Below are 115,343 nucleotides of genomic sequence, written 5' to 3' on the forward strand. Positions count from 1 at the left end.
TATCAAAATGAACATTGACACTGATATGCAATGGTCAACCTGGGAAGGTCTTCTGAAATATTACAAAGAAAACGAAGGCTTCCTGCAAACGCAATTGGGTAACCCAAATGGCCCCGATTCGCCAAACAAAAAATACTACGACCCCCGCGTATGGCTACGCAAAGGCGAAGAAAGCATGATCCAACGTCTGAAAGTGGCGTTTGAAGATTTGAATTGCATTAACCAGCTAGGGTAATTTTAGCTGAGTTTTGTTGGTATTGAAAAGCAACCTGTGAGGGTTGCTTTTTTTGTGTTCACTAAAATCATTATTGCGGCCTGTTCTATTCCAGATATTAAAGTTGAATAAGGCACTCACTGCTGCTCGCAAAGCTCCGTTCCCATTCCAGGACTAACCTTTTAATAAATAGTATTATTAAAAGGTTAAATAAATGTCGCTTTTATACAAAGTTCACATAGCATCTGCTAGATTGCAACCAAATTCCCAGAATCGTGTCCCAGGAATGGAACCTTCTGCATCCAGCTCAACGCAATCATATAAACAGGACAGAGAGCTTTTGCCATTCCGTCATGCTGAACGCATAATTTGAAATGGGTAAACCCTCCTCTAAGCATGTATCATTAATAATTTTTTAATTTCAGTCGGACAGTATGTGCGGTATTGCAGGATTTATAGATTACAAACAAGGATCATCACAAGAAACTTTAATAAAAATAACCAAAGAACTACATCATCGAGGACCCGACGCATCCGGGCATCAAATATTCGATTCTGCTGGTGTACAAATAGGAATGGGCCATCAGCGCCTGGCTATCATTGATTTATCAGATTCCGGAATACAACCAATGCAATTCGGCGACCTTTGGATTGTGTTTAATGGCGAAATTTATAATTATCAAAATATTAAAGAAGAGCTGCTCTTACTTGGGCATCATTTTACAGGCCATTCCGATACCGAGGTTATTTTACACGCATTCCAGCAATGGGGAATTTCATGTGTAGACAAGTTTATTGGAATGTTTGCTTTCGTAATTTACGATGCGAAAGCCCGGACAATACACTGCGTTAGAGACAGGGCAGGAATTAAACCTTTCTTCTACTATTGGCATGACGGCCTGTTTTTGTTTGCTTCCGAATTAAAGGCGTTTCATAAGCACCCACAGTTTAAAAAGGAAATCAACTTTGATGCAGTTGCCGCATTCATGCAGCATGGCCATGTGCCAACACCTCATTGTATTTTTAACTACGCCTATAAGTTACGGCCAGGACATTATCTCAAATTGAACATTGATTCCAGAGCGCTCGATATTGTCAAATACTGGGACGTTTATAGTGCTTATAATAAACCGAAACTGGATATTTCCTTTGAAGAGGCAAAAACAGAAACAGAGAAAATATTAAAATCCGCATTTGAATACAGGATGGTGTCTGACGTTCCTGTCGGTGTATTTCTTAGCGGCGGATATGATAGTGCCTGCCTCACCGCTATCTTACAGAAGGATCGCAATGAAAAACTCAAAACGTTTACCATAGGCGTTCCGGATATTGGCTTGAACGAGTCGGAATATGCAAAAAGTGTGGCCGATCATCTTGGCACAGAGCATCATGAATATAGCTGCACGCAAAAAGAAGCCCTGGAATTAATTTCGGAACTACCCTACTACTATGATGAGCCGTTTGGCGATCAAAGCGCCATTCCAACCATGTTTTTATGCAAAATGACGTCCGATCAGGTGACAGTGGCTTTAAGTGCGGATGGCGGAGATGAGGTTTTTGCCGGTTATACGCGGTATGAGTATATTATGAAATATGGCAATGCACTTAATCGCATTCCAGGTTTCGCCAGAAAGGGTGTTTCCGATATCATGAACTTGATTTCTGCGGACTACATCCCTTTTATGAAAAATAAGTACAACTTTCATGACAGGTACGAAAAATTTAAGTCCCTGCTGAAAGACCCATCTGCCGAAAATATGATGCTCAGCATTAGCCGACAATTTGATGAGGCACAAATCAGTGCATTACTGAATACAAACGTGAATGCGCTTGAAACCTATTACACCAGTGACGAGCTTTCCAAAAATTTTTATTCTCCACTGGCTTATATGATGGCCGTAGACTATCAGACTTTTTTGTTGGATGATGTTTTACAAAAAGTAGATAGGGCGTCTATGGCATTTAGTCTTGAAAGCAGGGAACCGTTTATTGATCATCGTATTATTGAATGGGCTGCTCGATTGCCTGATAACTATAAGTATAGTAATGGAGTCAAAAAATACATTTTAAAGGAAATCGTTTACAAACATATTCCGAAAGAACTAATGGACCGCCCCAAAATGGGATTCCAGATACCTACTGCAAATTGGCTGTCGACCGACTTAAAAAATCAAGTACTATATTATTTAAGTGACGATAATATAGCCAGTCAGGGAATTTTCCGTCTTCCTGCTGTACAAAAACTAAGAGAAGGATTTTTCTCCGGAAAAAAGGAATTTGCACATAAAATATGGTATCTACTTATGTTTCAGATGTGGTATGAGAAGTGGATGGATTGACCATAATCCGCTCTCTATGCGCCATTCCCCACTTCCTTAACACCTCAATTACAGGCTTCAATGTATGCCCATACTCAGTTAATTTATATTCCACAACCACCGGGATTGAATCATAAACTGTCCTTTTTACCAAACAATTAGCTTCCAGATCACGTAATTCCTTTGATAACATTTTATCGGTAATCCCGGGGATCTCTTTGGCAATTTGGGAAAAGCGTTTGTTGCCGAAGAGCAGGGAAATGATGATCTGCAGCTTCCATTTTCCACTTAACACTTCCAAGGCGTCGCGGACGGGCAGGATGCTTTTCGTGCATTCTTCGTGCGTATGCGCTGTCTTTTTCGTTGTAGTCTCTATTTCTGATCTTTCCATGACTGAACTAATTCCGCTATACTTTGGTATAGTACTTACAAATGTATAGCTTATTTATTTAAGTTTGCATATCAAATTTAAACAAAAGAAAATGAATAACCTGATAGAAGATCTGAATTGGAGATATGCTGCAAAAAGAATGAACGGCCAGATAGTTCCGCAAGAAAAACTAGATACAATCCTGGAAGCCATTAAGTTATCACCATCCTCGGTGGGACTGCAACCTTATAACATTGTTGTGATCAGCGATCAGGATACGAAAGATAGGATTTTCAAGGAAGCTGCTCCTCAGCAGCAAATTCCTGAGGCCTCACACTTACTGGTTTTTGCTGCATGGGAGAAAATCACGGCACAGCAAATCACCGATTACATGAACCTGATCGCAACGACCCGTGGCGTTTCAGTTGAGTCGCTTTCTAAATTTCAGGAAAGTGTCACCGGTGGCATACTGAGTCGCTCTGAGGAAGTTAATTTCAACTGGGCGGCACGTCAGGCCTACATTGCGCTTGGACATGCATTGGTTGCGGCAGCGACGGAGCACGTGGACGCGACTCCTATGGAAGGTTTTAACAATGCTAAACTGGATGAGATTCTTGGTCTGACCGAAAAAGGATTAAAAAGTGTTGTCATTATGACGTTGGGTTACCGAGATAGCGAAAATGACGTTTTGTCCAACGCAAAAAAGGTAAGAAGATCGCATGAAGAGCTTTTTATATCGCTTTAATAGACCTCTTTTCAGCACCAACCCTGCGTGAAAAGATTAACATTTGAACACTAACCCACTGAAATTATGAAAGTTGAAATATGGAGTGACGTAATGTGCCCTTTTTGTTATATCGGCAAAAGGAAATTTGAAAAAGCACTTGAACAATTCCCTCAGAAGGATAAGATCCAGGTTGAATGGAAAAGTTTTCAGCTCAATCCGGCTATGAAAACGGAGCCGGGAAAAAGCATCAACGATTATCTGGCGGAGGTGAAAGGCTGGTCGCCGGATTATGCGGCGCAGATGAACGACCATGTGAGTTCGATTGCCGCTGAGGTGGGATTGGAGTACAATATGGATAAAGCTGTGGTTGCAAATTCCTTCGATGCGCATCGCTTTGTTCAGTATGCAAAAACAAAAGGCAAGGGCGACGACGCAGAAGAGCAGTTATTCAAAGCTTATTTTACGGATGGCAAGAACACCGCAGATCATGCAACATTGCTTGATTTGGGAACTCAAATTGGACTTGATACGGAAGAATTGAAATCTGTCCTGGAAGGATCAAAATTCAGTGATGAGGTTCGAAAAGATATTTACGAAGCACAGCAAGTTGGCGCACGCGGCGTTCCTTTCTTTGTTTTGGACAGAAAATACGCTGTTTCTGGTGCCCAGCAGCCGGAAACATTCTTAGGCGCTTTGGAAAAATCATTCTCCGAATGGGAGAAAACAAACCCCGAACCATTGGTTTCCCTGGCCGACGGCGCAAACTGCACGGTCGATGGTCAATGTGATTAAGGCGTAACGGCAGCTTGGTACGGTTATAGAGAAGAGTCAGCAAGGGCACAAATCAGAAATTTCATCTAATTTGTGCTTATTGCAAAAATTGACGATTTACCTCTATGCGTGTTGCGTTGCTCCTGATCATATTATGTATTGGCTTACAGTCGCAGTTAATCGCAGGCGGAATAAAAGGCCGCATCTCTAATGCAAAAGGAGAAGCACTTTCCTATGCCGGCATTGCCGTAAAAGGCACGAGCAACGGAACCATGGCCAATGAAGAAGGTGAATACGAATTTACCTTACTACCAGGAAGTTACGAGGTCATATTTCAGTTTTTGGGATTCAAAAGTGTTTCAAAAAATGTAACAGTCGGCAACGACTTTACAGAACTGAATGTAGTCCTCGAAGAACAGGCGCTTAACCTACGTGAAGCGACTATTGGAAAGGGCAAGGAAGATCCTGCATATAGCATTATGCGGCGGGCTATCGCCAAGGCGCGTTTTCATCAGCTACAACTACGCGGCTACACGGCAAAAGTTTATTCCAGAAGCACCGCACTGCCCACAAAAATTCCATATCTGGTTGAAAAAAGATTGAAAAAAGAGGGCGTTCAGGAAGGAAAAGCAATTCTTAATGAGAGTGTTGCTGAAATAAAATACCGCCGGCCGGCTAGTTATACGCAAAAGATTATTTCGACACGAAACAGTCTGGATAACAGCATTCCCTCTCCCAACGAATATATTTTAGCAAGCCTTTACAGTCCGGAAATAGCCGGAACCATCTCCCCGCTCTCTCCTAGGGCATTTGCCTATTATCGATTTGAATATGAAGGTTATTTCGAAGATCAGGGCCAATTGGTCAACAAAATAAAAGTGATTCCACGCGCTTATGGGGAAGGTGTTTTTAAGGGAAGCCTGTTCATTTTGGAAGATCGCTGGGCCATTCACAGCTATGATTTGCAAACCACTACAAGCGGACTGAACATTTCTGCCAAACAGATTTTCAGCCCGGTTCAGAATGTGTGGATTCCTGTGAATCAGCAGTTTCGCATTAATGGAAGTTATTTGGGCTTTGCAGGAGAATTCAAATATCTGGTTTCCCTGACTTACCAGAAACTGGATATCGATCCGGGCCTGAAAGAAGACATTGTCATTGCAGATCACGAAAAGGAAGATGTGAAGGAGGCAAACCGGAAGGAAAATCTTGAAAAATTGATCCGCGAACAGAAGCAATTCTCGACCAAGGATTTCCGAAAACTCACCAAGGAATACGAGAAAGAGCAGAAAAAAGAACGCAAAATGGAAGGCGGCAGCGATCGGCTGGTGCGCCAGGATTCGATTATCATCGACTCTATGGCTAACAAACGCGACACCACTTATTGGCAAGCACTCCGCCCTATCCCACTGACAAAATCGGAAGTGACCAGTTATGTGCTGCAAGACAGCATTAAAGTGGTAAAAGATGCGATTCGCGAAAAAAGAAAGCCCGACTCGCTGGCATTCAGGCCGCTGCACTTGATTACAGGTAACACTTATGCGCTGGGCAACAGGCGAACGTTCTACTTCAAAAGCCCGATCCTGTCAATCAGTTACAACACAGTCGAAGGAAATGCTATCAACTTTCTTACTGAATGGGAAAAGAAATGGGGCAAGTCATACCGCTTCAGCATTAGTCCGCTCGTCCGCTATTCTTTCGGGCGCAAAAGGGTTTATGGAAACCTGACAACCAACATTGGCAATGACAAATGGAATCTTATGCTATCCGGTGGAGAAATGGCCAGTCAGATCAACAATAACAACCCCATTCCTCCCCTTCCCAACAGCATTGCGGCCAGGTTTTTTGACCGGAACTTTATGAAGCTGTATCAAAAACAATATGGCCGGGCCGAGTTTTCACTGCGCAACATTGCTGATGTTTTTAGTCTGAATGCAGGATTAGAATTTGAGCACAGAAAAGAGCTTTTCAACCAGGAAAGTGCGCGTCCTATTTTCTTCTGGAGTCAATATTATTACACACCCAACCGCCCAGAAAACAGGGAATTGCAAAACACCGGCTTCGCTATACACAATGCAACTATTCTGGACCTGACCGCAACCGTGCGTCCGTGGCGGCGTTACCTGATCAGGAATGGTGAAAAACGATATTTAAGAAGCAAAGGACCATCATTTAGTCTTAATTATAAAACTGGTCTTGGATTTGCCGGAGATGTGGATTACTCAATGCTGCAAGGAAACATTCGCCAGAATTTGAGCCTGGGGCCGCGGAGTAATCTTGAATATTATGTAAATGGCGGCGGTTTTTTGAGTACAAAACAAATGTATTTCCCTGATTACCGTCACTTCATGGGAAATGAGTTCTTTTTCCAGTATGCCTATCCGCCCGACCAGTTCCGAATGCTGCAATATTACCGTTACAGTACGTCATCCTGGTTTTTTCAGGCGCATGCCACCTGGACTTCGCAGCGATTTGCGCTTACCCGTATTGAAGCACTGCGGATCACAGGCATCTCGGAAACGCTGCAATTGCATTATCTGAGAGTGCCAACAATCCGCAATTACACCGAGGCGGTTTATGGAATTGATGACATCCTTCGCATTATCCGCCTGGAAGCCGTCGCCCAGTTCCACGGCAGCCATTTCAAGGGAATGGGTTGGCGCGTGGGGACTTCCATTAAGTTTGGACGATAAAAAAGGCATTCAATTATGTGCATAAAAAAGGGGCTTTCTCAGTTGAGAAAGCCCCTTTTTACCACTTCAATTTTATCACTTTACGACTTTATCAGCTTTGAACCGCGGCAATTCTTTCGATATAGACGGATAGGAGTTGTTATCCGGATTAATGTCCGCCATTCGCTGACTTGGATCTATGACGATCCTTTCAATGTCAGCAAGATTTCTGTCGATCGTAAATGAATATTCCGGATAAGTCCAGCCCCAATCATTCAGTAATGTGGTTTTGGAATACATTGCTTCTGATTTTTCTCCGCGCATGAGTTCCAGGGGAATGTTGAAGTTTTCCTGACTTCCGTCTTTATAACTTACCACAACATCCAATGGCATAGGCATCTGGCCTATTTTTTCCAAAACAACAGTTGTTTTAGCTGCATTGGATACAACCTCTTTAATGCCATAGTCAATGGTTTTGGTTGTTCCTACAAAATCCTCCCAGTACCAATCCAGTTCAAGACCCGATTCTTTTTCCATGATCCGTTTCAGATCATTGGGGTTAGGATGTTTGAATTTCCACTCGTTATAATAGCGTTTCATGCCACTTTCCAACTTCTGGCTGCCGATAATGTAGCCTAGCTGATTAAGGAAAACTGCGCCTTTGGCATAACTGGCCGTGCTATATGCGCGATTTGTGTTGAAATGATCGGCATGTGTGGTCAATGGTTCTTCCAGACCTGACTTTACCAGATTGCGATAACCTGCCGTGCTTCCCCGCTGAGCATCCAGTCTTGAAGGAAACAATTCAGCCATGACAATGTTCTGCGCATAGCTGGTAAAACCTTCGTCCATCCACGCATATTTGGATTCGTTTGTGCCTAATATCTGCTGAAACCAGCTGTGAATGGATTCATGAACCGTTACACTTACCAATCCGCCCAGGTTCTGACGCCCGGTAATCAATGTTGCCATGGCATACTCCATTCCGCCATCACCACCCTGAATTACCGAATACTGCTTGTAAGGATAGCGCCCAAACTTCTCATTCATAATCTTGAAACAACGCACAGCAAGCGGTTCCATTTCTTTCCAGACATTGGCTAAGGTATCTGTTTGATAAAAGAAATGCATATCCAGATTGTCATCCACTTTGATGACGTCATGCTTGTAATCACGATCCGCAGCCCACATGAAATCATGGACTTCGGGTGCGAGGAAATGCCAGGTTAATTTGTCGCCGGGCTTGTGTTTCACCTCTTTCTGGGTGTAGCCGTGGCCAATCTTATCCGGATTTTGCAGGTAACCACTCGCCGCCACGACATAAGAAGCATCTATGGTCAGTTTCACATCAAAATCACCCCAGACGCCATAAAATTCCCTGGCTATATAAGGATTCGCATGCCAGCCTTCGTAGTCATACTCACTCATTTTGGGATACCATTGCGCCATCGAATAATCGATGCCTTCCGCGTTGTCGCGGCCAGTGCGGCGGATCTGAATCGGGACTTGTGCTTCGAAGTCCATCTCAAATGTATGCTGCGATTTAGGAAGGATCTTTTCGTTCAATGTCACTTCCAGGATCGTCCCAACCACTTCATATTTTACAGCCTTACCATTATGCTTCAACGAAAGCACTTTTTCGTAGCCAATTTCAGAAGGGGTTAATTTGGAAATACGGTCTTTTACACGTGGGTCCGGGTCGCTGATGGTGCGGGAGCGAACGTCCATCTGGCTGCCTGGCTGGAATGCATTCAGGTATAAGTGGTAAAAAACCTTATGGAGCGTGTCGGGGGAATTATTGCTGTAAATCAGCTTTTGCTTTCCTTTATATTGATGCTTGGTGGCGTCAAAATCAACTTCCATCTGATACTTCACGCGCTGCTGCCAACGATCACTTTGTGCTGAAACCTGCAAGCTGATCGCAGTCATTGCCAACACGATAAAATTCAACTTCATTCGTACTCTTTTTGGTTTGTTATAATGCAAAATAAGTGTTTTGTTCGGTTTTCTCAGGATTGAAAACGTGAGAGGCATTAGAATATTCGGAAGCATCAAAGAAAAAACCGTAAAAATGGGCATCATTCTCCCCATAAAAACAGTAACAATTCTTCTATTTTCGCCAAAATTCCGATGCGGATGAACGTTTTATGGCGTCGGCAGCTTTTGGCACATAATTGGTAAAACTGTTTTCATATTTCATTATGAACTAAAACCATTTGTCAATTATGTTAAGATGGACCGTAATTTTTCTGATAGTTGCCATTATTGCCGGTGTATTGGGCTTTGGTGGAATTGCTGCCGGAGCAGCTGGAATCGCTAAAATTCTTTTCTTCGTATTCCTTGTACTATTTGTGTTGAGCTTAATTAGCCGTGGAGTCGGGCGATCCTGACGATAACGGAACAATATTAAAAAAGCGGACAATTGTCCGCTTTTTTCGTTTGTATGCTATTCCCATTCAATGGTTGCCGGCGGCTTCGACGAAATGTCGTAAACCACGCGGTTAACACCTTTTACTCTATTGATAATGTCATTGGAAACCTCAGCAAGGAAATCATATGGCAAATGCGCCCAGTCGGCTGTCATTCCATCAATCGAGGTCACAGCACGAAGAGCAACTACACTTTCGTAAGTCCGCTCATCCCCCATCACACCCACACTTTGAACCGGCAAAAGCATAGCGCCTGCCTGCCAGACGTCTTTATATAAATTCCATTTGCGGAGCCCGCCGATAAAAATAGCGTCCACTTCCTGCAAGATCGCTACTTTCTCCGGAGTGATTTCTCCTAAGATACGAATGGCAAGTCCGGGACCCGGGAACGGATGACGGCCTAATATTTTTTCATCAATGCCCAATGTCCGGCCCACAGCCCTTACTTCATCTTTAAACAAAGTATTCAGCGGCTCAACGATTTTCAGTTTCATGAAATCCGGCAAACCACCCACATTATGGTGCGATTTGATCGTTGCAGACGGCCCGTTAATAGAAACCGACTCAATAACATCCGGATAGATCGTTCCCTGTCCCAGCCATTTCACTTCCTCAATCAAATGTGCTTCCTGATCAAAAATATCAATGAAGGATTTGCCAATTGCTTTCCGCTTCGCTTCGGGCTCCGACAGTCCGTTTAGGGATTGGTAAAAGTGTGATTTTGAATCAACACCTTTGATATTTAAGCCCATATCCTGGTAAGAATGAAGCACTTCCGCGAATTCATCCTTACGCAAAAGACCATTATCAACGAAAATGCAATATAGATTTGAGCCGATGGCCTGGTGAACCAGCGTAGCAGCAACCGTAGAATCTACACCGCCCGAAAGCGCCATTACCACCTTATCATTGCCCAGCTTCTTGCGAAGGTTTGCAATGGTTTGTTCTACAAAAGATTCTGCTGTCCAATCCTGCTTGCAACCACAAATTTTGGCTACAAAATTGTACATCAGCTTCTTACCTTCGGTCGTATGCGTAACCTCGGGGTGAAACTGAATGCCGTATGTAAGTTCATTTTCAATTTTGAATGCAGCCACTTTCACCGATTCTGTCGAAGCGATCACGTGGAAGTCGTTCGGGGCGCGAACAATGGTATCGCCGTGTGACATCCAAACCTGAGAAGACTCCGATAATCCGGCCAGCAATGAGGAATCCGTATCGTCAATAACCAGACGGGCGCGGCCATATTCTCGGTGCTGCGAAGGTTTCACATCGCCACCCAGCTCCTGCGCCAGCAATTGCGCACCGTAGCAAACGCCCAGAACAGGCACTATTTTACGGAACTGATCCAAATCTATTCGCGGTGCGTCGGTATCCCGAACGGAACATGGGCTTCCGGAAAGAATTACGCCTTTAATGTTGGGAGTGAGGTCGGGGAAATTATTGTAAGGATGGATTTCACAATAAACATTAAGCTCACGAACACGACGTGCTATTAACTGAGTGTATTGCGAACCAAAATCTAAAATCAGAATTTGTTCAGTCATATAAATGCTATCTAAAACGCAAATGTAGGGAGATTGGCCCAAATCAAAAAACCGGATTTAATCATTCTGCTGGCGGACAAATGCATTATACGCGGGCAAATTTTAATTTTTTCAATGTAAATTTGTACAAACGCTGCGTTCTGATTACCTTTACGTAAATTTTCAATATATAATTAATATGAATCAAGGAACAGTAAAATTCTTTAATGACTCAAAAGGTTACGGGTTTATTAAAGACACAGAAACAGGACAGGACTACTTTGTACACATCTCCGGTCTTGTGGACGAAGTTCGCGAAAATGACGACGTTACTTTTGATCTTCAGGAAGGACGTAAAGGGCTTAACGCGATCAATGTTAAGCTTGCCTGATAGGGACTTAATATAAAAATGTAAAAACCGCTTCTCGAAGCGGTTTTTTTTGTGCCCTGGTCATTCACAACGGCATTTTACCACTTAAACTTTTTTTCTCGCCACATGCAACTTTCTTTATTCCCTTTGTATCTATCAAGCAAACAACAGGCACACATTATCCGCTTATGTAACATTAAAACCACTTATGTAATCTAAGGTTCTATGTTATACAAAGTACTTACTTTTACACTGTACCGGAAAGGAAAATAACGCACCCGAAGCCGGACACTGAACATAATCTATTAGCCATGAAATTCTTATTAAACCTAACTGTAGCGCTGCTGCTGGCTGGAACTTTTGTGCAGGCACAAACCACTTCCGCCACTCCCGGCAAGGGAAAAGTATCCGGGGCAATCCTGGATGAAAAAGCCCAGCCTTTTCCGTTTGTCAATGTATTATTATTAAAGGCAAGCGATTCCACCCTGGTGAAAGGGCTTGCGGCTGACGACGGCGGTAAATTTTTATTCGACCAAGTTCCAGCCGGCAAATTCCTGACGCTGGTTTCGATGGTCGGTTACCAAAAAAGTTACAGCGCACCTTTCAATGTCAATGACGACGCTGTTGAACTTCCCACCATTTCCCTAAAAACCGACACGCAGGCATTGAATGAAGTGACGGTCGTTGCTAAAAAACCATTCATCGAACAGCAGATTGACCGTACTGTTGTGAATGTCGAGAATAGCATCGTTTCTGCGGGTGCCACGGCGCTGGAAGTTCTGGAACGTGCACCTGGCGTAACGGTTGACCAGCAAAATGAGCAATTGAAATTGCGCGGAAAAGAAGGTGTAATCGTTCAAATTGATGGAAAACAGACCTTTCTATCCCAACAAGAACTCATCACGCTCCTGCGCAACACGCCCAGTGATAACATCGAAAAAATCGAGCTGATCACCAACCCTTCTGCCAAATACGACGCTGCCGGAAATTCCGGGATCATCAACATTAAGATGAAGCGCAACAAAAATTATGGCACGAACGGAAACCTTAACTTAGGCGCCGCCTACGCCAAATACGGAAGATCCAACGCCACGGCAACTGTTAATCACCGCGCCGGAAAATTAAGCACATTCATCAGCGGAGGCGCTTTTTTCAACAAAGGATTCAATAACAACGACATTTATAGAAGGATCCCGTTCGAAGATAAGGTGACGATTTTTGATCAAAAAACAGAGCGCACCAATAAATCACAATATTATAATGTAAGGGCCGGTGCTGATTACTTTGTTACGGATAAAACAACGGTTGGAGTGCTGGTTTCAGGATTTTATAACAATTGGAGCAATCCATTCGGACAAACCAACACCAGAATCCTGAATGAAGATTTAAGCCTGCAGCGCACATTCAGAACGGATGTTTTCAATGGTGGCAAAATGAACAATGTGAGCGCCAACGCCAATTTGAAGCATCAATTTGACGATAAAGGCAAGGAACTGACATTCGATGTGGACTTTGTCAATTACAGCGGCAGCAAGAAAAGCAACCTGGATACGCGCTATTTCACTCCCCAAGGCCAGGAAGAAACCGGCAGCCGTGAAGCAGTCAGAAACAACATGCCTTCCGACATTAACATTGGCGTTGCCAAACTCGATTACGCGCAGCCATTGGGCAAAGGAAAATTTGAAACAGGCTTGAAAACCAGCTTCGTAGCTTCCGATAATGATATGATTTTTGAAACAAAAGCAGACGAATGGGTGCTGGACCCATCGCGCTCCAACCGCTTCAAATACACCGAAAACGTGAACGCCGCCTATGTGAACTACAATGCCAAAATCACGAAAAAACTAAGCTATCAATTAGGCCTTCGTGCAGAGCACACGCATTCCATTGGTAACTCGGTGACATTGAACCAGAAGCGTGATCGGAATTATGTCAATCTTTTCCCAAGCGTTTTCCTGTCGCAGCAACTCGACACGAACAATGTGCTGAATATTTCTTACAGCCGCCGCATTGATCGTCCTAACTATCAGTCGCTTAACCCGTTCGAATTTTATCTGGATCCTTACACATTCCAGCGCGGTAACCCGAATCTGAAACCGCAATACACGAATTCATTCCAGTTGGTCCACGTTTACAAAAGCAAAATCAACACGACGCTTGCTTACAGCCGCATTAAGGACATGATTGCTGATGAGCTTCCTCAACAGATTGCTTCTGAAAATAAAACATTTGTAACATCGGATAACCTTGATAACCAGGACAATGTAAGCTTGACCGTTTCATTCCCCGTCACATTTACAAAATGGTGGAGCTTACAAGCGAATTTCACCGGGGTTTACAACGCATATAACTCTATTTACCTCGATCAAAAGCTGGAAATCAAGCAGGCATCGTGGAATATGTATGCTAGCAACCAATTTACTTTGGGCAAAGGATGGTCCGCTGAGATCTCCGGATGGTATAACAGCAGAGCGTTCTACGGATTATATGCTGCGAACCCGATGGGGATGCTGAACGCAGGTTTGCAAAAGAACATTTTGAATAAAAAAGGAACGATCCGTCTGAATGTAAACGACATTTTCTGGACAAACCGGTTCAATGGAACTGCGATTTACAAAGACATCGATTTTAAAGTGAAGTCTGAGTGGCCGAGCCGCCAGTTCAGGCTGACGTTTACTTACAATTTTGGTAATCAAAATGTAAAAGGCGCCCGCCAGCGTAATACGGGTTCTGACGATCTTCAGAAACGTGCCGGTGGAGGCAGTTAAGTTGGAATTCCGGTCTGGGCGGACCCGCCGATCGAGGCATCCGTTCTGTGACCCGTGTTCATAAATTAGTTAGGTTTGTTATGCAGAAAAACCATCCCGCGCTATGCGAGATGGTTTTCTTATTTTTTAACCAAACTGATTTCAAAAACAAAAGCCTAAGCTTCCAATGCAGCAACACCAGGAAGCACTTTGCCTTCCATATATTCAAGCAATGCACCGCCGCCCGTAGAAACGTAGCTCACGCGATCGCCATAACCTGCATTGTTGATCGCAGAAGCAGAATCACCACCGCCGATCAAAGAGAACGCATCATTTTCTTCCGTTACCGCCACCACTGACTCAGCGATTGCATTGGTTCCCTGCGCGAAGTTTGCGAATTCAAAAACACCCATCGGACCATTCCAAAGAACCGTTTTCGAGTTTTTAATGATTTCGGAGAATATCTTGATGGTTTCAGGACCAATGTCAAGGCCTTCCCACTCGTCCGGAATTTCGCCGGCTGCAACCACTTTGCGCTGCGCGTCATTGCTGAACTTATCTGCAATCACAGTGTCAACTGGCAATACGAGGTTAACGCCTTTTTCTTTGGCTTTTTTCACCAATTCAAGCGTAAGATCTTGCTTATCAGCCTCTAACAGCGACTTGCCGATCTTTCCACCTTGTGCTTTGGAAAATGTATAGGACATTCCGCCGCCGATGATAAGGTTATCCACCTTGTCGATCAGTCGCTCGATGATCAATATTTTATCTGAGATTTTGGCCCCGCCCATGATCGCTGTGAATGGTCTTTCAGAATGCTCCAAAAGACGCTCCGCGTTATCAAGTTCAGCCTGCATCACATAACCGCAAACTTTATCCGCAAAGAATTTGCCGATCACAGCCGTAGAAGCGTGTGCGCGGTGAGCCGTTCCAAACGCATCCATTACCCACACATCACCCAGTTTCGAAAGCTTCTCTGCAAAACCCTCGTCCCCTTTTTCTTCTTCTTTATAAAAACGAAGATTTTCCAATAACAAAACCTCACCTGCATTTAATGAAGCCGCCAGATCCGTAGCACTTTGACCGATGCAATCATCAGCAAACTTTACCGTTTTACCCAGGATCAAAGACAATGGGTTAACCAGGTGTTTCAGGGAATATTTTTCAGTAGGCCCGTCTTTCGGGCGTCCCAGGTGTGACATCAGAATGACAGATCCTCCATCATTCAAAATTTTACTGATAGTAGGAATAGTTGCTTTGATCCGGGTGTCGTCCGTGATCTCGAATTTGTCATTAAGCGGAACATTAAAGTCCACGCGGACTAGGGCCTTTTTGCCGGAAAAATCGTACGAATCTAATGTTGTCATGGGCATGTAAAATTGTTTTCCATAGGCAGCAAATGTAATCCAATTTCTTTATTATATACTATGATATCAAGAAAATGCGGTATTTGTAATAGGTATAATGCAATTTATACTATCAATTTTTCTAAAAAATCGTCAATTAACAAAATTTTAATCCTTTTCACAGAAGTTATGCAGAACCGTAAAATCTAAGCCGCATTTCTTTCTTCAAAAAGCTTTATTTTGGTAACTTTAATTTTAAATCGAATCCTTACAATCCGTTTTTATCGAAGTGCTACCGAATCCATTTGTGCAGAATATCGAGTTTCCGACGGATCTTCCACCTAAATATTACCACGATTATTTCAACTATGTGCTGGAATTTGTCCGGAAGCGCTACGCCCATGTTTTGAACGAAACGGAGACGCGGTTTCTGGATGATTACGACTCGCTTTCGGAAGATGCGCAATGTCTTTTTATTCGTTTCAGCAATCGCAGCAAGTCTTTTTTCCGGGTCAACAGCCTCTCTTACGCTGAGATCAACGACCTTCCGGCTGTGCTGAATGAGCTTTTGGAAAAAGATTTTATCGAGTCGATTTGCGACGCGCATGAAGGTCGGTTTGCAGAGATCATGGAGCTTTTCACTAAGCCGGAACATTTGCTGTTCACCAAGATCCTTACCCCCGACATTATGCCCGCTAAAACCATCAAAAAGCCCGATCTGGTGCGCTGGCTGATGCATGAATATGATTTCAAAACGCTTTGCGAGATCATTACGGAGCATGAGCCGGTGGTGAAAGTTTCCTATGAAGCCGAAGTGATGGTGATGAAATTCCTGTTTTTCGGGAACCGGAATGCGGATATGACCGAGTTTGTGATCCGCGATCTGGGTCATGTGCGCTTCAATTCCTTTGATGAACAGCATCTGGCCATTCAGTTTGAGACCCGGAAAGATGTGGACGACACATTAATGGTCTCATTGATGAAAGAGACTTTCGACGTGCTGAAAGCCGATCTGCCGCCGGAAGAAATTTTTGACTGGTTTATGAACTGGCATGTAGGCAACGGAACGGGATTAAGTCCGAAAGCGATTCCGTCCTTCAATATGTTCATTCTCAGGGTCAGCGCGTGGCTGGAACGGAAGAAAATGTTGTCGCAGGCATTGAGCATTTATCAGTTGACCAATGATGCGCCTGCGCGCGAACGGCGTGTGCGGCTGCTTTACAACCTGGGCGAAATCGACGAAGCACTGGCCTTATGCGAAGAAATTGCCGAAAATCCGCAAAACGCAGACGAGCGCTATTTCAGTCTGGATTTTCATGAAAGAATCAAGAACAAAAAAACCCGGATCGTCAAACGCACAACCCAGGCGCTGAAATCGGCCGAGGCCATCGAAGTGCCGATTATGTATCGTTACCAGGTCGAACTGGGCGCTATACATTATTACAGAGAGCGCGGCTATCAGGCATTTTTTAGCGAAAATGAGCCCTGGCGGACTTTATTCGGACTGCTGTTTTGGGATGCCATTTACGACACCAATGTGCAGACCATTCACAACCCCCTGCAACGCGTCCCAACCGATTTTTTCCTGCCCGATTTTTATTACAAAAGAGCAGCACAGCTGAAAGAGCGCCTCGAAGCGGCACATTCCAAGGAGATCATTGAGGAGCTCGTCACGCGCACTTACATGGAAAAATACGGCATTACCAACGTGCTGGTGCCTTGGTACGAGGGCGCTTTGGAAAAAGTGCTCGTATTGATTTCGCTGCTAAGCCCCGAGCAGATCCATCTGGTAATGATGGAAATTGCATTAAACCTGCGGGAAAACACGCGTGGCTTTCCCGACTTACTGGTTTGGAATGAAACCGAATATGCTTTTATTGAAATAAAATCCCCTACGGATCACCTGTCATCCAGGCAGTTACACTGGCAGCACTTCTTCAAGGAACACAATGTGCAAAGCCGTATTGTGCGCGTAAAATGGCTGAAAGACGAAGTTTCAATCGATCTCGAAAGTGGCGACAACGGGCAAATGATCTGACGCATATTTCTCGTCAATCACCTTTGTATCAGACCCTTTCAACTTGCTTCCCTGCTTGGACATGATGAAATCAATCGTCTTGTTCGGGGTTTCTACCGGAATGGTGGGTTTGCAGTCGGAGCAGGTTCTGGTGAAATATTTGTCAAAATAAGCGATGACCGGGCTTTCGGGAACTGCATTGAAATCGCCGGCCAGGATCATAGGCAATGTTGTTTTACCTAACTTTTCCATGATCGTCTCTGCTTGTAAAAGACGGTTTGGCTCTTTTAAACCAAGATGCGTGCTTGCAAACATCATTTTTTGCTTGTTAGGCAATGTTACCGTGATTGCCGCGACCGTCCGGTTTTCTTCCGGCTTGTCGGCATGGATCGGCAATGCATATCTTACAGAATCTTCTATTTTGTATTTGCTCAAAACGGCAACGCCATAATCCCCACCCTGATGGTCAATGGCTTTGGAAAAATAAAATTGCATGCCGGTTAACGCGGCAAGTTGCTGCGCCTGGTTTTTCCCTTTTCCGGAGCGCTCGGTGTTCACGTCCACTTCCTGCAAGGCCACAAAATCGGGTTTTTCAGCATTAATGACCTTTGCAATGGCTTCCACATCGATTTTATCCCCGGCCGACGGCGGGTTACAATGGTGAATGTTGTAGGTCATCACTTTGAATTTGTATTTTTTGACCGGCGGATCGGTCGAAGGGCTGGCGAAAGCAGAGAATGCAAGCAGGACAAGCAGACTAAAAAGGCTATTTTTCATAAAGAATTTGAGGTTTAGGAAATTGCTGAACCAAAAGTAGTGGATAGATTTAAAACCGTTTGCTATCATTACACATCAATTCACAAAGCTTAATCAAATGATAAAGAAATTTCTGCTTACCGCCGCGCTCCTGGCCGGTTTCGGGACGTCTTTTGCACAAACCAAACCGGAAGATGTGAAGACTTTCACATTGGCTAACGGCATGAAATTCCTGGTGCTGGAAGACAAATCGATCCCCAACGCCAACATGTATCTGTTCTGGAAAGTGGGTTCGCGGAATGAGGTGCATGGCATTACGGGCCTCTCCCACTTTTTCGAGCATATGATGTTCAATGGCTCCAAAAACTTCGGCCCCAAGGAATTTGACCGTTTTATGGAAGCCAACGGCGGTTCCAATAATGCTTATACCACCGAAAATGTAACCGTCTACACCGACTGGTTCCAGAAAGATGCATTAGAACCGATCTTCAAACTTGAATCGGACCGCATTGCCAGCCTGTCCATCGACCCGAAAATGGTGGAAAGCGAACGCGGCGTGGTGCTTTCCGAGCGCAGCACGGGTTTGGAAAACAGCAATTACAGGCTCATCGGCGAGCTGGTGCAATCGGTTGCTTTTCAGGAACATCCTTATATGTTCCCGGTAATTGGTTTTGAGTCTGACATTAAAAGCTGGACGCAGGAGGATTTGGAGAATTATTTCAAAACTTACTATTCGCCCAATAATGCGACGGTGGTTGTGGTCGGCGATGTGACTTTGGAACAGGTCAAAAAAATGGCAGATCAATACATGGCGCCCATCCCGACAAGAGGTTTGCCGCCAAAGATCAGAACCGTAGAGCCACAGCAGAATGGCGAAAGAAGGGTAACTGCCTATAAAGACATTGCCGCTCCGAATATTCTCATGGCCTACCACATTCCTGAAACCAAACATGAGGACTTTTATGCGCTGGATTTATTGAGCAGTTTGCTTACTTCCGGCAATTCGTCACGTCTTACCAAATCGCTGGTCATGGACTCCACCCTTGCGATGAATGTTTCCAGCGTCACCGACCAAAGTTTCGACCCAAGTCTTTTTCTGATTTACGCCATTGCCAATAGCAATGTTTCTGCACCGGACCTCGAAAAAGCGATTAGTATTCAAATTGATATGATTATAAAAGACGGTGTAAAAGGCGAAGAACTTCAAAAAGTGAAAAATCAGAAGCTGATGGAATTTTATCGGACATTAGAAACCATTAATGGTAAAGCAAATAGTCTGGGCAGTTATGATGTGTTTTTTGGAGATTATAAAAAAATGTTCGAAGCGCCGGAATTGTATAAAAAAGTGACTGTGGACGACATTAAGCGCGTTGCTGCAAAATATTTTACCGAGCGCAACCGGACGGTGGGTTATCTGCTTCCTGAAAAATCAAAATAGCCAAAACCTCACACCGACATTCATTTATCAAATTGAAATATGAAAAAGATACTATTTGTGTTTCTGGCGATGCTCACGCTTTCGGCCTCGGCACAAAACAACTTTAAAGTGCCGCCTTTTGAAAAATTCAAGCTCAAAAACGGCCTGACCATTTACCTGATGGAACAACACGAAGTCCCGCTCATCAATGTCTCGGCTGTTTTTGACGCCGGTGCTATCAATGACGGCCAGCGTTACGGACTTGCGGGCTTAACCGCTGACGCACTGCTTTTTGGCACTGAAAAATACACCAAACCGCAGATCGAAGAAATGATCGATTTCGTGGGCGCGAGCATTAATACGTATGCCAGCAAAGATATGGCAGGTCTGACTTCGTCATTTGCGACCAAGGATCAGGAAAAACTGTTTGACATCATTCAGCAGGTGATTATGCACCCCGTTTTTGACAAAACAGAATTTGAAAAGCACAAGCAGCGCCTTACGCAGGAACTGATCCGGGAAAAAGAGAGCCCGCGCTCGGTAATCAATGCTTACATGAATGCATTCATGTTCAACGACTTCCCGTACGCCGCACCCACCGGTGGCACACCGGCAACCATCGAAAAACTATCCGCAACGGACGCAAAAGCATTTTACGAGAGCAACTACACGTCGGGCCTCGGCGCGATTGCGATCGTAGGCGATTTCAAAGCAGCGGATATGAAAAAGAAAATAACCACCCTCTTCGGAAGTTGGAAAACAGCGCCTTACCGCATGGTAAAACGCGTTGCCCCCGATCTGGAATTCGAAAAAAGTCGCGTGTTATTGGTTGACAAGCCGGATGCCAGGGAAACTACATTTGTTATTGGTGGAAAAGGAATCGATTATAATTCAGCCGATTACGTGCCGGTCCTGGTTGTGAACACGATTTTAGGCGGACGTTTCACTTCCTGGCTGAATGATGCATTACGCGTCAATTCGGGCCTTACTTATGGTGCAAGAAGCGGTTTTAGCCGTTACAAATTCGCAGGAACGTTTGCGATCAGCACATTTACCAAAAACTCCACAACGGTTCCTGCGGTGGATATGGCGTTGCAGGTTTTGGATAGTTTGCACAAAACAGGCATTAATGATGAGATTCTGAAATCAGCCAAAGCTTACGTAAAAGGCAGCTTCCCGCCCGCCTACGAATCCGCGGGAGCGCTCGCAAGGCTCCTGACGGATATGCACTTCTACCACTTCGACGAAAGCTTTATCAACACATTCCAAACAAAAGTAGACGGGCTGACCACTGAAAAAACAAAAGAGATCATTGCCACTTACTTCCCGAAAGACAAGCTGCAATTTGTGATGGTAGGCAAAGCGGACGAGATACGCGAATCAGTCAAAAAATATGGTGAATTAACCGAAAAGCAGATCAAGGCAGACGGATTTTAGTATAACGAGCGTTCTGTTAGCTTTTAAACGAACATTAACCATTCTATAAATGAACAAACTACTGAAAACCTGCCTTTTCGCAGCCGCAGCCTTTACAAGCCAGCCCGATCTGTTTGCGCAGGGCAATGTCTACACGAACCCAATCGGCTTGCAAGCTTATACATTCCGGGGGAGCTGGGATAAGGGGATTGAGGCTACTTTGGATACGATCAAGTCTTTGGGCGTGACGGAAATGGAAGGCGGGCCGATAAAAGGCATGACGAACGAAGAACTGCGTAAGCAGCTTGATAAGCGCGGCATCAAAATGGTTTCCATCGGCGCCGATTACAACAAACTGGCCGAAAGCAGCGCGCAGACTATTGCCGATGCAAAAGCACTGGGCGCAAAATACGTGATGGTCGCCTGGATTCCTCACAAAGGCAAATTCGACCTCGAAACAGCGAAAAAGGCAGTTGCTGATTTCAACAAAGCCGGGAAAGAACTGAAAGAAGCAGGCATAGAGCTTACTTACCACAACCATGGCTATGAATTCGAGCCTTACGAGGACGGAACATTGTTTGACTATCTTGTCAAAAACACGAATCCGGAATACGTAAACTTCGAAATGGATGTGCTATGGACTGCATTTCCGGGACAAGACCCAGCGAAATTGCTCATGAAATATCCAACCCGCTGGAAGCTAATGCACTTGAAAGACCTGAAAAAAGGCGTAGTAGGCAACCTCTCCGGCGGAACGCCAACAACCAACGACGTGGCATTAGGAACAGGCTCCATCGACATCCCAGCCACACTGAAAGCAGCGAAGAAAGTTGGGATCAAGCACTATTTCATCGAGGATGAGAGCCCTTCATATCTGAAGCAAATCCCTCAGACCATTGCTTATATAAAGGGGATTAAGGAGTAGCAAGTTAACCCCCTCTGTCACCCTGAGCGGACGGGGCCGCCCGGCGGTCGAAGGGCTGGTACTTACGAAGGCGCCTTCGTAAGTACCGGCCCTTCGTAGCTTTAGGCTTCGTTAGCAGCGGCCCTTCGTAGCTTTAGGCCTTCGTTAGTATCGGCCCTTCGTTAGCATTGACCCTTGGTCAGTACCGGCCCTTCGGCCGCCGGGCGGCCCCGTCCGCTCAGGGTGACAGGGGGGGTAACATCTTACCAACCCGGGTTTTGCTTTAATGTTGGCGTTTTTTGCAGCTCGTCTTGCATAATTGGGAACAGATAGTGCCTTGGTGCTACGAAGACGCGGCTCTCTATGAAATAGCGCTGCATTCTGTATTTTTTGCCGTCGACTAGAATCTTTCCAGCCGGATCTTCTACCGGCTTCATGCCATTGATCATTCGCTGCGTCTTGGGGTAAGGCCAGGCTTTTTGCGAGCGCTGGTCGTTTGTGCTTCCGGCACTTTGCCAGGCTTGTTCTTTGGCGATCTCCTTGGGTGCGCTTGGTTCCAGATAAAGCCGTGTAGACCATATCCTGTTATTTTCATAGAACAATTCTACCCTTCTTTCCCGTTTGATATACTCGTCCATCAGCGCTTTGCTTGCTTTTGCTCCGGCGGGAATAGGCGCCATGAATGATCTTTTGCGGACGCTATTCAGCAGATCATAAATCTCTGCATTGGGCCCGGCGGTTTCGTTTACGGCCTCGGCATAGATGTAGATAAATTCTGGCAAGCGCCATACAGGCGGGCCGCTGATGGAGAAACTCTTATCCCGGTTCCAGGATTCCCGCAAGATTTTTCTCAGGAAATAACCTGTTGTCGTTGAGTTGGTTGCACCCACTTTGTCGGCGCCGGAAGCGGTGTTGATCACTTTTCCTTTGAATGTTGAGCCGTGGTAAACAATGTCCCTGTAAAATCTTGGATCACGTTTTACGCTTTCGTAGGGGTTACCATCGTCATAGCCGTCTTTTTTTGCACGGGTAGCGTAAACCGGATAGCCAAATCCATCGGGGGCAATGTATTCATACTCATCCACCTGCTCCTGAACGGGCATCTGACGCGAGCTTCCGCCCCAGCTCGGCGGATAAATGTCACCCTGCCAGTTGTTATCTTTATCACGTGTTACAAAGAAAACCGCTTCGTTCTGGAATGCTTCCATGTTGTGATACAAATCCCAAAGCCGGGCTGGGACCTTGGAATTGTTATTGTTCACGCCAGCATCGTCCCGAAAATCCGTTGCGTCGTGGCCCTGATAGAGCGAATAACGCTGACGACCCTCCACTTTGAAATCAATAACCGCTTTGGCCGCCGCTTTTGCTACGTTCCAGCGCTCGGGCTTATACGCATATTCAGCAGCAAACGCACGCGTATCATTCGGGAAGGTGCCGCCATTCCACATGGGAGTTGCTGCCATCCAGGCCACAATGGCCTTTAAACCCAGGCAAGCGCCCTGATCCACTCTTCCAAAGTCGGCCCCGCCCCAGCTGGGAGGCACCAGCGCCATCGCAGAATCGCAATCCTGATAAATTTTTGCTGCAATGGAGTGAAAAGATTCCTGTTTAAAGTCCTTTGGATCCGTGGTGCCAATGGTGCGGTTCACATAAACCACCTCTCCATACATGCGCGCCGCCAGATAGTGGAAGTAAGCGCGTAGAAAATATGTTTCACCCAACCGCTTATTCAGATCTCCCGCCTGCAATGGGTTATCAGGCGTTTTGTATTTCCGGACCCCTTCAAGGATCACATTCGCCTTGCGGATCCGTCCGTATAAATCCCACCAATATTGCCCCCGGCTGCTCCCGGCAGGCATGACGCTGGCATTCCAGTCGCCATTGTTGAATTTGTTGGTTAGGCTTCCTTCTGCTGTGGAACCTTCTGCCTCGTCGGTAACAGGCGCGGTGGAAAAGTGGGAGAAAAATACGAGCGGGCTGTTGGAGCCTTTTGCATTGTCGTAGAGATCGGTAATGAGCTGGTTTGTTTTGTTATACCGGGTAAAAACCTGCTCGGCATCCAGCTGGTCATCCGGCTTTCTGTCCAGAAAATCTTCCTTGCAAGCCGAAAGCAGTGCGCAGGCGAAGCAAAGGATGGTGATATATATTTTTCTAGTTATCATAAAATCTTTGGATAAAATCAGAATGTTAAATCAACGCCAAAATTCAAAACCTTCTGGATCGGATACCAGTCGCCTGTCCCTTCCCTTGTTTCCGGGTCCATATCCACTTTTTTCAGCCCGTCCCAGGTCATCAGGTTCAGGCCCTGCGCGTAAAACCGAACTTGCTCGATACCGATTTTCTTGATGGCGGCTTTTGGCAAATTGTAGCCCAGCTCAATGGTTTTGAGCCGAATGTATTTGGAATTATATAAAAACAAGCTGCTGTTACCATTCTTGTTATTGCTATGGTCGCCGAAATGCAATGCGGGATAGGTCGCTGTTTCCGCCGTTTCCGGTGTCCAGCGATCCAGATGCATGGGTTTCACTTTTCCATATTTATCCTGGTTAAACAAAGGGAAATCGTAAACAGCCGCACCCGACAACTGCACAGAAGCACGCGCAGCACCCTGGAACAGCATACTGAAATCAAAACCTTTGTATTTGGCCCCTACCGGCAATCCAAACATAATTTCAGGATTTCGCGGATTGCCCATAGCTGTGCGGTCACCGAGATCGTCGATTTTCCCGTCCCCGTTCAAATCCTTATACACGACGTCGCCGGGACGCAATGTTCCCCACGACTGGTAACCACCACCGGAGTTCATTGCATTCAGCTCATTAGCCTCTTCCTGGTTTCTCACGAAATGGTCAAAGGCATAATTGAAATGTTCGCCGATGCGTTTCCCGGTGTTAGCCCTGCCGGACATTGCGTAAGGGATTTCATTCATGAACACAATGATGTTGCGCGCGAAGGAGAGATTGGGACGAATAAAATACGTGGCATCCTTCCCGATGCTGCCAGACCAGCCCACTTCCAGGTCAAAACCGCGGTTATTGACAATCCCTGAGTTAATGTAAGGCGCATCCTTTCCTACTATGTCCGGGAAGCCAAGCTTATCACCGCCGCCCATGTCTGTGATAATGTCGTAGCGATGCTCGTGAAACAGGTCCAGTGTAACCGTAAGGTGTTTCAGGAATGTTGCATCAATACCAATGTTGGCTTTTCTGGCTTTTTCCCAAGTCAGGTCTGGATTAGCCAGGTCGCCTTCGTAGAGGTAACCACCTGCGCCTGAACCGAAATTGTCGGTTCCAAAATTATAATCATGCTCTCTACCGCTAAAATATTGCAGATAAATAAACCGGCGGTCATTCGGAACACGGTCACTCCCAACCAAGCCATAGGAGCCTCTGATCTTAAAGGAATTCAGCCAGTTTTGCGTGCTGCTCATAAACTGTTCTTTGGAGAGCACCCAGCCTGCCGAAACAGAAGGGAAAAATCCGTAACGTTTCCCTTTTGCAAAGTTTTCGGAGCCATTATACGCCGCATTGAACTCAAAAAGATAGCGATCGTCATAGCCATAAGTGGCCCTGGCCGTAATACCCTGGTAACTAAACGGCACCTGGTTATTAATGATCCGTTTGGAGCGGTTTACGAGCACCATTCCCGTGACATCATGCATGCCGAAATTGCGCAGGTAATCCAGCTTAGCCTGGACATAAGAGCGGTTTTCGTTGTCCTTATTGTCGAACTGGTTGCGGATCGTCTGGTCAATGTCATACTTGTTTCCCGACTTGTATGCACCTGTGTAGATGCCTGGTTCCCTGTAAATATCACTTCCCTGCTCCGGAACAAATGTTGCATAACCCGGATATTCGCGGTAACCTTCGGAATAGGTTGTCACATCGCGACGGATCCAGGCTCCGTCGGACGCATCATATGAAAAAACGCCGTCAATGGATAAGCCTTTTGTTATGAAATCCAGCTTGTGTCCCAGCGAAAACGAGCCGTTGAGATAGGTGTTTTTATCATTCAAAAACCCGGTGCGACTCAGCTCACCAAGAATGTTAAACCTGTAAATCTGATCACCATACAGCATTCCAAGCGGATTATTAGCTTCAAAAACCCGGTTCGCAGGGTTTCCATTTGGTTCCAATGTAATGGGCAGATAAGAAGGCTGCGTGTTGGCCATTTCCACGATCCTTGCTGCCGATGTTCCCGGCGCATTGCGGTCTGTGATCCGGGCACCAATGTCCAGTCTGGCAAAAAAGTTATCTGTAATGTCTATATCAATATTAGAACGGAAATTATAGCGCTTAAAAACGGCCTGGGTGTTGTTCGGGCCCATATTCGTGTGCTTGTAGTTTCCATCCTGCTGAAAGTAATTGGCCAGAACGAAATATCTGGCCCTTACTGATCCACCGCTAATAGACAAACTATAATCATGCTGCACCCCTGGCTTGAATGCGTAGTCGAAATAATTCCAGTTGTACCCTAATCCATCCGAGTTGTCACCCTTCGCTTTCCGGAAATTGGTAATGGCGGATTCTGAAAAGAGATTCAATGTCGATGGGTCCGCATCAGGGCTGTCGTTCCGGCGCGCTTCGTTGTATAACATGGCATAATCCGCCGATCCCAGGTAAGTCGGGAATTTCACAGGCTGGTTGACTCCGACCGAGCCTTTAAAATTCACGGTCGCTTTGTCCTGCACTTTTCCTCTTTTTGTTGTGATCAGAATCACACCATTGGCGCCCCTAACCCCGTAAGGAGCTGTTGCTGAGGCATCTTTGAGAATTGTAAATGTTTCAATTTCCGATGGTGCCAGATAATCCATGCTTCTTTCCAGACCGTCGATGATCACAATCGGGGCCTGATTTCCGTAAGTGGCAGTGCCGCGGATAAAAATATCACTCCTGTCCACACCCGGCTCACCGCCGCCAAACTGGTTGGCAAAAAGTCCCGGAAGCCGTCCCGCCAATGCATTGGTAATGCTAGCTGTCGGGCTTTGTTTCAAATCTTCTGTGGTAATGGTGGCAATGGAACCCGTAATGGTGGCTTTTCGCTGAGAGCCAAAACCTACGATCACAACTTCTTCCAGTCCGCCCAGGTCCTCTTCCAGCTGGATATTCACAGCCGTTTGCGTGCCGACAACCAGTTCCTTGCCCAAATAACCGATAAAGGAAATCACCAGCACATCCCCCTGCTCCGCTTCAATGCTGAACTTGCCCGTGGCATCCGTAGACGTGCCCTTATCAGTTCCTTTGACGATCACGGTTGCTCCCGGCAACGGCCCGCCCTTCATATCCTGGATTGTTCCCGTGATTTCGCGGATCACATTTGCTACTGGTGCCGCGGGTGCAGGCAATGATTTAATGGCGGCAGATTTTGATTCTTCATCCTTTTTGAAAACGGCAATTTGTTTTCCAATAATTTTAAATGTCAGATCAGTGCCTTTCAGCGCCCGTGTCAGAATGGCGGGAACGGTTTCGTTTTTTAGGTTAAGATTGAGATTCCCTTCGCCGTTTTCCGAAAAAAGGCCGTCCTTATAAAAAATCCGGTAATCGGTTTTTTCCTGAATCAGCTTAAATAACCCGCCCAGATTGCCGTTCCGGATCGCTACATCCATCCTGCTTTTCTGCGAATAGCTTGTTGCATGAACGCCCATCATTCCGATCCATAGTAGTAGAATCGTCAGCTTCATAATTCTTAGGAATTTTTTTGGGAATAATACACCCGGAGGGCAATGCCCTGAATGGTCAAATTTTTTCATAAATTTGATACGACTTTTGTTGATACAATGGTTTAAAAATCACTTGCTTGCCGGCAAGTGTGACTATCGGAAGACGTTGCCGCGTCTTCCGTTTTTGTTGTTCTCATAATGCTTTACCTGAATATAAACCTCCTTTCTGTTTGCTGATATTTAAGTGATGTGGATACGGATATAACGTCCAGAACCATGGCCAGATCATCCTGCAAATCCAGTGTTCCCGAGAATGTAACGTGCTTTGCCTCTGCGCTGCCCAGCGAAATATCGGCCTTATAATAGCGCGAAAGCTTTTTGAGGATGTCCCTAAGCGGTGCTTTTCTGAAAATCAGATAGCCCTCTTTCCAGGAAATGTAAGGTTCAACATCCACGCCCGCCGTTTGCAGATCATCCGTTGCCGCATTGTAAACAGCCATCGTCCCGGGTGTGAGCTTTTTGTTTTTCGTGTTGAATAAAGATTTTTGATTGGCCGTCAGCTCAATGCTTCCTTTGACGAGCACGGCTGCGGTCTGCTGGTCATCGTCATAAGCGCTCACGTCAAACTCGGTGCCGAGAACCTGTACTTTGATGTTTTTGGTATGCACATAAAATGGTCTTTCGGCTGCGTGCGAAACGGAAAAATAGGCCTGACCTTCAAGGTAAACCTCCCTTGTGTCGCCGTCAAACTGAGCTGGATAAACGAGGCGTGAACCGGAATTGAGGCTGATTTTGGTGCCGTCGATGAGCGTAATGGTCGACCTTTTACCGTAAGGGACCGTTAATGTGTTGAATTCGTCTTCGGATTCAGCCACTTGCTGTTCCACCACGGACGACGAGTCGATCTGGATACGCGAACCGTTTTGCTCATAGATCAGGTCTGAATTCTGTTCGGAAAGATGAATAATCCGCTTGTCCGCGAGCTGCAAGCGCGTTTCTTCTGTGTCAGCTTGGATTGCGGAAGCCACTTCTTCCATCGCCGATCCTGTATTTTTTTGCATGAGCAGGAAACCTGCGCCTACGATCATTAATAAGGCCAGAGATGCTGCAACTGCCAGCCATATGCTGCGGACGGGCCGCTCGCTTTTGTGTGCGATTGTTTCCTGAACGCGCATCCGCAATGCTTCTTTTTCTGCAACAGGCAATGCTTCCTCCCGCAGGGAATGCATCAAAATCTTTGTATTAGCAAGAATTTTTTGCTCCTCTTCCGTCAGTCCGGCCGATTCAGATTCGTGCAAATCCTCGTGCTTTCGTAATCTTCTTTTCATTTAAGAACTTGTTTGACATACAAGAGAAGACTTTCGACGTCATATAGACTCCGAAAAAGGATTATTTTAACAAAAAGAAGAAAATATTTTATACCCAGTAAAAAAACAGGGCAATGGAGCTGAATTCCAGCTTGCCGCGAAGTTGTTTGAGCGCCCGGTAAATGAAGGTCCGGCAGGTAGGAACTGAAATTTGCATCATGGAAGCAATCTCCTCATAATCCAGGTCCTGATTGAAGCGTAAATACAGGATTTCCCGTTGCCGCTCAGGGAGTTGATTAATTTCCAACGCCAGATGATCCAGCATTTCACGCTGTTTTTCATCCACAATGATCTCATGTTCAGCACTGAATGCAAATGCATTAATGCCGAACGTTTCGTCTGCCTGCCAGCTGTTGAAGTTCAGCAAGCTTGATTTCCGGTGCGCGGCGTGCAGTTTTCTCCGAAATGATTTTAGTAAATAAAATTTCACATTAACCTCCTTCGCCAGACTTCCGCGATAGCTGTGCAGGTCTATGAAAAGATCGTGGATACAATCTTTAACAAGATCACTGTCAGCCGAATATCGCATTCCGAACTTATACAGAACGTCTGTATAGGCATCGTAAAGCTCGCTGAATGCCGAAGAACTCCCGGAAATAAATCGCTCCCAAAGGTCATTTCCCGGATCAATGTCTGTCATACCAGAATGTCAAAAATGGAAGTCTGAAAATATTGAACAAAGGTGTAATGTATATATAAAAAACATTCCCTGCTGTATACGTTTTCCAGTTCATGCTATGAGATCACTTTGCAAGTCTGCGGATAGTTTTTACTTTGCACCAAAAAAGTATTTTATGGAACCAGCATTATTAAATCAAGTCCCATCGCTGGATTTGGCCGATTTTACCTCAGGAAATGCCGAACAGAAAAAGCAGTTTGTAGCAGACCTGGGCGAAGCGTTCAACAACATTGGATTTGTAGCAATAAAAAACCACGGACTCAGCGACTCCCTGCGGAATGATCTTTACGAAACCGTGCAGGCGTTCTTCTCGCTTCCTGATGAAGTCAAGAAAAAATATGAGTTTGCCGAGCTCTTCGGTCAGCGCGGATATATAGGAAAAGGAAAAGAGACTGCTAAGGGTTTCAAAGTGGCCGATTTGAAAGAATTTTACCACATTGGCCAGCCCGATCCCATTGGCAGCATGCCCTCCAATGTTTTTCCTGCCGAACTTCCTGAATTTGAAAAACATACATTAGAAGTTTACCGGACATTTGAGAATGCGGGGAAAATGCTGCTGCGCGCCATCGCTATTTATCTCAATCTGCCTGAGGATTATTTTGAAGACAAGATCAGAAACGGCGACAGCCTGCTGCGGGCCTTACATTATTTCCCAATCCCAAACCCCGAACTCGTGCCCGAAGGAGCCGTGCGTGCTGCGGCTCACGGCGACATTAACCTCATTACATTACTAATGGGCGCCAGCGCAGAAGGCCTGGAAGTGCTTCGCCGCGACGGAGAATGGATTCCCATCACCGCCCTTCCGGATCAGATCGTGGTCAATGTGGGTGATATGCTGGACAGGCTTACCAATCATAAATTGAAATCGACCATTCACCGGGTCGTGAATCCGCCACGTGAGAAAATGGGCACTTCGCGTTATTCAATCCCGTTTTTTATGCATCCTCGGGCCGATATGGATCTCACAAGCCTGGATAGTTGTGTTTCGCAGGAATTTCCTAAGCTGTATACCAATATGACAGCGGGTGAATTTTTGGATGAACGATTGAGAGAACTGGGTTTAAAAAAATAACCTCCAAAAACCCTTGGCCCACCCTCCTATCCGCCGCTTTCGCTACATCATTTACCTGACGGACATCCTCTTGCTGTCCGTGACGGCATTTGGGGGCCCGCAGGTGCATTTGATGATGATGATTGAGCGGCTGGTGCGGAAAAGAAGATACATTACCGAAGAGGAACTGCTTGAATTACAGGCATTATGCTCGGTTTTACCAGGCCCCAGCTCCACGCAGACTGTTACGGCCATCGGACTGAAAATCGGTGGACAACCACTTGCTTATCTGACACTTATCGTCTGGTCGCTGCCAGCTATGATCCTGATGACGCTGGCGGCAATCGGCATACATTATCTGGAACGCAACTCGATTTCTCTGCAATTCACGAAGTTCGTAGGGCCGATGGCGGTAGCTTTTTTAATGTATGGCGCGTCGTCCATTGCCAAAAAAGTCATTCATAATACACAAGGCTGGTCGTTTCTGGTAATTGCCACGATTCTGGCCTACATGTATCCGTCCCCTTACATGACGCCCGTGCTCATTGTCAGCGGCGGCGTTGCGGCGTCCCTCAATTTCAAGAAACACGAGAAAATGGAGCGCGGCCCGATCCGCATTCTTTGGCGGCCCATAATTTTCTGGATCTCGGTCCTGATCGCGGCTGCGATTGTGGGTAAGGTGACGAATTCTCTTCCTGTGCGGCTTTTTGAAAACTTTTACCGGAACGGCAGCCTGGTTTTCGGCGGCGGGCAAGTGCTTGTCCCGATCCTGTATAACGAGTTCGTAGAATTCAAGCATTATCTCACCGATCAGGAATTTCTGGCCGGAATGGCGCTTACCCAGGTCGTGCCGGGACCTGTTTTTTCCATTGCCACATTTGTCGGAAGCATTTCGCTGCAATCAGCAGGCATTACCGGACAGATTGTTGGCGGTTTCGTTGCAACAGCCGGGATTTTCCTTCCAGGCACATTCTTCATCTTTTTCGCCTACCCATTCTGGGACCAGCTCAAACGTTACCGCGGCATCCGGGCCTCGCTCGAAGGCATCCACGCCGCCAGTTGCGGCCTCACCATCGCAGCCGCCATCTCCCTTTTCCAACCCATGATGAGCAGCACTCAACCAATGCTAACCGTCATCGCCACAATTTTAGTCCTGACTTTTTCAAAGGTGCCGTCATATGTAATTATCGTCGCAGGGCTGGTGTTGGGGTTGGTGTTTTAAGATGCGTTCGCCAAACATTTAGCTAGACAATAGTTTCCATTGGATTAGTCAATTGGTTTTCCAAACTTTGGAAGCTGATTCCTATTCTGTCCCAATTCATGAAAAAAATCGCCTTTCTGCTCGTTTCCCTTTTCTCACTAATCATTTGCAGTGCTAATTCCCAGGCACAAATTGCTGCTTCCCCCACATTTTTAAATCAAAATCAAACCAATGCTTCGCGGCAGTGGGTGGATTCGGTTTTTGCTACGCTTACGCCGGATGAGCGGATTGCGCAGTTGATTATGGTGGCGGCGGTTTCGGATGTCAAACGGGCTGTTATTGATCCTAAAACTAGTAATCCGGCAGTGGTGGAGAAGCTGATCCGGGAAAATAAGGTGGGTGGGATCGTATTCTTTCAAGGCGGGCCGGTTCCCCAGGCACAGCTGACGAATTATTATCAGTCGATTTCAAAAGTGCCTTTGCTGATTGCAATGGATGCAGAATTCGGACTTGCTATGCGGATTGACAGCACGGTGCGTTATCCTTATCAAATGACATTGGGCGCAATCCAGGGCAGTAATGATCTGATTTATGAGATGGGCGCACAGCTCGCCAAACAAGCACGGCGCCTGGGTATGCACATTAATTTTGCGCCCGTTGCCGATGTAAACAACAATCCCGACAACCCGGTAATCAGCTTCCGGTCCTTTGGTGAAAACAAATATAAAGTTGCCGACAAAGCCGTAGCTTATATGAAGGGAATGCAGGATAACGGCCTGCTAACCAGCGCCAAGCATTTCCCCGGACACGGTGACACGGGCGTAGATTCGCATTATGATCTCCCATTAATTTCGCATAACACTACCCGGCTTGATTCTCTCGAACTATATCCTTTCAAAGCGCTGATCGCGAATGGCATTAGCGGGATGATGATCGCGCATTTGAGCATTCCGGCGCTTGATACGACCAAAAATCTTCCTTCAACTCTTTCAAAACCAATCGTTTCCGATCTTTTGAGAAAACAGCTTGGGTTCGATGGCCTGATCTATTCTGATGCTATGAATATGAAAGGCGTCACCAAGTATTTCCCGAATGGTCGCGCAGATGCTATGGGCCTTGAATCAGGAATGGACTTGCTGGAATTTACCGAGGATGTTTCGAAGTCAATCGCTGAGATCAAGAAAAGCATTGCGGAAGGAAAAATAACGCAGGCGGAAATTGATGCGCGCTGCAAAAAAGTGCTGCAAGCCAAGGCATGGGCCGGCCTGAACCATTATAAGCCGGTTGATCTCAACAATTTATACAAAGACCTGAACCCAAAAGCTGCCGAACTGACAAACCGCCTTTTGACCGAAAAAGCATTAACGGTCCTCAAAAACGACAAAGACTTATTACCCTTGCGCGACCTGGACACGTTGAAAATCGCTTCCATATCCTTAGGTGCCGACACGATTACAACATTTCAGAAGACATTGGGCTTGTACACAACCGTCGAGCACTTTCAGGTTCCGGCCAAAGCAACTGAGGCGCAGATAACCGAATTGCGGGAAAAATTGAAAGCATTCAACTTGTTACTGGTAGGCGTGCATTTGGGTAGCATTTCGCCCCGGACTAATTATGGGCTAACAGAGCAAATGAGTGCCGTTTTGCAGGAGCTCATTGCTTCTGACAAGGCAGTTGTGTCCATTTTCGGCAACCCTTATTCTTTAAACAAAATACAAAAGCCCGAGAATGCGCGTGCGTTGTTAATGGCCTATCAATTAACCCCTTACACACAGGATCTTTCTGCACAACTGATCTTTGGAGCCATCCCCGCCCAGGGAAAATTGCCTGTTACCGTAAATGCACAATTTCCTTATAATGCAGGCATTGAAACTCTTGCCATTGGCCGATTGAAATACACAATCCCGGAAGAACTCGGACTTGATTCTGAGATCATTACATTCAAAATAGACTCCATTGCAAATCTGGCGGTTACGCAGAAAGCAACGCCAGGCTGCGTGGTGCAATTGGCAAAGGACGGGAAAGTATTTTTCAGAAAAGCTTATGGAAAACACACTTACGAAGGCAATGTAAATGTGAAACTGACTGACCTTTACGACCTCGCTTCGGTGACGAAGATCACAGCTTCCACATTGGCCCTGATGAGCCTTTGGGACGCTAAAAAGTTTGATCTGGATGCGACGATGAAGGATTACCTGCCCGATTTTGAAGGCTCCAACAAAGCAGACCTGCAATGGCGCCGCGTATTGACGCATAGTGCTCGTTTAAAGGCATTTATCGTCCTTTGGAAAGAAGCTCAGAATGCTGATGGATCCTGGAAAAAGAAGACATTCAGCACAAAGCAGTCAAAAAAATATCCGACTTCGGTAGTTGGCGACAGCCTTTTTATCTTCAAGAACTACGACAAAAAGATTTTTGAAGCCATTCGCAATTCTCCTCTGAATGAGAAGGAAGGCTATGTATACAGCGATCTTTCGTTTATTCTTTATCCCCAAATTGTAAAAACACTTTCAGGCGAGAATTTTGAAGATTACCTCAAAAACCACTATTACCATAAGCTGGGTGCGAACACGTTGACATTCAATCCAAAGCGTTTTTACAAATTGCAGGACATTGTGGAGACGGAACGCGATACGTTTTTCAGGATGACGCAATTGCATGGCCAGGTTCATGACGAAGCGGCCGCCATGTTAGGCGGTTTGAGCGGACATGCGGGGTTGTTTGGGGATGCCAATGATGTGATGAAAGTTTGGCAAATGTATTTGCAGCAGGGTTATTATGGCGGTCAGCAGCTTTTGAGCAAGGATGCGCTGGTTGAGTTTACGCGTTACCAATATCCTGAAATGGGCAGTCGCCGTGGGATTGGGTTTGATAAGCCTTCGTTTAAATATACCGGCAATGCACCTAAATATGCGAGTCCGTCCAGCTTCGGGCATACGGGTTACACGGGCATTATGACTTGGGCCGATCCTGCGTGGAAGCTGAATTATGTGTTTCTTTCGAACCGCGTTTACCCCACAAGAGAGAATAATAAAATTTCGCAACTCAACATTCGCACGGCCATTATGGATGTCGTTTACGAGGAATTGCTGAAAAAAGTAAACCCCGTAGCGACCGCCGGGCTCTGAGAACTTCCTACATTTGCAGAATCCAACATTGATTCATTATGGCCATGCAGTATCGGTTTGACAAAGAAAAAGCTTCGCGGCGACCCGGCGTCACGCCGCTGAAAGATGCCATTGACCAAATGCTGGAAAAATATCGTTTACGGAACCGGTTTGATCAATCGTACGTCGTCGCACATTGGGAAAAGATCATGGGTTCTGCAATCGCAACCCGTACAAAAACCGTTTACATCAAAGAAAAAACGCTTTTCCTACAAATAGAATCTGCGCCGTTACGCAACGAACTCTTCCGCGCCAAAGGAAAAATCATTGAACTCATCAACCGGGAGATGGGCTCGGAGTTGCTGGAAGAGGTTGTGTTTATATAGTAAACTATCCTATCTTTAATTTGGTTAAAAAAGAAAAAAGCTATGACAACACTATTCATTAATACGGAAGATCAAAAGGTTCTTCAGGCTGTTAAGGATCTCTTGAAAAATGCCCACGTTTCTTTTAAGGAGCAGGCAGAAAGTCCATATAATCCTGAGTTTGTAGCCATGATCGAGGATGGCGAGCAGCAAATTAAAGAGGGTCGCACTACTGAACTAAAAGAAGGAGAAAATTTATGGGATCTGGTAACTTCAAAATAAAGTTTACCGATCTCGCTCTGCAACACTTGGAATTCTGGCATAAGTCTGGCCGGAAAACGCACATTAAGAGAATCGAAAAGTTGATCCAGTCGATCAGAGAAACGCCGGCTTCCGGAATCTGAAAACCTGAGCTGCTGAAATACAGTCTGGCAGGCAAATATTCCAGACGAATAGATCAAGAACACAGAATCATTTACAGAATCGAAGACCATACGGTTTTCATTATCTCCATGAAGGGTCATTATGAACCCTAGCATTTATTTAATGAACAAAATCAACCTCCCTCCCTTCCTTCAACCCGGTGATAAAATTGGCATTGTGGCGCCGGCTAGTGTTTTGAATTATGATGACCTTTTGCCGGGGATCGCTGTTTTTCGAGATGAATGGGGGCTTGAAGTGGTGGAAGGAGAGACTTTAAAAACGGCTTCGAACCAGTTTTCTGCGCCGGATGCCGTGCGTCTTGCCGATTTGCAGGGGATGCTGGATGATCCTTCTATTAAGGCTGTGATTGCTGCCCGTGGCGGTTATGGCTGCTCCCGGATCGTGGATCAGCTTAATTTTGATCAATTTCTTAAAAATCCGAAATGGGTTGTGGGATTCAGTGACCTGACGGTGATCCTTTCCCGGATATTCGACCTGGGTTATGCGAGCCTGCATGCGCCCATGGGCAAGTCTATTACGACGGACGGGGCAGAATTGGCGAAAGAGTCACTCCGGCAAATGCTGTTCGGCGAAATGCCTCATTATAAGATTGATACCCATCCTTTAAATCAAGCAGGAATCGCTAACGGGCAGGTTGTCGGTGGTAATCTGTGCATTTTAGCGCATTTGATCGGCTCGCAAACCGATGTGGATACGGATGGAAAAATCCTTTTTATTGAAGACATTAACGAATATCTCTACAACCTGGACCGCATGATGATCCAGATGAAAAGGGCCGGCAAATTTGATAAATTAGCTGGCTTAATTGTCGGACAATTCACTGATATGAAGGACAATACGAATCCGACATTCGGTAAAACATATTATGAAATCATTCACGAACACATTGCTGGGTTCGATTATCCGGTTTGTTTCAATTTCCCTGTAGGTCATGTCGGGGATAATCGTGCGATGGGCGTTGGTATGGAGGCTGTTCTCAATGTCACAAGTGATGGAGTTTCCTTCCAATTCGAAAATTCCGCAATCTGATCATTCATGGATACATTTAATAATAAGGTTGTCTGGATAACGGGCGCATCGTCAGGAATCGGAGAGGCTATGGCGCTTGCATTTGCAAAAGAAGGCGCCAGGCTTGTGCTCACGGCAAGGCGCAAAGACGAGCTCCGGAGGGTGAAAGAAATAACAGGCCTACCAGAAACATCCGTTCTGGTGCTACCTATGGACGTAACCCAGTTTGACAAGGCGCAAGGCGCAGCCGAACAAGTAATTGCGCATTTCGGACGGATAGACGTAATGGTTCACAATGCAGGGGTTAGCCAGCGTTCCTATGTCAACAATACAGCGCTGGATGTTTATCAGAAACTGATGAATGTGAACTTTTTTAGTACGGTGGCCCTGACTAAGGCCGTTTTGCCTTATATGATCAGGCAAAAAAGCGGGCATTTCATTGTGATCAGTAGCGTTGCCGGAAAAATAGGGACCATTATGAGATCGGGTTATAATGCTGCCAAACATGCATTACATGGCTTTTACGACTCGCTCAGGGCTGAGGGTTACAGTGATAACATTAAAGTGACGACGGTTTGCCCGGGCTATATCCGCACCAATATTTCGCTGAATGCGATGGATGCTTCGGGTAGTAAATTCGGCAAAATGGATTCCAATCAGGCGAAAGGAATTCCCGCAGAAGAATGTGCACGCAGAATTCTCGATGCCGTTAAAAAGGACAAAAAGGAAATCTATATCGGTGGTTTCAAAGAAGTCGCCGCTATTTATTTAAAGCGTTTTTTACCAAATCTGCTTTTTGATCAGGTCCGCAAGAACATTCCGGAATAAGGTGTTTACTTGCTTTTTCCTTTCTTAACATCACTTGATTTAGCCATTTGCAAATAATCTGTTGCCAAGCGGCTTAGCGAGCGAACTCCTAATACAAGACTGCTCTCATCCACATAAAAGTCGGGCGTATGATGCGGCGCAGCTTGCTCTACGGCCTTTCCCTTCGGCATACCGCCCAGGAAAAAGAAGAATCCGGGGACTTTTTGCTGAAAGTAGGAGAAATCTTCCGCACCGGTTTTGGCTGGGATTAAGTTCACATTGCTTTTTCCGGCTACATTTTCCAAAGTCCCGATCATCTTCGCCGTCAATGCTTCATTATTGAATGTGACCGGATACATGACATTAATGTTCACCTTGGCCGTTGCGCCTGCACTTTCTGCAATGTTGGTTGCAATCTCATTCATCCGCTTGTGCACATACATATGCATACCTTCGTCGAACGTGCGGACCGTGCCGATCATTTTGACACTTTCCGGAATAATATTCTGCCGGATGCCACCATTGACCGCGCCAACAGTTACCACGGCGGGTGCCTGCGTTAGATTCAGGTTGCGACTTACAATCGTCTGCAAACCCATGATGATCTGCGAAGAAGTAACGATCGGATCTATGCCGGACCATGGATAGGCGCCGTGTGTTTGCTTTCCTGTTACATCAATGCTGAAAAAATCAACCGCCGCCATGGTTGCTCCCGGCTTGTAAGCGATTTTACCGACTTCTATCAGCGCATCAATGTGAAGCCCGAAGATCGCTTCAACGGCCGGATTGTCAAGAACACCCTCTTTAACCATCAACTTGGCACCACCCTCCTCGCCTTCCGGCGCGCCTTCTTCGGCTGGCTGAAATATAAATTTGATCGTCCCTGGAATGTCATTTTTCATCCCGGCTAGCACTTCGGCAACACCCATCAGGATCGCCACGTGTGTATCATGCCCGCATGCGTGCATGACGCCTGTTTTCTGGCCATTGTAATCGACCACAACCTTCGATTTGAATGGCACATCCACACGCTCGGTGACAGGCAGTCCGTCCATATCCGCACGCAATGCTACCACAGGACCTGGTTTTCCACCTTTCAGAAGCCCCACAACACCCGTATGGGCTATGCCAGTCGTCACCTCTATGCCTAATTGTTTCAAGTGGTTTGCCACTTTCTCAGCGGTTTTAAACTCCCGGTTGCCCAGCTCCGGATTTTCGTGAAAATCCCGGCGCCATTCCACCAGCTTTTTTTCCAGCGATTGTGCCTTCTGATCGATAGCGGCCGATAAACTGGACTGCGCATGGGCTTGCAGAACAGCGATGATAAGTGCGATGGAAAGTAGTGTTCTTAGCATAAATGAAAGGTTGAGATATTTTCAATTATTAGAATAATCCAAAATAAAAAGAATTTAGTTAACGGCTTGGAACGAATAAATTCTAAAAATAAATAATTTAGATTCATTCTTGTTAAGACAAACGTATAACCCTAGCGTCAAATTAGTTTGCTATTTATTAATCTTAAAACTGCTGACCGGTAATGATACGAAAAAGTTAATAAAAGCACCATATTGTTAACAAATATATAATAGTAACTGGTTTTTCACATAAATCAAACATTTAAAAAATGGCAAAAAATGCGCTATTCCAGGTATAATATTTGTCAAAAACACAGTGGATACCAAAGTTTATTTTGAAAAATTGCAATTAAAAGGTTGTAATGGTTAAACTAATAATTATTTTTGCAACATTATGTTAACATAACAATTCTAACTCTTTTAACACGTATGAGGAAGACTCTATTAACCCTACTGGGATGCTTGATGCTATTGACGGCACAGGTATTCGCCCAGGATCGCGCCGTGACTGGTAAAGTCAGCGCCGAAGATGGCTCCGCACTGCCAGGTGTGAACATTTCTTTGAAAGGTACTAATCGCGGTACTACCACCAATGCCCAGGGAGAATTCTCGATCAATGCTGAATCGAATTCGACGCTGGTATTTAGCTTTATCGGTTTTCAAACTCAGGAAGCCGCTGTGGGAAGCCAGACAACCATTAATGTTTCGCTTAAGAATGATGTAAGCCAGTTGCAAGAAGTGGTTGTAACGGCATTAGGCCAGGAAAGAAAAAGAAATGAACTGGTGTACGCAGCGCAGCAGGTTAACGCTGAGCAAATCACGCAGGCGCGTAACCCAAGCGTAATGAACGCACTGGCCGGTAAAGTGGCTGGTCTGGACATTAAAACAAACAATAACATGGGTGGATCGACCAGCGCGGTTATCCGTGGTTTTAAGTCCATTACCGGTAATAACCAGGCTCTTTGGGTTATCGACGGTGTGCCCGTTTCCAATGCCAACACAAACACTTCCGATCAGCAAACAGGACGTGCAGGAACTGACTACGGTAATGCCGCAGCGGATATCAACCCTGACAACATTGCTTCTGTAAACGTTTTGAAAGGTGCTGCTGCAACTGCATTGTACGGTTCACGCGCATCCAACGGGGTGATTTTGATCACAACCAAACAAGGACGCAAAAACAGCTTCGACGTAGTTGTGAACAGCGGTGTTACCTGGGGTAAGATCGATAAAACAACTTTTGTGAAGTATCAGAAAGAATATGGTGCAGGATATGATGGTGACCGCGCAAAAACGCGTTTTTACCGTGGCAACCTGGGTTCAGGAGAAGGAAACATCACATTGTTTGATGCGGATGCTTCTTTCGGTCCTAAGTTTGATCCTAGCGTGATGGTTTATCAGTGGGATGCACTTGACCCTAGCTCACCAAACTATCAGAAAATGACGCCATGGGTTGCTGCTGCAAACGGACCGGACGCATTTTATGAAACAGGTGTAAACTCCAACCAAAGCGTAAGCATCACTGGTGGAGGTGATAACACAACTTTCAAAGTTGGTTATACAAGAAATGATGAGAAAGGTGTGCTTCCAAACAGTAAGTTGGGCAAAAACCTTTTCAACTTCTCAGCAAGCTTCGACCTGACTAAAAAATTGACGGTTCAGGCTAACGCTAACTACTCGCAGATCAAAGGTCTTGGTCGCTACGGAACAGGTTATGATGGTAAAAACCCTAACCAGCAGTTCAGACAGTGGTTCCAAACAAACGTTGACCTTCTGGAGCAAAAAGACGCGTATTTCAGAAATGAGCAGAATGTTACGTGGAACTGGGCTAGCCCAACAAGACCATTTGATACAAACGGCCCTATTTACTCTGAAAACCCATACTACTCCCGCTACCAGAACTACTCGAACGATACACGTGACAACTTCTTCGGATACGCACAGGCTATTTACAAACTGGCGCCGTGGGTTGACATCACAGGTCGTTTCGCTTACAACGGAACACAGGATTTCCAAGAGGAAAGAATCGCATTCAACAGTTCAAGCCCTGCGGAATACAGCCGCTATAACAGAGGTTTCAACGAAACCAACCTGGATGTTATCGTTAATTTCCGCAAAGCAATTACGAAGGATATCAACTTCTCAGGTTTGGCGGGTGGAAGCATGCGCAGATCTAAGTTGAACGCGTTAAGAGCAAAAACGAATGGTGGTATGGTTGTGCCGGGACTTTATTCCCTGCTTAACTCTATCAACGCGATTGAAGCTCCGTCTGAAACTTATCAGCGCATTGGTGTGGATGGTATCTACGCACAGGCTTCTTTTGGCTACAAAGATCTTGTTAACCTTGACCTTACAGCAAGACAAGACAAATCTTCTACGCTTCCGAAAGACAACAACACTTACTTCTACCCAGCGGTAGGAGCCAACTTCAACTTCTCTAACCTGCCAGGTTTCAAATTCGACTGGTTGACAATGGGTAAGTTGAGCGCTAACTACGCGGAAGTTGGTAATGATGCTCCTTGGGGAAGTGTTTTGGATGTTTATGACAAACCAACCGGTATCGGATCCACTCCATACTTTACATTGCGTAACACGAAAAACAATCCTAACCTGAAATCAGAGCGTACAAAAAGCTATGAATTCGGATTGGAAACAGCATTCCTGAATGATCGCGTAGGTTTCAACTTTACCTATTACCGTTCACAAACACTTGATCAGGTTCTTCCTGTATCTGTTTCATCTGCGACAGGATTTGCTTTCAAGTATATCAACTCAGGAGAAGTACAGAACAAGGGTATCGAAATCTCTGCTTATGTAACGCCTGTGAAAACTCCTGACTTCTCATGGACGGTGAGCGCGAACTTTGCACGTAACAGAAACGAGGTTGTTAGCTTGTACGAAGGTGTAGAAAACGTACCTGTTGCCAGCTTGCAAGGTGGAGTTTCCCTTAACGCTGCTGTTGGACAGCCATTTGGTATCATCCGCGGTACGAACTTTGTTTACCACAAAGACAACGGCCAGAAAGTGGTTCGCTCAAACGGTACTTACCAGGCAACTGCAAGTTCTGCTGAAATCATTGGTAACCCTAATCCAGACTGGATCGGTGGTCTTAGCAACAATTTGAAATTCAAATCCTTATCACTGAGCTTCCTGCTTGACATTCGTCACGGTGGAGATGTTTGGTCCCTGGATCAATGGTATGGAGAAGGAACAGGTCTTTATCCTAACACTGCTGGCTTGAACGAGCTTGGCAATCCTAAAAGAGATCCTGCTTACAACTACGACGCAAAAGGAAACAAGCTGGGCCTTACAGACAAGCCGGGTGGTGTATTGTTCCCAGGTGTAAAAGCTGACGGAACACCTAACGATATCAGAGCTGAAAACTCAGATGGTAACGGAAATACAGCATATGGTTACCCAACCAACCCTCCGCGTGCCATGTACATTTACGATGCGAGCTACATTAAACTGAGAGAAGTTGCGTTGACTTACTCTATTCCACAAGAATTCGTTTCCAAACTACGCGCTTTCAAAGGAATCGACGTTTCTGTAATCGGACGTAACCTTTGGATTATCAGCAAAAATATGGACTATCAGGATCCGGAAGAAGGCTTGGGCTCAGGCTTGCTGAATGGTGCTGGTGGATACCAGAGTGGTGCATATCCAGCTGTAAGAAGTTATGGTTTCAATGTTAAATTCCGTTTCTAAAATATAGTATGAAAAGATTAATCATTTTCTTTCTCCCGATCCTGCTGATGACCGCCTGTGTCGACAGCTTGGACGACTACAATGTCGACCAGAAGCGCCCTTCGGAGGTGCCACCGGTAACTTTGTTCTCTAATGCACTGAAAGGGCTTGCTGATACACTTACCAGCCCTAACGTAAACGTAAACAACTATCGCTTATACGTACAGCAGTGGGCAACAACCACTTATCTGGATGAGCCTCGTTACAATGTAACAGCGCGTACAGTTCCTCAGGCTTTCTGGCAAGGACTTTACAAAGGTGTGATTTCGGACTTGAACGAAGCACGCAGACTGCTGAATGCTGACGAATTCATTCTTCCTGCAAACAGAGACGTGCAATTGGCACAGATCGAAGTTGTAGAAGTGATGGCTTGGGCTGCACTTGTGAACACTTTCGGCAACATTCCTTACACGGAGTCTTTGAACCCGGATAATGTATTGCCTAAATATGATGACGCAAAAACAGTATATGATGACTTGCTGGCTCGTCTGGACGTTGCTATTCCAAAATTCACTGCACCGGGTACACCATTTAGCGATGGCGACCTGCTTTATGAAGGAAACAAGGCACAGTGGGCTAAGTTTGGCAATTCTTTGAAACTGAAATTGGCAATGATCATTGCGGACAGCGATCCTGCAAAAGCGAAAACACTGGTTGCACAAGCTGCTCCGAATGTTTTCACGTCAAACAACGACAACGCTGCATTCCCATACATCAGCACGCCTCCTAACTACAACGTGATTGCTCAAAACCTGAACCCGTTGTATTCAAGCCGTCAGGATTTCGTAGCTTCTGCTACACTAGTGAATCCTTTGAAAGAACTGAAAGACCCAAGACTTCCTGCGTTTTTCACTCCTAACGAAGATGGTGAATATGTAGGTGGAGCTTATGGTTTTTCTAACACATATTCCGCTTTCTCTCACGTAGGTGACAACATTATCGAGCCGGATCTGGAAGGAATATTGCTGGATTATGCGGAAGTTGAACTATTGCTGGCTGAGGCTGTTGAAAGAGGCTTCATTACCGGTTCTGCTGCAACACATTATAACAAAGGTGTTGGCGCTTCTATCGAATACTGGTTGGATAACATCGGCACTCCTGCTGCGGAAATTACAGCTGCAACAACTGCATATCTTGCACAACCAAAAGTAGCTTACGCAACCGCTGCTACTAACTGGAAAGAAAAGATCGGTTTCCAGAAATGGCTTGCATTGTACAACAGAGGATGGGAATCATGGGTTGAATGGAGAAGATTGGATTACCCAAAATTGCTTCCTCCAACAGGTGGTAACGCCCCTGCCGGCCTTGCTATCCCTGTGAGAATGATCTACCCGATCAACGAGCAAACGCTTAACGGTGCAAACCGCGAATCGGCTGCAACAGCAATCGGTGGTGACCTTGTAACGACTAAATTATGGTGGGATAAGTTCTAATTAAACTTATTGATAACGATTAAAAAGGGGACATTTTGTCCCCTTTTTTTATGCCTGAACGCCAAGATAAGCCGCAAACATGCCTAAAATTCTGGACATTATACTATTTGTAAAATTTTCTCAGCAAAAACCGCTTTAAGAACAAATTTTAATCTAGAAAAGGGTTGTTATTGGTTGCAATTGTCTAAACAATAATTATTTTTACAGTGCATTTATTTGCTTAACAAACCTAACTTAATGAAACGAAATCTACTACTCTTTTTGGGAGGGTTGCTGCTGCTCTGCAGTCAGGCTTTCGCCCAAAGCAGGGAGGTGACCGGGACGGTTACTTCCAAGGACGACGGGTCACTTCTTCCCGGCGTATCAATCAGAATTGCCGGCACTAGTACCGGAACACTATCCAATGATAAAGGCGAATACAGCATTAATGCGCGCCCGGGTCAAACACTCATCTTTTCTTTTGTCGGCTTCCTTAACCAGGAACTAAAAGCACCTGCATCCGGAACGCTGGATGTTGTTTTGGCACTGGATGAACTGGCGCTGAATGAAGTCGTAATTACTGCCGGCGGTCTTACGGCGCAACGCCGCGAGCTCGGAAACCAGTCTACAACAGTAAAAGCGCAGGACATTGTGCAGGGCAAGCCTATCAGCGTCGCGGCCAGTCTTGCAGGACGTGTTCCGGGATTGCTGGTAATGGGCGTAAGCAGCGGGGTGAACCCGAATTATCGTCTGGTACTTCGCGGAAACCGTTCCTTAACCGGTAATAACCAGGCACTTGTGGTAATTGACAACATTATTTCAACCAATGATATTCTTGGCAATCTTAACCCGGAAGACATTGAAGACATTCAGGTCCTGAATGGTGCAGGCGCAGCCGCATTATATGGATCCGATGCTTCCAATGGTGCCCTTATTGTAACCACTAAAAAAGGAAAATCGGGTGTAACGCAGTTCAAAATTTCGAACACGACTACATTGGAAAAAGTAAGTTTCCTTCCTCAGTTGCAAAACGGATTCGGATCCGGAACAACGCCTGATGATGTCCCTTCCTACACACCTTACGAAAACCAGCAATATGGTCCTGCATATGACGGTTCGATGGTAGACATTGGTAAGCCGTTGCAAGATGGCTCCATTCAGAGAGTTCCTTATTCAACCAAAAATTTCCGCGAGGATTTCTGGAATACAGGCGTTGCAAATCAAACAGATTTAAGCGTTACATCTGGTGATGAAAAAGGCACATTCTACTTGTCAGCACAGTATTTTGACCAAAAATCAACTGTTCCTTACGACAAATACAAGCGTTACAGCGTGCGTGCAAACGTTGTTCGTCATATCTACAAAAATCTGACGGCATCGTTTAATACTAACTTTATTGCAGGTCGTACTGCACAAAGCAGCAATACAGGTGCAGCCTACGAAAACCTTTTGATGTCGCCTGGCCAGGTTGATGTTACCAATTATGAAGATTGGCAGAACAATCCTTACGCAAACCCGAACGGCTATTTCAACGAATATTACCAAAACCCTTACTTCACATTGTCCAACAACCGCTGGGACCAGCGCAATGACTATTTGCAGGGAAACATGGAATTGAAGTGGAATCCGGTGAAACCCTTGACGTTCACATACCGTGTAGGTATGAGCGGACGTAACTTGTCAGGAAAAGTTTACACAGGCAAATTCACATATACAGATTATACCAAGAGCATCTCCGGAAGCTCCAAAACGGATATCGCTGGCTCAGTAGTTGATTATGCCGGTTTTACAACGCAGTTTGTCAACGACTTTTTGGCTGAGTTCAGAACAAACCTGACTCCTTCATTTAACCTGAATGTTGCCGTTGGAACAACAGTTCGCGAAAATGCAACGAAGGCAATGGGTGTTGTTGCGAACGGTCTTGTTATTGACGGACTTTATAACATCGGTAACAGCTTGAACCCGCCGATCGCAAACGAAGGAAATTACAAAGCACGCCAGATTGGTGTGTATGGAGAAGCCCGTCTTGGTTTCAAGGAATTCCTTTACCTGCACGTGACCGGAAGAAATGACTGGCGCTCGATCCTTGCAAAAGAAAACCGCTCTTTCTTTTACCCTTCTGCGGACATTTCTTTTATTGCAAGCGATGCGATACCCGGACTTTCAAATTCTGAATTCCTTGAAAGCTTGAAACTACGTGCGGGTTATTCGCAAGTTGGACAGGTTAACTTGGGCAATAACAGAGATTTTGGCCCTATTCCTTTGAACAACCTTGGCGCTTACTCGTTGAGCAGCACATTCTCTCAAGGCTTTGGCTACCCGTATACAAGCGGCGCCGGTTTTGTATTGGATAACACGCTTGTGGCTGCCAACCTGAAACCTGAGATCACAACAGGAATAGAAGGCGGTATTGATTTCGAATTACGTCCGTGGAGCATTGGTGGTGGGGTTACCTACTACAAAACCAACACTGTTGACCAAACCATTACTGTTTTAATTCCAAACTCTACAGGGTACGGATCATTAAGAACCAACATTGGAGAGGTTGAAAACAAAGGGATCGAGGCAACATTGCACATTACACCGATCAAAACTGCGTCGGGACTACGCGTTGACCTGGGTGCTAACTACACTTACAACCAAAACAAAGTTCTTTCTCTTTCCGCACAATCCAATGAGTTGAGCATAGGAACTTCCGGCTCTGCTGCAAGGGTTATTGCGAAGGTAGGTCAGCCGTTCCCGCTGCTTCAGGTAACTGACTATAACCGCGACGATCAGGGAAGGATTATTGTTGATGCCAAAACTGGTTATCCGGCCACAAATGGTACATTTAAGGATGTGGGTATCACAAATCCGCCGCATATCCTGGGTGTAAATGGTGGTGTGACTTTCAAAAAACTGAGACTTAACCTGCTGTTTGAGTACCGAAATGGTCACTACATCTTCAATTCGGTTTCCGGTGGTTACGACTTTTCTGGCGCTGGCGTTCGTACGGGCTGGTTCAACAGGGACCGTTTTGTAATCCCGAATTCTTCTTACCTGAATGCGGAAGGCGAATATGTTGAGAATACCAACATTGCCGTAAGAAGCGGCGGTGCGGATTTTTGGACCGATGGAACAAGAAATACCAACATTGGTCAAAATTACACCAACTCAGCAGGTTTCTGGAAACTGCGTGAGGCATCCATTGGCTATGAACTGCCAGCCGGATTGCTTGATAAAACGAAGGTTATCAAAGGGGCAAGCATTAGCGTTCAGGGAAGAAACCTATTTATCTGGGCTCCGAAAACAAACCTATACACAGATCCTGAGTATAGCGCACTGGGTTCAGACAGCAATGCTGTAGGTTTTACAAGCCTTGGACAAACACCGCCTGCACGTTACTTCGGCGGCACGTTATCATTAACATTCTAATTGAAAAAATAATGAAAAGACATAACATCAGTTGGATGCTGGTACTGCTAGTCACAGTTCTTTCATCTTGTAGTGATTATCTCGATATCAATACCAACCCAAACCAGGCGACAAGCGTACAACCGCTGCTGGTTTTGCCTGCTGCCATCACCGGCACGGCTAACGTATCGAGCCAGTTTAACAATTACGGTGCACATTTTGGCGGCTATATGGCCAACGCAGGTGGTTTCTCAGGTTTTGGTAACTTGTTCAACTATCAGCTGATCCCGGATAACTATAATGCTTTGTGGGTAAATACTTATGACAACCTGAATGATTACAAATATGTAATGGATCAGACAGAAGGCGATGATACACAGGCTTATACCAATGCGGCTGCGAACATTATGGTTGCTTACAACTTCCAGAAGCTTGTGGATGCATTCGGCGATGTTCCTTACACGGAAGCTTTGCAAAACAATGCAAACCTGACGCCTAAGTATGACGATGCTGCAACGATTTATCAGGATCTGGTTACCAAACTGGACGAGGCAATTGCGCAAATTGATGGTGCAGAATTCCCAACAGCATTAACCTCTTCATCAGACCCATTGTTTGGTGGTGATATGACCAAATGGAAGCGTTTTGCCAACACCGTTAAACTTCGCATCCTGGTTCGCGTTTCGGGGGTTCCGGCACTTTCCGCTTTTGTAACAACCAAATTCGCAGCATTGGACAAAACATTGGGCTTCATTATAGACGATGCCATTGTTAATCCGGGATATGTAAAAGACAAGCCGAACCCGCTTTGGAACACATGGGGTTATACCACAACAGGTACACTAGCAAACTCTTCCCGCCTTCCAACTGAATTTGCTTTCGGATTTTACAAAGGTCAAAAGCTGACTGACGAAGGAAGAGGATCTGTTATTTTCAAAAACTTCGCTACAACCACGCCGGTTAACCAGCTTGGAAACGAAGTGGACGCGCCAACGATCGTTACCAACTATTCTACCTGGTATACCGGAACTTTCAGCAGCGCATCCAGTATCAGCAATGCGCTGGGTGTCCTGAAAGGACCTGGCCAGGGACAAGTGCTAATGCTGTTGGCGGAGGCGCATTTCTTGCAGGCAGAAGCCAGGCTGAAAGGTTTTATTACGGGTGACTTTGCGGCTAGTTTTGATGCGGGTATCATTGCATCATACACTTACCTGTACAAAGACGTAACCAATGTAGTGGCGGCAGGTAAGAACGTAGCAACAGATGTAGCCGGCTACAAAGCTGATAATGCAGAAAGCTATTTGGTAAACATAAAACTAGCTACAACACCTGCACAACGTCTGGAAGCGATAATTACCCAGAAATGGATTGCAGTAAACATGATCAACTCCGAGGAAGGTTACAATGAATTCAGAAGAACGGGCTATCCTAAGACTGTGCCGAATGGCGACGGTTACGAGAACATTGCTTCTTTGCTTTCGACATCGACTCGGCCTGACAAGCTTCCTTCAAGAATTCTTTACCCAACTTCCGAGCAGTCGTATAATGCTGGAAATTACAGAGTGATTAACCCATTTACTGATTTGATCTTCTGGGATCCTAACTGAAAAATTTAACATGAACTATTCAATAAAAATAGCTGGCCTGTTTCTCTTTGGCATGGCCGTGACTTCTTGTCTGAAAGACGACATGAACCTGGATCCGGACACTTCGACAAATGTTGTAGAGTTCAAAAACCCGTCCAGCTTTGTTTCACCAAGCGGAAGCAAATATTCAATGTACACTCAAGCGTTTGACCTTGCAGATGAAAATGATTATTCCGTTACGGTAAGTTATTCAGGCGCAAATGTTGCGCCCGAAGACATCAGAGTGACCCTTGGCCTTGATACAGCTGCGATCACACAGTATAACACGGAACAGGAAGCGCATTTTGATCTAATTACACCGGATTTGTATACAATCCCATCCGAAGTGACCATTCCAAAAGGCCAGCGCACAGCCGTGGTTCCAATCAAGGTTAGAAGCTCCAAGTTTGATTTCAGCAAAGCCTATGTTTTGCCAATCTCTATCAGATCCGTTTCGACAGGAACGGTTAGCGGCAACTTTGGAACCATCCTTTTGAGCCTGAATGCAAAAAACAAGTATGATGGTAACTACACGGTTACTGCAACAGCTCCTATGGTTGATAAGGCGAACGAATTGCTATCAGGTTATTACCCGCTAAATTCCGACCTACATACAACCGGTGCAAATTCAGTGGTAATGTATTGCATCACTTACCTGGACGGACTGGAAGGGCACCCAATCAAAAGCAAAAATGCTGAAACCGGCGCAATTACAGATTCGTACTACGGAAGCTTTGCTCCAGTATTTACAATGGATGCAACCGGTAAAGTGATTAGCGTGACTAACTTTTACGGACAACCAGCAACTAACGGGCGGTCTGCCAGACTTGATCCGACAGGTGTAAATAAATTTACAGTGAACGCTGACGGCAGCAAAACACTGGAAGTAAAATATGTAATGCAGCAAGCAGGTCCAACTGACAGAACATTCTTCAGTGAAAAATGGACATTCCGCGCGCCAAGATAATACACTTCCTTATTACGTAATAGTTTGAAATTAGCTGGTCTGTCTCGGGCCAGCTAATTTTTTTTATGATTGAATTTTTTAACTTTGGAAGTTATCCTATGTCAAAACAATGGAATTTCTAAAAAGCCAGCGCCTGAACAACCTCAAATATGAGATCCGCGGCGCTACGTATCAAAAAGCATTGGAGCTGGAAAGCCTTGGTTATAAAATCCATAACCTGAATATCGGCAACCCGGCCCCGTTCGGATTTGATTCTCCGGACGAAATTGTTCACGATATCATCATGAATCTCCGCAATGCGCAGGGCTATTCAGATTCCAGAGGATTGTTTGCGGCCAGAAAGGCAGTTATGCATTACACGCAAACTATTGGTATACAAGATGTTGAAATCAATGATATTTTTATAGGCAACGGTGTAAGCGAGCTGATCCTGCTTTCCATGCAGGCATTGCTGAACCCTGGCGACGAGATCCTGGTGCCTTCACCGGATTACCCGCTCTGGACTGCGGCCATTGCATTGAGCGGAGGCACCCCCGTGCATTACGTATGTGATGAAGAGTCGGACTGGAATCCGGATCTGGACGATTTGGAAAAGAAGATCACTTCAAAAACCAAAGGGATTGTCCTCATTAACCCGAATAACCCAACAGGCGCTGTTTACGAAAAGGATGTGCTGATACGCATTGCCAGAATTGCAGAAGAACATGGCCTGATCATTTTCTCGGATGAGATTTATGACAAAATCCTTTACGATGGAGCCGTACATTATCCGATGGGCACGCTGGTAACCGAAACCCTTTGCGTTTCCTACGGTGGCCTTTCCAAGAATTACCGCTCTGCCGGTTTCCGTGGCGGGTGGATGATATTAAGCGGTGCCAAGCAAAAAGCCAAGTCCTATCTTGAAGGAATTCTGCTGCTGGCGAGCATGCGGCTTTGTGCCAATGTGCCCACGCAATATGCCATTCAGACTGCATTGGGCGGTTATCAGAGCATTAAAGAGCTGGTTGCCCCTACCGGCAGGCTGCACAAGCAGATGAACCTTGTTTACGACCGGCTGACTTCCATTCCCGGCATAACCTGCGTAAAACCGAAGGGCTCGCTATATGTTTTTCCAAAAATCGATCTGAAAAAGTTTGGCTTAAAAACAGACGAGCAGTTTGTTTATGACTTGCTGAGCGATCAAAAAGTGCTTGTAGTGGCCGGAACAGGCTTCAACTACATTTCAGATGATCATTTCAGGATCGTTTTTCTTCCAACGGTTGATGAACTGAACCAGGCGATGGACAAGATCGAATTCTTCCTTGAAAATCACCGCATTCTGTCATCCAAAACCGTAGAAGACGTCATTGCCTGATTACCGCATTAACCTTTACTAACAGCAGTTTTTGTCAGTTTAAATGTCCCTAGAAAATATTTCCAACCAGGAAGCCAAGCGGCAGCGGCTGTTTTTATTGCTCTGCGGAATTTTTTTGACAAATGCGCTGATCGCTGAGATCATAGGGGGAAAGATATTTTCGGTAGAAACGCTGCTCGGCATTGCGCCGGCGCAGCTGCCGATCGGAGGACAAAAACTGGATTTCAACATGACGGCCGGTGTGATCAACTGGCCCGTCGTTTTTATTACTTCGGACATTATCAATGAATATTTCGGCAGAAAAGGGGTGAAACGCATCTCATTTCTGACCGCCTGCTTCATTGCCTACACATTCATTACGGTGCTCGCGGCGACAAATCTACCACCGGCGCAATTTTGGCTGGACATTAACAATACAGACAAAGCGGGCAATGTTTTCAATATCAATGATGCATTTTCCAAGATCTTTAATCAGGGACTCGGCATAATGATCGGCTCGATCGTTGCGTTTTTGCTGGGACAGTTGCTGGACGTTTCGGTTTTTTCCTGGCTGCGCAGAAAAACGGGCAGCAAATACATCTGGCTCAGAGCAACGGGTTCTACGATGTTTTCACAGCTGGTGGACAGCTTCGTGGTGATCACCATTGCCTTTTACGTATTCGGAAACTGGGACCTGAACCAGATATTTGCGGTCGGCACCATTAATTATTTATACAAAGGCGTTGTCGCGATCCTGCTGACGCCGCTGCTCTACGTCGCCCATTATTTTATCGATGGCTATCTTGGCAAAGAATATGCGGAAGAGCTTTCGCATAAAGCTGCTCACGAATAAATGGCGGAACGCCGATACTAAGCCGGAACATTGATCTGCCGCCTGAGATTATCCAGCATGACGGCCGTCGCAATGCCTACATTCAATGATTCTGCCTCTCCTACGCGCGGAATTGTAATTTTATTGGTTACAAATTTTTCAACCGCATTGCCAATCCCATTCGACTCGTTACCCATGACAATGTAACCTCCGGATTGGGCAAAACTAAAATCGTACAGCGATTCGCCACCCAGAAAAGCACCTATTACCGGTTTTCCGGCAGCATTTTCGGCCAGGTAGGAAGTCAGGTCTGTGTAAAACAGATCAATCCGCGTAAATGAGCCTTTGCTGGCGGCAATCACTTTGGGGTTGTAAACGTCCGTTGAGTCATTAGAACAAATGATTTTTTTGATCCCATACCAATCCGCGATTCTGATGATAGAACCGAGATTTCCCGGATCGCGGACGTCGTCCAAAACGAGCACATATTCTGAATTCGCGGGAGACAAAAATTCATTTTGCTTCGTTTTAGCAACAGCCAGGCAGGAATCGTTGGTTTGAAAAGATCCAAGACCTTCCAGTTCCTGCATCGTTACCGTTTCTGTGATAGTTTGATGCCTGCTTAAAATACTTGCGTATTTTTGCTGAAATTCCTGCGTTATTAACGCAAATTCAATGTTAAAATCGGAATCCAGCAATTCCAGCACACTCTTGGCACCTTCCACAATAAATGATTGGTGAAGCTGCCTGTACTTCTTGATTTTAAGCGAGTTAATATACTTTATACGATTTTTTGACAGCATTGAATATTAATTGTAAGATTACATATAGCTGGTATTTCTTCCTGATTTTTGTGGGATTGTCGTCTTGTGCGCCCAAGCCCGCCTCCCAATCCAAGAGCTATTATCTTGGCAATTCTTCCATTAAAGGCAATGAGGTCATTAATGATTCCGAACTGGATGCACTCATCCCTCAAAAACCGAACAGACGCCTCCTGGGCCTGCCTTTCTTTCCTTATGTTGGCCTTTATCGCTTTGGTGAGCTCTTTTACAACCGGGAAGAAAAACAGCGGAAAGTAATTGAAATCACACAAAAATATCAAAATGAATCCCGCTTAAACGAAAATTCTCCACGGAGGCTCGAAAAGATTCAGCGGCGCTACGCAAAGAAACTCGAAAAAGCACAGGCACGTGTGGACGAAGGAAATTTCTGGATGCGCGTGCTGGGTGAAGCGCCCGTGTATTTCAATGCAGCCGAGATCACTCAGAATGCTGAGAAAATGCAGCGATATCTTTATAACAACGGCTTTTTCGAGGCATCAGTTACCGCGAAACCGGATACGATCATTAACCGGGTCAGGGTCAACTATTTTGTAACGGAAAAACGGCCGACGATGATTCGCGACATTGAATATCAGGTCCGCAACAACATGGCCGATAGCATTATCAGCGCCAGCAATAAAAATCCTGCGCTGCAATCGAAAAAACGGTACGACGGCGATGCGTTTGAAGAAGAGCGGATCAGAATTGAGACGTTGCTACGGAACCAGGGTTACCTCGGTTTTTCACGCCAGAATATTTCTTATCTGATCAACGACACAATCACTAATGCCGCCACGGACACTTTTTTCAAGTCGGTGGATGTGAAAGTAAAGGTGGATATGCCGGGTACGATCAAGAACGGGGAACGTTACAAGATCAATTCCGTGCATTTTGAAGTGCTGCCGCCTTCTGGCTCCGCGGATTCTGCTTATGCACGAAAAGACACCGTCAATTTTCGGGGGATCAATTATACTTTTTCTGATAAAAGATTTGCAACCCGGATTTTAGACAGTAAAATCCAGGTCAGGCCGGGTGCTATTTACAGCCAGCAAAAAGAACGCGATACACAGCAGCAACTCTCCCTGACAGACCAGTTCCGCTTTGTGAATTACACCTACACGCTAGATTCTACCGGAACTGGCGTTAACAGTTTCTTTAAAGTGATTCCGCTCGAAAAATATCAGATTTCCACTGACATTGGCTTGAATGTGATCCAGCTGCAAGGGGCACCGGGGCCGTTTGCCAACCTATCTTATAAGATCCGCAATGTTTTCAACGGACTCGAAAACTTCGAAGCCAACCTCCGCGGCGGGATCGAGCTTGTTCCCGGATTTTTGGGCAACAGCTCAATTTATCGCAGCGAGGAAATTGGACTAAACACCTCCTTAACCTTTCCAAGACTGCTTACGCCGGGAAGTTTACTGCAAAAGCAAACCGCAGGCTATAACCCGAGAACTCAGGTTGGATTTGGCTACAATTACATCAACCGCCCGGAATACACACGGACGAATGTGAAAGTGGCAATGACCTATTCCTGGCAGCCGACGAGCAAAACATTGTTCAACCTATCGCTCGTTGACCTTAACATTCTCAACACCCAAAACACACGTGCAGATTTTCAGGCATTGCTCAAAGACCTGCAAAACCAGGGAAACAACCTTTATACCAGTTTCAGAAGGTCGTTTGTATCTGATATTAATTTCAATTTCACTTACAACACCAATGCACTGATTGGACCTCAGAAAGATGCACATTACTTCCGCGTGGCGGTGGAATCGGGCGGAACGTCGCTGAATATTCTTCCCAAACAGGAAAATCTGATCAAAACCGTGTTTGGCGATAGCCTTCAATTTTATAAATATCTGCGTTGGAATGCGGATTATCGCCGTTATTGGGCAACCGGCAGACGTTCAGCCTTTGTGGCAAGGGTTAATGCGGGCGGCATTTACAGTTATGGCGACAACAAAGTCCCGCCTTATGAAAAATATTTCTTTGCCGGTGGCTCCAATAGTCTTCGCGCATGGCTGCCCCGCCGCTTAGGACCGGGCCGTTCAGTTCCCAAGAAAACACCAACCGGCCTGACCATTGAATCGCCGGGAGAATTTTTGTTGGAGGCCAATCTGGAATGGAGGGGTTATCTTGCCAAGTTCTTTGGCGATCTCAATTATGCGGTGTTTTTGGATGCGGGAAATGTCTGGATCCTGGGAGGCGACGCAACTGAGTTACAGAAACTGGAAGCGGATAAATTTTTAAAAGACATTGCCATCGGAACCGGCTTCGGGATCCGTTATGACCTCTCCTTTTTTATCCTCCGCTTCGATTTCGGGATCAAGGTCTATGACCCTGCATTGCAGCGGTTTGTGTTGGATGAACTACAATTCAACAAGCTTTTTAAACGTACGCAATCCAATTTCCTGAACATCAACCTTGGGGTCGGATATCCGTTTTAAGGTTTTTTATGACTGCTGCTTAGTATGACAGTTTGTCAGTTTTTACCAGATTCTTTCTATATTTGTAATCCCGAAACTTCAAATCGGCAGTCCTATGCCGTGAGTTTCTTTTGAAAATTTGTTAAATCCCTTCCATGGAAAATAGAATTGCAGAGACTTTGAAAATATTGACTGAGGAGGACAAAGTTGCCTGTGAGACAGTCCGTATTTCCGAAAATGAGCCGGCTTTTAACAAAAAATTACTTTTCATTGAAAGTTACGGCTGCCAGATGAATTTCGCAGACAGCGAGATTGTGGCGTCCGTCATGCGTGAGGCGGGTTTTGCAACCACTTCCGACGTTGATAATGCAGATCTGATATTCTTAAACACCTGCGCCATCCGCGACAATGCCGAGCAGCGCGTCAGGACGAGATTAAGGCAGCTTAATGTTATAAAAAAGAAAAAGCCGGGCACATTAATCGGTGTGCTGGGATGTATGGCAGAACGCCTCAAAGCGAAATTGCTGGAAGAGGAAAAGATGGTTGACATTGTCACCGGACCCGACGCATACCGCGATCTGCCCAGATTAGTAGAAGAAGCGGAGACGGGCCAGAAAGGTGTGAACGTATTTTTGTCAAGAGAAGAAACCTACGCCGACATTTCCCCTATCCGACTGAATTCCAATGGCGTAACTGCATTGGTCTCCATTATGCGTGGCTGCGACAATATGTGCAGTTTTTGCGTAGTGCCTATGACGCGTGGCCGGGAGCGTAGCCGTGATCCTTTCTCGATTGTAAAAGAGGCGCAGGATCTTTTTAATGATGGTTATAAGGAAGTTACGTTGCTGGGCCAGAATGTGGACAGCTATAAATGGCAAGCGCCAAACAGCGTCACCGCCATCTCCACCAATGTTGATAATGGCACATTGGAAACCCAGGTGAACTTCGCGCAATTGCTGGAAATGGTGGCGCAGATCAGCCCGGAATTGCGGGTCAGGTTCAGCACCTCGCACCCGAAAGACATTACGGATGAAGTGCTTCATACCATTAAAAAGTACGATAACATTTGCAAATACATTCACCTTCCGGCGCAGCATGGCAACAGCCGCGTGCTGGAAATGATGAACCGGACTTACAACCGCGAATGGTATCTCGAAAGAATCGACAGCATCCGCCGGATTTTAGGTGATGAATGTGCCATTTCCCATGATATGATCGCCGGTTTTTGTTCGGAGACGGAAGAAGAGCACCAGGATTCACTTTCACTGCTGGAATATGTGCGGTTTGACTTCGGCTATATGTTTGCCTATTCCGAACGTCCGGGAACATTGGCTGCCAAGAAGTACGCGGATGACATTCCGGCGGACATAAAGCAGCGGCGACTTGCGGAAATCATTGATATACAACAAAGGATTTCCCTGGAACGCAACCAGAAACTGATCGGCACCGTGCAGAAAGTGCTGGTTGAAAACACTTCCAAGCGGTCTGTAAATGACTTTACAGGACGCAGTGACCAAAATAAAAGAGTCATATTCCCCCGCGAAAATTTCAAAGTAGGCGATTATGTCGACGTTTTAATTACAGACACGACCGCTGCGACGCTTCGCGGGTACGCGGTTGAAAAAGTACCCGTTTCATGAATCCAGCTGAAATACAAGCAATAAAGAACCGTTTTGGAATAATAGGGACTTCCCCGGGACTGAATCACGCGATCAATGTTGGTGTGCAGGTTGCTGCCACAGATCTCACCGTGCTCATCACCGGCGAAAGCGGCAGCGGAAAGGAGTCTTTTTCCAAAATTATCCACAGCCTCAGCTCCCGCAAACACGGGCCTTTCATCGCCATCAACTGCGGTGCGATTCCCGAAGGAACCATTGATTCAGAGCTTTTCGGGCACGAAAAAGGTGCATTTACGGGTGCATTGGATTCAAGAAAAGGATATTTTGAAACAACAAATACAGGGACCATTTTCCTGGATGAGGTTGGAGAAATGCCCCTGGGTACGCAGGCAAGGCTTTTACGTGTCCTGGAAAATGGAGAATATATCCGGGTAGGATCTTCCAAAGTTCTGAAAACCAATGTGCGTGTTGTAGCAGCGACCAACGTGAATCTGCTGGATGCCGTGAACAATGGAAAATTTCGTGAAGACCTTTACTATCGCTTAAATACCGTCCCCATTTACGTTCCGCCATTGCGGGATCGTGGCGAGGATATCTTGTTGCTATTCAGGAAGTTTACCAATGATTTCTCGGAAAGATACAGGACAAAACCCGTGCGATTGGATTCGGAAGCACGTGACTTGCTGATGCAATATGCGTTTCCCGGCAACATTCGTCAGCTCAAAAATATAGCCGAGCAGATCACGATCCTGGAAACTGATAAAGAACTGCCGATTTCCCGCGAAACATTAAATAATTACCTGAATCCCGTCCAGCCAGCAGGAAGAAAAGCGCTGATTACCTTACGTTCCGGTGAAGATCCGGCGGGCAGCTCTTTCTCTGAAAGGGAATTGCTGTATAAGGTGCTTTTTGATATGCGCAGGGACATGACAGAGCTTAAAAAACTGGTCCGTAATGTTTTGGAAAACGAAAAGTATGGAGGCGAAATCCTGAAAGACCATCAGGAATTGTTCAGCTCATTGAACACGGCTGAGCCTACAACACATTCGCACACGCCTACCCTGGAACCTGCACGCCTGCTTTCGCCAGTGCCTTCACGGACGGTTGATCTGGACAGATATTCGGACGAAAGAAGTGAAATTGAAGACGTTATGCACGTCACGGCCGAGGAAGAATCCTTGTCGCTCGAAGACAAGGAAAAGGAAATGATCATCAAGGCATTACGGAAGAATAATAACAAACGAAAATACGCTGCAAGTGCATTGGGCATCTCGGAACGGACGTTATACAGGAAAATTAAGCAGTATGACATTGAAGAATAGAATAGAAAGCATTTGTATAATGCGCGTTTCGATGAACACCAAAAGGTTGCTAACCCTCTTTTTTGTCCTGCATTGCTCCATTTTTATGTCGGGCTGTGGCGTTTATTCTTTCACCGGGACCAATTTGTCTCCGGATATCAAGACATTCAGCGTGCTTAATTTCACGATGGGAACTGCGGGTGGACCGTCGGATCTGCCGCAAAGACTTACGGAGGAATTGAAAGAATATTTCCAGCGAAACACGAGCTTGATCAGTCAGCCTGGTGGTGGCGACCTGGTTCTGGAAGGTTCTATTACAGGTTACGACGTGCTAGCGGCCGCTCCTACCGCGAATGACCAGGCCGGTTTGAACCGTTTGAATGTCACCGTTCAGGTGCGTTACACCAATGCAAAAGACGAAACCAAGAATTTTGACCAATCTTTCACTTACTATGCCGACTTTCCTCAGGATCAGACGCTTAATCAAAATGAAGCGCGGCTTCTGCCAACGATCCGGGAAAATTTAGTGCAGCAGATCTTTAATAAATCTGCCGCAGACTGGTAGTAGATTATCGTTTTGTCTAACTTCAATTTTTATTTCAACTTTCAAGGTCCATATGTCCATCATTGAAAAGGAAGCTTTCAGCAATCTGGTCAAACATCCTCATGCAGCAGGCACGGAGGTGATCGAAGCGCTCGAAGCGACGATTAAGGCATTTCCTTATTGCCAGATTTCCTATTCTTTATTGGCGAAGGCATCCAGTGTTGCCGGAACGGAGAAATTAGATGAAACCCGTCCGCGTGCGGCGGCTTACGCATTGAGCAGAGTTGCATTACAGCAGCTTGTAGAAAGTGACACGGAGCGTTACGACGCAACGGTCAACATTGAAGAAGTGATCGAGGCACAGGAAAAATCAGTCCCGCAAAATGGTGAAGATATCCTGATCAGCCTGGTGGAGCAAGAGACAGTAAGCTTGCAAAACATTGTTTCCGAAGAGCAGAAAAGGCAGCAGCAGATTATCCAGGGTTTTATGAAAAAGAACCCGCGTATCATTCGTCAGGATAACAATCTGGAACCTGTTGCCGTTGATGTCAGCGGGCGCGTCGCCGAGTCGGGAGCGGGAAGCATTGAAACCGAAGCTTTTGCAAAAATATTGGTACGACAAGGCAAGATTGAAAAGGCAATTGACCTGTATCAAAAATTGATCTTGAAAAAACCAGAAAAAAGGAATTACTTTGCGAAAAAATTAAGCGAGTTGTATAGGTTGTAAAAAATCACACATTCACTCATTCTATCATTCAAAATTAAGAAAAGGCATGTATTTGGGTTTAATTATCTTGGTTGCGATCATCGCTGTTTTGTTGATCCTGGTTGTATTGGTACAAAATTCAAAAGGAGGAGGACTTTCCAGCGAGTTTAGCGGAGCAGGAACCACCCAAATGTTCGGTGTTAAAAAGACAACCGATTTATTGGAACAAATCACCTGGGGACTTGCAGGCGCTGTTATCCTGATTTCCCTTGCTTCATACATTATCGTTGGCGGAACTGCACAAACTGGCGGCATTAACAGTGTCAATGTGGATAAAGCTCAGAATACAGTAATTCCTGGCGGAAACATTGCTCCTGCACCAGCTCCGGGAGCGGCGGCTCCTGCGGGAGGCGAAGCAACGACGCCTGCTGCTACACCAGCAGCACCAGCGGACAGCTCAAAATAAGATATTTAAGACATTAAAAAAGGCTCATGATTTGCATCGTGAGCCTTTTTTGTGTTCAAGCATTTGATTAAGCAATGTTCATTTGCTTCAAGATCAGCTTCTTGGCAACAGGTAAAAGCGCCTCATGCAAAGGATAATCGTATTTTGACTCAACAATATAGGTTGCAGGATTAGGCAGGGATTTGTTCTTTTTGGTAAGATCAACTTTGATCTGAGAAACCGTATTTCCTAAACCAATCCGGACCGTATCCACGAAAGTCGTTTTGAGATAACGCTCCTTCATTTCATTATAAAGCGCCAGCTGATATTCAAAAACACTGACAAGAGGCTGGAATGTGTGCAAAAAGAGCAGATAACCCTCTTCCAGTCTTAATGGCACAATGCCAACAGGCGAAATTTTTATATTCTCCCCCACTTCACTGAACCGCTCAGCGCCATGCTCCAGCGCACGCGAAAAACGCGGAATGGCGAAGTCGAGGATGTAATTCAACTCTTCCAGACAAGGGTCGTCATGGTGCGTTTCTTCGTATTCCAGTTTCCAGGTCTGCAAATTGACGCCCGTCACATTTTTTGGGAAAGACGTTTTGATCTCCCTTTTGGTGGCTCGGATGTGGATGCAGGAATCAAAATGAAATTGCAGATCTGGCAGATGCGGGTGGAGCTTATGCTGTATAAACTGGCTGTCAATGTGCTGTAAATAGGCCTGCAATACATATTTTTTGTACTCAAAATCAAAAATTCCTTCTGTTAACCAGTTCTTTTGGAGGTTTTTCATGGGATTCGAAATTTGGTGCCGATAAAATTTAAGCATTTTCACTCGCTAAACAATTCTTGTGCCTTGCATGACATTATAATTGCTTCTAATAATTATATAACGGCAGGGTTCGGTACAAATTTGTCACACTTGCCGGAAAAAATGTCAGCCGGAACTTGCTGGCATAGATTGTGCTTACTTGCTTCAGTCAAATCTATTACTGACAATCAAAAAACAAACGTTTAATATTTATGTCAACTTTAGCAGAAATACAAGTGAACGTACAACCTCTGGCTGATCGTGTTCTTGTAGAACCAGCCCCAGCCGAAGAAAAAACAGCATTTGGTATCATTATCCCTGATACTGCAAAGGAAAAACCGCAACGTGGAACTGTAGTAGCAGTAGGCCCGGGTAAAAAAGACGAGCCGATGACCGTTAAGGTAGGTGACACCGTATTATACGGAAAATATTCAGGTACTGAATTGGCGTATGAAGGCAAAGATGTCCTGATCATGCGTGAGTCTGACATTTACGCCATCATTGGTTAATTGTCATTAATTCCAATAAATAATTTCAATCAAGAAAATCAAAACGATTAATTAGTATGTCTAAGAAAATTTTCTTCGATACCGAAGCTCGTGATAAAATTAAGCGCGGTGTTGATACATTGGCTGACGCCGTTAAAGTAACATTAGGACCTCGTGGTCGTAACGTAGTAATCGATAAAAAATTCGGATCGCCTAGCATCACAAAAGATGGTGTGACGGTTGCAAAAGAAATCGATCTGAAAGACCCTATCGAAAACATGGGTGCTCAGTTAGTGAAAGAAGTTGCTTCTAAAACTGCTGATTCTGCAGGTGATGGTACAACAACTGCAACTGTTTTGGCTCAGGCTATTTATTCAATCGGTGTTAAGAACGTAGCAGCGGGTGCTAACCCAATGGATCTGAAACGCGGAATTGATAAAGCAGTTTCTGTGATCGTTAAAGATCTTGAATCTCAAAAGAAAAACATTTCTACTTCCAAAGAAATCGCTCAGGTTGCTACAATTTCAGCTAACCATGACGAAGAAATTGGTCAAATGATCGCTGAGGCGATGGAAAAAGTAGGAAAAGAAGGTGTTATCACTGTTGAAGAAGCACGCGGAACGGAAACAGAAGTTAAAACTGTGGAAGGTATGCAGTTTGACCGTGGTTACCTGTCTCCATATTTTGTTACAAATACTGAGAAAATGGAAGCTGATCTTGAGCGTCCATATATCTTAATTTCTGAGAAGAAAGTTTCTTCAATGAAAGAATTGCTTCCAGTTCTTGAAGCAGTTGCACAAACAGGCCGTCCTTTGCTTATTTTGGCAGAAGATGTTGACGGAGAAGCACTTGCTACATTGGTAGTAAACAAAATCCGTGGCGCCTTGAAAGTGGCTGCTGTTAAAGCTCCTGGTTTTGGTGACCGTCGTAAAGCAATGCTTGAAGACATCGCGATCATCACTGGCGGAACAGTTATCTCTGAAGAGCGTGGTTTCAAATTGGAAAACGCAACTTTGGAATATCTTGGATCTTGCGAAAAAGCAATTATCGACAAAGACAACACAACTTTGGTAAATGGTGCAGGTAACTCTGAAGATATTCAGGGCCGTGTAAACCAGATCAAAGCGCAGATCGAAAATACAACTTCTGATTACGATCGCGAAAAACTTCAGGAACGCCTTGCTAAATTGTCAGGTGGTGTAGCTATCCTTTACATCGGAGCTGCAACTGAGGTTGAAATGAAAGAGAAAAAAGACCGTGTTGACGATGCATTGCACGCAACTCGTGCTGCTGTTGAAGAAGGTATCGTAGCTGGTGGTGGTGTTGCTTACATCCGCGCAACTGCTGCTCTGGAAGGCATGACAGGCAACAACGAGGACGAAACAACCGGTATCAATATCATCCGCGTAGCTTTGGAAGCTCCTTTAAGAACAATCGTTTCTAACTCAGGCCAGGAGCCATCCGTAGTTGTTGCGAAAGTGAAAGAAGGAACTGGTGCTTACGGTTACAACGCGAAGGACAATGTTTACACAGACCTTTTGGAAGCTGGTATCATTGACCCTAAGAAAGTGTCCCGTCTTGCGCTTGAAAACGCAGCATCTATCGCAGGTCTGTTGTTGACAACAGAATGTGTGATTGCTGACGAGCCAGAAGAAGCTCCTGCTGGTGGCGGTCACAGCCACGGCGGCGGAATGGGCGGAATGATGTAATATCATTTTGTTCAGGCTGAACATTACAATGCAAAAAATAGCCGTCCGGAAATTCCGGACGGCTATTTGCTTTTACAACATTTATGAAAAACTTCTTCATTTAGACGAATCAGCTTCAATTAAGTCACACATTTATATAAAAATATTTTTACGGCTGCATAAAACCATCCTGCATCACCAGTCTTCTATCCGCCATAGCAGCCAGATCTTCGTTATGCGTAACGATTACAAATGTTTGTCCGAACTCGTCCCGCAACTTGAAGAACAACTGGTGCAGTTCCAGAGCGTTGTGCGAATCGAGGTTGCCGCTCGGTTCATCCGCGAGCACGATGGACGGTTTGTTTAAAAGTGCTCTCGCAACCGCAACGCGCTGCTGCTCACCACCGGAAAGTTGAGAGGGCAAATGATTGGATCTGTCCTTCAAACCAAGCATTTCCAACAATTCTTTTCCTCTTTCCAGAATATCTTTTTCATTCATAGAACCATTGATATAGCCCGGCATGCATGCATTTTCCAAAGCAGTGAACTCGGCAAGCAGGTTATGAAATTGGAAAATGAAGCCTATCTTTTCGTTGCGGAAACGTGCGAGGTCTTTGTCTTTTTGTGTAAAAACATTTACGTCTTCGATAAAGATAGAACCTTGCTCCGGCCGGTCCAACGTTCCCAGGATGTGCAGAAAAGTACTTTTGCCTGCACCCGAGGGCCCTACAATGGCCACCACTTCACCTTGCTCCACTTCCAGATCAATCCCCTTCAACACTTGTAAAGAACCATATGTGCGCCTGATCCCGCTCGCCCGCAGTAAATTCATATTATGGAGAAGATAATTGGACTGAAACCTACGCCCGTTTTGATTAATTCCTTAATTTGCCGTGAAAATACCAATTTACTTTTATACTCATGAATATTCACGAATATCAAGGCAAAAGCGTTCTTAAAAAATACGGTGTGCGTATTCAGGAAGGGCTCGTAGCCGACACTCCGGACAAGGCAGTAGAAGTTGCGCGTGAGCTTAGCCAGCAGACTGGTACCAAATGGTATGTTGTTAAATCTCAGATCCACGCAGGTGGACGTGGAAAAGGCCGCATCGTTGGAACAGAACAACGTGGCGTTGCCCTAGCGAAATCTGTTGAAGATGTTCGCAGCATATCCAATAACATTCTGGGCAAAGTCCTGGTTACCCACCAGACTGGTCCTGATGGCAAGCGTGTTAACAAAGTGCTTATTGCCGAAGACGTGTATTATCCAGGACCAAGCGAGCCGAAAGAATACTATCTTTCGATCCTCCTTGACCGTGGCCGTAACTGCAATGTGATCATGGCCAGCACCGAAGGTGGGATGGACATTGAAGAAGTGGCAGAGCACACGCCTGAGAAGATCATGAAAGAGTGGATTGATCCAAAAGTAGGCTTGCAGCCGTTCCAGGCACGTAAAGTTGCTTTTGCTTTGGGCCTTGAAGGCGATGCTTTTAAAGAAATGGTGAAATTCATCACTTCCCTTTACAAAGCATACATTGAAAGTGATTCAGCGATGTTCGAAATCAACCCGGTTTTGAAAACATCTGACAATAAAATCCTTGCCGTTGATGCGAAGGTTGATTTGGATGACAATGCACTATATCGTCACCCGGAATTGGCTGAAATGCGTGATACGAACGAGGAAGATCCTTTGGAAGTGGAAGCAGGCGCAAATAACCTGAACTATGTAAAACTGGACGGAAACGTTGGTTGCATGGTAAATGGTGCTGGTCTTGCAATGGCTACAATGGACCTTATCAAGCTTTCTGGCGGTGAGCCTGCTAACTTCCTGGATGTTGGGGGTGGCGCAAACGCACGCACCGTAGAAGCAGGTTTCCGTATCATTCTAAAAGACCCGAACGTAAAAGCAATCCTGATCAACATCTTCGGTGGAATCGTTCGCTGCGACCGCGTTGCTGCTGGCGTTGTGGAGGCTTACAAAGCAATTGGAGAGATTCCGGTTCCTATCATCGTTCGTCTGCAAGGAACAAACGCTGAGGAAGGAGCAAGAATCATTAATGAGTCTGGCTTGAAAGTTTCTTCGGCTATTGAGTTTAAGGAGGCAGCTGCTAAGGTTTCAGAGGTTCTGGCTGAGCTGGGGGTTTAAGGAAAGTTAAAATAAAATTGAAAAGGAAGCCTACCGGGCTTCCTTTTTTTATACCCCTGTCACCCTGAGCGGACCGGGCCTCCGGGCGGCCGAAGGGGCGTTATTACCTAGGTAGTACCAGTCTTTGCAACACGTCCCTGCTCTGTCACCCTGAGCGGAGCCGAAGGGCGTCACTGCTAGGCACAACGCCTTTCCATCCGGAGCCTCCCTTCGGCTCCGCTCAGGGTGACAGGGGATTATAACATAATGGTTGGAGCCGCCAACAGGCCTAGCCCAGCAACACCCACAACAACATCACCACTCCAAAACTTACCAACCCCTGCAACCCGGTCAAGATCGTATGGGTCCGATAAGTGTCCCTCGCTGAAATCCCCGTAAACTGCGATACAACCCAGAACCAGGCGTCATTCGTATGCGAGACAATCATCGCCCCGCTTCCTACGGCCATGACAACTAATGTGATTTGAATGGGTGTCACGAAGCCTAATGATGCTAGCAATGGTGCCAGAATGCTGGTTGTCAGCACCATCGCGGATGTCGTTGAGCCTTGTGCTGTTTTGAAGAAGGCGGCGATGAGGAAGGCGATTACCAGGAGATAGGCTCCGGACATTTCGTTGTGGAGCAGCCATTCGCTGACCATGTCTTTTAATGTTGTTTCTTTTAAGATCGCGCCGAAGGCTCCGCCTGCTCCTACCAGCACCAAAGTTGTTCCGCAATGTTCTATTCCACTTTTAAAACAGGCCATCATCCTTTCGGCGGCGTATTCCGGGAAAAGGGAATAGCTGAAAAAGATGGCGATGAGGAAGGAAACCAGCGGACTGCCGAAAAAGCCCAGCCATTTTGTCCAGATTTCCGGGAAGTTCAGAATCCTTGCAAATGATGCCAGCGTAATCAGGATTATAGGCAAAAGAATCGGCATGAATGCTTTCCAGGCGGGAGGCAGTCGGCTTTCGTGAATGATGATGGGTGGCTCGACGGTTGAATTTTCAGTAATGGCGACATTTCTTGCGAACTTTTCGGCGAACCAGGTTGAGAGAAAAAGGCTTGGAATAGAGACCACTAAACCTATTAATATAACCAGCCCCACAGAATCTGCAATGCCGAGGTTTCCTGCTGCGGATAACGGGCCAGGCGTTGGCGGAACCAGCGTATGCGTCGCAAAAAGACCGCCTGACAATGATAATGCGATGGTTCCCAGCGGCTTTCCGGTTCGTTTGGCAACAATCTGATTCAGCTTATGCAGGATAATAAAACCCGAATCACAAAAGACTGGAATCCCGACGATTCCACCAATCACTGCCATTGCAAATGCAGGGCGCTTTTCACCGAACAACTTTAATATCACATCTGCCACCTTAATCGCAGCACCGGATTTGTCCAAAATTGCACCGATCACACAGCCCAAAATGACCATTAACCCGATTTTAGACATTAATTCCCCGAAACCTTTTCCAATCGTTTCGGCCAGCTTGTCGATGGGCAGACCGGCGAAGATGCCCACGCCAATTGCAGCTAACAGCAAGCCAACCAGCGGGTGCATTTTTAGCACCGTAGAACTTAATACAATGAAGACAACGGCCGCAAGAACAATGAATATGATCATCGGAGGTCTGGATTTACAGCATTTTCATGACAGCCTCATCCCCCATTACCGCGTTGGCCGGCCGGGGATGCGCCGCATTGAAAACTTCCAGATCTTTCTGTTCCAGCAGTTTGGAAGGTGTTTCGTCAATTTTACCTTGTGAATCGGTGACGGCTTTTAAATCCAGCCCGAGCTGTTTTGCCATAAAGGTGTACATGGCATTCCTCTTGGAAGGACCATAATCATGCTTTTCGTCAGGTAAATGCACGTTTTCGACCAGATCTTTCTTGCCGTATAATCCGTAAATGTTTTGAATGAAAGGAAATTCAACTTCCGGCGTATTCTTGGTCCAGTCGCCGCCGTCAGACACGAGCAGCATGGGCCTCGGAGCGGTTAGGGAAGCTATTTCAACATTATTGGTCTGGTAATCGCCCTTTTTATGAATGGGAAGGCCGCTTTCACAAACGCATCCCCCAAAGAAGTAAGATGAGACCATCACGACGGGTGCAGTGACCTTAACGCGGTCGTCCAGTGCAGCCAAAAGGAAAGTTTGCGTTCCCCCACCCGACTCGCCTGTTACAGCAATCCTTTCCGGATCAACGCCGGGTTGCGCCATTAAAAAATCCAGTGCTCTTACTGCATTGATCGTTTGAAGTTTAAGCGCTTTGGGCATTTTATGTTCGCAATATTTGGAGTCACCCTGCCCTACCATATCCAGAACAAACACAACAGCACCCATGCGTGCGAGCGTTGCGCAGCGTTTTTGCGTTTGTTCCCTGAACCTGCCATGCGGATTTTCACCGTGTCCATGGGGACAAAGAATGCCTGCGTAGAATTGTTGCTTTTTTAATGGTTTGTACAAATTCCCGGTCACGTAAATCCCTGGCATGCTTTCGAAAGCCACATTCTCGATGGAGTAACCGTCCATTTCTTTTTTACTGTGAATGATCGGTTTTGAAGTCGGCTTGGCGGGCATAGTCTGCAAATTCATCCCTTCACGGATCTGCTTTCGGATGGCAGCAGCACGTGTTTCCCATTCAAGTTTCGTTTTGACGGCATGTTTTTCCAGGAATTCCTTTCCCTGCGCTTCAGTAAAATAAGCACCCTGGCACAACTCTGCCTGCTGCGCAAACAATGTGGCTGACAAACAAAAAGCACTTAACATGCACATTAAAACAACTTTCATAGCCCAGCGGAAAGAGATTGAACGGATTTTATTACGAAAGAGGAAAAACAGCGGTGCTTACTGTTTAAATCACCTCAGGGAATGGCCACTCTGATGTATTCCTTCAAAATGTGCGCTTCAAGTTTCCTGACCATCCCTTTGTACTCCCCGTCTATCTGGAAATGTGCTTCTTTGTCGGGGCATTCGATGGTGGCCTGCTCAACGGAGATCACGCGCATAATCTCGGGATTGAAGTCGGTGCTGCCTGCCAGGATCTTTGCGGTTTCTATGAAGTCCAGTTTTTTGGCAATAACGAGTTCGAAAAAACCATCCGACATATCGCCGGTAGGGTTAATGGTAACGCCGGTCCCGTATTTCTGCGCATTGGCGATAATCACAATAAGCGCTTCGGTTTCAATCACTTCATTGGCAGTTGTGATTTTTACCAAAAACTTTTCATGCTCGCTTAATGTTTTCAGCATTTCACGTGCGTAACCCAGTTTTCCGCGCGTATCGCTGCTTTCATAATTTTTTACCAGCAATGCATTCAATCCGATGTCGCTTAAATGCAGACTGATTTCATTATTGATACAAACCGCATCAATACCAATTATCTTATCCCCGAAAGCCACCTCAACTGCCTCAGCAATAGACCCGGTTACCCCAAAATCCATAGCAAGCCCGTTGGCCGAGCCCACCGGGATTATGCCCATCACCACATCGGCACCCTGGACTGCTTCGGCCGTCAGCGAAATAGTGCCGTCGCCACCCGCAACCAGCACACGTTCAGGCTTAATGTTGATGACCATTTCCCGGATCGTTTCCAGATCATGCTCGCCGGTTGTTGTATAGATACGCAAATCATAACCCTTTGCCGCCGCCATCTCAATTACCTCTTCAAAAACCACATCCTTGTTCACATCGCCGGATATGGGATTTACAACCAACAAAACTTTTCGTTCTGAAAACATATTGTCTAAATTAGGGACTTCAAGTGTACGGGGATAAAGATAGTTATGAAACGTTGCGACATAAAATTGTACCGTGGATATGCCAATAAAAATGAGCTGGTGGTGTTTGGGCATATCGTCAAAAAATATCCCTCAGGTGATCGAAAATATACAAGAAGCGGGTTCAGATACGCTCGGACGATCATTGAGCTCTTTTCTGTTAAGACCATTCCATTTTTAAAAGTTGTGTTCAGGCTGGGCGGTATTACCGCCGAAGCGACGGCTGAGGCCGATGGATATTTCCGTTTTCAGGTCCCGCTTACGGAGCCACTGCCCAGCGGATGGCATACTTACGAGGTTACCGTTGACGATGAGCTGAACGGAAAGCGATATCAGGGAAGCGCGCAGGAAGAATTTTTCCTGCCTTACAAAAGCTCCTACGGCATCATTTCCGACATTGACGACACTTTTCTGATCTCGCACAGCCGCCGGTCTTTCCGGAAGCTCTTTGTATTGTTGTCCAAAAACGTCCAGGCTCGGAAACCGTTCGACGACGTCGTCAAGCATTATCAGCTGCTGTCGTTCGCCAGCCGCACGCATCCGCATAAGGACAGCAACATTTTCTTCTATGTTTCTAGCAGCGAATGGAATCTGTATGATATGATCGTTCGCTTTGCAGAGCTTAATGGCCTGCCGAAGGCTGTTTTGAAACTGCGGACCATTAAGTCGGGACTGGATGATTTTGTTTCCACGGGTGGCGGATCTCATGACCATAAGCTGCGCAAGATCCATAACATTATCAATTTCTATCCCGAGCTGCAATTTATTTTGTTAGGCGATGATTCTCAGAAAGATCCGGAAATCTATGAACAGATTTGCCGGGATTTTTCTGCCAATATCCGCGCGGTTTACATCCGGCAAACCCGGCGACGAGCAAAACCAGAGACGACCTTGAACCTTAAAAACATCCAGGAACTCGGCATTGATGTTTGTTATTTTGCGCACAGTAACAAAGCCATTATCCATTCCCTCGACACAGGAATTGTGTTTCAGGCACCCATTGAGGCCATTGCGCCCATCATTGAATCAAAAGATCTCCTGCAATGAAAAAAATCCTGATTATTGAGGACGATCGCCGGATTGCCCAGAACATTTTCCGTGGACTGGCGTCCGAAAACATCGAAGCAGAAATTGCCCACGACGGCATTACGGGAAAGCAAATGGCCTTGGACAAAAAATTTGACCTTGTTTTGCTGGACGTAAATTTACCAGGAATGAATGGTCATGATGTTTGCCAGCAGATCCGGATTTACAAGCCTTCGCTGCCGATCATTATGCTTACGGCTTACGGAGAAATTGAGGATAAACTGGAAGGCCTGGGACGAGGAGCGGACGACTACATCGTTAAACCTTTCGATTTCAGGGAATTACTGGCAAGGATTAATGCGGCATTGCGCGTTTCGGAACTCATCAATCCGGAAAATACGGACAAAGTGCTCCGGATTGCGGATCTTGAAATGAACCTCGGGACCAAGCAGGTGAGCCGCGGCGGCAATATGATAGACCTTACTGCCAAGGAATTTGCCTTATTGGAATATTTCCTTTTGCACAGAGGCAGGGTTGTGTCAAAAATGGACCTGGCCGAGCACGTATGGCACCTCAATTTTGATCCGGGTACGAATGTCGTTGAGGTGTATATCAATTATTTACGCAAAAAAGTAGACAAAGACTTTGCTACCAAGCTAATTCACACACGGCCCGGCATGGGCTACATTATGAAGGAAGAATGACCCTGAAAATCAAGAATCGCATTGCTCTTCAATTCACGCTCCTCGTGGCGGCGATCTTGCTATTGTTTTCAATCACCATTTACAGCGTTTCCGAACATTATAGGCAAGAGGAATTTTACGATCGCCTGAAAAGCCGCGCCCGGACCACTTGCCGACTGCTGGTAAAGGTTAAAGGAATTGACAAACATTTGCTGAAAGCCATTGACCAAAACACGCTTTCAGAAATGCTTGACGAGAAAGTGCTGATTTTTAATGCTGATAATGAGCTGATCTATTCCAGCGTGGATGATAAACTTTTGTCTTATAAAGCCTCGCTGCTGGATGAGGTGCGGGAAAAGCAATATATCGAGTTTCACGAAGGCGGAAGCGAGGTCATCGGTCTTTTGTATCAGGAGCAAAGTGAGCCGTTAACCGTGCTGGCGTCGGCATATGACACTTTTGGGCATAGCAAGCTCACCAATCTTCGTGAAACACTGGGTTGGGGCCTTTTAGCCGGCATTGCGGTTACTGTCGGGCTGGGGATATATTTTGCTGGAAATGCATTGCGGCCTATCAGCCGGATCAATCATGAAGTTTCGCTCATAACGGCCCAAAACCTCTCCCAAAAACTTGATGAAGGCAACCGAAAAGATGAGATCGCGCAGCTCGCGATTAATTTCAACACGGTGCTTGTGCGCCTTCACAATGCATTTGAACAGCAAAAAAGCTTCGTTTCACATGCTTCCCACGAGTTGCGGACACCATTGGCCGCCCTGAAATCCGAAATCCAACTGGGGCAGCGGTTTAATAAAAATAATCCCGACCTCGACGAAGTTTTTGCCAACCTCTTTTCCGACACGGAAAGGCTCATCAGCATTACCAATAACCTGCTTTTCCTCGCACGCTCCTACGAGCATTCGGGACAGTTGAAAATGGCGCCTATCCACATAGAAGATCTTGCTTTTGCGGCTAAGGAAGAATTGTTGTCAGCCAACCCCGATTACCGTGTTGAAATTGACTATGAAAACATTCCGGAGGATGAAAATCAGACTGTTATCGAAGGAAATGAAGAATTATTGAAAAGGGTTTTTTCCAATTTGCTGGATAATGCATGCAAATATTCTTCGGATCACCAGGCTAGGATTCTGATCTCGTCCGACAACAAATCGTGCATTGTGAAGTTCAAGGACCAGGGCATTGGCATCAGCCCCGAAGACATGCCGCATATCTTCAATCCTTTTTACCGGTCGTCGGATGCAACGACTGTTCCCGGTTTCGGAATAGGCCTCTCTATTTGCCAGCGTATCATTGATCTGCACCACGGAACGATCTCCGTCACGAGCGAGCCAGGCCAGGGAAGTGAATTTCAGGTGCGTTTAAACCACGTATGAGCCTGTTTCGGCCATTCTAATTTTTTTCTAACTTTATTTTAAGGCTCCTGTAATACCGGCGTCGGAATATCGCATCATTCTAACACAGAAAACATGCGAACTTATTTCACGACGATCCTCCTATTCCTGGCAGTCCAGCTGCACGCACAGGACACATTGAGGCTTTCGATCAAACAGGCCGACAGCCTTTTCCTTCAAAACAACCTCGAAATTCTTGCCGAAAAATATCGGATCGATATAGCCAAGTCCATTGAGATCCAGGACAAGCTTTGGAATAATCCCACATTCGGCGTCGAAATCAGTGCTTATAATCCTTCTCGGGGTTTTCTGGACGTAGGGAACAAGGGCCAGAAAGCATTCACTGTTCAGCAGCTCATTACCCGGGCCGGCAAACGGAATAAGCAGGTGGCATTGGATGTGGAATCCACCAGGAAAAGCGAATATCAGTTCTTTGATCTCATCAGAACATTAAAATTTGACCTTCGCCAGATCTTTTTTGAGTCTTATTATCTGGAACAGACCATTGCATTATACGACACACAAATCGCCTCGCTCAACACGACCGTAAGCGCGTTTGATAAAGAATATAACCGGAAAAATATCTCGCTCAAAGAAGTTGTCCGCCTTAAAGCCCTCCTCTTTCAATTGACCAATGATCGTGCCGACATCCTTTTCGAACTCCATGATAATCAGCGCGATCTGCGCACATTATTGAATGTTGACCAGCCTGTAAAGTCGGTTGTGGATTCGGCAGACGTTCGTCGTTACCAGCTTAGCCAGTATAATGGGGCTGCGCTGAAAGCGAAGGCGATGGAAAGCCGCGCCGACCTGAAAGTGTCGCAGTCGGAAGTGAAACAGGCCGAATTGAACTACACCTTACAAAAAGCGCTGGCGGTTCCTAACATTCAGCTCGGTGCGGTTTACGATCAGGCGAGTAATTACGTGAACAATTATGTAGGCGTTTCGGCCACGATGGACCTTCCTTTTTTCAACAGGAACCAGGGAAACATCAAGGCTGCGAAAAGCAATATCAGTTATTTCAAAACGGCTGAAACGGCCAAAGTGAACAGCATTAACAACCAGGTTGACGCCGCATTACAGAAGGTTAATGTGGCTGAAAAGGCTTACCAGGGCGTCGAAAGCCAGTTCTCGGATCAGTTCCAGCTCCTTAGCAAAGGCATTTATGACAATTTCCAGAAAAGGAACATTACCCTTCTCGAATTCATCGATTTTATAGAAACCTACAACGAAAGTATCAAGGAATATAACCGCCTGCAAGCCGACCGCATCAAGGTTTACGAAGAACTCAATTTCGTAGTCGGTGAAGAGCTTTTTAACTAATCGAATTTATCACATCATGGCAATCGCCACTAATATTTTTCCAATGAAAAACTCTCTGAGCATGGTTCTGCTCGCCGCCGCGGGCCTATGGCTGACCGGATGCAATACTACAAAAGAAGATCCCGAAGAATCGAAGGCCTTTATGCTTTCGGACACGATGATGAGCCGGATCACGCTCGATACGGTGAAGACCGAGCCGGTCCGTAACGAGCTGACACTGGTTGGAAAAGTTGTTCCTGATGAAAATCAGGTAATTAAGATCTACCCCTTGGTAGGCGGCAATGTGGAAGAAGTCGACGTGGAATTGGGCGACAATGTTCGCAAAGGCCAGAAACTGGCTACGATCCGTTCGGGTGAAGTTGCTGATTTTGAAAGACAAATGATTCAGGCACAATCCGATTTGCTCATTGCCCAAAAGAATTTGTCGTCTACCGAGGATCTTTTTGAGAGTAAGCTTGTGCCAGAGCGGGACGTCATTACGGCGCGCCAAGTGGTGGACAAAGCGCAGGCGGATGTGAGCCGGGTGAAGGAAATTTTCTCGATCTATGGTTTGGGGAAGTCCACAAACTACACGGTTAAGTCGCCTATCAACGGTTTTATCATTGACAAAAGCGTGAACCGCGGCATGCAGCTGCGCTCGGATAATGCAGAGAGCCTTTTCACAGTCGGGCAGATTGCAGATGTGTGGGTAATGGCCAATGTGAATGAGAGCGACATTCCCAGGATTAAACTCGGAATGCCTGCTGATGTGCGTACGATCAGTTTTTCCAATGAAGTTTTTAAAGGAAAAGTGGACAAAATTTACAATGTCCTCGACCCGGATACGAAAGCGATGAAAATCCGTATTCAGCTGCAAAATGTAGGTTTAAAACTAAAACCCGAAATGCACGCAACGGTCAACCTGAACTTTGAGGAAGGTGGAGAAATGCAAGCCATTCCATCCCAGGCTGTCATTTTCGACCGTAGTAAAAACTGGGTCATGGTCTATCACGGCCGGTCCAACATTGAAACCCGTCCCGTCGAAATTTACCGCTCCCTGGCCAACAGGACCTACATTACCAGCGGCCTGAAACCCGGCGAAGCCATTATTTCCAAAAATCAACTTCTCGTTTACGACGCGTTAAATGATTAAAAATTCACTCATTCACTCATTAAAAAATGAATAAATTCATTCGGGGAATTGTGGGCTTTTCTTTGAAAAACCGCTTTTTCATATTCTTTATGACCGGCCTGCTGATCATCGCAGGGATCGTCAGCTATCGGGACACGCCGTTGGAAGCGTTTCCGGATGTTACTAATACACAGATCATTATCGTTACGCAATGGAACGGACGAAGCGCAGAGGAGATTGAGCGGTTCGTAACGGTTCCAATTGAAGTTGCGATGAATTCGGTTCAGCAAAAAACGAATGTGCGCAGCACAACAATGTTTGGTTTGAGCATTATCAAAATCATTTTCGATGATAATGTAGAGGATTTCTTCGCACGGCAGCAAGTTAATAATCAGCTCCGTAACATCTCGCTCCCCGATGGCGTCGAGCCGGACGTCCAGCCTCCGTACGGACCGACCGGTGAAATTTTCAGGTTTACACTAAAAAGTAAAGATCGTGACAGCCGTGAGCTGCTGACATTGCACAACTGGATCATTGACAGACAATTACGAAGCATTCCCGGCGTTGCAGACGTAGTTGCGTTTGGAGGTAGAGAGAAGATCTACGAAGTGCAAGTGAATCCTACCAAGCTCGTTAAGTACAACATTACGCCGCTGGAAGTGTATCAGGCAGTAACGAAAAGCAATGTTAATGTGGGCGGTGATGTGATCGAGAAAAACGGACAGGCTTACGTGGTGCGCGGGATCGGTTTGCTGAACTCCATTCCTGATATTCAGAACATTATCGTCGAGTTCGTAAAGGATAATCCGGTTTTGGTGAAGGATGTTGCGGACGTGAAGGAATCGGATATGCCACGTGTGGGTCAGGTTGGCCTGGATGGGAACGATGATGTTGTGGAGGGCATTGTAGTGCAGCGCAAAGGCGAAAATCCGAGTGAAGTGCTGGCACGTATAAAGGATAAGGTTGAGGAACTGAACACTAAAATTCTTCCCCCGGATGTCAAAATGGTGACATTCTATGACCGCGATAATCTGATCGAGTTTTGTGCGCATACGGTGAAGCATAACCTCATTGAAGGCATCGTGCTGGTAACTGTGATCGTTTTCCTTTTCATGGCCGACTGGCGCACGACGGTGATCGTTTCGATTATCATTCCGCTCGCGCTCCTGTTTGCATTTATGTGCCTGAAATTAAAGGGAATGTCCGCCAACCTCCTTTCGATGGGGGCGATTGACTTTGGTATCATTATCGACGGCGCCGTTGTAATGGTCGAGGGGATTTTTGTGGCACTCGATCATTTGGCGCATCGCAACGGAATGGATCGGTTCAATAAGTTATCAAAGCTTGGTTTAATTAAAAAAACAGGTGGGGAGCTTGGTAAGGCCATCTTCTTCTCCAAGCTGATCATTATCACTGCATTGATCCCGATTTTCAGTTTCCAGAAAGTAGAGGGTAAAATGTTCACCCCACTTGCCTATACGCTCGGTTTTGCATTGTTAGGCGCATTACTCTATACATTAACGCTGGTTCCAGTACTTTGCTCGATATTGTTGAATAAAAATGTCCGCGAGAAGAGTAATCCGGTCGTTCGTTTCTTCGACAGGACGGTTACCAATGGTTTTGAATGGTGTTATAAACGGAAGAAGTTAAGTCTGGTCTTTGCCACTGTTTTCCTGGGTCTCAGCTTGTTTTCAGCCAAATTTCTCGGAACCGAATTCCTGCCGACACTGAACGAGGGCGCATTATGGGTCGAAGCGAAAATGCCGATGAGCAGCTCACTTAATGAAACGATCAAAATGGTGACCACGCTTAGGGCCAAATTGAATGAATTCCCGGAAGTGAATGGCGTCTTATCGCAAACAGGCCGTTCCAACGACGGAACCGATCCGTCCGGTTTTTACTACGTTCAAATGCAGGTTAATCTTAAACCAAAGGACGAGTGGAAGCGGAAAATCACCCAGGATCAGCTGATTGAAGAAATGGATACGAAGCTAAAACAGTTCCAGGGCATTAATTACAATTATTCTCAGCCGATCATCGATAATGTGGCCGAAGCAGTTGCAGGGATGAATGCGAGCAATGCTGTAAAGATCTACGGCGACGACCTGGAAACGCTGAATGCGAAGGCGGACCAGGTGCTGGCAGCAATCAAAGATGTGCCCGGGATCAAGGACGTAGGCATTTTGCGGAACATTGGCCAGCCAGAGATCAGCGTAATTTTACACGACCACAAAATGGCTCAATATGGTGTAAGTACGGCTGATGCACAGGCAGTTATAGAAATGGCTATCGGTGGAAAAACGGCTTCGATCCTGTATGAAGGCGAACGGAAATTTGACATTCGTCTGCGCTACGAAGAGCAATATCGCCGCACGGTGGACGACATCCAGCAACTCATGGTGCCCACGCTTACCGGCGGAAAGATTCCGTTGAAAGAAATATCATCCATCCGGACGGTTACGGGTCCCGCATTTGTATACCGAGACAACAACAAACGTTTCATAGGCGTCAAATTCTCCGTTCGTGAACGCGACCTGGGAAGCACCATTGCAGATGCTCAAAACCGGGTAAAACCATTGCTCAAAAACCTGCCTAAGGGCTATTCCGTGAACTGGTCAGGAGAATTTGAGAATCAGGTGAGGGCGACGGCTCGTCTGGGACAAGTGGTTCCTATCAGCCTTATCGGCATTTTTATACTTTTGTTTATCATGTTTAATAATGCAAAAGATGCCGGTTTGGTCTTGGTCAATGTCCCTTTTGCACTCATCGGCGGCATTCTGGCGCTGCACGTTACGCATATGAACTTTGGGATTTCAGCAGGTGTGGGCTTTATCGCATTGTTTGGTTTATGTGTGCAAAACGGCGTTATCCTGATCTCAGTTTTCAACAAAAACCTGGCAGCAAGGATGTCGCTGGATGAAGCGATCCGGGAAGGCGTTAAGTCCAGGATCAGACCGGTGATTATGACCGCATTAATGGCCGCAATCGGCCTGCTGCCCGCTGCCACGTCCACCGGAATCGGCTCGGAAACCCAGAAACCGCTGGCCATAGTTGTCATAGGAGGCCTGGTTACCGCCACTGTGCTAACGTTGCTGATCTTCCCGATTATTTACGGGTTTTTTAACAGGAAAAGCCGCTCTTACAGAGCGGCTTAGACGTTAATGCTAAAACGAGCCCTGTCACCCTGAGCGGAGCCGAAGGGGCGTTACTGCTTGGTGGTAACGCCCCTTCGGCCGCCCGGCGGCCCGGTCCGCTCAGGGTGACAGGGCCATCGGCCGCCCGGTCCGCTCAGGGTGACAGGGCCATCGGCCGCCTGGTACGCTCAGGGTGACAGGGGCCACGTGCTTACTACTTCCCGTTCTGAAACGTGATCGTAAAAGTAGTCCCGGTCCCTATCTCCGATTCCACGTCGATGCGGCCGTGGTGGGCGTGGATGATGCTCATGGTTGTGGATAAGCCGATGCCCATTCCGTTGTTTTTTCCGGTAAAATATGGCTCGAAGATCTTTTCCATGTGTTCTTCACTGATACCGCAGCCGTTATCCGTAAAAATAACCTGGATGTTCTCTCCCTGGCTTTTGGTAGTAATCCTCAGGATGCCTTTATCCTCTTCCATCGCCTCAATGGCATTGGTAATAATGTTCAGGAAGGCCATTTGCAGGGAAACAGGATCAAGCGGCAATGCCATTTCCTCTTCCGCAAACTGGTTGACAATTTGAATGCGTTTTAACTGGACCCGGTCCAGGGCGGCGCCGATGGCCTGGATAAGAACGGTGTGCACGGAGCTCGTAACGAGCTCTATATCAGCCGAGCTGGATGGTTGCAAAAGCTGCGATATAAGGTCATTGATCCGGTTGCAATTCCGTTTAATGATCTGTGTATAAAACTTCTGGTCTTCATCAACCAGCTCCATTTCCAGCTGTTCAGCGGAAAGGTTAACATTGGTTAGCGGATTCCTGACTTCATGGGCAAGCATTCTTACCAAACGACCTGTAACCGCCATTTTTTCGGAAAACAATCTTTCTCTTTCAGATTGCTTGCGAGCGGTCATATCATGCAGCCTGCCTTGTATATACGGATGATCGTCGTCCACTTCCAGCGTTGCTGAAAAGAGGCAATATTTCTTGTCACCATCTTTGGTCACCAGCCTTACTTCAAGATCGTGGATCGGATGGTCTTTTATATTGTTCCAGAATGAATCAAACTGCGCGTCTTCCAGCAATTCAAGGATATTTTTGAGCCGGAGATCGTCTTCCGTATATCCCGTTAATACGCTGGCCGAGGCGTTCAGATCGATAATGTTCCCGGCAAGGTCACTGATGAACAGGAAGTCATTGGATTCTTCAAAAATCCTCCGGTAACGGCGTTCACTGTGTTTCAAAGCTTTCAGCACCGAAGTTCTTTCCAGTGCATACCGGATACTTCTTTCAAGCTTTTCGGAATCCAGCTCGCTTTTGATCAGATAGTCAGCTGCACCCAGCCTCAATGCTTCTACGGCGATTTTAGTATCCCCTTTTCCTGTCAGCAGAATAATCGGTTCTTCACATTCAAACTGACAGGCTAGTTCGATCAGGTCTATCCCGGTGCTTTCACCTAATAGATAATCAAACAGATACAGATCGTATTTATGATCCTTGATATGCTGCTGTGCATCCCTGAAAGTGGAGCACCAGGTTATATCAAACTTCCAGTTGACCAGTTCCTGAAAATATTCACGTGTGAGGAAGTAATCATCCTCGTCGTCATCAACCAGGAGGACCCTTATTAATTTTGTATTCATTCTAGTTTATAGCTCAGCGTAACTCAACAATTAAATGTCAAACTGTTTCATCTTATTGTAGAGTGTCTTCCTGTCAATGTTCAACAGCCGCGCTGCTTTGCTTTTATTAAAATTAACATCCCGAAGCACCTGCATGATCATGTCATACTCGGCTTCATTGGCAACTGTTTTCAGGCTGGGCTTGGAATCATCACCGTCCAGTGTTTCCATTACCGGAGCTGCTATGCTGGTGGTTGCTGCCAATGTTACAGGCTCCTCGTCCAGGTCTTTCAGCTTTTTATAATTCACAATTTCAAAAGGCAGTGATTTCTCCTCGATCAGGTCGCCATCGGAAAGCAGCGTAGCTCGTTTGATGACGTTTTTCAGCTCTCTCAGGTTACCCGGCCACGAATAGCTCAGGAAATCGTTCTTAACATCCTCCGAAAACCCGCTTACATTCTTGTTCAGCTCCACATTGGTAGTATCCAGGAATGTGGTTGCAAAAAGCATCAGATCATCTTTCCTGTTTCTCAATGCAGGCACTTCTATCGTGAATTCATTGAATCGATAGTAAAGATCTTCCCTGAATTTCCCGTTTCTGGCAGATTCGAGCAACCTTTCATTACTCGCAACAATGATCCTTACATCCAGATCGATCTCCTTTGATCCGCCGATGCGGCGCATCTTACGCTCCTGCACTACACGCAGCAAAGCCACCTGTATTTCGTAAGACAAATTGGAAACTTCATCCAGGAACAATGTGCCGCCATTAGCCATCTCAAAGTGGCCTATCTTGGTATTCAATGCACCTGTAAATGATCCCTTTTCGTGACCAAAAAGCTCGCTGCCGGCCAGTTCCTTGGATATGGCACCGCAGTCCATCGCTACAAAAGGCATATCCCGTCTTTTTGACCGGTTATGGATTTCTGCTGCAATGGCTTCCTTTCCAGATCCGCTTTCTCCGTAAATGATAACGCTGAAATTAGTAGGCGCAACAAGGTCAACCTGGCGGAAAAGATTATCCGAGACTTCACTCTGACCCATTACATAACCCGCTTTGGTCCGCGAGCTCATCTTGCGGGCAGGTTTTGTAGTTTCGGTAGATCCTCCGCTTGGGCCGGACGCAACCGCTGTATATTCAAATTCCTCGTTCTCTCTGGATTCCGCGTCAGCAATGGCCTTTTTCACCGTTACCAAAATTTCGTCCGGAAACAATGGTTTGGTGATATAGTCATATGCTCCTAGTTTCATCACGCTAACCGCCACCTTAATGTCGGAATAGCCGGTTATAATGAGTACGGGCACATTTGGACGCTTTGCTTTGATGGCAGTGAGCAATTCTGTTCCGGTGATGTCACCCAAACGGAAGTCGGTCATAACCAAATCAGGCGAGATGGAATCGATCAGCGCAAGGCCGTCTTTACCATTCTGTGCAGTTTCAACTATAAAGTCATTCTTTGATAAAAATCTCTTCAACAAGAAGCAGATATCTGCCTCATCATCAACAACAACAATTTTTTTCATGCCAGGTTTTTAGGGCTAAATCCAGTTGGTTTGTAAGCTGCTTAAATGGTTACTCTTAATCTTGCAGTCGGGATATTTAATTGTTCCCGGTATTTCGCAACGGTCCTTCTAGCCACAGAATAGCCTTTTTCAGAAAGCATGTCTGTAATTTGCTGGTCGTTGTATGGATGTCTTTTGTCTTCTGCTCCTACGATCTCCCGGATCGCCTCCTGAATTTCGCGGTTGGAAACCTCTGTGCCGTCCTCATTGGTAACGCCTTCTGTGAAGAGGTCTTTGAGCAGTACGATCCCGAAAGGTGTCTGAACGTATTTATTCGTCGTTACCCTCGATACTGTGGAAATATCCATACTGATGATCTCGGCAACGTCTTTCAGGATCATGGGGCGTAACTTCTTGATGTCGCCCGTTTGGAAATAATCGTATTGCAACTTAACGATGGCCCTTAATGTGCTCAGCATTGTGTTTTCACGCTGCTTGATCGCATCAATGAACCATTTCGCCGAATTCATCTTATTTTTCAGGAACTGGTTCGTTGCCTTATCGTTCTTTTGTTCGGCCATTTGGGTAAACAATTTGTTCAACCGCAAAGCCGGGCTGTTACCCCATGTAAGCTGCACTTCTATATCACCATCCTCCGTATACCGAAGCATAAAATCCGGCTTAATGCTTTCATTCACGATGGAATCATTGCGGAGGCCGGATGCTGGTTTTGGATTCAATGTGGTGATCAGTGCGATGGCCTTCTTCAACGATTCCTCGTCGAGGCCGGTAATGCGCATGATCTTGTCATAATTTCTTGAACCCAGCTCATCAAACGCATCGGTAACAATTTTGCAGGCCCACTTCCAGGTATCGTCCTGGTTTTCGATGCGGCCAAGCTGAATCAGCAGACATTCCCGAAGATCGCTTGCCGCGATTCCTGCCGGATCAAGCTGCTGAATGATTTTAAGCATCCAATTGACCTCTTCTGTGTCAATAAACATGCTGTTGGCGAAGGAAATATCATCGGCAATTACATCGCTTTCACGTCTCAGGAAACCATCTTCGTCCAGGGAATCCAGAATAAAATCCGCAATCAGCTGCTGGCGCTCGTCCAGCCTCAGGAAATGTACTTGCTGTTTAAGGTCGTCCCGGAAGGAAATTGTTTCCACCATAGGACGTGTGTAAAGCTCATTATCGGGCGACTGGTTGTTGGCATAAGTCTTATAATCCGGAACATCATCGTCCCTGAACTCATCCCAGTCGTAATAATCCTGCATGGTATTATCATCGCCGGTTCCGGTATCGGCAGGATCTTGAAAGTCGTCAACAGTATCTTCCGAAGCATTATCGTCCTTACCCTCCTCTAAAATAGGATTTTCTTCAAGCTCCTCTTTAATTCTTTGTTCAAGCTCCATTGTTGTCAAATGCAGTAAATTCAGCATCTGAATTTGCAACGGAGAATATTTCAGGGTCTGTCTTTGCGTCTGCGTTTGTCTTTGCATATAGCAACCAAGGGTAAATAATTAGAATTCTTAAAGTTTAAATTTACGACTCTTTAGCCAATATCTGCAACGAGCGGGCCGATTCTAAATATTGCGTACTTATTTCCACATTCTGAGTACAATTATTCAGAATGCTCGACGAATAGACGAACATTTATGCTTCTTACTATTTTCAGAAGACCGGCGTAGCCGTATTGAACAGACCTGGTCAGGCTAAACGTTACAACATATTTATCTTTTGACCAAAATATCTAACTCCCATTCTCTCATTAAGTTACTACGAAAACCGGGTGGAAAACCAGAGCAGAATTCCGGGAACCCAGACTTTAACCATAACAAAAGAACGGACAGCCAACGATTTCATCAGTCCAATCGCAAAGAGGCATATCAAGCAACTTTACAAAATTCTTGCCGCGGTCTGTTTGCAAAAAAAGAACCTTTCAGGACTGAAAGGTTCTATACTTCTAAGGAAATTGTAATTTATTAAGCCACATTAACGGGCTTCTCGTCGGTATTTCTTTTTACCCAGCGAAGTCCTTTGAGAAGCAACTCCCTGCCTTCCGGCACACCGTGCTTCACGATTACATTCTTAACGATCAGCGGCACCACGTAATTAAGTGGTGGCGGCAGGCGACGCAATGCTGTTTTGGCAAGAATTGCACTTACGCCCATCTCAATACTTTTGCCTGAGCTGCTGTTCGGTCCTGCAAGAAACATGTTCTTCACATAATTGACAGTGCTCTCAATAGGTGTAGAAGTTTCCTCTTTCCCAGGGTTTGCTGATGAATATTTCATGGTATGATGAAGTGATAAATTTCCGGCGGCTTTACACCGCCGGAAAAGATGTTATTGATATCTGTTGATTTCTTCTTTTGCAGTGTTCGAGTATTCTTCTGCCTTGTCGAAAGCTGCGTTTTTATATTCTTCGCCTTCCTCCTTAATCTGTCCGGCTACATTGGAAGCCTTTTCTTTGCTTTTTTCGAGCGCGTCGATCAGATCAGATGCGAGGCTATTCGTTTTTTTCTTGATTTTCTTTATCGTCTTGTTACCGTCTTCTGGCGCAAATAGCAACCCGATTACTGCTCCAACCGCTGCTGCTGTTATGATTCCCCAAAATGCTTTATTACCATTCATGATTTTCTTCTTTTAATGTGAAAATTTCATTTACCCTCCACCATCTCCAAATCCTGTACCAGTAATTGGCTGCATCGCAAACGGGATAATCGTTCTACACATTACATGAAGCAACATTAACTTCATTTACAAAATCTATCTTAAACGCCTGCTGTGCCTCTCAGATGGCAGGATTATTGTAAATACGGCTTCTGTATGCATGTTTTAAAACAACCTGGAATACTTTTAAAATCTACCTTCCTTCAAATGACTAAAAATTCTATTTCTGACACATCGCTATGAGAATTGTAATTATTGAAGATGAAAAGGATCTGGGTGTGTTGATGCGCAATTTTCTAGTGAAACAGTTACATATAAAGTCTCCGGAGGCATCCATAAAGGTGGCTGCTTCGCTTACAGAAGGCTTTCAGTGTATAGTTGAACTTAATCCTGACTGGATTTTCATTGATAATAACTTGCCCGATGGAAAAGGAATTAATGAGATTCAGCGCATTAAGACTTCCATAATCGTTAAGGACACGAAGATCGTAATGATGAGCGCTATGACAAATCTGCGTGAGGAAGCTTTCAAACAAGGTGCGGATTACTTCCTGGACAAACCGATCAGTTTCGCTGAAGTGAAGAACCTGTTTGCCAATAACAGCAACGGTCACGAATGAGTATTGTGTAAGATTAACAGTAGAGAATATTGCGTATAGTGTGGATTTGCACGATAAATACGTAGAAATTAATTCTCAAATAGCATTTTACTAATATTCGGGAAGAATGTTGGATTAAAATAAAACAGGGCATTTTGTCCCTGATTTCCCCCGCGATCCAGGCAATTTTACCTTCTGACTTTTGTAGCGGACGTGCTTTTTCTTCTCCTTATCACCCTTTTTCTTCTCATAAGGGATCATCTTAAAATCGTATTCCGGTATAAAATAGTCTTCCTTGTACTCAGCAACGGGAAGCGGCATGTAATGTCTTCCGGGAAATGTTAGCACATCATATTCATAATCGTAGAGATATATCGTCACAAAACCGTCACGGCTGTATTTTATCCCTATATCTGAAAACGGGCTGTTCTCATCGGCTGACGCTACGAGCCGCATCATTTCCTTCTGCTTTCCCTTGGCCAGAATGGTCATATTATACTGAAAAACGCGATGCAGCGAATCAATTTGTAATGCAACGCCCAGATAATATTTGGCCTCCTTCATCCTGTCTTTGCCGGCATACATGACCGCCGTATTATTCAATGCGCTTTTGTCCTGATAGGCCTGGTAACTCAGTTTTGCCTGATCGAAATTGTCGAGATAACGATATACATTGCCTTGGTTCACATTGTAAAATTTCCGGGAAGGCGCATTATCGAGGGCAGTTTTAAAATCGTTGTAAGCCCCGTCATATCTTGCATTTGCCTCATTGACCTGATGCCGCTGTTCATGCCTGTTTCCTATATACGCCTGAATGATACCATGGTTATTGTGTAAAAACGGCAGCTCAGGCTTTTCTTTAACCAGACTGTCAAACAAAGCCATTGACTTATCCAGCTGGTCATTTTCAAGCAATACGATCCCCCATCCGTTCTGTGCGTTCACATTGGCGGGATTGAGTGAAACGGCTTTCTTGAAAACCTGATATCCCTTTTTATACATATCAAAATGCATGAGCAGGTTTCCGTAATTGCTCCACATCAGGTCATAACCTTGCTCATATACGAGTGCTTTCGATAAGAACTGCCCGGCTTCGGAATAGCGCTTCTGGTCAATCATGATGCTGCTCATGCCGGCCAGCGCCTCGTAGCGCGTGGGATCCAGCCTGATTGCCTTGTTGAAGTCGTCCTGGGCTGGATTAACCTGTTTCAGATAATATTCGGAGAATGCTTTTGTCACAAAAAGATCTGCAAAAAACTTGTTATCCTCGTTCAGGGCGCTCTCTGCTTTCTTGAAATCTTTCAATGCCAGGTCATACTTTTTTTGCCCGTAATAGGAAACTGCACGACCCAGGTAGGCTGGTAAATAAGTCGAGTCCTTTTTTATAACCCGGTCAAAAAGCGTGAATGCTGTCTGATATTCATGTTTTGAAAGGTGGGTATTAGCTATTCCCGATTGCAGCGCAGGCGTTTCACGTTTTAATGTTGAGGCCAGCTTGTAATAGCGCTGCGCTTCGCTGATCTGCTTTAAACCATAATACGAATGCGCCATTCCCAGATAGGCATCACCCCGGAAAGTGCGGTCGTCGGTTTCAAGATATTTTTCAAAAACGGCCTTCGCCTGGCCAAACTGATTAAGTGATAACAACGCATTGGCGTAGCGGATCTGCGCTTTCAGATGGTTTCGTGAAACCTTTTCAAAATCCTTCACCGCTTTCTTTTCATTGCCCGTCCGCATGAGCATATCGCCCCTTTGCAAGCGGTAAGCCATTTCATCTTTCTGGCGGATGGCCGTTGCCATTTCATCCACAGCCTCGGGAAGCTGGCCTTTGTATTTGTAAACCATTCCGAGATTGTAATTCCACTTCCCGCTGGTGTTTTTTGCATTGTTACCATTGGCAAAGCTCAATGCATCGCCATATTTTTTCTGCTTACCATAAGAAACCAATGTGTTCAAAATGGCCTGCGTGCCGCCGGGCGCATCCGTAAAGTCATTTCTTGCAGCGTCGTATTTACCGGATAACATGCCAAAAAGCCCCCTGTTATAATGTAAATGCGGATCCTGGCTGCTCAGATCCAGCTCTTCCATAATGTGATGTGCCTTTTGAAAGTTGCCGAGCAACGCGAGAATAACGGCCTCATTGTTCATGCGCTGCACAGAATCAGATGGCTGAAAAGCCTGTTTGTGATATAGCGCGTAAGCGGCTTGTAAATTGCGGAGGCCTCGCTGGTAAGTGTCTTCACGAAGCAGCGCGGGGTTATTTTCTTCGAAAGACCGGTTGAAAACGGGAAGCAGCTCTTTGACTATTCGCTGGCATTCACTGAAATCCTGTGCTAACGTAACGCCGGGAGTTAAAAGCGTCAACATCAACAACATACCTTGGAGAAAAAACAGGCGGATCTTTTGTAGCATTACCAAAAAAGATGGCTCAAAAGACCGAACCTACAAGTAATGTTTCAGATTTACAATAATTACGGTAGCCGATTAATAGAATCCGCTAAAAATATAATTTTTTCAATAAATAAGATTATCGAAATCAGAACTACTTTTACAAGGTTCAATTCTTCCTACTGTCGGGTGATGTAATGTTTTCTAAATGTGCCGCTGGTAACCCGAGCCACAACTAAAAACGCCCGGACGGATTCGGGGCATATTATTTCAAATTTAATATCTTGCAATAGTAAGTTTTGCCAAGTCCAACTTTACAGGCCCCGTTCAGGGTGCCACAGGAGGGTTTGGTAAATGTGTTTTTTATAAATTATTCAACTTGATATGCCCCCGGTTAATAAAGATAAATTCATAGTATATCAGGTATTTACCCGCCTATTCGGGAACCAGTGCGCGACTAACAAACTGTACGGCTCCATTGAAGAAAATGGCTGCGGAAAGTTTAATGATATCACCGAAACTGCGCTTGCTGCTCTGACTGATTTTGGCATTACGCACGTGTGGTATACCGGTGTGCTGGAACATGCGACATTGACCGATTACAGTGAATTTGGAATAAATGCCGACCATCCCCTGATCGTAAAAGGAATCGCAGGCTCACCCTATGCTGTTAAAGACTATTACGACGTAGATCCGGACCTTGCAGTGGACGTTAACAATCGGATGCAGGAGTTTGAGCAGCTTGTTCAGCGGACGCATGACAAGGGTTTGAAAGTGATTATCGACTTCATCCCTAACCATGTTGCCAGACAGTATTTTTCGGATGCCAGGCCTTCGGACGTCAGGGATTTTGGAGAGGATGACGATAATACGGTAAGTTTTAGTCCAAAAAACAACTTCTATTACATTCCAAACCATGATTTTGTGGTCCCTGAGGGTCATAAGCCGCCCGTCGAGATTACTGCCCCATATCATGAAAGACCGGCCAAAGCAACCGGTAACGACGTTTTCCAGGCACAGCCAAGCCAGTACGACTGGTATGAGACCATTAAGCTGAATTATGGTGTGGATTATCAAAACGGCGGATTGCGCTATTTTGATCCTATCCCCTCGACCTGGCTGAAAATGTACGATATCCTCCGCTTCTGGACCGAGAAAGGTGTAGATGGTTTCCGGTGTGATATGGCGGAAATGGTCCCGGCTGAGTTTTGGGCTTGGGTTATACCAAAGGTTAAGGAGTTGAAAGACAGCGTTATCTTCATTGCCGAAATCTATAATCCTGCTCAATATCATCATTATATCAAGACAGGAAAATTTGACTATTTGTACGATAAAGTAGGCTTATACAATTCTTTGCGGAGCCTGATGGAAGGCCATGGAACGGTGGAGGACATTACGCGCATATGGCAGCAGGAATCGGGCGATATCAGTGAAAATATGCTCCGGTTCCTTGAAAATCACGATGAGCAGCGCATTGCGTCGCGGTACTTTGCGGGCGATCCGTGGGCAGCGATTCCAGCTATGACATTGAGCGCTACATTGCATACAGGTCCGATGATGATCTATTTCGGCCAGGAGCTGGGGGTTAATCCCGTAGAGCCGGAAGGGTTCCAGGGTGATGACGGGCGCACGACCATTTTCGATTATTGGGGCGTTACCGAATTCCAGCAATGGGTCAATGGCGGAAAATTTGATCTGGAAAAACTCACTGCAGACCAGAAAAAATTGCGCGCTTTTTACGAAACGCTCAACCACTTTGTCCGTGAAAACGAAGCCGTTTATGCCGGATCGTTTTACGATTTACAATATGCGAATGTCGACGGCCAATCTCAAAATTACGACAAAAGGCTGCAATACAGCTATTTGCGTTTCACTGAAAATCAGAAGCTGCTTTTTATTTACAATTTTGATAAAGAAAAAACCGTTGAAACAACCGTTAAAATCCCACAGGACGCCTGGGAAAACTTTCTGAAATTGGGCAATACGGCGGCTTACAGATTGAAACCGGTTTTCCCGACATTCATTCCTTCTCCAAGCCTGAGGACCAATGAGATCACATCTACGGGTGTGCAGGTGGGACTGGCGCCCAACGCTGTTTCGGTATATGAAATTGAGGCAAAATGAGCATGGTCAAAGCTGGAATGCTTAAATTTGATTCAGGCAAATGTTTATTTGACAGTTATAAAGCGTAAACTTTACGCAAAAAGGAAATTTCAGCATGATCAGAATTATTGTTCTATCCATTTGTCTTCTATCCGCAACCGGTACATTTGCACAGCTCGCTGTTCAAAAGGTGTTTGCACAGAAAATGGATTTACCGGAGAGCAGGGATATCGGGACGCAGGTTTTGCGTATGGGCGAATCGTTTCTGGGAACGCCGTATGTTGCGGGAACATTGGAAGGAAATCCAACAGAACGGCTTGTCTGCAAATTCGATGGGCTGGACTGCACTACACTGGTGGAAAGCGCTGTGGCTCTGGCCATCGCCAAAAACGAAAACCCTACTTACGAAGGGTTCAAAAACGAGCTGACCAAATTGCGTTACCGGGACGGTGTTATAGACGGATATCCTTCGAGATTGCATTATGTGCTCGATTGGATGTACGAGAATGAAAAGCGAGGACGACTTGAAAACATTACGACCAAAGTTGGCGGCGTCCCGTTCAGGAAGGAAATCAATTTTATGTCCAATCATGCGAATCTTTATCCCTCTATGGCTGAAACGGCTGTCTGGGAGAAAGTGCGTGAGCAGGAAAGCACCATTAATACGCGGGAGCACAGTTATATCCCCAAGTCGGGCATCCATAAAGCCGAGCCTATGCTGCACGATGGCGACATTGTTGCATTTACGTCCTCCGTGGAAGGCCTTGACGTTAACCATATGGGGATTATTTCCAAAGTAGGCAGCCGCGCTTACCTGATCCACGCATCGTCTACGGGCAAAAAGGTGATTATGACCAGTGTGCCGCTTGCGGAATATGTAGCTTCGGTCCCCAAGCATACGGGAATGATCGTAGCGCGACTCAACGATATCTGATCCAATGAATGAATTTTTGAATGTGCTCGATTATCGGAATTTGCCGTGGCTAATCGTGCTGGTCGCGACTGTCATCGGCCTGATATGCAGCGCAATCGTTATTAATCTTATCAAAATCACAGCTTCAAGGAAGGAATGGCGGGCAGTCAGGGCGATTAAAGACAACCTTACAAGTGTGCTTTATTTCTTCATTCCGCTTGTCTTAATCACCGCCTCGCTTAAAACTTATTCTTTCGGCAATAAGGAGTATTACTGGACCTTCACGATCAGTAAGGTGATGTTAATCGCAGTGACAACGTGGCTCATGACGCGCATTGTCATCATTGTTGAAAAAGTGCTGATTGACCAGCTGGATTTTACCTCGCCGGACAACAACCAGGCACGACGCTTGTTCACTAAGATCAAGTTCGTGAAGCGCATTGTGATTATCCTGATCATTATTATAGGCGTTTCTATCCTGTTGCTGAGCTTCGAAAGCGTGCGGCAATATGGGGTTGGTATCCTTACATCTGCGGGTATTTTCAGTGTGATTATTGGTTTTGCAGCGCAAAAATCGCTGGCTAATCTCATGGCTGGAATTCAGATTGCATTCACACAGCCTATCAAGATCGATGACGTTGTTATTGTGGAAGGCGAATGGGGACGCATTGAAGAAATTAACTTGACCTACGTGGTGGTCAACATCTGGGACCTGCGAAGGATTGTCCTTCCGATCACTTACTTTATTGAAACACCATTCCAAAACTGGACGCGCAATGACAGTGCGCTCGTGGGAACCGCTTTTTTTCACCTCAACTATCTGACGCCGGTCCCTAAACTCAGGGAAAAGCTGAAAGAGATCCTGGATGAAACACCGCTTTGGGATGGCCGTTCATGGGCATTGCAGGTAACAGATACGCAAGGGCAACTAATGGTAGTGCGGGCCATCATGTCGGCCCGGAATTCTTCCCAGACATTCGATTTGCGCTGCCTGGTCCGGGAGAAAATGATTGAATTTATCTCCCAGGAATATCCGGAAGCATTGCCCAGCCACCGGATCGAAGAAGCGCACAAGCAGGAAAATATGCTGCCCGAAACGAAACTCAACCGATAAAAACAATGGCCTCCGGAAGATCCGAGGGCCATTTTTTTCTTACTACTCACCTAACTCAATTTAACTTACCACTGCGCGGAATAGCTAATGAATGTTTTCTGGTACAAATGACATTTAACCGGGTTAAATGCACATTAATACCGAATTAAATATCCGTTAAAAAGGAGGGAATTTCAGAATGAATGTCGTTCCTGAGCCCATAACTGACTCAACTTCAATGCTGGCGCCCTGCATGTTTATAATGCGCTTGGTCAATGCCAGTCCTATGCCATAACCTGCCTTACTGATTGTGGTGGCACTTCTGTAAAATGTGTCGAAAATATAAGGAAGCTCGTCGGGCGCGATGCCTATGCCCACATCTTTGAAAAAGATTTTGATCAGGTCCTTATGGATTTCCAGAAACACATTCACGGTCCCATCATTGGAATATTTGCAGGCATTGTCCATGAGGTTCATGAATGCTGTTTTGAGCAGGCTTTCGTCGCCATACCGCTTCAATTGCTCCTCGTCATCAGGGATGTTGTCGTAGTGAATGTGCACTTTATAACCCGGATTCTTCTGCTGTACGGATGCTTTTGCCTGCCAGAGAACTTCATCCACCCTTATTTTTGAGAATGTTACCCTGAATGCATGTTCTTCCGTTCGGGCCAGTTCCAGGAGCCGGCTCACCAGCTCATTCATTTCCCGAGCCTCAGACCAGATTCCTCTTAATGCGTCTTTATATTCTTCCGTAGGCCGGTCCTTCATCAGGCTCAGCTCGGCCTCGCTCATGATCAATGCAAGCGGTGTGCGCAGCTCGTGCGATGCGTGGGAAACGAAGTTTTTCTGGGCAATAAATGCTATCTCCAGCCGGCTCAGCATCTGATTGAATGTCTGCGCGAGTGCGGCCAGTTCGTCCTTTTCCCTTCCTACCGTCACTTTCTCGTGCAGGTTGCCTGCCGAAATGTTGTTAACCTGTGAGATAATGTCGGAAACGGGTTTAATGGCATCATTCGCAAACTGCCAACCAGCCACGCCTACCAGAATAAGGGATAAAAGCCAGCCTATCAAAAGTATTTCACGAAGCCGTTTCAACTGGTTCATTCCCGGAAAATCATTGGCCACGGCCATCACAACCCAGGGTTTCCTGTGATCCTGTAAAACGTGCCTGATAATGATAGCCTCTTTGTTATCATGCTTGGTGCGGATCTCCTTTCCTCCCCGGGCTTCTGCCAGTATATTTTTGGAAAGGGTAAATTTCTCGTCCCCGCTCGTAAATATGAGTGAATCCGAGCCGTCGTAAATGGTTATTTCTTCATTAAGCAGAATGGCATTATTCGCTTTCTCGATTTTTTCAATGTCCGCCTTACTAATGCCCTGGCTCGCTTCTACCAGCTGCGCAATGGTCTGCCCGCGCTCGTTCAGAAAAGAATAAAATTGTTTTTCCCTGTACTGATCGTAAAAGAAGTAAATGGCGATGCAGAACAATGCCATGATGGAGCCTACCAGCATGGTAAAAAGCAATGTAAGGCGCGACTTAATGTTCATTCTTCCTTGAAGATGTAACCCATTCCTACTACGGTATGGATCAGCTTGGTAGGATAATCTTTGTCTACCTTCTTTCTTAAAAAATTAATGTAAACATCAATTACATTGGTTCCTGTATCAAAGCGGATATCCCAAACCTGCTCGGCAATGTCTACACGTGAAACCACGCGGCCTTTGTTCCGCATCAGATATTCCAGCAGGGCAAATTCCTTGGCAGTAAGGTCAATGCGGTTTCCGCCGCGGCGCGCCACTTTTTCATCCAGATTCAGTTCAAGATCAGCCAGGCTGAGAATCTGATTGGACTGCTCGCGGTTGCTGTTTCGTTGGGACAAAACCTTGATACGCGCGATCAATTCCCTGAATTCGAATGGCTTGACAAGATAATCATCACCGCCTGCTTCAAAGCCATCCAGCTTGTCATCAATGGTTCCCAGTGCAGTCAGGAAAAGAATGGGTGTGGCCAGGCCGTCGTGACGTAGCTGGCGGGCGAGGTCGTATCCGTTTAGTAAAGGCAGGTTAACGTCAAGAATGATCACGTCAAAACGATAGTTAGCGGCCATTTTCTTGCCTACCTGCCCATCATATGCCAATTCAACTTCCCAAGACTGTTCTTCAAGGCCTCGTTTGAGGAACCCGGCGAGTTTGGGTTCATCTTCGACAATCAAAATCTTCATATGAGTGGTGAGCAATTTTATTTGCCAAATGTTGCACAGAATTTCTCTTAAAAAAAGGCTGTCCGAAAATATCGGGCAGCCTTTTCGTCTATATCCACACCATTAAAACGCTAGCAACCAAGTGCATTCCGTTCTATTATAATGCAAAATATATATTATTTATTATAAAACATAGGCATTGGACGATTGTACAAAATTAAATGCAAGTGTTTCAGTAATAATCAGTTCCGTTATCTAACTCCGAGCGCTCGTCAAATGCACCAAAGTCGTCTTCTTCCAACCGCATTCCTTTCACCGCTTTTTTGATCAGTCCGATCTGCCCTGCATGGTATACATCGTGCTGGATAACTCCGTGAATCAAAGTATAATAACTGTAATCACGACCCGGAACGAACTCTTCGAGGAAGCTGTCACTTTCAATTTTTTCAAGCTCCGAAATCAATTCTTCCTGCGAAAGGCTGAGCTCCATTTGAATGGCTTCCCACTCAAATTCGTCAACCAATGGGAATTTTTTCCAGTCCTTATCCTGCGTTTTAATGTCAAACTCAGCATCTCCCTGTATTTTCCGAACGGCAAAAATGCGCCACGTGGTCATATGATAGACGATCTCTGCAATCGAATGTGTATTGGTGCTAAGCCTTACTTCCGCCATTTTGGGTGTCACATCACGCAATGCTTCCACCACAGAAGGCCCATACCATGCTTCCTCACTTTCGTAGGTATCGTTCAGTACATCTATAATCCTTAAAATCTCTTCTTTTGTTTCCATATAAAATGAATGTGTTTGTGCGATGTTAAATGATTTTCGGTTTGCTGCAACCAATTTAGTTTTTTAATAGTCCTGAAAGATATCTGCAACGAATAAAACTAAAAAATTGAGCTAAGAAATTACCTAAAATAAAATGTTCAATTTCAAATTTCGTTTAATTATCATATTTAAATATAAGAAGGAAACATGTTAAAAAAAGCTTCATTGTTCATACTCATGGCAGGAATAGGAATGATGTCCTGCTCCAAAGATCCTATCAGTGATTTATCAACGGAAGAAACCCTTGTTTACATAACAAATCACGATAAAGCGGCTAATTTCAATCAATACAAGACATTCAGCATTGTGGACTCGGTGCTGGTTGTGGAAAACGGACAGACGGGAACCGCATTAAGCGAGCTGGACCGGGACGTTTTGATCCGCATTATTTCCAACATGGAAAAGCTGGGTTACAAGTATGTCAGCCCTAAAAGCAAGCCGGATATAGGCATCAACGCCAGCTGGATTTCCAACACTTACCTGAATGTGGTTTCGCAGCCAGTATCATCTTACTATGGCGGCTACTGGGGCGGCGGCGGATATGGTTACGGCTACCCGAATTACTATCAGTATTATCAGACCAGCGAAAGTTACTGGCTTATTTCCATGCTCGATTTCAAAAATCCGAACACCGTGGATAAGACCTTTAAAGTGGTATGGGACGCGCAGATCCGCGGCGCAGGAATAGGTGACAGACAATTTGTGGACACAATGGTTGACTCGATTTTTGGTCAGTCAGGTTATTTAAAAATTAATTAAAATGAAGAGAATCATCGTTATAGCCCTTTTTGTCATTGGTGCTTTTAAATCATATGCGCAGGAACCGGCGCCAAAGCTTTATACACTCCCCTCTCCATTTGAACGCTACACCCATTACCTGGCTACCGCGAGGTTGATGGGCGCAACGCCACTGGGATCATTTGCGGATAATTACATCGATAAGGCTTCTTTTCAGAACTACTCCCTCTCTATTGAATGGGTTTTAAGAAACTCTCCAATCTCTGTTGGCGGTGAAATCGGCTCGACTTACTTCGAAAAACGGATCCCGAGAGCATTATATCAAAATGGCGAAGAGGTCCTTTCGGCAGTGCAGACGCGCACCATTTCACAATATCCGGTTGAAATTTTCGGGAATTATCACATTCTGCCAAGAAATTCGAGCATACAACCTTATGTGCAGGTAAGCGGTGGGGTCAGCATTCTGGACTACACTTTGTTTTACGGCAATCTGGCGTCTCAGGATCAGAAAGTTCGTCCGAAATATGGCATTGGAGTAGGATCAAAATTCCTTTTCAAACGCGACGGGGCTTTTGGTCTGGACGTTCGCGTGAAGTATGATGGCGTTTCTTACAAGCACGAATATATCGATAAGGGGATTTCATCTGTGAACGGGTCGATTGGTTTATTCTATCGGTGGTGGTAAGTTTGCCTGATCCTTTTCATCAATCTGAATAATCTGTGCCCAATAACAACCGTATTTTGTCAAAAACAACGTTCTTCTGGATTACCGCAATACTAGTTTTTATGACGGGGTCCGGTCTTTGGCTCTGGAACCGTTTTGGCCCGTCTACCAGCCGTGATTATCCTCAGAAAGTAGAAGCATATCCTGTTGCCCAAACAATCGATTCTTCTTCTTCGGCCTGCGACCTGGTGATAAGGCGTTATAAACAGATCGGGAACGAGGTGCAGTTCGAACTTGCTGCCAATGTAGGCGGCCTCTCTCCTTACAATGTTGAAATAACGCAAAAAGGTAAGGTTCAGCAGTTTAAGGAAGTGCCGCATCGCTTGGGCATATGGCTTTCAATCCAACAGCTGGATCTGGAAACGGGCCCGGCTACCATTAAGATCATAAGCTTAGGACAGCCGGGGTGTGAAACCTCGGCTTCTTTTGATTTTGATAAATCGAGAAACGTTGAGATCCTGGATGCAAATAACTGGATCAGGAAGGGAAGTCAGGACAACTGGCTCGATGTTCGCCCGGTTATCGTTAATGGAAAGGTGCATTTGAAAGACTTCGGTAACTATGAAGACGGCCGCACCAAAGTGATCATGATCGATGGCATTGAAGTGAAAGGGCTGGAGAATGGCATCGAAGTGAAGCCCGGTTATTTATACTCCATCACTGCACGCTGGATCGACGCGCCGTATAACGATTGGTGGAACAAAATGCGGAATCGCTCCATACGGCAACAAAATATTTGGGTCTCAGGCAACGCGAAACCGAAAGAGGATACAAAGCTCACTCGGATTGAAATTCCGCAATGGTTCTCTCCTTCGAAAACGATGAATGTGGATTTCGATACAAAATTTCCTGAATTTGAGCCTATTAAGGGAAAGTTGGTGAGTCAGTATCGACTCAATAATTACGTTCCCGACGAGAATTATTTCAAACGCGGCATTACTTTCCTTTACGGCGGCAAGAATACGCCCTACCAGCGGATGCATTACACGGTCACGCCCAACTATTTTGCGGATCGGGATGAAAAATGGTTTTCTACATTATCTAAAACAGATGTGGAAGTGTACGCCGGCGTTCCCAGCTTCGGTTTATATGCCCTGGACTTTGAGTTCTGGAATCAACATTACATTCCGGAAGTTAAGCAGCGGCTTATATGGCTGGTGAAGGCGATCCGTGAACGTAATCCGAACATGTATTTACTGGATTACTGGGGCGGCGGTGCTTACACCAATCCACATATCAACACCATGGGCGGGAAAAGTCCGAAAGAGCTCATGGGCGATTACAATGATCCCAAGCCAAACAATTCCAATTTCGAGCCGTTGCCGAATGGAGAAAGTTTCCATAATATCTTCAATGCGACGCCTATTGACGTGTATCCGAAACCCATGTTCGCCAAAGATGAACAGGGAAACACGCCGAACAATTTTGTGCTTTTATCAGCGGTCCATTCCCTGCGGATCAATAAGCTGATTCCTTATCAAAAGAACAATAAATTCATTTTCTACGGCTGGAACCGCTATATGCCGCTCCACCATGACCCGATTATTCCCTGGAACTTCCAATTGACGGACCCAAAAGGTGAATTGGTCATGAACCAGCTTGAAACCATGCCCGCGAGCCAGGCATTGAGCATGTCGCTATTTTCACTGATCCTGTTTGACGGCTACTATTTATGGCACGACAGCGGCCCGAGCGGTAACGATCCGAATGGATATAAAGTGGGTGGCGACGCCTCTCCCTGGGGATTTGAATGGTATCCTGCCAATGGCAAGACGCCTGTAATGGAAATCGGCAAAAAGCCCCGTGAAGGCGACGCCGCTTATTATTGGGATTACCCTACCGAATTTTATTCGCTTGGAAACTGGATGGCAAAGCAGGTGGAAGACGTAATTGTAGACGGCAAAACCCAGGATCTCGCTTTTCAGCTGAATGGAAATTGGATCGAGCCTAAGAAAGAACAGGTTTTACTGGCCATTGACCGGAAAGAGCCATTTATAACCTCCATTGTAAAAGGAAATCAGATCGTAGTGTTGGGCGTCGATTCGTTCCAATCCCCTACTGCCAGCCGCATGGTAAAAGTGAAGCTGCCGGATGGCTCCGAAACCACTATTGAACTTTATGGAAACTGGCCTTCACTTTACAGAGGCACATTAAAATAGAGTTTCATAAACAAAAAAACAATTGCCGGGGCCTTCAGCCCCCGGCAATTGTTTTTTTGTTTATGAAACTCTGATGTAGCTGCCGAGCCATTTCAAGTGCGACCCGTATTTGTGCATTACTTCCTGCACAGGCGCATCATCCACGTGTCCCAGGAACTCTACCAGAAACCAGGCTCTGAACGTCGACGTTCCTCTTACCGGACGGCTTTCTATTTTCGTGAGGTTAATTCCCCTGTCATTAAAGTCTTTCAAAAACTCGTATAAAACACCCGGACGGTTTGTGTTGGGCAAATTCGCAATGATTGTCGTCTTATCATCATCACTTTTAATGTTCACAAAATCTTTTGCTAAAATCAGAAAGCGTGTCCGGTTCTGGTCGCTGTCTTCAATGTTATCGTAAAGAATCGGAACGCCAAAGAGCCTGGCGGATATCGAAGAGCATATAGCTGCCGAATCGGGTTCCTGTGCTGCCATTTTCGCAGCCTTCGAAGTAGATTCCACCGGGATCAGCTCGATATCCATGCCTTCCAGATACTCGCTGATAAATTTTCCGCATTGCCTGAATGCAATATCCTTGGAGTATATACGCCTGATATTTTTAAGGGAATCGGACTGCGATGCGAATGTGAAATGCACTTGCAGCAACACTTCCGCTACAATAGAGAGATTTTTCTCCCGCAGAAAATCGACTGTTTCAATAACAATTCCTTCCTGGTTATTCTCGATAGGCACAACCCCAAACTTGGCACGCCCCGTTTCTACACTTTCAAATACAGAATGAATGGTAGGCAACACGAGATATTCACTCATCCCACCAAAACGGCTCTCGGCAGCCTGATGCGTAAAACTGCCTTCCGGCCCCAGATAGGAGACTCTTTCGGGCAATTCCAGGTTACGGGAAACCGCGAAGATCTCGAAGAAAATGGCATCAATCGCTTGCCGGGTAAGCAGGCCATCATTGCGTTTTTCAAGCCGGTCGAGGATCTGCTTTTCCCGTTCGGGACGGTAGATGATAGATTGGGACGAACGTTTCAGATCCCCTACTTTTTTGACGAGCTCCATACGCTCGTTCAAAATGCCAAGCAGCTGATCGTCAAGCGCGTCTATTCTGTTCCTTAGGTCTTGTAATTCCACTAAATGGTGATTAATATGTGTCGAAAGGTCCGGTCAGAATTTAAAGACCCGACCTTCCGAATATTACTTTTATGATCTCAAAGATAAACAAAGAGAGTCCTACACTGCCAGTGCAAGTTCTTCAATGTTCTTTTCCGTCTTCAAATTATCAATGATAAATCGCTGACGTTCAGGCGTGTTTTTACCCATGAAATAACTCAATAATTTCTGAATCGAAGTTTCCTTTTGAAGGATAACAGGCTCCACGCGCATATCTTCACCAATAAATTTCCCGAACTCGTCCGGCGATATTTCACCAAGGCCTTTGAAGCGGGTAATCTCAGGTTTATTGCCCAGCTTGTTCACTGCCTGCTGCTTCTCTTCCTCGCTGTAACAATAAATGGTCTCTTTTTTATTCCTAACCCTGAAAAGCGGCGTTTCCAGAACAAAAAGATGCCCGTTCCGGACAAGGTCGGGGAAGAATTGCAGGAAAAACGTCATGAGCAGCAAACGAATGTGCATACCATCCACGTCTGCATCCGTTGCGATCACGATACGGTTGAAACGCAGGTTTTCCACGCCGTTTTCAATATCGAGCGCATGTTGCAGCAAATTAAATTCTTCATTTTCGTAGACAATTTTTTTCGTTAAGCCAAAGCAATTCAGTGGCTTACCCCGTAAACTGAAAACAGCCTGCGTCTGAATGTTCCTGGATTTCGTGATCGAGCCGCTTGCGGAATCTCCTTCCGTAATGAACAATGTGCTTTCGTAACGCAACTCGTTTTTGAGATCCGTTAAATGCAAACGACAGTCTCTCAGCTTTTTATTATGCAAATTTGCCTTCTTAGCACGGTCGTTGGCCAGTTTTTTAATGCCTGCGAGCTCTTTCCGCTCCCGCTCGGACTGTTCGATCCGCTTTTTCAATGCATCCCTTGATTCCGGGTGCATATGCAGGTAATTATCGAGCCTTTCTTTAACAAAATCATTGACGAACGTGCGCACCGTTGTACTATTAGGGTCCGGCGTGATCGTATTTGATCCTAATTTAGTTTTGGTCTGCGACTCAAAAACCGGCTCCTGCACCCGGATCGCCACGGCGGCAATGATGGACGAGCGAACGTCTTCCGGCGCGTAATCCTTGTTAAAGTGCTCTCTCACCGCCTTAACAACAGCTTCCCGAAACGCCGCAAGGTGCGTTCCGCCCTGCGTTGTGTATTGTCCGTTTACAAAAGAATAATACTCTTCCCCATATTGATTACCGTGGGTCATAGCAAATTCAATGTCCTCTCCTTTCAAATGTATGATGGGATAGCGCAACGCCTCCGGATCCGATTTGCTTTGCAGCAGGTCCAACAGCCCATTCTGTGAAATATATTTCTGTCCATTGAAATTAATGGTCAGGCCAGCATTCAGATAGCAGTAATTCCAGATCATATTATCCAGATACTGAGGAATGTAGCGAAAGTTCTTGAAAATCACTCCGTCCGGTTCGAAGGCAATGTGCGTTCCGTTCCGCTGGTTAGTCTGTATTTCTTTGGATTCGTTAACAAGCGCTCCCTGCGCAAATTCAGCGTTTTTGCTCTTCCCGTCGCGGAACGACTGGACTTTAAAATATTGTGAAAGTGCATTCACCGCTTTTGTCCCAACGCCATTCAATCCCACTGATTTCTGAAAAGCCCCGGAATCATATTTTCCACCTGTATTGATCTTTGAAACACAGTCTACAACCTTTCCAAGCGGAATTCCACGGCCATAATCGCGCACCTCCACGCGGTGCTCCGAAATTTTAATTTCTATGGTTTTTCCGTTGCCCATCATATGTTCGTCGATGGAGTTATCGACGATTTCTTTCACCAAAACGTAGATCCCATCATCCACCGAAGATCCGTCGCCAAGCTTACCAATATACATCCCTGGCCTTAATCTGATATGTTCTTTCCAATCGAGTGACCTTATACTATCCTCATCATACTGCACGTTGGTACTTTCCATAAACTATGATCCCTTTGGAGGCTATTATTGATTTTGAATATTGTATTTTAATAATTTAAGACATTTGTCGTTACCCTGTTATAACTTTACACGAAAATAGCTTGGGCACGATTAATAGAAATTCTTTAAAAATAGGAAAAATCTAATTTACTTTGCCATGTTATACACGTCCAAATATTAAATATGCTCATATCCAAAATTCAAAAACACTAGTCTTATACAGAGTTTTAATGAATTGCAGGCATTTCAATAGTACAATATTACTTCATATGAACAGATTCAAATTGGCAAAAAGTTATAAAAGTATACTTCCTTATCTCCTCTGTTTATTAATTTCCTTACCATCCCTGTCCCAGGTAATCCCTCAATCCTTCCCTACCGCTCCGACCGGTATACCACAAGGCAGCAGCACGACCGGGACGCCACGCGGAACAACTGGTAATGCGGGCAATGCAGCGAATCAAGGCAATGCAGGAAACCAGCAAGGAAATCAGTCTGGCCTGAGCAATCAGCAGCAACAGCAGGCAAATCAGCAAAAGGCTAACATTCAACGTGATAACCAGGGAAAAGTCCTCGGCGGTCAGAACGGACAGAACCAGGATGCTGGAAATCAGGGTAAGTTAAACGACTCCACATCTGCCAAACTTCCGCCTGTGGATGCAGAAAAGGAAGCATTTCGTCAGAAGATCTACGGATATTCGCTTTTTGCCAATAAAAGTCTTGATCCTATTCCAAATTTGCAGATCGCAACGCCTACAAACTACATTGTTGGCCCTGGCGATGAGCTTAAAATCTTCATTTACAACTACGCAGAAAGCACTTACGAGGTTACTGTTACCAAGGACGGCTTCATTTCGCTGCTGCGGGTTGGTAACGTATATGTGGCCGGCCGTACAATAGAAGAGGTCCGCAAGATATTAATTGATAAGTTCTCTAAGTTCACGCCTGGCCTCATTGGCAGCGGCGGCGAAACAGCACGCACCAAATTGATGGTAACCCTGGGCGATGTACGCACAGTAAAGGTCTTTGTAACAGGGGAAGTGATCAATCCGGGAACCTATCAGGTGTCCTCATTATCGTCTGCATTCAATGCCCTTTATCAGGCTGGCGGCCCGAACGAAATTGGATCTTTCCGTGATGTTCGTGTCGTGCGTGCCGGTAAGGTTATATCGCATATTGACATCTACGATTACCTTGTTAACGGTAAGATCGACGGTGATATCAGGGTTCAGGATAACGATAATGTTGTTGTTGGTTACTATTTGAAGAGAGCTGAGATCGCAGGAATGGTGAAGCGTCCCGGCATTTACGAATTGAAACCGGAAGAGAAGCTAGGCGATATGCTTCGTTATTCAGGTGGTTTTAATGATAAAGCCTACCGCGCAAGACTTAAAGTACAAAGGATCACTTCAAAAGAACGCAAGATCTTGGATGTTGCGGAGACCAATTATGAATCTTTTGAAATCGTAACAGGTGACTCGGTTAATGTTGAAACCGTGTTAGACCGGTTTGAGAACATTGTAACGGTTGAAGGTGCGGTAATGCGTCCTGGCGATTACGCTTTGGACAACAGCCCGTCATTAAAGCAGCTGATCGAGAATGCGCAGGGCTTGCGAGAAGATGCGTTCGTGGGACGTGTAAGCGTTTTGAGAACACGCCAGGATCTGGTTTTAGAAAGCATTTCTATCAACTATACGGATATTTTAAACAATGTCACGCCTGACCTGATCCTGACCAGGCTGGACAGGGTTATTGTTCCCTCCAAATTTGACATGGCTGAAACGGCTTACGTAAGTGTTAACGGCGAAGTCAATAACACGAAAATCGGTGAAAACGAAGGCAAGTTCCCTTATACCGTGAACATGACGCTGGAAGATCTGCTGGTGCAAGCAGGAGGCCTTAAAGAATCAGCTTATACTTCGGAGATTGAAGTTATCAGAAGAAAAAGAAACAGCATCGCAGGAGCCGCAAACGCACAGATTTCAGAAGTTTTTAAATTTGATGTAGACCGCGACCTTTCACTTAACAGCAAAGGAAGCAACTTTACATTGATGCCTTTTGACCAGGTTACGGTGCGCAAATCCCCGAATTACGTGGAGCAACAAAGCGTGTTCGTGGAAGGTGAAGTGCTTATTGCAGGTCCTTATACCATTGTTAATAAGAACGATAAGATCAGTGATGTTATCAAAAGAGCAGGCGGCTTAACCGAACTGGCATATCCCGAAGGCGCGACGCTGCTGAGAAGAACCTTGGTAAGAGAACTGGACGAGCCAACGGACTTTGATCAGGCGGAACAAACTGAAAAAAGCATTAAATCAGGGACGATTATCGGTGATGTTCCGAACGTAAAAGAAGAGTCAATCGGGATTAAGTTGAAAAACATCCTGAAAAGCCCCGGGTCGTTTGAAGACCTTATCGTTCAGGAAGGTGACATTATCCGGATACCGAAGCGTTTGGAAACAGTTCAGGTTAATGGTTCTGTCCTTTACCCGACAACAGTCAAATATGGCAAAGGAATGGCGTTTTTGGACTACATTTCACAGTCGGGTGGATTCACGACACAGTCATTGAAAAAAAGCTCTTATATCAAATATCCAAATGGAAATGTCGACAGAACACGGAGATTCCTGTTCTTCAATGTATACCCGAAAGTTGAACCTGGCTCCGAAATTTTCGTTCCGCTGAGAGCTGCTCCTGCATTGAATCCGCAGCAGGCACTCCAGACCGCAACGGGTATCTTAGGTTCCGTAATGAGTTTAATTCTAGCAGTCTTGGCTTTCCGATCAATCAACTAATGTCAACAACGACACTACATCCGCAACAACAAGTGCCAGAAGATGAGTTGACCCCGAAAGAGGTTATCGAAAAAGTTCTGGTCGTAAAAACAGCGATTCTCCGTAACTGGAAAATGCTGGTGCTATTGCCTCTCCTTGGTTTTGGGATTGGATATGCTCTGGATACATTCATTGATAAACCGAACATGTACGAAGCTGAGGTAGTTTTTAATCTCGGTACAGGCCAGCAATCGTCGGGTTTCGGCGATATGGCTGGGTTATTGGGGCTGGGAAATGCACCTGATGCTAACATCTTTACCGGTGAAAACTTCTTCTATTTCGTAAAATCCCGCCCGGTTCTGGAAAGAAACCTGATGAAGGAAGTAGAAGTGAACGGTCAAAAAATGATCCTGGCAAACTTCTTCATTGATTCAAGCGGGATCAAGAAAAAGGAATGGGAAGAAATTCCGCAAAATCACAACTTCCATTTCACCAGCCGTGATGTTAAGAAGCTGGATATGAGGTCAAGGAGAATTTTGAACGAGCTGGTTATCAAGGCAGCAGGTTCAACCGAAATTGCTTCGCTCGATCGGAAATCCTCTTTCATCTCACTGTCAACCAGCATGGAAAACGGCACGCTGGCCGGACTTTGGGTGACTAAGCTTCTGGAAACTGTGGAAGAAATGTACACGGAAAACCAAACGCAAAAATCGCGTAAAACATTAAACCTCCTTCAACACCGCGCCGATTCCCTGGCAGCTGTATTGGGCATCGCCGAACACAAGCTTGCACGACAATTGGATTACAGCGCGCAGATCATGCTGCCGGAAGCGAAGATTTCGGCCAACAGCATGGAAAGAAAGTCGTCCTTCCTTCAAACGCTTTACTATGAAGCGATGGGAAGCGCTGAAAAAATGCGTGTTACAATGGTTCGTGAAGCACCGTTATTTACAGAAATTGAAGGCATTAAAGTGCCTTTAGATATCAAAGCAGAAGACAAAAGGAATGCAAAAATAGGCGCGTTGGTGGGCGTAATGCTCGCGCTGATCTTTATCTATTTCAGAACGGTATTTGCAACTCCAACAGTAGTAGTAGTAAAGCAATAAAATGGCATCTCAGCACTCAATTACCATAAAGGCAGGCGGATCCGAAAAGGATTACTGGAAAGATCTCTGGCTCAACAGACAGTTACTCTGGATTTTATCAAAAAGAGACATTTCCGTTCGTTACAAACAAACCCTGCTAGGCGTTGCGTGGAGCGTATTAAGGCCAATTATGACGATGACTGTAATGGTTTTCGTTTTCAGTTATCTTGCTAAAATTAAAAGCGATCCGGGTGTTCCTTACCCGTTGATGGTTTTGAGCGGTCTTACGATCTGGACATTTTTCGCGAATACATTTACGCAGATCAGCAGCAGCATTCTGATCAATTCCAATCTGGTCTCCAAGGTTTACTTCCCCCGCTTACTGATGCCACTGAGCTCGATAGCGGTTGGATTCGTTGACTTTATGATCGCTTTCGGGATATTTTTGATCATGACGATTTTCTTTAAGCACCCCATTAGCTGGAACATCATATTTCTTCCTTGCTTCATTTTACTTACATTTATTACAAGTTTGGGTTTTGGCCTGTTCTTTGCGGTGTTAAATGTACGTTTTCGGGATATCGGTCAGTTAATTCCATTTTTAGTACAAGTTGGAATGTACGCCGTGCCAGTCGCTTACAGCAGCACGCTTGCACAAGGCACATGGTTTGAGAAATATTATAACTTGAATCCGCTGGTTGGTATCATCGATGGTTTTCGCTGGTGCTTACTGGGTGATAAGGCTTATTTCAATCCCCAGAGTCTTTACTCAACAACAATAATTTCCTTTTCGATAATGATATTGTCTTTGATTTATTTCCGTAAAAAAGAAAAAACTTTCGTCGATCATATCTGAAATAATTACCTTTAGGCATGCCTGTAATCGTAGCTGAAAACATCAGCAAGAAATATATTATAGACCATCAACGTAAAAATGGTTCTCCAAGCCTGCGCGACATTGTTTCCGAAAAGGTTGACAAGTTGTTCTCACGCAGGCAGGATAATTCCGACTTTGCCGAGAAAGAAGAGTTTTGGGCATTGCGGGATGTGAACTTTTCCATTGATCAGGGCGACCGCATCGGTATTGTTGGCCATAACGGCGCTGGTAAGTCGACCTTATTGAAAATCCTCAGCCGCATTACAGAACCTACAACAGGCCAGATCAAAATTGACGGTCGTATTGCCAGCTTACTGGAAGTAGGGACCGGTTTTCACCCGGAACTTACCGGCCGTGAAAACATCTTCCTGAACGGTGCCATTTTGGGCATGGCCAAAAGTGAGATCCGGCAATCATTTGACGCCATTGTTGACTTTGCTGGCGTTGAAAAATTTCTGGATACACCTGTTAAAAGATATTCCTCGGGTATGTATGTGCGGCTTGGTTTTGCGATCGCCGCGCACCTTAATCCTGAAATCCTGATCGTGGATGAAGTTTTAGCGGTTGGTGATACAGAATTTCAGAAAAAATGTCTCGGTAAGATGCGTGATGTTTCCGAAAGCGGAAGAACATTGCTTTTTGTGAGCCATAACCTTACCGCCATTCAGGCGCTCTGCAACAAGTCCTTTTATTTTGAAAAAGGAATGTTGATCGATCAGGGTGAAACAACGCATATCGTTACCAATTACCTCAGCAAGGTTTCTCATAAAACCTTGGAAAAGCATTGGGACAACATTGAAAATGCGCCGGGAAATGATCAGGTTCGCGTGAAAAGGTTTAAGCTTTTCCCTGAATACCAGGACGACCTGAACCATATTGACGTTCGTACGCCTATCAATTTTCAATTTGAATTCTGGAATTTGGTAGAAGGCGCGAGCTTGAACCTCAGCATGCATTTGTATACGTTTACAGGTGAGTGTATTTTTAATGTAGGTACACAGGCTGAAACTTTTTCAAAAGGATTGGTAAGCGGCGTGTGTGAGATTCCAGGCCATTTCCTGAATGATGGTTCCTATGTGGTTTCTATGATGATCGTAAAGGACACCAGCACCGTTCTTTACAACATGGAAGAAGCTTTGATTTTTGATATTGAGGATTATCGTGAAAATGTAACCTGGTATGGCAAATGGCCCGGATATATTCGCCCTCAACTTAATTTTTCCATTCGCCAAACTGAACATGTAGTGAATGATTAACGTCACTAAAACCTTTTTACCAGACCAGGAGAAATATCTGCAATATGTTCGGGAAATTTGGGAACGCGGATATCTTACCAATAACGGACCGGTTCTTCAGGAGCTTGAAGCAGAACTAAAAAAATACCTGGGGATAGACCATCTCTATTTTTGCGGAAACGGAACTATCGTCCTTCAAATTGCGATCAAAGCGCTTGAAATCACCGGTGAGGTGATCACAACGCCGTTTTCATACGTGGCAACATCCAATGCAATCCTTTGGGAAAATTGCACGCCCATTTTCGTTGACATTGATTCTCAGACATTCAACATAAATCCGGCACTGATCGAGGCATCCATTACGCCTGCAACGACCGGAATCCTGGCAACGCACGTTTATGGCAATCCATGTGATGTAGAGGCCATTGAAGTGATTGCTAAAAAGCACAATTTGAAAGTGATCTATGATGCCGCTCACGCATTTGGCGTCACATATAAAGGCAAATCTTTGCTGTCCTTCGGAGATCTGAGCACTTGCAGCTTTCATGCGACCAAGGTTTTTCATACAATTGAAGGCGGTGCATTGATTTCCAATCATCCTGAACTTGATAAGAAACTGCACCTTCTGCGCGCATTCGGACATCAGGGCGATGAACATTATCTTTACGCAGGGATCAATGGCAAGAATTCCGAATTCCACGCAGCGATGGGACTGGTCAATCTTCCGCTTGTTAAAGACATTATTGCTGCCCGCAAGGAAGTTTTTGATACTTATGATAGTCTGCTGAATTGGGACGTATTATATAAGCCGGTCATCAGCAAGGACATTGAATACAATTATGCTTATTACCCGGTTGTATTTCCTTCTGAGCAGGTTATGTTCCGCGTTATGGATGCATTGCGTGAGGAAGATGTTATTCCGCGGCGTTATTTTTATCCTTCATTAAACACGCTATCCTTCATGCCGAGGCAAATTGCCTGCCCGGTTTCGGAAGATATCGCGTTAAGAGTGTTAAGTTTGCCTTTATATGTAGGCCTTCCGTATTCGGACATCGAACGGATTTCCCGCATCATTAATGGTCATTTATCACCAGAATAGCATGAGTTTTGTTTACTGGCTTGCGTTCCTGCTGTTTTTATACAGCATCAGTTTTGTTGCTAAAAGGATAGCCCAGCCTTCATTGGCAGAGTGGCTTATCGTTTGTTTCATGCTGTTTGTTGGAAGCATCATTCCCGCAGGTTTCGTACTTTCTGCATTAGATCTTACCGCCCAAACCTGGGCATGGATAGGCGCTACATTTGTTGCGTTGGGCTTGCACTATTTTATTTGGAATTCACTCCTCGCGGCACAGCCCGCCTACTCCATTCGCTCGGTTATTTCCAACCGGACTGAAACTTTCCGTTCGTGGTCCAAAGAGCTGTCTGTTTATCTTAAAACGATATTCTTTTTCATGTTTGGGACCATTGCGGTAATTGCAGTGACCAACTTTATCCTCGTTCTTTTTACAGCGCCGAATGAATGGGATAGCATGACCGGCCATTTAAATCGTGCAATCCGCTACATTCAGCGCGGCACGATGGCACATTTCGGAGGGACGAACTGGAATATGGACACGTATCCCAAAAGCCTTACGACCATTCAGATTTACAGCTATCTGATCAGCGGGAAGATTGAGAATGCATTCAAACTGATTCACCATACTTCTTACTACATCACGCTCGTATGCGTGTTTGGAATTGCGCAGCGCATTGGCAGGAATTTGTCGGCAAGCTTCTTCTGCGCACTGGCTTACGGAATGTTCCTGAACTTCCTGATGCAGGCGGTAACAACAGAAACAGACATTGTTCTGACCGCTTACCTGAGCTGCCTGCTTTACTTCCTTTTCACTTATTACAGCACAAGAAACACCAAATATCTGTACTTGTCGGGGCTTGCATTCGGCATTGTTTTTGGCCATAAAGTAACGTTTGCATTGTTAATGCCATCGGTTTTTGTGATCATGCTTTATACGGTGTTCCTGGCGCCCGACCTGAAAGTGTTTTTCAACCGGTTTATAAAACTGGCCGTCGCGATATTCGTTGCTATGCTCGTTTATACATTCCCGACAGGTTACATTAAAAACATCATGGTCTTCGGGCACCCGATAGGCCCGCCTACTGCATTGAAACATCAGTCCGTGGAGCGTTTTGGATCGTTGCCCAATCTTTTCGAGCAGGGAAGCCGCAATGTGGTCCGGTATACTTATGAGTTTTGTAACCTGGATGGCATCCGCAATGCGCAGTGGGGATATGATTTGAATACATTTATCCGTAAACCGCTTGTCGGTCTTGAAGATAAATTACGCATGCGACTGGACGAAGAAACGGAATACGCGATCGTCCCGTTTTCTTTCCAACGCCGTTTTGATAATTTCAATGCGAACCCTTACTGGGGCGTATTTGGTTTTGCGCTTATATTACCACTGATTTTCTTAACATTAATCCGGGTTTTCCGCTCGCGGGTGCACTGGTTTCTGGCGCTGGCATTTTGTTTGCATTTTGCAGCCATTTCCTACTCTGCCGTTTATGACCCTTTCAAGGGAAGATATTTTATAGAAACAGGGTTATTCGGCGTCCTTTTCCTGTTGCTGTTGTTTTCAAACCATCGTTTATCGATCCTTAAACCACGCAGAAATGTTTGGAAAGGATACATTATGGTTGTTGTAGGACTGGCCTGCGTTTCGGCCGTCATGTCGGTTTATCTGAATATCCGTTGCCTGCCTATTGCGGCTTATGGTTATAAATCAGCGCTTCAAACCGATAGGATTCAATTGCAGACATTTGCTCGTCCCGACATTACAAAGGCTTATCAGACATTTGATTCCATCGTTCCCAAAGACGCAACCGTTGCCTTGGCTACGATCAATGACGACTTTGAATATCCGCTTTATGGCGAAGATCTTTCGCGTAAGCTGGTCACTATCAACCCGTTTGAACAAGGTTTAAAACCGATTCCGAAAGATGCTGACTATCTGTTTTATGCCAAAAGCGTGATCAATGATACCAGCCGCATCAAATCTTTGCCCACAGACATTCGTTTAGGAAGCGATACGACAATCACCAACGTGGCGGTCCGGGGTGAAGATTATTATCTCAGAAAGCTTAAATAGCAATCCATGACCATCGCCATTATGCAGCCCTATATATTTCCATATATAGGCTATTTTCAGCTGATCAACGCCGTTGATAAATTCATTATTTATGATGATGTGAATTTCATTAACAAAGGCTGGATCAATAGAAATAATGTGTTGGTGTCCTCCAAGCCGCATCTTTTTACAATTCCACTGAAAGATGCAAGCCAGAATAAGCTGATCAATGAGGTCGAACTTTCAAGAAGTGAGCCCTGGCAGAAGAAGTTTCTGAAAACCATTCAGCAATTGTATCAAAAAGCCCCCAATTATCACAAGGTTTTTGTTCTGATAGAAGAAATTGTAAATTTAGATGTTCAAACCATATATGAACTAACTTTTCAGGCCCTGAAACGAACCTGTGAGTATATGGAAATCACGACGGAGATTGTCCCCTCGTCCACGATATACCAGAACACACATTTGAAAGGTCAGGATAGGATTCTGGATATCTGTAAGCAGGAAAATGCCAGCCATTACATTAATCCGATTGGAGGAATGGAATTGTATGACAAAGCAAAATTCGAAAAGGAAGGGATAAAACTTGACTTCATTAAAAGTGTTTCGAGCCCTTATCCCCAATTTAAAAATGCTTTCGTACCTTGGCTGTCAATTATAGATATCCTGATGTTTAACGACCCCGCGGACATTAAGGAACATTTAAAGGCTTACGAACTGATTTAAGATGGCTAAGGTTATCGTTTTTGGAATACTCGACACAGCAGAACTGGCACACTATTATCTGACGCACGACTCAGAACATGAAATAGTCGCTTTCACTATCCACAGGAAATACATTCAGGATGAATCTTTTAAAGGGCTGCCTGTTGTGGCCTTTGAAGATGTCGCCACCCTTTTCCCTCCTTCTGACTACGCGTTTTTCGCCCCTATGACCGGCAGAAATATGAACCGGAACAGGGAAGGGATTTACAACGAAGCAAAATCAAAAGGCTACCAATTCATCTCATATATCAGTTCCCACGCCACCATCTTCGACAGGAGCGTTATCGGCGATAACTGCTTTATCCTGGAAGACAACACCATTCAACCTTTTACGACGGTTGGAAATAACGTGGTAATGTGGAGCGGAAATCATATCGGTCACCATGGCCAGATCAAAGACCACGTATTTTTCACTTCCCATGTAGTGCTTTCGGGCCATTGCGTGGTGGAGTCCTATTCTTTCTTTGGCGTCAACAGCACAATTCGTGACTATACAACAATCGCCCAGGGAACCTTGGTAGGTATGGCTTCCGCTATCACCCGTGAAACCGAAGAATGGGGTATCTACATTGGTAACCCAGCGAAAAAAGTGCCTGGCAAGAAAAGTTTTGAGGCTTATTGAGCGGGAGAGGAATGTAATCGGGTAAACCGAATTTGAGACAGTAATTTACTGGGCAATGGAGCAGAAGAAAATCTTATTTGTGAGTCATGATGCCAATCGGGCAGGAAGCCAGTTATTGCTGTTGCAACTGCTCAGGCTATTGAAAGAACGGGGCGTTCCCATGCATTTGTTGCTGTGCAGTGGCGGAGAGCTGGAAAAAGAGTTTGAGGCGGTTGTAAGCATTACGCGCCTGTATCAGAATATCAATGTAACGACCACCCCGCTTACCGGAAAACTGCTCAAAAAAGTCCCTTTATACAAATATTACCAGCAGCATTCAGCCCAAAAAATTAACGAAAGAATTGCTGCCGAGCTCTCGCACCAGAACATAGGGCTGGTTTTTGTTAACTCAATCGCCAATTCTGCGGTTTACTGCGACTTTCTGAAATTCCTGCACCATTTGCCGCTTGTGACATTTGTGCATGAGCTGGGCATGGCTGTAAAGCTTTATTCGCATGAAAAGCAACTGACTTTCATGCTGAAAAAAACCGGACACCTGATTGCGGTTTCGCATGCAGTGGCCAATTATTATATAGGAAAGTACAATTACCCGGAAAGTCAGGTTAGCACGTTCACATTGATCGATCACGAGCACATTGACCGGAAACTGCAATCTGTGCAGCGCGACATTCTTGAAAAAACCTATAATATTCCAAAAGATGCCATTGTGATCGGTGGATGTGGAAATGCAGAATGGCGCAAGGGAAATGACATTTTCAACTGGATCGCGAAGCGCGTTATTCATAAAACAAGCCCGCTGCCCGTTTATTTCGTATGGGTTGGCGCAGGTCCCCAGCACGAAATCTACGAACTGATTGAAAGCGATATTCGTCTTATGGGGCTGAGCGACAGGATTATCCTCATTCCGCCAACGCCGCGCGCGCTGGACTATATCAACCGGTTTGACGTATTGCTGCTGAGCTCACGGGAAGATCCCTATCCGCTTGTCGTTTTAGAAGCCGCTTTACAGGAAATTCCGGTGGTGTGTTTCGAAGATGCCGGCGGCGCACCCGAACTGATCGAATCGGACGCAGGATTCGTAGTTCCTTATATGGATATATCTGCTGCATCTGAGGCAATCATTCAATTGGCGCTCGATCCTTCACTTCGCGAAACGCTGGGTCGCGTTGGCAGGAAAAAAGTATTGGAGCGGCATAATACGGACAAAAGTGTTGCGAGCGTCGAAGCCATCATTCAAAAATATTTACCCTTACCGGTTTCGGAAAAGCAAAATCAATGACAATTGCCTTCACAATTTGCTCCATCAATTATTTAGCGCAGGCCAGGACATTAGGCGATTCACTTAAATCCACCAATCCCGACGTCCTTTTCTTCATCGGGCTGGTCGATTCCCTGAAAGGTGTTGTTTTTGAAAAAGGATACAATACTGATTTTCCAATGATCGAAATTGACAAGATCGAGATCCGGGATTTTCAGGAAATGGCTGACAGATACAACATTACCGAGCTTAATACAGCGGTAAAGCCTTTCTACTTTACTTATTTTTTCAAACATTATCCCGAAGCACATAATGTCATTTATTTCGATCCTGACATTATTGTATTTCACCCATTGACGGAGCTGCTGTCGTCACTATCCGCTCACAAAGCGGTTTTGACTCCACACATTAACACGCCCATCGAAGACCAGCTTACGCCCAACGAGCTTCACCACTTAAATACAGGCGTTTATAACCTGGGTTTTGTGGCTTTCAGCAGGTCGCCCGAAATCACAGCATTTATCAATTGGTGGGAAGAAAAATTGCGTTACGAATGCCTTATTGATCTTTGTAATGGTCTTTTCGTAGACCAAAATTGGATGAACTTTCTGCCCGTTTTTGTTCCTGACACACATTTGGAACGAAACCCGGGCTATAATGCCGCGTACTGGAACCTTCATGAAAGAGTGTTTTCGGAATCCGCAGGCACATTCTTCGTCAATGAAACCAATCCTTTGATTTTCTTTCATTACAGCGGTTATGATCCCCAAAAGCCTGCTGTTTTGTCCAAATATCAAAACCGCTTTGAATTATCCGCCCGCCCTGATCTGACGGCATTGTTCGATTTATATCGTAACAGCTTACTGACCAATGGTAATGCTTATTATCGCCAGTTTCATTGCGCTTACATTAAGCCGACGCGAGTCCGTCGCTATCAGCGGGTACGCAAATTGCTGAAAATGCCTATTAATTATGTCATTGATCAGCTGGAAACAATCTGATGAAAGAGCTTGTATCCGTTATTGTGCCCATTCTGGATCCGCAGATCAATCCCACAGAAGAGCGGCTTTTGCATCACTGCCTCAACACGCTCGATAAATATCCGGTCATTTTCATCACTTTTGAAGGCGCCGATCTATCCATCGTGAAGGAGCACAATGAAGATATAGACGTTATTTATTTTCCAAAAAAATACTTTCAGTCCAGATCTGCCCTCGCCGGCTTGCTCCTAATGGAAGATTTTTACGACCGTTTCAGCTGGTGCGACTTTCTGCTGATCCACGAACTGAACAGCTGGGTTGTGCGCGACGAGCTCTATTACTGGTGCAAACAAGGTTATGATTATTTAAAAGCCGGACCACTCGAAGACGACAATATCAAAAGGCTGGCAGGAGTCGTTTCCAGGATTTCCGGGTTGAAAGAAGACGAAAAACGACTGTTTGGTCAAGCATATGCCAACAATGGGATTTATCTTTGCCGCATTGAACGCATGATCAGTACGATTAAATCAAAGCAAAAAGAGGTTTACACGTATCGGCACAGCGACAATTTCCTGCACGCCGACTCTGTTTTCTGGGACCTGGAAGCAAACCGTTTCTGGCCACATTTAAGGAAGCCTACGCCCATCGTTCGGGATCATTTTGCGGTGGACGCAGCCAATATCAATTCAAACAAAACGTTACCTTTTGCATTAACCGGCATTTTGAAGGAAAATATTCATCATTTGCCTTATTTCAAATCATTGCCGGAAGCGGATTAATTGCACATGAATATTATTTATACGGTTTGTAACAGAATCAACCTTGCCCATGCGCTTGCCTTGGCGGATTCGGTTCTGCTTCACCAGCCGAACCATACTTTTTACTTAGCCTGGGTCGATAATGTGCCCGTACAAGTTCCTCCGCACGTTAAATTACTGACCATTGAGCAAGCAGAAATCCCAGCCTGGGAAAGTATGAATGCACAATATTATCATTTTGAATTACTCGCAGCCTGTCGTCCGTGGTTCGCATTAGCAATGCTGCGGCTGCATAGCGAATGCAAAAACCTTATTTTCCTGGCGCCAACTGTCCTGTTGGTTAAGCCGTTCAGGGAAGTGATAAATGATGCCTCGGAAATTCACCTGACCCCGAACATTCGAAAGCCGCTTGCGCCTTCGAAGTTGCTGGATGACAAGCGGATTTTGAACATTGGCATGTTCCATTCGGGCAGCTGGATGTTGAAAGTTGGTGAACAAACAACGAAATTACTTCGCTGGTGGGCCGAAAGGACCATCGACCGGGCCGAGTTCGATCTCTGCAACGGCAAGAATATGGATCAATTATGGCTTAATTATACATTGGTCTGGATTCCTGAAACAACTCAGATTGCGCATCCGGGCTGGCATTACGGGCTGCATTCAATCCTTAATCACGAGCTTCAAAACAAAAACGGAGATTATTACATTGAAGGAGAGCCATTAATCTCCCTTGATTTTGCAGGACTAGACTATTTTGATCCCGTGTGGTCAAATCATATTGGCCTAATGTCTTCAAACAGAGCATTTCACGTGTTATTTGATAACTACAAAAAAACGCTGACCAAGTATAAGCATTCACTTCCTGCCGATCGCATGCCTGGCTTTGGCAAGCCCGCAAAAATCAGGGAGAACAGGATTTTAAGAAATAACATTGCAGCAAAATTGAAATCAATTACTGCATTCATTGACCAGTTTTAATTAACCAGCCGAACCAGGACTATATGCACTTCCTAAAAAAAATGACGCAGGACTTGCGGAGTTTTCTATCTGAACTGAAAATCAACGGCACTCAGAACACGGCTGATCAGCAGGATTATCCCAAACTCACCATCATTACGCCTTCCTACAACCAGGCAGATTATCTGGAAAGGACGATTCTGAGTGTTTTAAACCAAAATTATCCTAACCTCGAATACATTATCGTAGATGGAGGCTCCACGGATCACAGCGTTGAAGTGATCAGGAAATACGAAAAATATCTTTCCTGGTGGGTTTCTGAAAAGGACAGAGGGCAGGTGCACGCGATCAACAAAGCGCTGGAAAGAGCAACGGGAGACTACATTGGCTTCCAAAATTCGGACGATGTATATTTTCCGGACACGTTTGCTCGTTTTGGAAAAGCGGCC

Annotated in this window: 89 protein-coding genes (1 of these 89 running past the window's edge); 62 read left to right on the forward strand and 27 right to left on the reverse strand. The window is 45.5% G+C overall.

Going from position 1 to position 115,343, the window contains the following annotated elements:
• Positions 1-235: class II fructose-bisphosphate aldolase (locus tag LZG74_RS13560; RefSeq protein ID WP_233797109.1), on the forward strand; the 235-nt coding region annotated here is incomplete at its 5' end.
• Between the two features lie 413 nt (positions 236-648).
• Complete coding sequence (asnB, locus tag LZG74_RS13565; protein ID WP_233797110.1) at positions 649-2,553, forward strand: asparagine synthase (glutamine-hydrolyzing); 1,905 nt, start codon at positions 649-651, stop codon at positions 2,551-2,553.
• Here asnB and LZG74_RS13570 read toward each other — a convergent pair.
• A complete protein-coding gene (locus LZG74_RS13570; protein WP_233797111.1) occupies positions 2,516-2,923 on the reverse strand; it encodes a helix-turn-helix domain-containing protein in 408 nt (135 codons plus the stop codon). The two genes, asnB and LZG74_RS13570, sit on opposite strands and share 38 nt — an antisense overlap.
• Before the next feature lie 91 nt (positions 2,924-3,014).
• Here LZG74_RS13570 and LZG74_RS13575 point away from each other — a divergent pair, with 91 nt between their 5' ends.
• From LZG74_RS13575 to LZG74_RS13585, 3 genes are all read left to right on the forward strand, one after another.
• Positions 3,015-3,647, forward strand: a complete 633-nt coding sequence (locus tag LZG74_RS13575; protein WP_233797112.1) for an NAD(P)H-dependent oxidoreductase — start codon at positions 3,015-3,017, stop codon at positions 3,645-3,647.
• Between the two features lie 66 nt (positions 3,648-3,713).
• A complete protein-coding gene (locus LZG74_RS13580; RefSeq protein ID WP_233797113.1) occupies positions 3,714-4,421 on the forward strand; it encodes a DsbA family protein in 708 nt (235 codons plus the stop codon).
• A gap of 104 nt (positions 4,422-4,525) precedes the next feature.
• Positions 4,526-7,093, forward strand: coding sequence for a DUF5686 and carboxypeptidase regulatory-like domain-containing protein (locus LZG74_RS13585; RefSeq protein WP_233797114.1), 2,568 nt, complete (start codon positions 4,526-4,528; stop codon positions 7,091-7,093).
• A 75-nt stretch (positions 7,094-7,168) separates the two neighbouring features.
• On the opposite strand, the gene LZG74_RS13590 is transcribed toward LZG74_RS13585, so the two are convergent.
• Positions 7,169-9,028 carry a M1 family metallopeptidase gene (locus LZG74_RS13590; protein ID WP_233797115.1) on the reverse strand — a complete coding sequence of 620 codons (1,860 nt, stop codon included), beginning with the start codon at positions 9,026-9,028 and terminating at the stop codon, positions 7,169-7,171.
• A gap of 269 nt (positions 9,029-9,297) precedes the next feature.
• Between LZG74_RS13590 and LZG74_RS13595 the strand changes: the two genes are divergently transcribed.
• On the forward strand, positions 9,298-9,462 hold the full coding sequence (locus tag LZG74_RS13595) for a DUF1328 family protein (protein ID WP_026628251.1): 165 nt from the start codon (positions 9,298-9,300) through the stop codon (positions 9,460-9,462).
• 56 nt (positions 9,463-9,518) lie between these two features.
• Here LZG74_RS13595 and guaA read toward each other — a convergent pair whose 3' ends face one another.
• A complete protein-coding gene (gene guaA, locus LZG74_RS13600; RefSeq protein WP_233797116.1) occupies positions 9,519-11,048 on the reverse strand; it encodes a glutamine-hydrolyzing GMP synthase in 1,530 nt (509 codons plus the stop codon).
• Positions 11,049-11,226: 178 nt separating this feature from the next.
• Here guaA and LZG74_RS13605 point away from each other — a divergent pair, with 178 nt between their 5' ends.
• The gene (locus tag LZG74_RS13605; protein WP_026628253.1) at positions 11,227-11,418 is read left to right on the forward strand and encodes a cold-shock protein; all 192 of its coding nucleotides are present in this window, start codon (positions 11,227-11,229) and stop codon (positions 11,416-11,418) included.
• A 290-nt stretch (positions 11,419-11,708) separates the two neighbouring features.
• On the forward strand, positions 11,709-14,165 hold the full coding sequence (locus LZG74_RS13610; RefSeq protein WP_233797117.1) for a TonB-dependent receptor domain-containing protein: 2,457 nt from the start codon (positions 11,709-11,711) through the stop codon (positions 14,163-14,165).
• Positions 14,166-14,320: 155 nt separating this feature from the next.
• Here LZG74_RS13610 and LZG74_RS13615 read toward each other — a convergent pair whose 3' ends face one another.
• Positions 14,321-15,511, reverse strand: a complete 1,191-nt coding sequence (locus LZG74_RS13615; protein WP_233797118.1) for a phosphoglycerate kinase — start codon at positions 15,509-15,511, stop codon at positions 14,321-14,323.
• A gap of 286 nt (positions 15,512-15,797) precedes the next feature.
• Between LZG74_RS13615 and LZG74_RS13620 the strand changes: the two genes are divergently transcribed.
• The gene (locus tag LZG74_RS13620) at positions 15,798-17,528 is read left to right on the forward strand and encodes a VRR-NUC domain-containing protein (protein ID WP_233797119.1); all 1,731 of its coding nucleotides are present in this window, start codon (positions 15,798-15,800) and stop codon (positions 17,526-17,528) included.
• On the opposite strand, the gene LZG74_RS13625 is transcribed toward LZG74_RS13620, so the two are convergent.
• Positions 17,487-18,284: an endonuclease/exonuclease/phosphatase family protein gene (locus LZG74_RS13625; protein WP_233797120.1), complete on the reverse strand. Its 798-nt coding sequence runs from the start codon at positions 18,282-18,284 to the stop codon at positions 17,487-17,489. The genes LZG74_RS13620 and LZG74_RS13625 overlap by 42 nt on opposite strands.
• Before the next feature lie 97 nt (positions 18,285-18,381).
• On the opposite strand from LZG74_RS13625, the gene LZG74_RS13630 reads away from it, so the two are divergent.
• Genes LZG74_RS13630 through LZG74_RS13640 form a run of 3 tightly spaced genes read left to right on the forward strand, consistent with a single transcriptional unit; the run spans position 18,382 to position 22,021 of the window.
• A complete protein-coding gene (locus LZG74_RS13630; RefSeq protein ID WP_233797121.1) occupies positions 18,382-19,701 on the forward strand; it encodes a pitrilysin family protein in 1,320 nt (439 codons plus the stop codon).
• 39 nt (positions 19,702-19,740) lie between these two features.
• Positions 19,741-21,117 carry a pitrilysin family protein gene (locus tag LZG74_RS13635; RefSeq protein ID WP_233797122.1) on the forward strand — a complete coding sequence of 459 codons (1,377 nt, stop codon included), beginning with the start codon at positions 19,741-19,743 and terminating at the stop codon, positions 21,115-21,117.
• A gap of 49 nt (positions 21,118-21,166) precedes the next feature.
• Entirely contained in the window at positions 21,167-22,021 is an 855-nt protein-coding gene (locus tag LZG74_RS13640) for a sugar phosphate isomerase/epimerase (protein ID WP_233797123.1), read from the forward strand.
• A 242-nt stretch (positions 22,022-22,263) separates the two neighbouring features.
• Here the strand turns inward: LZG74_RS13640 and LZG74_RS13645 are convergent, their stop codons facing one another.
• The 4 genes from LZG74_RS13645 to LZG74_RS13660 form a co-directional block, all read right to left on the reverse strand.
• Positions 22,264-24,162: a RagB/SusD family nutrient uptake outer membrane protein gene (locus tag LZG74_RS13645; protein ID WP_233797124.1), complete on the reverse strand. Its 1,899-nt coding sequence runs from the start codon at positions 24,160-24,162 to the stop codon at positions 22,264-22,266.
• Between the two features lie 17 nt (positions 24,163-24,179).
• The gene (locus tag LZG74_RS13650; RefSeq protein ID WP_233797125.1) at positions 24,180-27,680 is read right to left on the reverse strand and encodes a TonB-dependent receptor; all 3,501 of its coding nucleotides are present in this window, start codon (positions 27,678-27,680) and stop codon (positions 24,180-24,182) included.
• Between the two features lie 182 nt (positions 27,681-27,862).
• The gene (locus tag LZG74_RS13655) at positions 27,863-28,987 is read right to left on the reverse strand and encodes a FecR family protein (protein WP_233797126.1); all 1,125 of its coding nucleotides are present in this window, start codon (positions 28,985-28,987) and stop codon (positions 27,863-27,865) included.
• A gap of 88 nt (positions 28,988-29,075) precedes the next feature.
• The gene (locus LZG74_RS13660; RefSeq protein WP_233797127.1) at positions 29,076-29,666 is read right to left on the reverse strand and encodes an RNA polymerase sigma factor; all 591 of its coding nucleotides are present in this window, start codon (positions 29,664-29,666) and stop codon (positions 29,076-29,078) included.
• A gap of 154 nt (positions 29,667-29,820) precedes the next feature.
• Here LZG74_RS13660 and LZG74_RS13665 point away from each other — a divergent pair, with 154 nt between their 5' ends.
• The 8 genes from LZG74_RS13665 (at position 29,821) to LZG74_RS13695 (ending at position 37,712) form a co-directional block, all read left to right on the forward strand.
• A complete protein-coding gene (locus LZG74_RS13665) occupies positions 29,821-30,777 on the forward strand; it encodes an isopenicillin N synthase family oxygenase (protein ID WP_233797128.1) in 957 nt (318 codons plus the stop codon).
• A gap of 13 nt (positions 30,778-30,790) precedes the next feature.
• The gene (gene chrA / locus LZG74_RS13670) at positions 30,791-31,978 is read left to right on the forward strand and encodes a chromate efflux transporter (protein ID WP_233797129.1); all 1,188 of its coding nucleotides are present in this window, start codon (positions 30,791-30,793) and stop codon (positions 31,976-31,978) included.
• 98 nt (positions 31,979-32,076) lie between these two features.
• On the forward strand, positions 32,077-35,088 hold the full coding sequence (locus LZG74_RS13675) for a glycoside hydrolase family 3 N-terminal domain-containing protein (protein ID WP_233797130.1): 3,012 nt from the start codon (positions 32,077-32,079) through the stop codon (positions 35,086-35,088).
• 38 nt (positions 35,089-35,126) lie between these two features.
• Positions 35,127-35,453, forward strand: coding sequence for a DUF721 domain-containing protein (locus LZG74_RS13680; protein ID WP_026628268.1), 327 nt, complete (start codon positions 35,127-35,129; stop codon positions 35,451-35,453).
• Positions 35,454-35,495: 42 nt separating this feature from the next.
• Complete coding sequence (locus LZG74_RS13685; protein WP_233797131.1) at positions 35,496-35,714, forward strand: DUF2683 family protein; 219 nt, start codon at positions 35,496-35,498, stop codon at positions 35,712-35,714.
• Positions 35,715-35,848: 134 nt separating this feature from the next.
• Positions 35,849-35,968, forward strand: coding sequence for a type II toxin-antitoxin system YoeB family toxin (locus LZG74_RS26550; RefSeq protein WP_409014491.1), 120 nt, complete (start codon positions 35,849-35,851; stop codon positions 35,966-35,968).
• Between the two features lie 10 nt (positions 35,969-35,978).
• Entirely contained in the window at positions 35,979-36,905 is a 927-nt protein-coding gene (locus tag LZG74_RS13690; protein ID WP_233797132.1) for an LD-carboxypeptidase, read from the forward strand.
• Positions 36,906-36,911: 6 nt separating this feature from the next.
• Entirely contained in the window at positions 36,912-37,712 is an 801-nt protein-coding gene (locus tag LZG74_RS13695; protein WP_233797133.1) for an SDR family oxidoreductase, read from the forward strand.
• A gap of 5 nt (positions 37,713-37,717) precedes the next feature.
• On the opposite strand, the gene LZG74_RS13700 is transcribed toward LZG74_RS13695, so the two are convergent.
• Positions 37,718-39,046 carry an amidohydrolase gene (locus LZG74_RS13700; protein ID WP_233797134.1) on the reverse strand — a complete coding sequence of 443 codons (1,329 nt, stop codon included), beginning with the start codon at positions 39,044-39,046 and terminating at the stop codon, positions 37,718-37,720.
• 429 nt (positions 39,047-39,475) lie between these two features.
• Between LZG74_RS13700 and LZG74_RS13705 the strand changes: the two genes are divergently transcribed.
• The 7 genes from LZG74_RS13705 (at position 39,476) to LZG74_RS13735 (ending at position 52,376) form a co-directional block, all read left to right on the forward strand.
• Positions 39,476-42,754, forward strand: a complete 3,279-nt coding sequence (locus LZG74_RS13705; protein ID WP_233797135.1) for a SusC/RagA family TonB-linked outer membrane protein — start codon at positions 39,476-39,478, stop codon at positions 42,752-42,754.
• Between the two features lie 8 nt (positions 42,755-42,762).
• Complete coding sequence (locus LZG74_RS13710; protein ID WP_233797136.1) at positions 42,763-44,226, forward strand: SusD/RagB family nutrient-binding outer membrane lipoprotein; 1,464 nt, start codon at positions 42,763-42,765, stop codon at positions 44,224-44,226.
• Between the two features lie 237 nt (positions 44,227-44,463).
• Positions 44,464-47,619 carry a SusC/RagA family TonB-linked outer membrane protein gene (locus LZG74_RS13715; protein ID WP_233797137.1) on the forward strand — a complete coding sequence of 1,052 codons (3,156 nt, stop codon included), beginning with the start codon at positions 44,464-44,466 and terminating at the stop codon, positions 47,617-47,619.
• 11 nt (positions 47,620-47,630) lie between these two features.
• Complete coding sequence (locus tag LZG74_RS13720; RefSeq protein ID WP_233797138.1) at positions 47,631-49,205, forward strand: SusD/RagB family nutrient-binding outer membrane lipoprotein; 1,575 nt, start codon at positions 47,631-47,633, stop codon at positions 49,203-49,205.
• A gap of 10 nt (positions 49,206-49,215) precedes the next feature.
• A complete protein-coding gene (locus tag LZG74_RS13725) occupies positions 49,216-50,190 on the forward strand; it encodes a DUF1735 domain-containing protein (protein WP_233797139.1) in 975 nt (324 codons plus the stop codon).
• A gap of 109 nt (positions 50,191-50,299) precedes the next feature.
• Entirely contained in the window at positions 50,300-51,544 is a 1,245-nt protein-coding gene (locus tag LZG74_RS13730) for a pyridoxal phosphate-dependent aminotransferase (RefSeq protein WP_233797140.1), read from the forward strand.
• Between the two features lie 43 nt (positions 51,545-51,587).
• Positions 51,588-52,376, forward strand: coding sequence for a queuosine precursor transporter (locus LZG74_RS13735; RefSeq protein WP_233797141.1), 789 nt, complete (start codon positions 51,588-51,590; stop codon positions 52,374-52,376).
• 17 nt (positions 52,377-52,393) lie between these two features.
• On the opposite strand, the gene LZG74_RS13740 is transcribed toward LZG74_RS13735, so the two are convergent.
• Positions 52,394-53,158 (reverse strand): RNA methyltransferase, encoded by a 765-nt coding sequence (locus LZG74_RS13740; protein ID WP_233797142.1) that lies wholly within the window; start codon positions 53,156-53,158, stop codon positions 52,394-52,396.
• Here LZG74_RS13740 and LZG74_RS13745 point away from each other — a divergent pair.
• The 6 genes from LZG74_RS13745 to secG all read left to right on the forward strand — a co-directional run bounded on the left by LZG74_RS13745 (position 53,158) and on the right by secG (position 60,241).
• A complete protein-coding gene (locus LZG74_RS13745; RefSeq protein WP_233797143.1) occupies positions 53,158-55,626 on the forward strand; it encodes a BamA/TamA family outer membrane protein in 2,469 nt (822 codons plus the stop codon). The two genes, LZG74_RS13740 and LZG74_RS13745, sit on opposite strands and share 1 nt — an antisense overlap.
• Before the next feature lie 134 nt (positions 55,627-55,760).
• Positions 55,761-57,245: a tRNA (N6-isopentenyl adenosine(37)-C2)-methylthiotransferase MiaB gene (miaB, locus tag LZG74_RS13750; protein WP_233797144.1), complete on the forward strand. Its 1,485-nt coding sequence runs from the start codon at positions 55,761-55,763 to the stop codon at positions 57,243-57,245.
• On the forward strand, positions 57,242-58,546 hold the full coding sequence (locus LZG74_RS13755) for a sigma-54-dependent Fis family transcriptional regulator (RefSeq protein ID WP_233797145.1): 1,305 nt from the start codon (positions 57,242-57,244) through the stop codon (positions 58,544-58,546). Before miaB ends, LZG74_RS13755 begins: the two co-directional genes overlap by 4 nt.
• Before the next feature lie 31 nt (positions 58,547-58,577).
• Complete coding sequence (locus LZG74_RS13760; protein ID WP_233797146.1) at positions 58,578-59,090, forward strand: LptE family protein; 513 nt, start codon at positions 58,578-58,580, stop codon at positions 59,088-59,090.
• Positions 59,091-59,142: 52 nt separating this feature from the next.
• Positions 59,143-59,796: a hypothetical protein gene (locus LZG74_RS13765; RefSeq protein ID WP_233797147.1), complete on the forward strand. Its 654-nt coding sequence runs from the start codon at positions 59,143-59,145 to the stop codon at positions 59,794-59,796.
• Between the two features lie 46 nt (positions 59,797-59,842).
• A complete protein-coding gene (gene secG / locus LZG74_RS13770; protein ID WP_233797148.1) occupies positions 59,843-60,241 on the forward strand; it encodes a preprotein translocase subunit SecG in 399 nt (132 codons plus the stop codon).
• Between the two features lie 67 nt (positions 60,242-60,308).
• Here the strand turns inward: secG and LZG74_RS13775 are convergent, their stop codons facing one another.
• Positions 60,309-61,016, reverse strand: a complete 708-nt coding sequence (locus LZG74_RS13775; RefSeq protein WP_233797149.1) for a hypothetical protein — start codon at positions 61,014-61,016, stop codon at positions 60,309-60,311.
• Positions 61,017-61,246: 230 nt separating this feature from the next.
• Between LZG74_RS13775 and groES the strand changes: the two genes are divergently transcribed.
• Together groES and groL are read left to right on the forward strand one after the other, a co-directional pair.
• Positions 61,247-61,543, forward strand: coding sequence for a co-chaperone GroES (gene groES / locus LZG74_RS13780; RefSeq protein ID WP_026628287.1), 297 nt, complete (start codon positions 61,247-61,249; stop codon positions 61,541-61,543).
• 56 nt (positions 61,544-61,599) lie between these two features.
• Positions 61,600-63,231 (forward strand): chaperonin GroEL, encoded by a 1,632-nt coding sequence (gene groL / locus LZG74_RS13785; protein ID WP_233797150.1) that lies wholly within the window; start codon positions 61,600-61,602, stop codon positions 63,229-63,231.
• Between the two features lie 148 nt (positions 63,232-63,379).
• Here groL and LZG74_RS13790 read toward each other — a convergent pair whose 3' ends face one another.
• Positions 63,380-64,042 (reverse strand): ABC transporter ATP-binding protein, encoded by a 663-nt coding sequence (locus LZG74_RS13790; protein WP_233797151.1) that lies wholly within the window; start codon positions 64,040-64,042, stop codon positions 63,380-63,382.
• 89 nt (positions 64,043-64,131) lie between these two features.
• Between LZG74_RS13790 and sucC the strand changes: the two genes are divergently transcribed.
• Positions 64,132-65,355: an ADP-forming succinate--CoA ligase subunit beta gene (gene sucC / locus LZG74_RS13795; protein WP_233797152.1), complete on the forward strand. Its 1,224-nt coding sequence runs from the start codon at positions 64,132-64,134 to the stop codon at positions 65,353-65,355.
• 268 nt (positions 65,356-65,623) lie between these two features.
• Here the strand turns inward: sucC and LZG74_RS13800 are convergent, their stop codons facing one another.
• The 3 genes from LZG74_RS13800 to LZG74_RS13810 form a co-directional block, all read right to left on the reverse strand.
• Complete coding sequence (locus tag LZG74_RS13800) at positions 65,624-66,958, reverse strand: GntP family permease (protein WP_233797153.1); 1,335 nt, start codon at positions 66,956-66,958, stop codon at positions 65,624-65,626.
• 13 nt (positions 66,959-66,971) lie between these two features.
• Positions 66,972-68,123 (reverse strand): S9 family peptidase, encoded by a 1,152-nt coding sequence (locus LZG74_RS13805; protein ID WP_233797154.1) that lies wholly within the window; start codon positions 68,121-68,123, stop codon positions 66,972-66,974.
• Between the two features lie 74 nt (positions 68,124-68,197).
• Positions 68,198-69,073 (reverse strand): diacylglycerol kinase family protein, encoded by an 876-nt coding sequence (locus tag LZG74_RS13810; protein WP_233797155.1) that lies wholly within the window; start codon positions 69,071-69,073, stop codon positions 68,198-68,200.
• A 45-nt stretch (positions 69,074-69,118) separates the two neighbouring features.
• On the opposite strand from LZG74_RS13810, the gene LZG74_RS13815 reads away from it, so the two are divergent.
• The 6 genes from LZG74_RS13815 (at position 69,119) to LZG74_RS13840 (ending at position 77,819) form a co-directional block, all read left to right on the forward strand.
• Positions 69,119-70,159 carry an App1 family protein gene (locus LZG74_RS13815; RefSeq protein ID WP_233797156.1) on the forward strand — a complete coding sequence of 347 codons (1,041 nt, stop codon included), beginning with the start codon at positions 69,119-69,121 and terminating at the stop codon, positions 70,157-70,159.
• On the forward strand, positions 70,156-70,842 hold the full coding sequence (locus LZG74_RS13820) for a response regulator transcription factor (RefSeq protein WP_233797157.1): 687 nt from the start codon (positions 70,156-70,158) through the stop codon (positions 70,840-70,842). Before LZG74_RS13815 ends, LZG74_RS13820 begins: the two co-directional genes overlap by 4 nt.
• A 2-nt stretch (positions 70,843-70,844) precedes the next feature.
• A complete protein-coding gene (locus tag LZG74_RS13825; RefSeq protein WP_233797384.1) occupies positions 70,845-72,212 on the forward strand; it encodes an ATP-binding protein in 1,368 nt (455 codons plus the stop codon).
• A gap of 93 nt (positions 72,213-72,305) precedes the next feature.
• Positions 72,306-73,553, forward strand: a complete 1,248-nt coding sequence (locus LZG74_RS13830; RefSeq protein WP_233797158.1) for a TolC family protein — start codon at positions 72,306-72,308, stop codon at positions 73,551-73,553.
• 43 nt (positions 73,554-73,596) lie between these two features.
• The gene (locus LZG74_RS13835; protein ID WP_233797159.1) at positions 73,597-74,685 is read left to right on the forward strand and encodes an efflux RND transporter periplasmic adaptor subunit; all 1,089 of its coding nucleotides are present in this window, start codon (positions 73,597-73,599) and stop codon (positions 74,683-74,685) included.
• Positions 74,686-74,711: 26 nt separating this feature from the next.
• Positions 74,712-77,819, forward strand: a complete 3,108-nt coding sequence (locus LZG74_RS13840; protein ID WP_233797160.1) for an efflux RND transporter permease subunit — start codon at positions 74,712-74,714, stop codon at positions 77,817-77,819.
• Positions 77,820-78,012: 193 nt separating this feature from the next.
• Here LZG74_RS13840 and LZG74_RS13845 read toward each other — a convergent pair whose 3' ends face one another.
• From LZG74_RS13845 to LZG74_RS13865, 5 genes are all read right to left on the reverse strand, one after another.
• Positions 78,013-79,443 carry an ATP-binding protein gene (locus LZG74_RS13845; RefSeq protein WP_233797161.1) on the reverse strand — a complete coding sequence of 477 codons (1,431 nt, stop codon included), beginning with the start codon at positions 79,441-79,443 and terminating at the stop codon, positions 78,013-78,015.
• A gap of 30 nt (positions 79,444-79,473) precedes the next feature.
• A complete protein-coding gene (locus tag LZG74_RS13850) occupies positions 79,474-80,946 on the reverse strand; it encodes a sigma-54 dependent transcriptional regulator (protein WP_233797162.1) in 1,473 nt (490 codons plus the stop codon).
• Between the two features lie 41 nt (positions 80,947-80,987).
• The gene (gene rpoN, locus LZG74_RS13855; protein WP_233797163.1) at positions 80,988-82,430 is read right to left on the reverse strand and encodes an RNA polymerase factor sigma-54; all 1,443 of its coding nucleotides are present in this window, start codon (positions 82,428-82,430) and stop codon (positions 80,988-80,990) included.
• 483 nt (positions 82,431-82,913) lie between these two features.
• Positions 82,914-83,225, reverse strand: a complete 312-nt coding sequence (locus LZG74_RS13860; protein WP_233797164.1) for a hypothetical protein — start codon at positions 83,223-83,225, stop codon at positions 82,914-82,916.
• A 51-nt stretch (positions 83,226-83,276) separates the two neighbouring features.
• Positions 83,277-83,564, reverse strand: a complete 288-nt coding sequence (locus LZG74_RS13865) for a YtxH domain-containing protein (RefSeq protein ID WP_233797165.1) — start codon at positions 83,562-83,564, stop codon at positions 83,277-83,279.
• Positions 83,565-83,842: 278 nt separating this feature from the next.
• Here LZG74_RS13865 and LZG74_RS13870 point away from each other — a divergent pair, with 278 nt between their 5' ends.
• Positions 83,843-84,223 carry a response regulator gene (locus tag LZG74_RS13870; protein ID WP_233797166.1) on the forward strand — a complete coding sequence of 127 codons (381 nt, stop codon included), beginning with the start codon at positions 83,843-83,845 and terminating at the stop codon, positions 84,221-84,223.
• Positions 84,224-84,337: 114 nt separating this feature from the next.
• Here LZG74_RS13870 and LZG74_RS13875 read toward each other — a convergent pair whose 3' ends face one another.
• The gene (locus tag LZG74_RS13875) at positions 84,338-86,569 is read right to left on the reverse strand and encodes a tetratricopeptide repeat protein (RefSeq protein WP_233797167.1); all 2,232 of its coding nucleotides are present in this window, start codon (positions 86,567-86,569) and stop codon (positions 84,338-84,340) included.
• A 405-nt stretch (positions 86,570-86,974) separates the two neighbouring features.
• On the opposite strand from LZG74_RS13875, the gene LZG74_RS13880 reads away from it, so the two are divergent.
• From LZG74_RS13880 to LZG74_RS13890, 3 genes are all read left to right on the forward strand, one after another.
• Positions 86,975-88,714: an alpha-amylase family protein gene (locus LZG74_RS13880; protein WP_233797168.1), complete on the forward strand. Its 1,740-nt coding sequence runs from the start codon at positions 86,975-86,977 to the stop codon at positions 88,712-88,714.
• 94 nt (positions 88,715-88,808) lie between these two features.
• The gene (locus tag LZG74_RS13885) at positions 88,809-89,627 is read left to right on the forward strand and encodes an N-acetylmuramoyl-L-alanine amidase-like domain-containing protein (RefSeq protein WP_233797169.1); all 819 of its coding nucleotides are present in this window, start codon (positions 88,809-88,811) and stop codon (positions 89,625-89,627) included.
• 4 nt (positions 89,628-89,631) lie between these two features.
• The gene (locus LZG74_RS13890) at positions 89,632-90,720 is read left to right on the forward strand and encodes a mechanosensitive ion channel family protein (RefSeq protein ID WP_233797170.1); all 1,089 of its coding nucleotides are present in this window, start codon (positions 89,632-89,634) and stop codon (positions 90,718-90,720) included.
• Between the two features lie 156 nt (positions 90,721-90,876).
• Here LZG74_RS13890 and LZG74_RS13895 read toward each other — a convergent pair whose 3' ends face one another.
• The 3 genes from LZG74_RS13895 to LZG74_RS13905 form a co-directional block, all read right to left on the reverse strand.
• Positions 90,877-92,247 (reverse strand): HAMP domain-containing sensor histidine kinase, encoded by a 1,371-nt coding sequence (locus tag LZG74_RS13895; RefSeq protein ID WP_233797171.1) that lies wholly within the window; start codon positions 92,245-92,247, stop codon positions 90,877-90,879.
• The gene (locus LZG74_RS13900; protein ID WP_026628310.1) at positions 92,244-92,921 is read right to left on the reverse strand and encodes a response regulator transcription factor; all 678 of its coding nucleotides are present in this window, start codon (positions 92,919-92,921) and stop codon (positions 92,244-92,246) included. The genes LZG74_RS13895 and LZG74_RS13900 overlap by 4 nt, the downstream gene beginning before the upstream one ends.
• A gap of 211 nt (positions 92,922-93,132) precedes the next feature.
• Complete coding sequence (locus LZG74_RS13905) at positions 93,133-93,690, reverse strand: DinB family protein (RefSeq protein ID WP_026628311.1); 558 nt, start codon at positions 93,688-93,690, stop codon at positions 93,133-93,135.
• Between the two features lie 186 nt (positions 93,691-93,876).
• Between LZG74_RS13905 and LZG74_RS13910 the strand changes: the two genes are divergently transcribed.
• From LZG74_RS13910 to LZG74_RS13920, 3 genes are all read left to right on the forward strand, one after another.
• Positions 93,877-94,488 (forward strand): DUF4136 domain-containing protein, encoded by a 612-nt coding sequence (locus LZG74_RS13910; protein WP_233797172.1) that lies wholly within the window; start codon positions 93,877-93,879, stop codon positions 94,486-94,488.
• Between the two features lies 1 nt (position 94,489).
• Positions 94,490-95,152 carry a hypothetical protein gene (locus tag LZG74_RS13915; protein WP_233797173.1) on the forward strand — a complete coding sequence of 221 codons (663 nt, stop codon included), beginning with the start codon at positions 94,490-94,492 and terminating at the stop codon, positions 95,150-95,152.
• Positions 95,153-95,253: 101 nt separating this feature from the next.
• Positions 95,254-97,350, forward strand: a complete 2,097-nt coding sequence (locus tag LZG74_RS13920) for a hypothetical protein (protein WP_233797174.1) — start codon at positions 95,254-95,256, stop codon at positions 97,348-97,350.
• 60 nt (positions 97,351-97,410) lie between these two features.
• Here LZG74_RS13920 and pheA read toward each other — a convergent pair whose 3' ends face one another.
• The gene (gene pheA / locus LZG74_RS13925; protein ID WP_233797175.1) at positions 97,411-98,484 is read right to left on the reverse strand and encodes a prephenate dehydratase; all 1,074 of its coding nucleotides are present in this window, start codon (positions 98,482-98,484) and stop codon (positions 97,411-97,413) included.
• Between the two features lie 99 nt (positions 98,485-98,583).
• Complete coding sequence (locus LZG74_RS13930; RefSeq protein ID WP_233797176.1) at positions 98,584-100,455, reverse strand: DNA topoisomerase IV subunit B; 1,872 nt, start codon at positions 100,453-100,455, stop codon at positions 98,584-98,586.
• 269 nt (positions 100,456-100,724) lie between these two features.
• On the opposite strand from LZG74_RS13930, the gene LZG74_RS13935 reads away from it, so the two are divergent.
• The 13 genes in view from LZG74_RS13935 to LZG74_RS13995 are tightly spaced (at most 55 nt apart) and all read left to right on the forward strand, a layout consistent with a single transcriptional unit that may run on beyond the window.
• The gene (locus LZG74_RS13935; protein ID WP_233797177.1) at positions 100,725-103,250 is read left to right on the forward strand and encodes an SLBB domain-containing protein; all 2,526 of its coding nucleotides are present in this window, start codon (positions 100,725-100,727) and stop codon (positions 103,248-103,250) included.
• A complete protein-coding gene (locus LZG74_RS13940) occupies positions 103,250-104,335 on the forward strand; it encodes a hypothetical protein (RefSeq protein WP_233797178.1) in 1,086 nt (361 codons plus the stop codon). Before LZG74_RS13935 ends, LZG74_RS13940 begins: the two co-directional genes overlap by 1 nt.
• Position 104,336: 1 nt before the next feature.
• Complete coding sequence (locus LZG74_RS13945) at positions 104,337-105,170, forward strand: ABC transporter permease (RefSeq protein ID WP_026628319.1); 834 nt, start codon at positions 104,337-104,339, stop codon at positions 105,168-105,170.
• Between the two features lie 17 nt (positions 105,171-105,187).
• The gene (locus tag LZG74_RS13950) at positions 105,188-106,447 is read left to right on the forward strand and encodes an ABC transporter ATP-binding protein (RefSeq protein WP_233797179.1); all 1,260 of its coding nucleotides are present in this window, start codon (positions 105,188-105,190) and stop codon (positions 106,445-106,447) included.
• A complete protein-coding gene (locus LZG74_RS13955) occupies positions 106,440-107,525 on the forward strand; it encodes a DegT/DnrJ/EryC1/StrS aminotransferase family protein (RefSeq protein ID WP_233797180.1) in 1,086 nt (361 codons plus the stop codon). Before LZG74_RS13950 ends, LZG74_RS13955 begins: the two co-directional genes overlap by 8 nt.
• A gap of 1 nt (position 107,526) precedes the next feature.
• A complete protein-coding gene (locus tag LZG74_RS13960; RefSeq protein ID WP_233797181.1) occupies positions 107,527-109,575 on the forward strand; it encodes a glycosyltransferase family 39 protein in 2,049 nt (682 codons plus the stop codon).
• 6 nt (positions 109,576-109,581) lie between these two features.
• The gene (locus LZG74_RS13965; protein WP_233797182.1) at positions 109,582-110,280 is read left to right on the forward strand and encodes a WbqC family protein; all 699 of its coding nucleotides are present in this window, start codon (positions 109,582-109,584) and stop codon (positions 110,278-110,280) included.
• Position 110,281: 1 nt separating this feature from the next.
• Complete coding sequence (locus tag LZG74_RS13970) at positions 110,282-110,941, forward strand: acetyltransferase (RefSeq protein ID WP_233797183.1); 660 nt, start codon at positions 110,282-110,284, stop codon at positions 110,939-110,941.
• Positions 110,942-110,996: 55 nt separating this feature from the next.
• Positions 110,997-112,220 (forward strand): glycosyltransferase family 4 protein, encoded by a 1,224-nt coding sequence (locus tag LZG74_RS13975; protein WP_026628325.1) that lies wholly within the window; start codon positions 110,997-110,999, stop codon positions 112,218-112,220.
• Positions 112,217-113,200, forward strand: a complete 984-nt coding sequence (locus LZG74_RS13980) for a glycosyl transferase (protein ID WP_233797184.1) — start codon at positions 112,217-112,219, stop codon at positions 113,198-113,200. The genes LZG74_RS13975 and LZG74_RS13980 overlap by 4 nt, the downstream gene beginning before the upstream one ends.
• Complete coding sequence (locus LZG74_RS13985; RefSeq protein ID WP_233797185.1) at positions 113,200-113,958, forward strand: DUF5672 family protein; 759 nt, start codon at positions 113,200-113,202, stop codon at positions 113,956-113,958. Before LZG74_RS13980 ends, LZG74_RS13985 begins: the two co-directional genes overlap by 1 nt.
• A gap of 6 nt (positions 113,959-113,964) precedes the next feature.
• On the forward strand, positions 113,965-114,915 hold the full coding sequence (locus LZG74_RS13990; RefSeq protein ID WP_233797186.1) for a hypothetical protein: 951 nt from the start codon (positions 113,965-113,967) through the stop codon (positions 114,913-114,915).
• Positions 114,916-114,938: 23 nt separating this feature from the next.
• Positions 114,939-115,343: the beginning of a glycosyltransferase family 2 protein gene (locus tag LZG74_RS13995; RefSeq protein WP_233797187.1), read on the forward strand. Its footprint extends 483 nt past the window's final position; the window shows 405 of its 888 coding nt (coding positions 1-405); the start codon lies at positions 114,939-114,941; the stop codon falls past the right edge of the window.

The sequence above is a fragment of the Dyadobacter sp. CY327 genome, from assembly GCF_021390415.1.
Classification (GTDB): domain Bacteria; phylum Bacteroidota; class Bacteroidia; order Cytophagales; family Spirosomataceae; genus Dyadobacter; species Dyadobacter chenhuakuii.

What these genes read in the sequence shown, in the direction of transcription:
- LZG74_RS13890 (WP_233797170.1), top strand. Translation starts at nt 89,632, where the DNA reads ATGAATGAATTTTTGAATGTGCTCGATTATCGGAATTTGCCGTGGCTA.
- LZG74_RS13570 (WP_233797111.1), bottom strand. Translation starts at nt 2,923, where the DNA reads ATGGAAAGATCAGAAATAGAGACTACAACGAAAAAGACAGCGCATACG.
- LZG74_RS13920 (WP_233797174.1), top strand. Translation starts at nt 95,254, where the DNA reads ATGACGGGGTCCGGTCTTTGGCTCTGGAACCGTTTTGGCCCGTCTACC.
- LZG74_RS13740 (WP_233797142.1), bottom strand. Translation starts at nt 53,158, where the DNA reads ATGCTGTCAAAAAATCGTATAAAGTATATTAACTCGCTTAAAATCAAG.
- LZG74_RS13810 (WP_233797155.1), bottom strand. Translation starts at nt 69,073, where the DNA reads ATGTTTTCAGAACGAAAAGTTTTGTTGGTTGTAAATCCCATATCCGGC.
- LZG74_RS13955 (WP_233797180.1), top strand. Translation starts at nt 106,440, where the DNA reads ATGATTAACGTCACTAAAACCTTTTTACCAGACCAGGAGAAATATCTG.
- groL (WP_233797150.1), top strand. Translation starts at nt 61,600, where the DNA reads ATGTCTAAGAAAATTTTCTTCGATACCGAAGCTCGTGATAAAATTAAG.
- LZG74_RS13760 (WP_233797146.1), top strand. Translation starts at nt 58,578, where the DNA reads ATGAACACCAAAAGGTTGCTAACCCTCTTTTTTGTCCTGCATTGCTCC.
- LZG74_RS13655 (WP_233797126.1), bottom strand. Translation starts at nt 28,987, where the DNA reads ATGAAAAGAAGATTACGAAAGCACGAGGATTTGCACGAATCTGAATCG.
- LZG74_RS13905 (WP_026628311.1), bottom strand. Translation starts at nt 93,690, where the DNA reads ATGGAAACAAAAGAAGAGATTTTAAGGATTATAGATGTACTGAACGAT.
- LZG74_RS13725 (WP_233797139.1), top strand. Translation starts at nt 49,216, where the DNA reads ATGAACTATTCAATAAAAATAGCTGGCCTGTTTCTCTTTGGCATGGCC.
- LZG74_RS13650 (WP_233797125.1), bottom strand. Translation starts at nt 27,680, where the DNA reads ATGAAGCTGACGATTCTACTACTATGGATCGGAATGATGGGCGTTCAT.
- LZG74_RS13870 (WP_233797166.1), top strand. Translation starts at nt 83,843, where the DNA reads ATGAGAATTGTAATTATTGAAGATGAAAAGGATCTGGGTGTGTTGATG.
- LZG74_RS13895 (WP_233797171.1), bottom strand. Translation starts at nt 92,247, where the DNA reads ATGAACATTAAGTCGCGCCTTACATTGCTTTTTACCATGCTGGTAGGC.
- LZG74_RS13940 (WP_233797178.1), top strand. Translation starts at nt 103,250, where the DNA reads ATGTCAACAACGACACTACATCCGCAACAACAAGTGCCAGAAGATGAG.
- LZG74_RS13660 (WP_233797127.1), bottom strand. Translation starts at nt 29,666, where the DNA reads ATGACAGACATTGATCCGGGAAATGACCTTTGGGAGCGATTTATTTCC.
- LZG74_RS13575 (WP_233797112.1), top strand. Translation starts at nt 3,015, where the DNA reads ATGAATAACCTGATAGAAGATCTGAATTGGAGATATGCTGCAAAAAGA.
- LZG74_RS13735 (WP_233797141.1), top strand. Translation starts at nt 51,588, where the DNA reads ATGTCCCTAGAAAATATTTCCAACCAGGAAGCCAAGCGGCAGCGGCTG.
- secG (WP_233797148.1), top strand. Translation starts at nt 59,843, where the DNA reads ATGTATTTGGGTTTAATTATCTTGGTTGCGATCATCGCTGTTTTGTTG.
- LZG74_RS13680 (WP_026628268.1), top strand. Translation starts at nt 35,127, where the DNA reads ATGGCCATGCAGTATCGGTTTGACAAAGAAAAAGCTTCGCGGCGACCC.
- LZG74_RS13860 (WP_233797164.1), bottom strand. Translation starts at nt 83,225, where the DNA reads ATGAAATATTCATCAGCAAACCCTGGGAAAGAGGAAACTTCTACACCT.
- LZG74_RS13985 (WP_233797185.1), top strand. Translation starts at nt 113,200, where the DNA reads ATGAAAGAGCTTGTATCCGTTATTGTGCCCATTCTGGATCCGCAGATC.
- LZG74_RS13580 (WP_233797113.1), top strand. Translation starts at nt 3,714, where the DNA reads ATGAAAGTTGAAATATGGAGTGACGTAATGTGCCCTTTTTGTTATATC.
- LZG74_RS13665 (WP_233797128.1), top strand. Translation starts at nt 29,821, where the DNA reads ATGGAACCAGCATTATTAAATCAAGTCCCATCGCTGGATTTGGCCGAT.
- LZG74_RS13830 (WP_233797158.1), top strand. Translation starts at nt 72,306, where the DNA reads ATGCGAACTTATTTCACGACGATCCTCCTATTCCTGGCAGTCCAGCTG.
- LZG74_RS13800 (WP_233797153.1), bottom strand. Translation starts at nt 66,958, where the DNA reads ATGATCATATTCATTGTTCTTGCGGCCGTTGTCTTCATTGTATTAAGT.
- LZG74_RS13615 (WP_233797118.1), bottom strand. Translation starts at nt 15,511, where the DNA reads ATGACAACATTAGATTCGTACGATTTTTCCGGCAAAAAGGCCCTAGTC.
- LZG74_RS13675 (WP_233797130.1), top strand. Translation starts at nt 32,077, where the DNA reads ATGAAAAAAATCGCCTTTCTGCTCGTTTCCCTTTTCTCACTAATCATT.
- LZG74_RS13880 (WP_233797168.1), top strand. Translation starts at nt 86,975, where the DNA reads ATGCCCCCGGTTAATAAAGATAAATTCATAGTATATCAGGTATTTACC.
- sucC (WP_233797152.1), top strand. Translation starts at nt 64,132, where the DNA reads ATGAATATTCACGAATATCAAGGCAAAAGCGTTCTTAAAAAATACGGT.
- LZG74_RS13970 (WP_233797183.1), top strand. Translation starts at nt 110,282, where the DNA reads ATGGCTAAGGTTATCGTTTTTGGAATACTCGACACAGCAGAACTGGCA.
- LZG74_RS13915 (WP_233797173.1), top strand. Translation starts at nt 94,490, where the DNA reads ATGAAGAGAATCATCGTTATAGCCCTTTTTGTCATTGGTGCTTTTAAA.
- LZG74_RS13705 (WP_233797135.1), top strand. Translation starts at nt 39,476, where the DNA reads ATGAGGAAGACTCTATTAACCCTACTGGGATGCTTGATGCTATTGACG.
- LZG74_RS13840 (WP_233797160.1), top strand. Translation starts at nt 74,712, where the DNA reads ATGAATAAATTCATTCGGGGAATTGTGGGCTTTTCTTTGAAAAACCGC.
- LZG74_RS13885 (WP_233797169.1), top strand. Translation starts at nt 88,809, where the DNA reads ATGATCAGAATTATTGTTCTATCCATTTGTCTTCTATCCGCAACCGGT.
- LZG74_RS13685 (WP_233797131.1), top strand. Translation starts at nt 35,496, where the DNA reads ATGACAACACTATTCATTAATACGGAAGATCAAAAGGTTCTTCAGGCT.
- LZG74_RS13690 (WP_233797132.1), top strand. Translation starts at nt 35,979, where the DNA reads ATGAACAAAATCAACCTCCCTCCCTTCCTTCAACCCGGTGATAAAATT.
- rpoN (WP_233797163.1), bottom strand. Translation starts at nt 82,430, where the DNA reads ATGCAAAGACAAACGCAGACGCAAAGACAGACCCTGAAATATTCTCCG.
- LZG74_RS13730 (WP_233797140.1), top strand. Translation starts at nt 50,300, where the DNA reads ATGGAATTTCTAAAAAGCCAGCGCCTGAACAACCTCAAATATGAGATC.
- LZG74_RS13710 (WP_233797136.1), top strand. Translation starts at nt 42,763, where the DNA reads ATGAAAAGATTAATCATTTTCTTTCTCCCGATCCTGCTGATGACCGCC.
- LZG74_RS13765 (WP_233797147.1), top strand. Translation starts at nt 59,143, where the DNA reads ATGTCCATCATTGAAAAGGAAGCTTTCAGCAATCTGGTCAAACATCCT.
- LZG74_RS13820 (WP_233797157.1), top strand. Translation starts at nt 70,156, where the DNA reads ATGAAAAAAATCCTGATTATTGAGGACGATCGCCGGATTGCCCAGAAC.
- LZG74_RS13815 (WP_233797156.1), top strand. Translation starts at nt 69,119, where the DNA reads ATGAAACGTTGCGACATAAAATTGTACCGTGGATATGCCAATAAAAAT.
- LZG74_RS13695 (WP_233797133.1), top strand. Translation starts at nt 36,912, where the DNA reads ATGGATACATTTAATAATAAGGTTGTCTGGATAACGGGCGCATCGTCA.
- LZG74_RS13720 (WP_233797138.1), top strand. Translation starts at nt 47,631, where the DNA reads ATGAAAAGACATAACATCAGTTGGATGCTGGTACTGCTAGTCACAGTT.
- LZG74_RS13935 (WP_233797177.1), top strand. Translation starts at nt 100,725, where the DNA reads ATGAACAGATTCAAATTGGCAAAAAGTTATAAAAGTATACTTCCTTAT.
- LZG74_RS13900 (WP_026628310.1), bottom strand. Translation starts at nt 92,921, where the DNA reads ATGAAGATTTTGATTGTCGAAGATGAACCCAAACTCGCCGGGTTCCTC.
- LZG74_RS13585 (WP_233797114.1), top strand. Translation starts at nt 4,526, where the DNA reads ATGCGTGTTGCGTTGCTCCTGATCATATTATGTATTGGCTTACAGTCG.
- asnB (WP_233797110.1), top strand. Translation starts at nt 649, where the DNA reads ATGTGCGGTATTGCAGGATTTATAGATTACAAACAAGGATCATCACAA.
- LZG74_RS13990 (WP_233797186.1), top strand. Translation starts at nt 113,965, where the DNA reads ATGAATATTATTTATACGGTTTGTAACAGAATCAACCTTGCCCATGCG.
- LZG74_RS13635 (WP_233797122.1), top strand. Translation starts at nt 19,741, where the DNA reads ATGAAAAAGATACTATTTGTGTTTCTGGCGATGCTCACGCTTTCGGCC.
- LZG74_RS13645 (WP_233797124.1), bottom strand. Translation starts at nt 24,162, where the DNA reads ATGATAACTAGAAAAATATATATCACCATCCTTTGCTTCGCCTGCGCA.
- LZG74_RS13755 (WP_233797145.1), top strand. Translation starts at nt 57,242, where the DNA reads ATGAATCCAGCTGAAATACAAGCAATAAAGAACCGTTTTGGAATAATA.
- groES (WP_026628287.1), top strand. Translation starts at nt 61,247, where the DNA reads ATGTCAACTTTAGCAGAAATACAAGTGAACGTACAACCTCTGGCTGAT.
- LZG74_RS13835 (WP_233797159.1), top strand. Translation starts at nt 73,597, where the DNA reads ATGAAAAACTCTCTGAGCATGGTTCTGCTCGCCGCCGCGGGCCTATGG.
- LZG74_RS13625 (WP_233797120.1), bottom strand. Translation starts at nt 18,284, where the DNA reads ATGAAAAATAGCCTTTTTAGTCTGCTTGTCCTGCTTGCATTCTCTGCT.
- LZG74_RS13950 (WP_233797179.1), top strand. Translation starts at nt 105,188, where the DNA reads ATGCCTGTAATCGTAGCTGAAAACATCAGCAAGAAATATATTATAGAC.
- LZG74_RS13845 (WP_233797161.1), bottom strand. Translation starts at nt 79,443, where the DNA reads ATGAATACAAAATTAATAAGGGTCCTCCTGGTTGATGACGACGAGGAT.
- LZG74_RS13610 (WP_233797117.1), top strand. Translation starts at nt 11,709, where the DNA reads ATGAAATTCTTATTAAACCTAACTGTAGCGCTGCTGCTGGCTGGAACT.
- LZG74_RS13875 (WP_233797167.1), bottom strand. Translation starts at nt 86,569, where the DNA reads ATGTTGACGCTTTTAACTCCCGGCGTTACGTTAGCACAGGATTTCAGT.
- LZG74_RS13980 (WP_233797184.1), top strand. Translation starts at nt 112,217, where the DNA reads ATGACAATTGCCTTCACAATTTGCTCCATCAATTATTTAGCGCAGGCC.
- LZG74_RS13930 (WP_233797176.1), bottom strand. Translation starts at nt 100,455, where the DNA reads ATGGAAAGTACCAACGTGCAGTATGATGAGGATAGTATAAGGTCACTC.
- LZG74_RS13910 (WP_233797172.1), top strand. Translation starts at nt 93,877, where the DNA reads ATGTTAAAAAAAGCTTCATTGTTCATACTCATGGCAGGAATAGGAATG.
- LZG74_RS13715 (WP_233797137.1), top strand. Translation starts at nt 44,464, where the DNA reads ATGAAACGAAATCTACTACTCTTTTTGGGAGGGTTGCTGCTGCTCTGC.
- LZG74_RS13805 (WP_233797154.1), bottom strand. Translation starts at nt 68,123, where the DNA reads ATGAAAGTTGTTTTAATGTGCATGTTAAGTGCTTTTTGTTTGTCAGCC.
- LZG74_RS13595 (WP_026628251.1), top strand. Translation starts at nt 9,298, where the DNA reads ATGTTAAGATGGACCGTAATTTTTCTGATAGTTGCCATTATTGCCGGT.
- LZG74_RS13605 (WP_026628253.1), top strand. Translation starts at nt 11,227, where the DNA reads ATGAATCAAGGAACAGTAAAATTCTTTAATGACTCAAAAGGTTACGGG.
- LZG74_RS13865 (WP_233797165.1), bottom strand. Translation starts at nt 83,564, where the DNA reads ATGAATGGTAATAAAGCATTTTGGGGAATCATAACAGCAGCAGCGGTT.
- miaB (WP_233797144.1), top strand. Translation starts at nt 55,761, where the DNA reads ATGGAAAATAGAATTGCAGAGACTTTGAAAATATTGACTGAGGAGGAC.
- LZG74_RS13590 (WP_233797115.1), bottom strand. Translation starts at nt 9,028, where the DNA reads ATGAAGTTGAATTTTATCGTGTTGGCAATGACTGCGATCAGCTTGCAG.
- LZG74_RS13775 (WP_233797149.1), bottom strand. Translation starts at nt 61,016, where the DNA reads ATGAAAAACCTCCAAAAGAACTGGTTAACAGAAGGAATTTTTGATTTT.
- LZG74_RS13945 (WP_026628319.1), top strand. Translation starts at nt 104,337, where the DNA reads ATGGCATCTCAGCACTCAATTACCATAAAGGCAGGCGGATCCGAAAAG.
- LZG74_RS13965 (WP_233797182.1), top strand. Translation starts at nt 109,582, where the DNA reads ATGACCATCGCCATTATGCAGCCCTATATATTTCCATATATAGGCTAT.
- LZG74_RS13630 (WP_233797121.1), top strand. Translation starts at nt 18,382, where the DNA reads ATGATAAAGAAATTTCTGCTTACCGCCGCGCTCCTGGCCGGTTTCGGG.
- guaA (WP_233797116.1), bottom strand. Translation starts at nt 11,048, where the DNA reads ATGACTGAACAAATTCTGATTTTAGATTTTGGTTCGCAATACACTCAG.
- LZG74_RS13960 (WP_233797181.1), top strand. Translation starts at nt 107,527, where the DNA reads ATGAGTTTTGTTTACTGGCTTGCGTTCCTGCTGTTTTTATACAGCATC.
- LZG74_RS13975 (WP_026628325.1), top strand. Translation starts at nt 110,997, where the DNA reads ATGGAGCAGAAGAAAATCTTATTTGTGAGTCATGATGCCAATCGGGCA.
- LZG74_RS13700 (WP_233797134.1), bottom strand. Translation starts at nt 39,046, where the DNA reads ATGCTAAGAACACTACTTTCCATCGCACTTATCATCGCTGTTCTGCAA.
- LZG74_RS13790 (WP_233797151.1), bottom strand. Translation starts at nt 64,042, where the DNA reads ATGAATTTACTGCGGGCGAGCGGGATCAGGCGCACATATGGTTCTTTA.
- LZG74_RS13640 (WP_233797123.1), top strand. Translation starts at nt 21,167, where the DNA reads ATGAACAAACTACTGAAAACCTGCCTTTTCGCAGCCGCAGCCTTTACA.
- LZG74_RS13850 (WP_233797162.1), bottom strand. Translation starts at nt 80,946, where the DNA reads ATGAAAAAAATTGTTGTTGTTGATGATGAGGCAGATATCTGCTTCTTG.